This is a genomic window from Janthinobacterium sp. SUN176, from assembly GCF_030587335.1.
Taxonomy (GTDB): Bacteria; Pseudomonadota; Gammaproteobacteria; order Burkholderiales; family Burkholderiaceae_D; genus Janthinobacterium; species Janthinobacterium kumbetense.
This window is the reverse complement of sequence record NZ_JAPWIA010000001.1, coordinates 168,855-282,089: the sequence shown is the minus strand read 5'-3', so window position 1 is coordinate 282,089 and position 113,235 is coordinate 168,855. Positions and strand designations below refer to the sequence as shown.

Sequence of the window (113,235 nt, the reverse complement as noted above, 5' to 3'; positions counted from 1 at the left end):
GGCGCAGCTTGCTCATGGCTTTCGCTTCGATCTGGCGGATGCGCTCGCGCGTCACGTCGAACTGCTTGCCCACTTCTTCCAGCGTGTGGTCGTTCGACATTTCCACGCCGTAACGCATGCGCAGCACTTTCGCTTCGCGCGGCGTCAGGGAGTCCAGCACTTCCTTGATCACGTTGCGCATCGACGCGTGCAGCGCGGCGTCCAGCGGCGCCAGGGTCGTGTTGTCTTCGATGAAGTCGCCCAGTTGCGAATCGCCATCTTCGCCCATCGGCGTTTCCATGGAAATCGGCTCTTTCGCGATCTTCATGATCTCGCGCACCTTGTTTTCCGGCATTTCCATCTTGACGGCCAGGGTCGCCAGGTCCGGCTCGCTGCCCGTTTCCTGCATGATCTGGCGCGAGATGCGGTTCATCTTGTTGATCGTTTCGATCATGTGCACCGGCACGCGGATGGTGCGGGCCATGTCGGCGATCGAACGCGTGATGGCCTGGCGGATCCACCAGGTGGCGTAGGTCGAGAACTTGTAGCCGCGGCGGTATTCGAATTTATCGACAGCCTTCAGCAAGCCGATGTTGCCTTCCTGGATCAGGTCGAGGAATTGCAAGCCGCGGTTGATGTATTTCTTGGCGATCGAAATGACCAGGCGCAAGTTGGCGACCGTCATTTCGCGTTTCGCGTGACGCGCGCGCTTTTCGCCGGCAGCCATCTGCTTGTTGATCTTGCGCAAGTCTGCCAGCGGCAGGGCCACGCGGGCTTGCAGGTCGATCATCTTCTTTTGCAGTTCCTTGACGGCAGGCACGTTGCGGCTGAGGATGGCGCTGTACGGATACTTGCAGTCGACTTCGCGGTCGACCCATTCCAGGTCGCATTCATTGCCCGGGAACACCTTGATGAAGTGGGCGCGCGGCATGCCGCATTTGTTCACGCACAGTTCCAGCACGGCGCGCTCGATGTGGCGCACTTCTTCCATCTGGCCGCGCAGGGTGTCGCACAGCTTTTCCACGACCTTGGCCGTGAAGCGGATGCCCAGCAATTCCTGCGAAATGGCTTCCTGCGCCTTGACGTAGGCTTTCGAGTTGTAACCCTCGGGCGCCTTGCGCATCTTGTCGTACTGCGTCGAAATGACGTTGAATTTCTCCAACGCATTCTTTTTCAGCTGGGCCAATTGCTCGCTGGAGAAACCGGCCGCGCCTCCATTGGCGTCGCCGTCTTCTTCCTCGGCTTCTTCTTCCTCTTCCTCGTCGTCACCGCTGGCGGCGGCGGGCGCGGCGGCAGCGGCAGGCGCCGGGGCATTGCTTTCGTTCAAATCGACAAAGCCGTCGACCACTTCATCGACCTTGATTTCGTCGCGCGCGATTTTTTGCGACAGCGCAACGATTTCGCCGATGGTGGTCGGGCAGGCGGAAATCGCCTGGATCATGTCCTTCAAGCCGCCTTCGATGCGCTTGGCGATCTCGATCTCGCCTTCGCGCGTCAGCAGCGCCACGGCGCCCATTTCACGCATATACATGCGCACGGGGTCGGTGGTGCGGCCGAAGTCGGAGTCGACCGTCGACAGGGCCGTCGCGGCAGCCGCTTCCACTTCATCGTCGCTGGTGACGGTGGCGACGTTGTCGGTCAACAACAGACTTTCCGCGTCAGGGGCGCGCTCGTAGACGGCGATGCCCATGTCATTGAAGGTGGCGATGATGCCTTCGATGGCTTCCGGATCGATGATGTTTTCCGGCAACTGGTCATTGATCTCGGCATAGGTGAGGAAACCGCGTTCCTTGCCCATGTTGATCAAGCCCGTGATCTGCTTGCGGCGGCGTTCCAGGTCCGCTGCCGATGCTTCCGGATCGCCCAGCGCATCGGCCAGGCCGCCCTTGGCCTTGCGGTCGCGCGCTTTCGAGACGGCCTTCAGTTCGGCGCGCTCGACGGCGTTCAGTGCTGCCACTTCGTCGTTTTCCGGCGTGAATTCGCTCGGTTTGCGGCCACGGCGGCCCGGCACCTTGACGGTCGGCAAGAAGTAATTCGAGGTATCGATAGCGGCCAGGGCGTCGGCGTCCGTGGTCTTGCTGACCACTTGCGCGCCGGTGATGATGGTCACGGGCGCCGCTTCTGGCTTGGCGCGCACGACTTTCGAACGGGCTGCCGTCACCACCTTGTTCGTGGCGGCGCTTTCGCTGACCTTGCGCGGCGCAGGCGCCGCCTTGGCGCTTGGCGCCACCTTGACGCTCGGCGTCTTGACGGGCGCCGCTTCCACGGCGTCGGCGGCGTCGGCCACGGGCGCGGCAACAGCGGCTTCCGCTACCGTTTCGGCCGGCGGCACGGCAGCCAGGCGCGAGCGGCTTTTCTTCACCACGGTGACGACGGTCGGCGCCGTCGTGACGGTGGCTTCCGGATTCGCTTGCGCATTATCGATGAAGTAAGATAAAGTCGTTTTGGGTACGGCAAGCGGCGCCGCGGCTGGGCGTGGCGCCTTGGCGGACAACGTTAAAGTTTTTGGCGTATTCTTCATGAGATATCTCTTAATGCGAGACCAGATGGTGTCGGCGCGAAGTGAATGATTCCACCTAAGCCTGCGAAACCGGACTCGATGGAGCGTATTGTTGCGGCTGCCGTCAAGGGCAGCGGCGCCTGTCTATCGTGACGTTCATAGCCCGCGCATCCGGCATGAGGAGCGCGGGGCCGAAGCCGGGTCAGATAAATAAGCGATGTACATTGCGGAATGAAAAAAAGCCCGTACCAGAACGGGCTTGAATCTATTGTTGTTCAGTGAAGACACAGCGGAGAGCAAGATTATGCACGAAGGCCCGTTATCTGAATAATTGATAAGTGGAATAACCGATATCAAAAATATCAATAATGGTGGCCCTGCGCCGCACTGCTCCTATCCCCTGCACACCTGAGCCAGACCTTCAAAAACAGGGTCCAGTCATCAGCGCAAGCCGACATTATACACATTTCCCGTATTTCGCGCTGTGCCGGCTGTAGTGCGAACCCGCTTATCGCAGGTCAAGTTGCCAAAAAAGACAATGCACTTGCCTGTGGCGCGTGCTATGCTCCCCTTTTATAGCCCAACCAATGATGTCGATGACCAGCTCCACGCCAGACCAGCAAGCCACCACTCCTGACACGCCAGTCGATGCAGCCCCAGCGGCGGCACCGGCCGCAGCGACCACGCCGGCGCCTGCCGGTCTGACCGCGCGCGCGCTGCTGAAACAGTTCCAGGAGCAATTCCCGCCATTCCGCGATTGCCTGCCCTTGTCGATCGGTATCGACAAGCAGATCCTCGCGCGCCTGCCGGACCTGGACCGCAAGCTGATGCGCACGGCGCTGGGCATCCACACGGGTTCGCTGCGTTACCTGCGCGTGATGGAAAAAGCCAAGGTACGCTACGACCTCGACGGCACCGCCGGCGCGGAAGTGACGCAAACCCACCGCGACCACGCCACGCAAGTATTGCAGCAGCGCTTCAAGAAGGAAGCCGAGCGCAAGAAAGCCGAGCGCGATGCCGCGGCCGCCGAAGAAGCGAACCGTTTGCGCCTGGAAAAACTGAATCAGCTGACCGCGAAATTCTCGCGCAAAGGCTGATCCGGTTTCATGGACACAGCTGCCGCACCGCCACTGCCCCCCTATCAAGGCATTGCACTCGACCACGTCAAGCTGGTACGCACCAGCGATGATGCGCAGGCGGCCATGGCCGCCCTGCTGGCAGCGGACGCCATCGGCTTCGATACGGAATCGAAGCCGACCTTTGTGAAGGGCGAATCCTCCACGGGACCGCACCTGATCCAGCTGGCCACCGACGACATCGCCTACCTGTTCCAGGTGGGCAGCACGCCGGCGCCGGCCCTGGCCGAACTCAAGGCCATCCTCGAATCGACCACCACCCTGAAGGTGGGCTTCGGCCTGTCCGACGACGTCAAGCGCCTGCGCAACAAGCTGGGCATCGCCCCGGCCCAGGTGCTCGACCTGTCCGTCGCCCTGCGCGGCGGCCAGCGCAACGACCTGGGCGCGAAGACGGCCGTGGCCAAGTTCTTCGGCCTGCACCTGCAGAAATCGAAAAAGATTTCCACCACCAACTGGGCCACGTCGCGCCTGACGGAAAAGCAGATCCTGTATGCGGCCGACGATGCGCAAGTGGCCCTGCGCGTGTACCGCCGCTGGATCGCCGACGGCGGCAAGGTCGCGCCGCAAAAAGCCCCGCGCGCCAGCACGCCGCCAGCCCCGCCGCCTATCGCCGCCTGAGCCGGTGCGCCTTCCTGCAGCATGAGCAAGAGCAAGTCCATCGGCACCACGCGTGACGCGATCGCCGCCGCCGAACAGGCGCTGGGGCGGCAGCTGCCCGCATCCCATGTGCAATGGTTATTGGAGAACAATGGCCGCGCGCTCGGCGCCTTGAGCGTGTTTCCCGTCTACGACGCGGCCAATGCGCGCAAGACGTGGGAATCGATAGCACGCCATTACCGCGAAGGCTGGCAGGAATGGCTGGAGAATGCGGGGACATGCGACGAGGCCGGCAGCCTGCTGCCCTTCGCCCAGTTCGGCACGGGCGATTACTACTGTTTTGATTATGCGCAAACGGGGCCATCGGGCGAACCCGTGGTCGTGCTGTGGTCGCACGAAACAGGCGCCACCACCGCGGTGGCGCCCGGCTTTGCCGCATTCCTCGCGCTGCCCGGCCGCCCGGGCTGACACCCGGCGGCCGGCGCAGCCTTATTTGACGAGGCGCAAGGTCAAGGGATAGCGGTAAGTGACGCCATTGCTGGCCTTGACGGCCGCGACGATCGAGCACACCAGGTTGGCCAGCGCCACGATCCAGAACAGGAACAGGCCGATCAGCACGAACGACAGGATGAAGCAGGCGAAATACCAGATGATCAGGGTGATCTGGAAATTCAGCGCTTCGCGGGCGTTCTCGGCCGAGAATTTATCCGCATCATCTTTCTTGATCAAATAAATGATCAGCGGCGCCACCCAGCTGGTGAACAGGCCGCCAACGTGGGACAGAATGGCGATCGTCGTATCTTGTGTACGACCCACTTCCGGCTGCGTGTTATCCATTATGATTCCCATCATTAGTTATAGATACATCAATATAACAGTAATATTTCTTTTTGGAATGGAACACTTGCTGCCGCAAGGGACTTTTTTTTCGCCGCTATGCCGCCGCCAGCGCCAGCCGCCCCAGGGTGGCGATGGCTTCTTCCAGTTGCGCGTTCCACGGGTGGCCGTAATTGAGGCGGATGCAGTGGCGAAACGCGCGCGTGGCGGAAAAAATGGGGCCGGGCGCGATGCTGATGCCGGCCGCCAGCGCGCTGCGGTGCAAGGCCAGCGCATCAATACCGGCAGGCATCTCCACCCAGACGAAATACCCGCCCTGCGGCCGCGTGACCCGCGTGCCGGGCGGAAAATGCACGGCGATGGCTTGCAGCATGGTATTTTGCTGCGCCGCCAGGGTCAGGCGCAGCTGGCGCAAATGCCGGTCGTAGCCGCCTGCCGCCAGGTAATCGGCCAGCGCCATCTGCAGCGGGATGGGCGCCGACAGGCTGGTCGTCAGCTTCAGGCGCTCGACCTGGCGCGCATAGCGGCCCGCCACGGCCCAGCCCAGGCGAAAGCCGGGCGCCAGGGTCTTGGAAAACGAACTGCAATGCATCACCAGACCCGCGCTGTCATGGCTTTTCGTCAAGCCGGGGCGCTGCTTGCCGAAATACAACTCGCCATACACGTCATCCTCGATCAGCGGCACGCCATGGCGCGCCAGCAGTTCGACCAGCGCGCGCTTCTTTTCCGGCGACATCAGGCTGCCCAGGGGATTCTGGAAATTCGTCATCAGCCAGCACGCCTTGGGCTGGTGGCGCAGCAGCAATTCCTCGAGCGCCGCCAGATCGACGCCGTCGCGGGGACTGGTGGCGATCTCGACTGCCTTGAGTTCCAGCCGCTCCAGCGCCTGCAGGCACGCATAGAAGCTGGGCGACTCGATCAGCACCGTGTCGCCGGGCCGCGTGACGGCTTGCAGGCACAGGTTCAGCGCTTCCAGCGCGCCATTCGTGATGACGATGTCGTCGCTGGAAACGAGCACCCCGTCGAGCTGGTAGCGCAGGGCGATCTGGCGGCGTAGTTCGGCATTGCCCAGCGATAAATCCGTGACCGTGCTCCACGGGTCGAGGCGGCGCATGCTGGCCGACACGGCCCGCGCCAACTTTTCCATCGGAAACAGATGCGGGCTGGGAAACGCCGAGCCGAAAGGCACGATATCGCGCGCGCCGACGGCGCCCAGCACTTCGAACACGAGGTCGCTGACATCGACCGTGGTGCTGGCGTCGAGCGGGCGGGAACTGTCCGGCTCGGGCGCCAGCGCGGCGCGCTGCGGCGCCACGTAGTAGCCGGAGCGGGGCCGCGAAACGATCATGCCGCGCGCTTCGAGCAAATAATAGGCCTGGAACACCGTCGACGGGCTCACGCCCCTGCGCGCATGCTGCTGGCGCACGGAAGGCAACTTATCACCAGGCAACAACAGCTGCGTGCTGATCATGGCGGCGACTTCTTCCGCCAATTCCTCATATCGTTTCAACCCTGCTCCTCAAACTGATCCGTAGTTTTATTGCACAACTGATCCTGTCACAGTGACAGCACCCGTTATATGCTAGGGTAACAACATCCGGGCAGCAACACCGGCACGCCATAATCGACCGACGAGACAGGTTACTTTTCCATGCAACTCTCCATGCTACTGCATTCCCCCCTCGTGCCGGTGCTGACCCTGGCTCTGGCCGTCGCACTGCCCGGCATGGCGCTGGCCGCGCCCGCTGCCATTTCCGCCAGCCACGACAGCCTGGAACAGCGCATCAAGGCGTGCACGGCCTGTCATGCGCAAAAGGAACGCCACGACGCCTTCTTTCCCCGCATCGCGGGCAAGCCGGCCGGCTACCTGTACAACCAGTTGCTGAACTTTCGCGAGGGACGGCGCCAGTATCCGATGATGAACTATATGGTGGAACACTTGCCTGACGATTACCTGCGCGAGATTGCCGACTATTTTGCGGCACAGCACCCTGCCCCGCCGCCGGCCCAACCCAGCAGCGCCGGCACGACGGCCCTGGCGCGGGGCAAGCAGCTGGTACTGCACGGCGATGCCGGCAAAAAAATTCCCGCCTGTATCGCCTGCCACGGCCAGCAGCTGGCCGGCGTGGTACCCGCCATCCCCGGCTTGCTGGGCTTGCCGCGCGACTATATCAACGCCCAGCTGGGTGCGTGGAAGAACGGCATCCGCCGCGCCCATGCGCCCGACTGCATGGCGCAAGTGGCGCAGCGCCTGTCCGACGCGGACGTGGGCGCCGTCTCGGCCTGGCTGGGCACGCAAGTGGCCAGCGCCGACGCGCGTCCCGCGGAAAACATCGCCCTGCCCTTGCCGCTGCATTGCGGCGGCGTGCCCGGCTCCGGCGCGCAGGTGGCGCCATGAAAAAATGGATGCTCGCGGCCGTCGTCGTCGCCATCGGCGCAGCCGGCGCCAAATTCCTGCTGTGGCCGGCGGACGACGTGGGACCGCCGGCCACAGCCAGCACCCTGAGCCAGGAACAGCTGGTCGCGCGCGGCGCCTACCTGGCCAAGGCGGGCGACTGCATGGCTTGCCACACGACGCGCGGCGGCGTGCCCTACGCGGGCGGCCGGGCCTTGCAGACGCCGTTCGGCAAGGTGCTTTCGCCCAACATCACGGCCGACAGGGAAACGGGCATCGGCAGCTGGACGGCCGACGATTTCTGGCGCGCCATCCACAACGGCAAGTCGAAGGATGGCCGGCTGCTGTATCCGGCCTTTCCCTACACCAGCTACACCAAGGTACGGCGCGAGGATAGCGACGCCCTGTACGCGTATTTCCAGAGCGTGCCGCCGCACCGGCAAGCCAACCAGCCGCACGCGCTGCGCTTCCCCTATAACCAGCAGATCGCGCTGGCAGCCTGGCGCGCCCTGTATTTCAAACCGGGCGTGTACCAGCCGCTGACGGGCAAAAGCATGGAATGGAACCGCGGCGCCTACCTGGTGCAGGGCCTGGGCCACTGCAGCGCCTGCCATAGCAGCCGCACGACCCTGGGCGGCAGCGACGACGGCCTGTCGGGCGGCCTGATTCCCGTGCTGGGCTGGTATGCGCCGTCGCTGACGTCGGATGCGGAAGCGGGCCTGGGCGACTGGGACACGGCGCACATCGTGGAATTGCTGCAAACGGGCGTGTCGCCGCGCGCCACCGTCTTCGGCCCCATGGCGGAAGTCGTGCGGCAAAGCCTGCAGCACATGAGCAATGCCGACGTGCAAGCGATGGCCGTCTACCTGAAAAGCCTGCCCGGTCCTGCGCAGCCCGCGCAACGGGCGCCGCGCGACACATCCGAGCAAGCCCGGCAGCAACTGGCGCTGGGCGCGAAACTGTATGAGGCGCAATGCGCAAGCTGCCACCAGGCCGACGGCAAGGGCGTGCCGCCCGGCTACCCGCCGCTGGCCGGCAACCGCGCGCTGACGACGGAGTCGGCCGTCAACGCCATCCGGCTCGTGCTCAACGGCGGCTTCGCGCCCGGAACAAAAGGCAACCCGCGCCCCTACGGCATGCCGCCGTTCGGCCCCGTCATGGATGATGCGGAAGTGGCGGCCGTGGTCACGTACCTGCGTGCGTCGTGGGGCAATGATGCACCGGCCGTGTCGGCCCTGGAAGTCAATAAATACCGCAGCGTGCCGCTGGAGTAGCGCGCCTGCGGAAATAAAAAAAACCGGCCAGCGCCGGTTTTTTTTATCTCAAGCAGCAGTCCTCAGCGGAACTTGCTCTTGTGCCCCGTCTTCAGGTCCAGCGCATAACGCACGCCGTTGTCCGTCAGCATGACTTCATCGGGCGGCTCTTCGCCGGCCAGGGCGCCGTCGATCAGGGGCAAGCCTTCGCCCTTGCGCATCAGGTCGTCGCAGCGCTCGTACACGTTGACGCACCCCGTGGAAGCCATCAGCGATTGCACGATAGCCACTTTCCACGCATCGACGCCGCCCGCGTTGAATTCGCAGATCAGGTAGCCTTGCACGCCGCCGAACAGTTGCACCACCAGGCCGGGCAAGCCCTCGTCTTCGCCCTTGATCAGGGTCAACAGCTGGTTTTCGCCCGCCTTCTTGATGGCAGATAATTTTTTCTCGATGGCGGCCTTGACGCGGCGCTTGATCAGCGCGTGGTCGACCGGTTCGTCTTCCTTGAAGCTCCAGATGCGCGCGCGGATCTGCGACTTCGAATTGTAGGCGGCGCGGGCGATGAATTGCTTCGATGAGCTTTGCACGATGGCCGTCGAGCCGGGCCTCATTTTTTCCTGCGGCTTGCCTTCGACTTTTTCAATCGCGGACGCGTAAATCCACGATTGGCCCAGCAAGCTCTTTTCCTTGCCCTGTTTGATGGTGATGATCAGCATGTAATTCCAGTAGTGTGACCGGCGCGTACCGGTCGTCGTATATCCAATACCGGCATGATACCTCATGCCATCCTGTCGCATCCTCCTGCATTCCATGCCGCTGCTGACGCAGTCTGTCGCAGCGCGCTACGCAGGCGCGGCCGGCTGGCATACCATGCAAGTATACCAATTCCAAACAGGGAGCAAGAATGACACCGACACTTTTCCACCCACGCCGTGCCCGCGCCGCCACCGTCCTGCTGCTGGCCGCCTGCGCGCTGGCCCTCCCGGCCGCGCCGGCGTTGGCCTCGCCGCTCGACTGGATTTCCGGCAACAGCATCCAGGGCAGCGGCAAGCTGCAAAAGCAGACGCGCGAAGTGGGCAATTTCCATGCCGTGGCGCTGAACGTGCCGGGCACGGTCGAATTGCGTATCGGCAACACGGACAGCATCACCATCGAGGCCGACGATAATATCCTGCCGCTGATCGAGACGGCGGTGGAAAACGGCACCTTGCGCATCCGCCCCGCCAAGCGCAACGCCAACTTCCGCCAGAGCAGCCTGAACATCGTCATCCAGGCGCGTCAGGTGGAACGCATCAGCGTGGGCGGCTCGGGCAACATCACGGCCACGGGCTTGCGCGCCGAGAATCTGCGCTTCGACGTGGGCGGCTCCGGCTCCATCCACGCGCGCGACCTCGACAGCCGCCAGGTCTCCATCGCCATCGGCGGCAGCGGCAACTTCAAGGCCAGCGGCAAGACGGAGCAACTGACGGCCTCCATCGGCGGCTCGGGCAATATCCAGGCGGGCAAGCTGGCCGCGCGCGACGTGCAGGTGAGCATCGGCGGCTCGGGCGAGGCGCAGGTGTGGGCCAAGGATGACTTGACCATCAGCATCGGCGGCTCGGGCGAAGTGAGCTACTACGGCGACCCGCGCATCAGCCGCAGCATGCAGCGTTCGAGCAGCATCAAGCGGCTGGGCGCGGCGCCGAATTAAGCCCCCGCAATGACAAAAGCCCGGAGCGATCCGGGCTTTTTGCGTTTCAGACAGGCTATATCAGCGGGCCGGCTTCACCGGTTCGCGGTCGATCAGGACCGTATTGACGCTGTCCGTCAGCCAGATCTGGCCATCCTGGATCGTGCATTGCAGCTGCATCGTGCGCTGCGCCAGCTTGCTCATGTCTTGCGCCGCTTCCGACGGCAAGTTGATCACGGTCAAGTTCTTCGCCCGTTCCAGCTTGTTCGCGATCTGCTTCCACCAGATGTGGCTGGTTGCGCCATAGCTGTAGACGATGACCTGTTCCGAACGGCCGCACGCCTTCAGGATGCGCTTTTCGTCCGGCTGGCCCACTTCGATCCACAGCTGGATAGCGCCCGTCAAGTCTTTCTGCCACAGGTCGGGCTCTTCCGTGTCGAACAGGCCCTTGGTAAACGTCAGCGCCTCGTCGGCGTGGATGGCGAACGCCAGCAGGCGCACCATCATGCGCTCGTCCGTTTCGGACGGGTGGCGCGCCAGGGTCAGCGCGTGATCCTGGTAGTAATTGCGGTCCATGTCGGCGATCTGCAGATCGGCTTTGAAAATTGTTGCTTTGAGGGCCATCGTGTTTCTGTCTCGGTAAAGTGAATAGTGAAGTCGGTATCAGCGGAAAACCACGGTCTTGTCGCCATTTTTCAGGATGCGGTGCTCGACGAACCATTTCACGGCGCGCGCCAGCACCACGCACTCGACGTCGCGGCCGATGGCCGTCAGGGTTTCCGCATCCATCGCATGGTCGACGCGCTCGACGTCCTGCTCGATGATCGGGCCTTCATCCAGGTCGCCCGTGACGAAATGGGCCGTCGCGCCGATCAGCTTGACGCCGCGGTGATGCGCCTGCGCATACGGCTTGGCGCCCTTGAAGCTGGGCAGGAAGGAATGGTGGATATTGATGGCGCGGCCGTCGAGCGCCTGGCACAGGCCGGGCGACAGGATCTGCATGTAGCGCGCCAGTACCACCAGGTCGATCTTGTGCGTGTCCATCAAGTCGATGATCTTCGCTTCCTGCGCCAGCTTGGCCGCTTCCGGCGCTCCGGTGGCCAGCGGCAGGTGGTGGAACGGAATATTGTAGCTGGCCGCCAGCTGGTAGAACTCCATGTGGTTCGACACGATGGCGGGAATTTCCACGTTCAGCAAGCCGCTCTTGTAGCGGAACAGCAAATCGTTCAGGCAATGGCCGATCTTCGACACCATCAGCATGACGCGCGGCTTGACGCGCGCATCGTGCAGCTGGCCGTGGAAGGGGCCGTTCAACTGCATGGCTTGCGACAGGTCGGCGAAGTCGCTGCGCAACTGGGCGTCGCTGACGGCGCCGTCTTCCAGCGCGAAATGCACGCGCATGAAGAACAGCTGGGATTCCTGGTCGCCGAACTGGGCGGAATCGAGGATGTTGCAGCCGCGTTCGGCCAGGAAGCCGGACACGCGGTGCACGATGCCGCGCTGGTCCAGGCAGGACAGGGTCAGGATGTATTCGGGATGCGTCATGGTCGCGGAATAAAGCAAAAAAAGTGGGCTATGCTCGGCTCAGCCACGCGCGCCGGCCATCGGCTGCGCTGCCGCGAGCCGGCTATTGTCGCACGGCCGGGCCGGTCAACCCGCATTTTCCACACAAGCAGCATGGCTGCCGGCGGCGGCAAGACGATTCACGTTCATTTGATCCAACACAAAGTCATCGCATTTTTCCGCCTGCCAGGCGCCATTCCCCCGCCAAACGGGCAACTGGCGTGGAACCTGGCACGCCATCCGGCGTCTATCCCTTTGCTTGTTTCACCATACGCCGCATCCGGTGCACCGGGTGTTTCCTGGATCCGTTTTTCATTGAGGTAGAACATGTTCACAAACAGTATTTCCCCCAGTTTCAGCCCCGCCCTGAAGTCCCACCTGGAGGCCCAGTGCAATTTCGCCACGGAACTATCGCGCAAGCTGGTCGATACGGCGCAGCAACTGAGCGAGCTGCATCTGCGGCTGGCGCAAGACTTGCTGCAGGAATGGAGCAGCGCCAGCCAGCAACTGCTGTGCGCGCGCGACACGGGCGAGTTCATGTCGCTGGCCGCAGCCCAGTTGCAGCCGAGCAGCAACAAGCTGCAGCAGTACCAGCAGCAGCTCGGCAACCTCGTCGCCAACGCCAATGTCGAAATGAACCGCACGGCAGAGAACCACCTGCCCGAAGCGAGGCGCACGGCCGTGGCCTTCGCTGACGAAGTGGTGCGCAAGACGGCCGAGGAAACGGAAAAAGCCACGCAGCGCCAGCGTGAAATGATCGAAAAGATGCACGCCACGGCCCCCAGCAATGGCGCCGGCCGCAGCCGCGATACCGGCAGGCAATCCGATCAGGCGCATTGAGCACTTGAATTGACCACTTGACCCCACTCGACAGCAAGGAGAGCGACATGGCTAGCAATCAAGGTAATGAACAGGGCAAAGGCGCTGGCAGCAGCCAGAAAGCCGGCGAATCGGGCAGCGGCAAAGGCCCGAGCAAGCGCGGTTTCGCCGCCATGAACGAGGAACAGCAACGCGAAATCGCCAGCAAGGGCGGCCAGGCAGCCCATCAAAAGGGCACGGCGCATGAATTCGACTCGGAAGAAGCGCGCCGGGCCGGACAGAAAGGCGGCGAAGCCGTCAGCCGCAACCGCGAACACATGGCGGAAATCGGCCGCAAAGGCGGCGAAAGCCGGCAGTCGGCCCAGCGCGCCAATGAAAGCCGCAGCGGCACGGCCACGCGCAGCGGCGGCACCGAGCAGGGCCGCCCCGGCCGGCAAGGCGGCAAGGACGAGGACGACAAGGGCGGAGCAGGCGGAGCGGGCTGAGCGGGGCCGGCCGCCGGGCTGCCCCTGCGGCGCGCGGCCTGATGCAGGTAGGCAGGGGCGGCCCTGGCAGCCCTGGCAGCCCCGTGCAAGGGCTGGCGCAGCGCGGGGGGCGGCGGTATGGTACATTCTCGCCTTACCGACACCTCCGCGCCACGCCCCGCCCTTCCCCGCATGCAGCCATCCCTGAAATACCTGAGCGCCTATTCCGAACAAACGCAAGCGCAAGTGCAGCAACTGATCGCGCAAGACAAGCTGGGCGATGTCCTGTTGAAACGCTATCCGAACGCGCACGATGTACGCAACGACAAGGCTTTATACCAGTATGTGCAGGACTTGAAGAATGAATTCCTGCGCAATGCCGAACCCATCAACAAGGTGGCGTTCGACAGCAAGATCCATGTGATCCAGCACGCGCTGGGCTTGCATACCTCGATCTCGCGCGTGCAGGGCGGCAAGCTCAAGGCCAAGCATGAAATCCGCGTGGCCACCATGTTCAAGGAAGTGCCGCTGGAATTCCTGCGCATGATCGCCGTGCACGAACTGGCGCACGTGAAGGAAAAGCAGCATGACAAGGCGTTCTACAAGCTGTGCACGTATATGGAACCGCAATACCACCAGTACGAATTCGACGTGCGCCTGTACCTGACCCAGCTCGACCTGTCCGGCCAGCGCCTGTGGTCATGACATCCATGTAACAATGCCGCCCCGGGCATCCATTGGGCGGCATTGTTGGCGTGGGTCAGAGTAGCCACCCGGCAAGACGGGCGGCTCTTGACGCATGTGCCGGCGGGACCGGCAGCGTGCTCAGGCTCAGGCGGCGTTTTTGCGGCGGCGCAGGAAGGCCAGCAAGCCCAGTCCGCCCAGCATCATGCCGTAGGTGGCCGGTTCCGGCACGGCGCTCACGCTGGCGGCGATATTATCGACCTGGAAGGTGTGCAAGGCGCCCTCCTGCCACGTTGCCGACAGCAGGTTGTTGAAACCCGTGAACGTGTAATCGCTGAAGTTATGGCTGCCATCGAGGCTGAAGGTCTGGGTCACCGTGCCGCCGCCCACCTGATGGCCGAAGAACGTCACGTCGTAAGGGCCAGGCAAGCTCACGAAGTCAGCCAGACGGATCGAGCTCAGCGAGAAAGCGGCGCCATCGGTACGGCTCAAGGTTGTCGTCGTCAGCACGGTGGCGCCAAGACCGGCCGAGCCGGCATAGGCAAAGTTGCTTTGATGGGCAGAACTGAGCAAGCCCAAGAAGCTGCTGTCGAAATTGTAGCCGCCTTCGGAATAGGAATCGAAGACGGATCCGAGAATGCCGGGTTGCTCCAGCGCATCGAAGCCGATGATGGTGGTTTGTGCATGGGCGCCGCCGGCGGCGAGAATGGCGGCGACGGCAGTCGCGCGCAAGAGAGTCATTGGTTTCACAATAGTATCCTTTCAAGATGATGAAGTAGCGAGGTTGTGGCAACTTGCAATATCTAGGCGTCGTAGCGGGAAACGGGAGGCGCCTCGCTGGGTGTCCGACATGCCTGTCTTTTGAACAATTGCAGTAGAACACATTCATGCATAAAAAGCATCTTCATTTTCAAAAAAACATGCCTTAGTGGAAACATTCTAGCTATATTTATATTAATTAATTAATTGATCTTGATCAATTTTCCCGCACAGAAATAAAAAAGCCATGCATTTCACAATGCATGGCTCTGGATGAGACTTCACAAAGAAGATTTACGGCGCACTATCCTTCAACCGCTGCACCAGGGCCGCAGGATCGGCATCGGCGTTCAGGAACGCCGCGTGCTGCGGGCGGATGAAGCCCTGTTCCTTGCCGTTTTGCACGAAAGCGATCAAGCCGTCATAAAAACGGTCGACATTGAGCAAGCCGATGGGCTTGGCGTGCAAGCCCAGCTGGGCCCAGGTGAGCATCTCGAACAGCTCTTCCAGGGTGCCATAGCCGCCGGGCATGGCGATGAAGGCGTCGGACAGGCTGGCCATCATCGCCTTGCGCTCGTGCATGTCCTTCACGATGAACTGCCGCGTCAAGCCCGTGTGGCCCACTTCGCGCTCGACCAGCTGGGTGGGAATCACGCCCGTCACCTCGCCGCCCAGGCGCAGCACTTCATCGGCGATCACGCCCATCAGTCCCACCTTGCCGCCGCCATACACGAGCGAGATATTTTCCGCCACCAGCACGCGCGCCAGTTCGCGCGCCGCCACGGCATAGTCCGGCGAGACGCCCGCGTTGGCGCCGCAATACACACATAAAGCCTTGATCACAGTATTCCCTACCCTTTCAATTCATCGATCGCCGCCTCGACCTCGAGGCGCTCCTTGGCGTCCAGTGCCACGCACTCGGCCGCCTTTTCATACAGGGCCAGCGCTTCCGCCAGCTTTTTCTTTCCGTCCAGCATATTCAAGGCGCGCGCATATTCGCTGTGCGCCAGCGCCGAATACGGCGTCAGGGCCAGCGCCGTCTTGAAGTGCTGGTAGCCATCTTCCTTGTTGGCGCCGTAGGTCAGGCCGCCTATCATGGCGCCGACCTTGTCGATAATTTCCGTATGATAAATCCCAAACGCGATATGCGCTTCCGCATGCATGGGCGCCACCGTCATCGTGCGGTCCAGGCTATTGCGCACGCGCGCGCCCATGCCCTGCGCCAGGGCCTTGACGACGGACGTGCCCAGCGCATAGCGGCCCAGGCTGTAGGCGTGCCAGTAGTAGCCGGCCGGATTGTCCGGCTGCTCGCTCTGCTGGCGTTCGCAGCGCTCCGCCACTTCCTCGTACATGTCGAGTTTCCGGCTGTCGTCCACTTCCAGGTGCGTGGCATAGATGCAGGTCGCCTTGTGCGCCACCGCATAGCCGGGCACGCCGACAGCCAGGCCCAGTTTCACGGCCCGCTCGAAGTCGCCCGCATGGAAGGCCAGCCACGCCTGCACCAGCGCCGGGTGCGTGGGAAAGGGTTCCACGTCGCCCGCATGCAGGCGCGCCCAGGCCGCTTCCAGGGTTTGCGGGGTGTAGACATATGCTTCGTCCGGATAAGGAAATTGTTTCCAAGCCATATATCTCTCCTGTAAATGACGACGTGGCGCCAGCAGTCGCGTCAGTCGTTCTTGAGTTTTGTCACATACTCTTCCGACAGTTTGCGAAATAGCAAATGCGTTTCATTGCGTAAATACGGCCCGATCAGGGACAGCACCTGGTAACAGCCGCGCGCCAGCGCGTCGGACATCGATTGCTGCTCGCTGTACTTGCGCGGGTTGCGCACATATTCGTACGACAGCCAGTAGGTGGCGACGACCACCATATTCGTCGCCATCGCGGCCACTTCCATGTCCGACGCTTCCAGCGACTGTTCGCTGCGCAAGTCTTCGCACAGCTGCGTGGCCACCTTGATCTTGTGCGCCAGGATCAGCTTGAAGTGCAGTTCCAGCTTGCGGTTGCGCGACAGCAAATCGTTGAGGTCGCGATAGAAGAAGCGGTAGCGCCAGATCAGTTCGAACATCAGGTGCAAATACAGCCAGACATCCTCGATATTCGAGCGGCGCCCGTCGGGCACGGTCAGGATGCGTTCGATTTCCGCCTCGAACTGGACGAAGATGGAATTGACGATGTCGTCCTTGTTACGGAAGTGGTAATACAGGTTGCCGGGCGAAATGTTCATCTCTTCCGCAATCACGGTCGTCGTGATATTCGGCTCACCAAACTCATTGAACAGGCGCAGCGACAACTCCAGGATGCGTTCGCGGGTACGGCGTGGTGCTTTTTGTAGCATGGCGGGCAATCTCTCTGTGTTCTGCCTCAAGCATACCACCTAAGATAGCTGTAATGAAACACTCCGCCCCCGGGCGCCGGCGAAAAGCCCGGGCAAGAAAAAGCCTGCTCGCGCAGGCTGGAGGGATGCGGCACCGGCTCAGGCGGCCGGCGCTTTTTTCTTCGCCGCCGGCTTGCTTGCCGGCTTGCTTGCCGGCTTGCTCGCCGCTTTGCTGGCCGGCTTGGCCGCGGCGCGCGGCGCGCTCCGGGCTGCCGGCTTGGCGGGGGCCTTGGCGGCGACCGCTTTCGGCGCGGTTTTCGGTGCAATTTTCGGCGCCGCCTTCACGGCGGGCTTGGCCGCGGCCTTCGGCTTGGGCGCCGGCGCGGTCTGGGCCGACAGCGCCGCCACCTGCCGGCTCAAGGCCTCGATTTGCGCGTGCAGTGCGGAAATATCCTGTTGCGTGGGCACGCCGATGGTGGCCAGGGCGCGCGCGACACGCTCTTCAAACACCTGTTCCAGCTTGTCCCAGGAGCCGCTGGCCTGCTTGCCCACGCCATCGGCCAGCTTGCTGACACTGTCGCTGACGCCGGAAACCTTGTCTTCGGCGCGCTTCTGGAATTCCGTGCCTTCCTTCACCAGCCGGGAAAACACGCGTCCACCCTCTTCCTGCGCCTTGGCGAAGGCGCCCAGGCCCGCTTGCCATATCTGCTGCGCGGACGAGCGCACGGCGTTCGCCAATTCCTTGTCTTCCGCCAATTCCTTCAATTTCTTCACCATCGCCAGCTCCCGTCATATGAAAGGCCATGCCACTTCATGGATACTTTTTATTCTAGTGAGCAAAACTAGAGACGGGAGTCTAATCCGATAGAAAGCTGCCTCGGAAGGTGCGCCAGCGCACGCAGCGGCCAGCGCCTAGGCCGCCGCCTTCACCTGGCCATGCAGCAGCTTGTGCAGGCGGAAGCCTTCGCGGATATTCTCGCGCAGTACGGCGCCTTTCCACGGTTTCGTGTAGAAGCGGTCGACGGCGCCGCGGTTGATGGCCGCCATGATGGGCGTCAGGTCGGCAAAGGCCGACAGCATGATGCGGAAAGTGTCGGGACACAGGTGCTTGACCCGTTCCATGAATTCGGTGCCGCTCATGAGCGGCATGCACTGGTCGCACAGGATCACCTGCACCTTGTGGCGCGCCAGGATGTCGAAACCTTCGGCGGCCGTCTGCGCCGTGAGGATGCGGTAGCCGTCCTGCGCCAGGAAGTCGCTGAGCACGTCGAGCATGAACACATCGTCGTCGACGATCAGCAAAGTTTGCTGCTCTTCGCCGGCGGCATCCTCAGGCGCCTGCAGCAACTTGCCGCCCATCAACATCTGCTCGAATTCCTCGTGCGGCACGGGGCGGCTGAAATAATACCCCTGCATCTCGTCGCAGCCGTGGCGCCGCAAATAGGCCAGCTGCGCGTCGTTTTCCACGCCTTCGGCGATCACTTCCAGCTTCATGCTGTGCGCCATGCTGATGATGGCCAGCACGATGGCCGCGTCGTCCGGATTGCTGGTGACTTCGCGCACGAAGGCGATGTCGATCTTCAGCTTGTCGATGGGGAAGCGCTTCAGGTAGGCCAGGCTGGAATAGCCGGTGCCGAAATCGTCGATGGAAATCTGGATGCCCAGCGCCTTCAGGTTGCGCAGCACGGCGATGGTTTCCTCGGCGTTCGACATCAGCGAGCTTTCCGTCAGCTCCAGCTCCAGCAGTTCGGGCGCGATCTCGTATTTGCGGATGGCCTTGAGCACCTCCTCTTCCAGGCCGCCGACGAAAAACTGGATGCCCGAGACGTTCACCGACAGGTGCACGGGCCCGATGCTGCTGGCGCCCCACTCGCTGATCTTCTTGCACGCTTCGTCGAGCACCCAGTTACCGACGCGCACGATGAGTCCCGTTTCTTCCAGCAGGGGGATGAACAGGGCCGGCGAAACCATGCCGTGACCGGGGCGGCGCCAGCGTATCAGCGCTTCGGCGCCGCTGATGCGCCCCGAGATGATATTCACCTTGGGCTGGAAGAACAGCACGAATTCCTCGTTGTCGATGGCGCGCCGCAGGGCGTTTTCCATGTCCAGCCGCGCCATCGACTGCGCATTCATTTCGGCCGTGAAGAAGCGGAAGGCGTCGCGGCCCGCCTCCTTGGCGCGGTACATGGCCGTGTCGGCATATTGGATCAGCGTGTCCGCATCGACGCCATCGTCGGGGTACACGGAAATGCCGATGCTGACCGTCACCGTCACTTCATGGCCCTGCAAGTCGAAGGGCTTGCGCATCGCCTCGCGCACCTTGTGGACCACGCCCACGGCATGCTGGGCGCCGTCGGGCAGCACCAGGATGGTGGCAAATTCGTCGCCGCCAAAGCGGCCGATGGTATCGCGCACGCGCAGGCAATCGACCAGGCGGCTGGAAAACTGGCGCAGCAGGTCGTCGCCGATGGTGTGGCCCAGGGTGTCGTTGATATTCTTGAAGCGGTCGATATCCATGAACAGCACGGCCACGGCCCACTGGTGTTCGGCCGCCTGGGCCAGGGAATGGGTCAGCGAGACGTAAAACTGGCTGCGGTTCGGCAAGCCCGTCAAGGTGTCGAAATGGGCCAGCTTCATCAGGCGCTGCTCGGCATCCTTGCGCTCGGTGATGTCGCGCGCCACGGCCACCAGGATCCAGCTCTGCCCCGAACGCAGGGTGCGCCGCTGCACTTCCACCGACAGCGGCGAGCCGTCCTTGCGCTGCAGCTGCAATTCCGTCATCGGCCCGCCCTGGTCGCCGGCCAGCAGCTTGTTGTACAGCTCTTCCAGCTGGGATTCGCCGTCGTGCGCGCGGCCCGGCCCCACGCGCAGGAAATCCTCGCGCTCGAAGCCGAGCATGCGGCAAGCCGTCTGGTTGACGTCGACGAAGCACATGCCGGCGCGGTCGACGAGGAAAATCGCGTCGGCCGTGGCGTCCATCGCCAGGCGGAAGCGGCGCAAGTCTTCATCGAGGCGGATGCGCGCCGCCATGTCCAGGGTCAGCTGCTCGTGATGGCGCTTGATCTCGTCGTACAGCAGCAGGTTATCGTAGGCGACGGCGATCTGCGCCGCCACCGTGGCGGCGACCCGCTCGTCGACTTCGGAAAATTCAGTCGCCCCCAGCTTGTCGACCAGGTACAGCCAGCCGTGGCTGCGTTCGCGCGAGGCGATGGCCACGCCCAGGAAGGAGTGCACGGGCGGGTGCGTGTCGGGCAGGCCCAGCGCGCCGGGGTCGCCCTTCAAGCCATTGACCCGGTAGGGCTGGCGCTGCTCCAGCAAGCGGTTCAGGATGCCCGTGCGCGGCGCGCTGGCGATGCGCTCGAGGTTTTTCTCGGCGCCGCACGAAGAAAAATAGCTGAGCTTTTCGGCGCCCTCTTCCAGCACGCCGATGCAGGCGTACTTCGAGACGCAGATATTCTGCGCCACCTTGCAGCCCGCCTCGATCAGGGCGCGCGGATCGCGTTCGGCGCCCAGCTCGATGCCCAGCTCGATCAAGGCCGTCAGGCGCAGGCTGACCGCCTGCAGGCTAGACAGCGAACGTGACAGGCGCTCCGTCATGACGCCCAGGTCTTCGGGGATGGCGGCCTGGCCCTCGCGCTGGCTGGCCAGCTGCGAAATCTGCTGGCTGCTCGATTCGAGTTCATCGAGGTAGCCGCTGACCTGGTGCTCGATGCCGGCCAGCTTGCCCGAGGCGGGAAGCGCCGCGCCGCCGGCGCCCGGCGCCCCCTGCACCTGTGCCGCCGCCGGCATCAGCCCCAGCGCCTCGTTGACGGTGCGCACGATGACCTCGGGGTCGGACGGCTTGGGCAGCACCCAGCGCACGCCGCAGGCCTGCGCCAGCAAGATCGCTTCCTGCTCGCGGTAGGTGGCCGTATAGAAGATGATGGGCACGTCGGTCAGCGCGGGATCGGCATGCACGCGCGTGACGAATTCGTAGCCGTCCATGTTCGGCATGAGGATGTCGGAAATGATCAGGTCGGGCCGCTCGGTGCGCAGGATTTCCAGCGCGTCGGCGCCATTCGCCGCTTCCAGCAGGCGGTGGCCGCCGTAACCCAGCAGCGCGGTCAGGAACTCGCGGTTCAGCACATGATCATCGACGATCAGGATGGTGGCTATGTCGTTTTTAACTGGCGTCGACGGCGCCCCGGGTAAAAAAGACTCCAGCTCCGCAACGAAAAGGTCGGGCTCGATCGGCTTGCCGATGTAGCCATTGAAACCCGCCTCGAGCAGGCGTTCGCGGTCGCCCACCATGGCCAGCGCCGTCACGGCCAGGGCCGGGATCGCGCGCAGCCGCGGGTCTTTCTTCAGCTCCGCCACCACGCCGTAGCCATCGAGCTTGGGCAAATGCACGTCGCAAATGATCAAGTCCGGCAATTCGCTGCGCGCCATGCGCACGCCCTCTTCGCCGTCATAGGCTGCCAGCGGCGTGTACCCGAAGGCGCGCAGCAAATACACCATCAATTCCATATTGGTGGCGTTATCTTCAATAATCAGGATACGTGCGGACAATTAGCGCCCCCAATAAAAACTGCATGGACTCATTTTCCGCCTGCGTTCAACTTTCCGCATGCGCGGCTAACATAACAATCCTATAACATCTTGCCATACATCCAGAAAAATATCTGTGCGCAGGATACCTGCAGAGCTTCGCAAGCGGCCTCGGGAACAAATTTCCGCCAGCCGTCTTCTGACGTTAGCTTAATACAGTACGCCAGTGGAAAACAGCATTTTCTGCCCGTGACGCTGTTAAACACGGGCAACAGCAGAGTCAAAAGAGACAGTCTTGCCATGCAGATAAAACACAACAGGATTCAGGCAAAACGGGGGGAAGATGGGGGCTGGGCGACTTCGGTCTTGATAGTGATTTCTTCCAACAGCTGACGCAGCACGCGCGCATCGCTGGCCAGCGCCACGTGGCCGATGCCGCCGAAGGCAAGATTGCGCGCGCCGGGCAAATGCGCGGAAGATTGCGGCGCGACAATATTATCGTGGTGCGAGTAAATCGAGGTGATCAGGGCGCGCGTTTCCGGCGTCTCGCTGGCGGCCAGCTGCGCCAGCCAGCCGCTGGGCGCGCCATGGATACGGCTCATCTGGCGCGCATTGGCGCCCGCCGCCACATTGGCCAGCGCCGTGCCGTGGTGCGGCGTGCCGATGGTGACGATGCGCGCCACGCGGGCCGCGCCGTAATGGCGCAGCCAGGCGCGCGCCACCAGGCCGCCCATGCTGTGGGCGACGATGATGGCGCGGTCGCTGCCCGTGCGGGCGCACAGCGCCGCGATGGCTTGCTCGACCTGCGGCACGAATTCCTCGATATCGGCGCCTATCGGTTCCAGGTCGACGCCGTCGTGCACGATGCCGGCCCGCGCCAGCTGCCGGCTCAGCTGCGCCCAGTAGCCGCGGTTGCACACATAGCCGTGGATCAGCAGCACGGGCAAGCCCTGGCCAGCGACAGTGTCGGCCGCATGCAGGCGCGGACGCAGCATGCCCCATGACGACGTCCACAGCGTGGCGCGCAACTCGCCCAGGAACAGCCGCGCGGCGCCCCGCACGCCCAACTGATGCTCCGGCGGCACGGGGCTGCCAAGATGCCGGCTTTCCCGGAAATTGCGCGCCACGACCAGCGCGCGCACGGCCAGCAGCATGGCGCCCGCCAGCAGCAGGGCCAGCACCGGCGACGCGACGCCCCAGGCATGCATGGCCAGGTACGCCACCGCCAGCACGGCCAGCACTTGCAGCAGCATCAGCCACTTGAGGACGCGCGCGATCATGCCGTGCCTGCGACGGGAACGGGCGCCGGCTTGCCCGTCAGCTCCCGCGCCAGGCCGCTGGCCAGGCGCGCGGCCAGCGCATACAGCGTCAGTTGCGGATTGGCGCCTATCGAGGTGGGGAACACCGAGCCATCGTGCACGGACAGGTTGCGCACGCCGTGGTAGCGGCCGTCGGCGCCCGTCACGCCCAGGCGCGCATCGTCCGACATGGCGCAGCCGCCCATCACGTGGGCCGATACCACGCGCGCCAGCAGCGCCTTCATCGGCAAATCGCCGATGGCCTGTTTCGCCTGCGTCCAGCTGGTGTAGTGGCTGGCCAGCTCGTGCACGGGATACACGCTCCGCGCGCCGGCCGCGAACTGGATTTCCGCCATCGACAGCAGCGCGCGCCGCACGCCATCCCAGATGAAGGGCGTGAGCGGATAGTCGAGCACGGGCGCGCCGAAGCTGTCGATCGATACGCTGCCGCCCGCCGCTTCATGGTGAAAGCCGTCGCGCAGCAGCGCCAGCAAGGCGTGCGCATGGGGGAAGTCGCGCATGGTGCGCGCATGCTCGTCGCCGAAGCCGCCCATGGTGGTGGCCATCAGCAGCGGATGCAGGGGCGGCGCTTCGAGCTTGTAGCCGATGGGGCCATCGATGGGCGCCGTGTGCAGGAAATGGTCGGAATAAATCGTCTGCGGCGCGCCCGCATAGGCGTCGACGCGCTGCTTGAACAAACCCGCCGAAATCACCGTCGGATGCAAGAAGGTGCGCCGCCCCAGCAAGCCGTGCGGATCGGGCGCCTGCGAACGCAGCAGCAGCGCGGGCGAATTGATGGCGCCGCCGGCCAGCACGAAGTGCCTGGCGCGCAAGGTGAGGCGCACGCCCGTGGGCGCCTGCCCAGCGGCATCGAGCGCCGTCACCTGCAGGCTGTCGATGCGCTCGCCCTTGAAGCTGAAGCGTTCCGCGCGCGCATGCACGAGCAAGCCCGCGCCCAGCGCCAGCGCCGAGGGGATCGTCGTCACCAGCATCGATTGCTTGGCGTTGGTGGGGCAGCCCATGCCGCAGTAGCCGAGGTTCCAGCAGCCGTTCACATTGCGCCGGATCGCGGCCGTGGGGATGCCCAGCGCCGCGGCGCCACGCCGCAACAAGTCGTTGTTTTCATTCGGCGGCGCGGCCCAGTCGCTCACGTGCAGGCGTTTTTCCATCATGGCGAACCACGGCGCCATGGCGTCCACGGAATAGCCGGACAAGCCAAAATGCTTGCGCCAGTAATCGAGGGTGCCGGGCGGCGTGCGGAAGCTCGACGTCCAGTTGACGGTGGTCGAACCGCCGACGGTGCGCCCCTGCAAAATGTTGATGGCCTTGTCGCGCGTCTTGCGCGCGGCCGATTCCTGGTACAGCGCGGGATAGGCGTCCGCTTCGCGCATCTTGAAGTCGCGCGAAGACTTCAAGCCGCCCTCTTCGACGATCAAGACCTTCAGACCGGCCAGCGCGAGGATTTCCGCCGTCACGCCGCCGCCGGCGCCGCTGCCGATGACGACGACATCCGCCTCCAGGGTGCGGTCGGCATTCAGGGTGCTGGCGTCGGTGACGTTCCAGCCGCCGGCCACGCCGATGGCGATGGGATCGGGTATGGGAGATGTGCTCATGGATGCCTTATGCGCTCAGTTCGGGCAGCGGTCCCGGATAGCCGATGGCGGCCCAGTGGGCGGCATCGGCATACCAGGCGCCGAGGATCAGGTCGTGCAGGGCCAGGTAGGCCGTCTGCAGGGTGGCCAGGCGGTGCGTGCGCCACGATTGCAGGAAGGCGGCCACCTGGGCGGGGTCGGCTTCGCGCCAGCCATCTTTGACGCCGGCGACGAAGCGCCGCGCGGGCGCCAGCGCCAGCAAACCGAACAAATCCTGCACTTCCTGCTGCGCCGCCAGGGGCAAGCCGCGGATGGCCGTGTCCACGCCGGCGATGGCGCCATCGAGCGCCGCGGCGCGCGCGGGGGCTTCCCGCGGCAGCGCGCTGCCCAGCATGGCCGGCACGATGGCCGCCAGCGCCGCGCGCGCCGCGCCATCGAGCACGAAGCGGCCAGGCGGCGACGGTCCGCGCACCAGCCGGTACGCGGCGCCGCCGGCGGCCAGCGCGCAGGCGCCGAGCACACCCAGTTTCAGAAACGATCTGCGTCGCATCAGCATGTCTCCATTGCCATGTCTCCCCTTGTTTTATACCGCCTTTTGCAAGCCAGTGTACGCCAAAGGCAGTGGGCGTTTGAACGCAAAAACTAGAGCGGAGAGTCTAGTTTTTGCGACTGAAACCACAGCAGCAGCATGGCCAGCAGCGCCGCCAGCGCGCCGCCGATGGCGATGCTGGGCAAGCCGCAGGCGACGATCAGCGCGCCGCCCAGTGCGCCGCCAAGCGCCGTGCCCCCATTGAAGGCGGCGATATTCAAGCCCGCCGCCACGGCGTCGCTGCCCGGGCAATGCCGCCGCGCCAGGCGCAGCAAACCCATGGTCGACAGGGTGACGAGAGCAAAGAACAGCAAGCCCAAAGTGCCGCACAGGGCCAGCATGGCCAGGGGATGGGCGCGCAGCAGATAAAAGGCCAGCAGATTGAGCGCCAGCGCGGCCAGGGCCAGCATGGTGGCGCGCAGCGCGTGGGGACGGTCCGCGCACCAGCCGCCCAGCAGGTTGCCGCCGATGGCGCACGCGCCAAAGCACAGCATGGCGGCGCCCAGCCAGCCCGCATCGAGCCCGCCCAGTTGCAGCAGGAAGGGCGAGACATACGTGAAAAAACTGAAGGTGGCCACGCTGACCAGCGCCGCCACGCCGGCCGCCAGCAGCAGGGGCGGTTGCAGGATGGCGCGCAGGCTGGCCAGGGCCGATGTGGTGGCGGCCTGCTGGCGCGCGGCCGGCATGGCCAGGCGCAAGCCCGCGCCGCCGCACAGGGCCAGCACGCCGATCACCGCAAATACCCAGCGCCACGACGCGACGGCGCCCAGCCACGTCCCCAGCGGCACGCCGCCCGCCAGCGCCAGGGTCAGGCCCAGCCAGACGATGGACAGCGCCCGGCCCGCGCGCGACGGGTCGACCAGGCTGGTGGCCGCATGCGAGGCGATGGCCATGAACACGCCATGCGCGAGGCCGACGGCAAAGCGCACCCCCAGCAGCGCGCCCAGCGCCGGCGCGGCCGCCATGGCCACGCTGCCGGCCGCCAGCACGAGCATGGTGGCCACCAGCACTTGGCGCACGGGCCGGCGCGCCAGCAGGGCCGTCAGGATCGGTGCGCCGATGGCCGCCCCCAGCGCATATGCGGCGATGGCGCCGCCGGCCGCCGCCACGCTGGCGTGCAGGTCGCGCGCCATGGGCGTCAACAGGCCGGCGGCGATGAATTCGCACAAGCCGAAGGCAAAGCTGCACAGGGAAAGCAGATAAATGGAGAGTGGCAGCGCGGCGGACGGCAGCGCTGTGCGCGAGGACATGGTGGACATGGCAGTTCCTGACAATCAAAACGCCATGCTGGCCCCGCGATCACCATCTGTAAAATATCTTATTTATCTTGAAACGAGACGTTCAAAGTCTCAATGCGGGGAAAAGTACCGCAATTGCGCCAGCAGCCGCTCGCGCACGGGGGATGTGCGCCGCGGGTCCCACGCCATGTACAGGTCGAGCTGGCGCAGCGGCGCGGGCGCATCGCTGTGCAACGGCAGCATGACGACGCCCGCCGGCATGGACGCCGCCAGGCTGGCCGGCAGCAGGGCCGCACCAAAACCGGCCGCCACCAGTCCCAGCACCGTCTGCAAACGGCGCGCCTGCTGCGCCACGCGCGGCACGAAGCCCGCATGCAGGCACAGGCTGGCCAGCTGGTCGTGGAAACCCTGGCCCAGTTCGCGCGGCGAGGCGACGAAATCGTCACCGGCCAGATCCGCCAGGTCCACCCGCGCCTGGCCCGCGCAGCGGTGATTCAACGGCAGCGCCACGACGATGTCTTCGCCGGACAGGCGCTCGAAGCGCAGGCCCGGCGTGCTGCGACCGGGCGCGCGCAGCAGCGCGACATCGACCTCGCCCCGCTCCAGCCACTCGACCTGCTGCTGCGTCGACGCTTCGCGCAAGGTGAATTGCACGGCGGGCGAGGCGGCGCGGAAGGCGCGCAAGGCCGTCAGTACGTGGGCGTAGGGCGTGATGTGGATGAAACTGAGGCGCAAGTGGCCCTCGATGCCCTGCGCCACGCGGCGCGTGGCCGCCACGCCCTCTTCCAGGCTGGCCAGCACCTGGCGGGCGGTGGCCAGGAAAGCCGTGCCGGCCGGCGTCAGGCTGACCTTGCGGTTGGTGCGCTCGAAGACGGGATAGCCGAGCGCTTCTTCCAGCCGCAATATCGCCTGCGACAACGGCGGCTGCGCCATGTGCAGCCGTTCGGCCGCGCGGCGGAAATTGAGTTCCTCGGCGACGGCGATGAACTGGCGCAGCAGCCGGGTTTCTATCATGGGCCTTTTTTCGCCACCGCCAGGATATGCCGGGCGATGCCGCGCAGGATATTGACTTCTTCCGTTTCCAGCCCCGTGCGCGAAAACAGGCGTTTCAGCCGTGGCATGAGCTTTTTCGGGTTGTCGGCGTCGAGAAAATCGATGGCCACCAGCGCCTGTTCCAAGTGCGCATACATGCCGTCGACCTGCGCCAGGCTGGCCGCGTCGCCGTGAAAGCCGACGGGACTGGCGATTTGCCCGTCGCCGAGGGCCGCCACGCGGCATTCGTAGGCGACGACCTGCGCCGCCTGCGACAGGTTCAGCGAGGAATACTCGGGATTGGCGGGGATGTTGATCAGCACATTGCACTGCTCGACGATCTCGTTGGGCAAGCCGAAGCGCTCGTTGCCGAAGATGACGGCCGCGTGCAAGTCCTCGCTGGCCGCCAGCTGCGCGGCGATGGCGCGCGGCGCCGTGACGGGCGGCGAAAATTCGCGCAGGCGGGCCGAGACGGCCGCCGCGTAATTGCAGCCTTCGAGCGCCTCGGCGATGGAGCCGACGATGCGCGCGCCGGACAGGATATCCTGCGCACCGCTGGCGAAAGCCACCGCTTCCGCGTCCGTCAAGGCGTCGGGAAAGCGGGGGTTGACCAGCACCAGATCGGAAAAACCCATCGTTTTCATGGCCCGCGCGACGGCGCCAATGTTGCCGGATCGACTAGTTTCGACAAGAATAAATCGCAGGCGTTTGAAAAGAGACGTGTTGATTTCGGGCAGATTCATTTAAAATAGCGCTATTGCGCGGTATCGATACAGGAAATTTCGGGAAACGGAGTCACAAAACGCTGACTCCAGGCCGGGATTTTAACCACTTCGGCACCGCTCCGCTCTTTAATTCATTCTTGCACTCTATCGTACCGGCGCCGAAAGGCGACGCTGGGCGGTCGCGTGCTTTTAACGGAAGCTCACATGCACCCAATGCTCAACACGGCGATCAAAGCCGCCCGCCGCGGCGCCGCCGTCATCAATCGCGCCTCTTTTGACCTCGACCGCGTCGTCGTCACGGAAAAACAACATAACGATTTCGTCACCGACGTCGACCAGGCGGCCGAACAAGCCATCATCGAGGTGCTGTCCAAAGCCTACCCGGACCACGCGTTCCTGGCTGAGGAATCGGGAGCTTCCGCCAACTCGCACGACGAGAATGAATATCAGTGGATCATCGACCCGATCGATGGCACCACCAACTTTATCCACGGCTTCCCGCAATACTGCATCTCGATCGCCCTCGCGCATCGCGGCGTCGTCACGCAAGCCGTCATCTACGACCCGGTCCGCAACGACCTGTTCACGGCCACGAAGGGCGCCGGCGCCTACCTGAACGAAAAACGCATCCGCGTCACCAAGCTGGACCGCATCTCGAACGCCCTGCTGGGCACCGGCTACGTGGCCGGCAGCGCCCGCGCGCTGGACGAATACCTGAAGATGTACGCGATCATGGGCGAACGCAGCCAGGGCGTGCGCCGCGCCGGCTCGGCCGCGCTGGACCTGGCTTACGTCGCTTGCGGTCGCCTGGACGGCTTCTACGAAAAAGGCTTGAAGCCTTGGGATATCGCCGCCGGCGCCCTGATGATCACGGAATCGGGCGGCATCGTCGGTGAATTTTCCGGCGAATCGGACTACCTGTACAAGGGCGACGTCATCGCCGCCAGCCCGAAGATCTTTGGCCAGATGATTACCCTGCTGACGCCATTCGCCTGATTGCCGGGCCCGCGCTGATGTAACAAAAGCTGCCGGAGGCGACTCCGGCAGCTTTTTTTTCGCCCCGGCCAGTCGTCAGCTGCCCCGCATGGCCGGCAGCAGCACGCGGTAGATCTGCAGGAACGCCGGCCCCATCAGCACGACCATCAGCGAGGGGAAGATGAAAAAGATCAGCGGAAACAGCAGCTTGAGGGCGATCCTTGCCGCCGTTTCCTCGGCCCGCTGGCGCCGCTTGGTGCGCAGCTGGTCGGACTGCACGCGCAGCGACGCGGCGATGCTCGTGCCGAAGCGCTCGGCCTGGATCAGCAGGGTCACCAGCGCATCCACGTCTTCCACTCCCGTGCGCAGGGCCAGGTTGCGCAAGGCCTTGTCCTTGGCGCTGCCGGCGCGCAATTCCAAGGTCACCAGTTGCAGCTCTTCGGCCAGGACGGCGCTTTTCAGGCCGATTTCCTGCGCCACGCGCGCCAGCGCCGCATCCATCGCCAGTCCCGCTTCGACACACACCGTCATCAGGTCCAGCGCATCGGGAAAGGTTTCGAACACTTCGCGCTGACGCTGTTTCAGGCAGTGCGACAGCCAGACATTGGGCAGGTAGTAACCGAGGGCGGCCGCCGCGACCAGCCACAGCAGCATATTGTGTCCGCCCTGGCGCAGCAGAAAATACGCCAGCAGCGGCAAGCCCACGAACAAGCCTGTCTTGGCCGCGTAAAACAGCGCAGGTGCGGCCTGGCTGCGCCAGCCCGCATGGACGAAGCGGCTGCGGATGGGCGAACTTTCCCAGCCCTCGTCCGGCAGCGACAGCCTGGCCAGCGGGCGCGTCAGGCTGACGGCGTGCGCCAGCCAGCGCCGCCTGGCATGGCGCCCGCTGTCGCCGCCGGCGCCGCCGGCGCCCGCATCGCCCAGCGCCTGCAGCCGCTCCTGCACGGCACTGCCCGTGCACAGACGCAACACCAGCAAGGCCAGCGCGAAAACAATCAGGAACAGCAGGCCCAGCAAGGCCAGCTGCGCCGTACTCATCGTGTTCATCGTGTCTGTTCTTTCATCTTACACCCGGATATTGATAATTCTTCTGATGCAGATCACGCCCAGCATCAGCAAGCCCAGCGATACTCCAACCATCTTGCGCCCGCCCCCATCCGTGTACAGCACGGCAATAAACTGCGGATTCATCAAATGCATCATCAGCGCCGCCCCGAACGGCAGCAAACCCAGGACCCAGGCCGACATGCGCCCTTCGGCCGATAGCACGCGCACCTGGCCCAGCAATTTCAGGCGGTCGCGGATGATGGCGCTGATGCTGCTCAGCAATTCAGTCAGGTTGCCGCCCGTTTCGCGCTGGATCAGCACGGCGATGACGAAATAGCGCAAGTCCGTGCTGGGCACGCGCGCGGCCAGATTGCCCAGCGCATCGGCCATCGCGACGCCGAAACTGACTTCGTCGAACACGGCGCGGAACTCGTCGGCCAGCGGCCCCGTCATTTCCTCGCCCACCATTTTCAGCGCGGTGGGAAAGGCATGGCCGGCGCGCATGGCGCGGCTCATCAGGTCGAGCGCGTCCGGCAATTGCTGCTCGATGCGCACCAGCCGCTTGCTCCTGGCGCGGCGCACCAGCAGATACGGCAGCGCGGCGCCGCCCGCGGCCAGGCCCAGGCGCACATACCATGGCAGCGGCAGCGCGCCGGCCAGCAGCAGGCCGGCCGTCCCGCCCAGCAGGCAATAGCCCAGAAAAGTGGCCACGAACCAGCGCATGCCCGCCTGCAGCAGCAGCTGGTCGAGGCGCCGCGCGCCGGGCAAGCCTTCCAGCACGCCGTGCAGCAAGGGATGGACGCTGAGCGGGCGCTGCTTGGTGATCGACAGCGCCTGTTCGCCATCGCTGGCCGTGTACATGGCTTGCAGGCGCCGCGCCACCCGCGCCGCGCCCGCTCCCCGCGCCGCTTGCCACGCCAGCCAGGCGCCAGCCACCAGCAGCAGCACGGCCAGGAAAAGGAACAGATAGACAAGGTAGGAAAGCATGGCCGGTCAGCGCCCCGCCGCGGTGGGTTCGAACAGGGCGGCCGACACGCCGATGCCAAAGCTGTTCAGGCGCTCGAGGAAGCGCGGGCGGATGCCGCTGGCCGAGAAATGCCCGACCACCGCGCCGCCCTCGGCCACGCCCGTCTGCCGGAAACTGAAGATTTCCTGCATCGTGATGACTTCCCCTTCCATGCCAGTGATTTCCTGGATCGACGTGACCTTGCGCTTGCCGTCGATCAGGCGCGACACTTGCACCACCACCGACACGGCCGAGCTGATCTGCTGCCGGATAGCCTTGCTGGGCAGGTTGGCCGCCGCCATGCTGATCATGTTTTCCAGCCGCGTGATGGCGTCGCGCGGCGTATTGGCGTGGATGGTGGCCATCGAGCCTTCGTGGCCCGTGTTCATGGCGCCCAGCATGTCGAGCGCCTCGGCGCCGCGCACTTCGCCCAGGATGATGCGGTCCGGGCGCATGCGCAGCGCGTTGCGCACCAGCGCGCGCTGGCTCACCTCCCCCTTGCCTTCGATATTCGCGGGCCGCGTTTCCAGGCGCACCACGTGCGGCTGCTGCAATTGCAGCTCGGCCGCGTCTTCCACCGTGACGATGCGCTCCGTCTGGCCGATAAAGCCGGAAATCACGTTGAGCATGGTGGTCTTGCCGCTGCCCGTGCCGCCGGAAATGAGGATATTCATCTTCGCCTTGCCCAGGCCCTGCAGCACCTCGGCCATCTCGGCCGTCATGCTGTGGTAGGCGACCAGGTCGGCCAGGCGCAGCGGATCGACGGAAAACCGCCGGATCGACATCACGGGGCCGTCGATGGCCAGCGGCGGGATGATGGCGTTGACGCGCGAACCGTCGGGCAGGCGCGCATCGACCATGGGGCTCGATTCGTCGATGCGGCGGCCCACGCGCGAGACGATCTTGTCGATGATCTTCATCAAATGGGCATCGTCGTCGAAGCAGACGTCGGTCAGCTCCAGGCGGCCGCCGCGCTCCACATACACCTGCTTGTGGCCATTGACCAGAATGTCCGACACGCTGGCATCGGCGAGCAGCGTTTCGAGCGGCCCGAAACCCAGCATCTCGTGCTGGATGTCGCGCGTCAGGCTACGGCGCTCGGCGTCGTTGATGACCACCGCCTCTTCGTCCAGCAGGCGCTCGACCAGGCCGCGCAATTCTTCGCGGATGCGCTCCTGCGACAGGCGCTGCATGCTTTCCAGGTCGACCCGTTCGAGCAGCAGCCCATGAATGCGCAACTTGAGGTCGCGGTAGCCGTGGTTGTCGATGACGGCCATGCGTTGCGGCGCGAGCGCGGCGATCTTGGCGCTGCCGAGCCGTTCGCGGATGGACAAGGCGACGATGGGGGAAGTAGCCATGAAGTGCTCCTGTTCTGGAATGGGGATCAAGCGCGTGGATCAAGCGCGCCGCAGGACGCGGCCGAGCCAGCCCTGGCGCGCCGTGCTGGCCGCGCCGCCGGCCAGGCTGGCGGCGAACTCCTGCAGCGAGCGGGTGATCGGGCTGGCCTTGTCGAGCTGCAGGATAGGCACGCCCTGGTTGACCGAGGCGGCGGCCGAGGCGTAGTGATTCGGCACGGTGCGGTAGACCGCCGTGCCGTACGCCGCTTCCAGGTCGCGCAGGCGGATCTCGCCGCCCTTGTCGTGGCGGTTGACGATGATATGCACCTTGTCCTTCGCGTATTCGAGCGAGCGGAACATGCCCAGCAGGCGCTTGCCGTCGCGGATGTACGGCAAGGTCGCCTGCAGGACGGGGAAGATCATGTCGGCGTGGTCCAGCGCGCGCACGCTGACGGCGTCGAGGTTGCGGCCCACGTCGAGCACGATGAAATCATACTGGCGCCTGGCTTGCCGGATGACGGCGTCGATGTGCTCGGGCGCCACTTCGCTGGCGTGCGCCGGATCCTCGGGCGCGGCCAGCACGCTGTAGTTGGGCAGGATGTGCAGCATGCTCGATGCCAGGAACGAGGCGTCGAGCCGGTGGATGTCGCGCGTGACGTCGGACAGCGTGGCCAGCGGCTTGTTCTCGGACACGAAGAGCGAGGCGTCGCCAAAATGCAGGTTCATGTCGATCAGGGCAACGCGCTGCTGGCCGCCGGCGGCCAGCGCATAACCGAGGTTGCTGGCGATGAAGGTGGCGCCGCTGCCGCCCTTGCAGGAGATGAAGGCCAGCACCTTGCCGTTGCCATGCTCGCGCCGCTCCAGCTTTTCCTCGATGCGTTCGAGCGCCGCATACAGGCTGGCCGGCGCGGCGGGAAACGGCAGCACGTCGCGCACGCCCGCGCGCATGGCCTGCAGCAGGAATTCAGGCGCCTGCTGGTGGCACAGCACGATGAAGGCCATGCGCGGATGCTGGTTGCTGAGGCGCTCGATGGCGGCCAGGTCAGCGCCGTCGTTCGACGGGCGGTCGAAGATCAGCACGTCGGGCAGCGATTGCGCCGCCTGCAGCGGTTCCAGCGTTTCGCCGCCCGCGTTGATCTCGTCGAGCCGGTTGCGGCTGCGCAGCAGCCGCCCCAGTTCGGACAGCGTTTTTTGATCCGTGGAATGGATGGCGATTTTCACGATATGCCTTGCTGGTTCTGTGGTGACGGTGCCAGCTTCACTGGCGCGCCCCGACGCCGATGGTGAAGGCGGCCCCTTGCGGCGCGGGTGCGGCAAAGCTTTTCTGGTACGCCGCGTAGGCGGCCTGGGCGGCCTTGCCGTCCATGCCGGCCACGGGATCGCGGTTCGCGCCCGCCTGCGGCGACAGCACTTGCCGCAGGCGCAGCTGCTCGACGCTGCGGCCGAACTGGCGGTCCAGGTTCGGCGTGGCGGCGCAGCCGCTGGCGGCCAGGGCGGCCAGCAGCACAGATAGAAAAAGGGAAAGGGAAAGGGAATGCTGCATGAGGTGCTCCTAGTGAGTGTCCGGGCCGGCGGGCGCCTTCTGCGTGGCCGCTTCCTGCCGTGGCCGTGGCGCGCCAGCGCCTTCCATTTTTCCTTGCAAGAAGAACTCGCTGCGGCTGGGCGCCACATAGGCGTCGGTCGGCAAGACGATATCGCCGTCGAGCGGCTTGACCAGGTGCGGCGTGATGATGAACACCAGCTCGGTACGGTCGGTCTGGAAATCGCTGCTGCGGAACAGCGCGCCCAGCACGGGAATCTCGCCCAGGAAGGGCAAGGCCTTGATATTGGTCGTCACATTGTTCTTGATCAAACCGCCCACGGCAAAACTCTGGCCGTCGAACAGCTGCACCGTGGTGGTGGTGCGCCGCGTGGTAAAGGCCGGCAACACGGCATTGGCGGCGGCGCCCCCGCCGGTGGTGATGCCGATGCCTTCGCGGTTCAGCTCCGATACTTCCGGCGCCACCTTCAGGTTGATGCGCCCGCCCTCCAGCACGGTGGGCGTGAACTTGACGGCGATGCCGAATTCCTTTTCTTCCAGCGTGATCTTGTTGGTGGTGCTGTCTTGCGCGACCGGAATGAAAATCTTGCCGCCCGCCAGGAAACTGGCTTCCTGGCCACTGATGGCCATGATGTTCGGTTCGGCCAGCACCTTCACCAGGCCGTCGCGCTTTTGCGCGTCGAGCGTCAGCCCGTTGCCATTCTTGCCGTGCACGGCGCCCAGCTGGCTGGGGTTGCCGCTGAGCAGGTTCGACAGCAAGCCGTAGCTCCAGTTGCCGCGCGTGCCGCTGATGCCCACGCTGGCGCCCAGCTGGTCGACCAGGGTCTTCGACACTTCGGCGATTTTCACTTCCAGCATGACCTGTTGCGGCGCCGCGATCGTCAGCATGTTGATGACCTTGACGCCGCCGGCCGCGCTGGCGGCGCCGTCGGCCGGCGCGGCCGCTTCGCCCGCGCCGCGCTGCGCATAGGCTTGCGCCATGTCCAGGATCTGGCTGGCCTTGACGCTGTCGCTCACCTGCCCCGACAGCACGATGCTGCCGCCGGCCGCGCCGGCCTTGACGGCGCGCTCGCCAGGGAAGACATAGGCCAGCTGCGCCTGCAAGCCCTCGACATCGATCTCGACTTCGATATCGACGATCACGGGGCGCTGCTGCCGGTCCCACAGGATCAGGTTGGTGCTGCCCGGGGCCAGGCCCCAGACGAACAGCTGGCTGGACGAGCCCAGCATCCTGGCGCCGGCCACCCGCGGATCGTTGACGGCGATCTGCGACACCGGCAGGCTCAGGCTGCGCAAGGTGGACTTGCCCACGGCGATGCGCACGGGCGCGCCCAGGCGGGCGATATCGGCGCCCAGCGACATGGCCGGCGCCGCGACGGGCGACATGACGGCCTGCCTGGCCGGCGCCGCCGCGCTGGCGCTGACCGGCCAGGCCATGCCTGCCGCCGCGCTGCCCAGCATCAGGGCCAGGCGCATGCCCGCACCCGCAGCGTGCTTACGAAATTTGTTCATCGATCATCCTTGCTTGCCTGCTGATTTTTAAAATTGCTGGACGCTCGTATCCATGCCCTTGATGACGGTGATGCTGTCGCGCGCGGGAGCGCGTGCCGGGGCCGCCTGGCGCCGCGCCGCGCGCACCGGCGCGGCCGCCGGCGCCTTCAGTTCCAGCAGCGACTCCTTGGTGGCGCCGCCCGTGGTGACGGGCGCCGGATCGACCTGGTTGCGCAGCACCAGCGACAAGCTGCCCACGCTGCGCGCCAGGTCCAGCTTTTCCACCTGCTCCGGCGTCAGCTCCAGGGTCACGGCATTGACCACCTTGGGCTTGTTGTCGTCGCGGCCGGACTCTTGCGCCACGGCCAGCACCAGAATACGTTCCAGCACGATCTTGGAAATGGCCAGCGGCCCGCCGCCCGCCGGCCTGGCCCGGTCATCCTGCGTATGCACGAGAATGTCGACGAAATTGCCCGGCAGGGCGAAGCCGGCCACGCCCACCACGTCATTGACGCGCACGGTCATGGCGCGCTTGCCGGCAGCCACGATGGCCGACAGGCCGCCGGTGGCGCCGGGCGGCGCGAGCTTGCTTTCCAGCACAGGCTCGCCCCTGCTGACGGCGGTACGCGTGATGCGCCCGTCCAGCGCGCCGGCCTCGCCAAACGCCCCCGGCGGCATGGCGCCCGCCGGCCAGTCCATGCCGCGCAGCATGGCTGGCGTCACCTTCGCGCCCACGCCGATATCGACCAGCGCAACCATCACCGTCTGGCTGGCCGGCGCGCCTTGTCCTGACATCCAGCGCGCCGCCGCCAGCACGGCGCCCCCCGCCATCAGCAGCGCCAGCAGCAGCACGATCGCAACGCGGCTATTTCTCATGATTTTTCCTCTTGGTAAAACTTGGGTTTCCGGACGCGCACATCATGCATGGCCGCCCGCCGCCAGGGCCAGCCAGATGGCGGTGCCGGCGGCAATGGCGATCGCGTACGGCAGTTTGCCGCCCGGCACGGCGGGCGCGTCGACCCGCGGCACTTCGCCTGCCGCGGCGCGCAGCCAGCCTTGCAGCAGCAATTGCCGGGCATTCGCCAGCGCCTGGCGCAGCGTGCCCTGACACAGGGCGACGGCCAGCGCCAGCACGCCGCCAGCGAGCAGGCTGTACAGCACGGCAAACACGGCGGGACCGGGACCGAGAAAAGCCCCCACCATCGCCATCAGCTTGACGTCGCCCGCGCCCAGCGCCTTCATCGCATACATGGGCAGCAGCAAGCCCAGGCCGACGGCCAGACCGCCCAGCGCCAGCCACGGCCCGGCCGGCGTCACTCCGGGCAGCGCCACGCTGTTGAGCAGCACGCCGAGCAAGGCGCCGGAAAACACCAGCCGGTTGGGAATGCGCCGACGGCGCACGTCATGCCAGACCGCCGCGGCAAGCAGCCCCCACAAGACCATGGCGGGGCTGAACGTCCAGAAAGAATGAGGGTCCATCGTGTACCTGATGCAAGCCGATGGCATGACGGCATGCACATCGTTGGGCGGGAAGTCGACAGGCCGGTGCGCAAGGGCAGCCGGCCTGCCGGGGTGCAGCGCGGTGGGCAGGCGCCTTAGATCGCCGCGCCCGTCAGCTTGGTGCCGATCGCCTTGAAGGCGCCATCGAGGCCGGTGGTGAAATAGCCGACGGCAGTGACCAGCGCCGCAGCCACCAGCGCAGCGATCAGCGCATATTCGATGGCCGTCACGCCATCTTCTTCGGCGATAAAGTTTTTAATGAAATTCATATTATTCCCTTTCAGGTCAAGTTTTAAACATGATAAAAACTGAAAATACAGTCTGAAAATAAAAACATTATCCTTGTTTTTATTTGCCATTTTCTGATGCGTGTATTTTATATAAACAAACATTAAATCGAATCAGAGAAAAGTCATTTTATGCCCAGTACAAACCATCTTAATTTTTTGTCTATAATCAGGACATATGTACTGTCATTCCGCATGGACGGGTTCGGCCAGGCGGTTGCGGGTGGCGTACACATATAATTCCAGGCGGTTGGTGACATCGAGCTTGCTGTAGATCGATGTCAAATGATTACGCAAGGTTTGCTCCGAGATAAAAGCGCGCTGGGCTATCGCACGGTTCAGCGCGCCATTTCCTTCCACCATCATGGCCACGATCTTGCGCTCCTTCAGCGTCAGCCTGGCGATCCGCTGCTCTTCCGGGTCGGGCGCCGCTTCCGGCTTGTTCAGCACGCCCAGCATGCTGTCGAGCAGCGCCGGATCCAGGCACAATTCGCCTCGATGCAGGCGGGCGATGGCGTCGATCAGTTGCTTGACGGACGTTTCCTTGCCCAGCACCGCGCGCGCGCCGCTGCGCACGGCCCGCCCGCACTCTGCCTGGTCCTGCGTGCCGCTGAACAGCAGCACCCGCGAGACGCCATTGCCCAGCAACTGCGGCAGATAATCGATGGCGCAGGCGCCGCCGCAGCCAAGATCGGCGTCGAGCACGATGACGTCGGGACACAGGGTGCGCGCCAGCAGCAGCGCGCTGTCGATCTCGGTGGAGCTGGCCACCACCTGCATCGCGGGCTGGGCGCCGGCGAGCAGCTGCTCCAGGCCCCACAGCCAGGTCTTGTGGTCCGACACCAGCATGACGCGTATGACATTGTTTGTTGACATGCTTTACCTCTTTACTTGTAGCCCACTCCCATCGGGGAATGCTGTTGATCCGAATCGGCTTGCCTGCCTCGTCCGCGCGCGCCTTCTGCTGCCGCACGCGGGGGAAAGAAGTCATGGGGGCACAAAGGAAGAGGCCTTGGGCCGGCACGCGCCAACGCGGTGCGTGCCCCAGGGCAGCGGTCGCCGCATGCCGGGCGTGAACCGATGGATGGGCAGCGTGGCCGGGGCGGGTGCGCCACGGGCGCGCCATCGCTGCTGCCACCGCTGCTGTTGCTTACATTGCAGCATTTTTGTTGCATCACCTTGCAAAACAAGTCCTTGCCTGCACGCAGGACAATCCTGACACCAGGCCTGTTTTCATACCCGCGCATATTACTCCCGGCCCTGTAGCGACGGGGCCGGCACGTTTGAAATAACGCAGTTAATTGCGATTATCTTGACCTGTAATAATTTAAATGGCGGACACGCCCTTGAAAATCGATATAGAATAATTGCCAGTCAAATGGCGCAATGCCATCCGCCCGACATTCGTCATCGCGGAACTTAACCGGATTATTCCCATGCGCTTAAAACAGGCCGATTCCCGCATATTCCGCAAGCACAGCGGACAGGCTGGCGCCACCCTGGTCGAATTGGCCCTGATAACACCGGTCTTTCTCATGCTGATAATCGGCATCATTGAATTGAGCATGGCTTATTTTGCCAATATGACCATGCAGCACGCGGTGCGCGAAGGGGCGCGCTATGCCGTCACGGGGGCCAAGGATCTCGACCCCGACAGCGCCAACCAGCAGCGCTACCACGCCGTCATGCAAAAAATACGCGACAGCTCCATGGGCATGTATGACAAGGTCAGCCCCGTGATCTCCGTCAACGGCAGCGATGCGGTGGGCGCCGCCATGTTCGGCCAGGCCGGCGATATCGTCGTCATTTCCGTCGATTGCCGCTGGGCGTTTGCCACGCCTATGATCCGTGCCCTGTTCCGCGACGGCCAGGCGCATTTCGTCGTGGCGGCCACCATGCGCAATGAAAGCTTTGGCGGCCTGTGATGCGCGCGCCAACCCTCCGTTTTCCGCGCCGCGCCGCGCGTGGCATCGCCGCCGTGGAATTTGCCATCGTGCTGCCGCTGCTGGCGCTGCTGCTATTCATGCTGGTTGACCTGTCGCGCGCCATCCAGGCCAAGACCATCCTGCTCAATATCAGCCGCGAAGGCGCCAACCTGTCCGCGCGCGCCACGTCCGACCTGAGCGGCTCGAGCCAGGGCATCATGAATGCGCTGGCCGCCAGCACGCCGCCGCTGGACATGCACGGGCGCGGCATGATCTACATCACCAAGATCATGGGCTACACGGCGCAGAGCGGCTTGCGCAATATCGTGCTGGAACAGTACCGCTGGGACGCCGGCGCAAAGGCCAGCGGCTACCTGCCCGCCAGCCAGGTGTGGCAATGCGGCAGCTGGCGCGATGGCACGTGCACCGGCATCGCCAAGGACGAATACGCCCCCACGGTGTCATTGATGCAGAGCCAGCTGGCCGATGGCGAACTGATTTACGCCGTGGAAACTTTCTACAATTTCGACATGCTGTTCGGCACATTGAAATTTGGCAACAGCACGACGCCCGTGCTGGCGCCCAACCTGACTTCGATGACGGTATTCTGATGCGCATTCCACACCAGCGGCAAGGCGGGCAAGTACTGGTCATGGTGGCGCTGTCGGCCGTCGTCCTGATCGCCTCCGTGGGCCTGGCCATCGATTCGGCCCTCGGCTACTTCGTCAAGGCCAAGCTCAACGCGGCCGTCGACGCGGCCAGCCTGGCGGCGGCGCGCGGCGTCACTGCGGGCAACTCGGAAGAAGAACAGCGGACCAGGGCGCGCCAGTCGGCAAGGGATTTTTTTGACGTCAATTATCCGGACCACTTCCTGCTGTCGACGCCGACCCTCCATCCCGTCGACGTCACGTTCGACAAGGGCACCGTCACCATCGACGTCTCGGCCAGCGCCTCGCTGCCCGTCTCGCTGATGGGCGTCCTCGGCTTCAAGACCCTGGAGGTGGCCGCCAGCGCGCAAACCATCCGCAAGGACCTGGACATGGTGCTGGTGATGGATACGTCGCGTTCGCTGGAACACAATGCGGACGCCGTGCGGGCGGCGGGCAAGTCCTTCCTGAACAAGTTCAACGCCACGGTCGACCGGGTCGGCTTGCTGCACTTCGCTTCGGAAGCGCAAATCGACGTCCCGATCAGGCAGACCGACCGCGGTTTCGACCGCGGCGGCATGACCATGAAAGGTGGAAAGATCGATCAATTCGCCTTCGTCGGCGGCACCAACTCGTCCGCCGGCATGTTCCAGGCGCGCAAGCAGCTGAACGATATCGCGCAGGTCGACCGCTCCAGCCTGCGCGTCATCGTGTTTTTCTCCGACGGTTCGCCGGCGGCGTTTTCCTCGTACTTCCCCAACAAGGACAACAAATGCAAGGACGCAGGCGGCCTCGCCACCTTTCCGAAACTGCAAAACCCGGCATTGGCGGGCCTGTACAGGATGAAAGTGAGCGACTCGCTCCAATACGGCGATTGCGCCGCCAGCCAGATCACCGCGCTTCCCGCATGGTACAACGCGACGAATGACGCGGCGCTGCGCGAGTTTCCCATCGTCACCAACTCGCCCCGCGTCGTGACCGCATCCACCGCTACGGCGCAGGCGCAATGGACGAATGTACACCGCGCCTCGCGCAACCTGGTCGAAGCGATGGCGGCCAAGGCGCGCCAGGAAGGCATTTTCGTCTTTACCCTGGGCATGGGCGCGTCGCTGAAAACCAAGGAAGGGCCGGACAACGAGCTGGGCGAAGACTTGCTGCGCTGCCTGGCCAATACCACCGATGCGAAAGCGGCTTGCCGCAAGCCGGCCGAACCCGTGGGCCTGTATTGCTATGCCGCCAGCGACAGCGACCTGAGTCCCTGCTTCACCCGGCTCGCCTCGGCCATTTTGCGCCTGTCCAAATAAGCGCCTAACCCTGCCACTGCCCCGCCACGACAAAACCCAGGGTCATGGCCACCACCATCGCCGCGCCGGTGGGCGTGGGCGGCGTGGGCGACGGCAAGTCGAACCAGCGGCACACGGCCCCCACCAGCAATCCCAGTACCGATCCTGCCAGCATGACATTCATGGCGCCTCCCCTTGCGTTTCACGGCGCTGCAAATACAGGCCCGTGAGCCAGTAGCCGCAACTGGTCAGGAACACCAGCAGCGCGGCGCCCAGCACGGGCGGCGCCGGCACGGGGATGTGCGCCAGCTGGCAGACGAATCCCACGACAAAGGCCAGCAGCAGGCCCAGGATGACTTTCTTGTAGCGCATGGCTCTGTCCTCTACTAGAAAGCGAAGCAGCTGCAACCCAGCGTGCCCCAGAAGCCGGAAAAATCGCTGATCGGCACGGCCGACTTGCGCGCCCGGTCGTGGGCATGGGCGTGCACGCCGCAGGCGCCCGCGCACTGGTGCGGCATGGCCGCCTGCGCCGGCCTGGCCACGGGCCGGTAATGGCCCGGCACCGCGCGCACGGGCGACCACTCGGGCAGCACGGGAATCGGGGGCGGCGCCAGGGTCGTGAATTCCGCCTGGCCGTAGACGACCTTGCCGCCGACGATGGTGAGCACGGATTCGATGGACTTGATCGCCTCTTCCGGCACCGCGAAATAATCGGCCGACAGCACGGACAGGTCGGCCAGCATGCCCTCGCGGATGCGCCCCTTCTTGCCTTGCTCGCTGGAAAACCAGGCGCTGCCCGCCGTCCACAGTTCCAGCGCCGTGTCGCGCGACAGGCGCCCCGCCGCATCCGTCAGGGCCAGGCCGCCCACGGTGCGCCCCGACACGAGCCAGTACAGCGCCGTCCACGGGTTGTAGCTGGCCACGCGCGTGGCGTCCGTGCCGCCGCCCACGGGCACGCCCGCGTCCAGCATGCGCTGCACGGGCGGCGTGGCCTTCGCCGCCTCGGCGCCATAGCGCTCGACGAAGTACTCGCCCTGGAAAGCCATGCGGTGCTGGATGGCCAGGCCGCCGCCGAGCGCCTTGACCCGGTCGATATTTTTCGGGCTGATGGTTTCCGCGTGGTCGAACAGCCAGTGCAAGCCGCCGAACGGCGTGTCGCGGTTGACCTTTTCGAATACGTCGAGCATGCGGCCGATCGATTCGTCATAGGTGGCGTGCAGGCGGAACGGCCAGCGCTGCTCGACCAGGTGGCGCACCACCTTTTCCAGCTCGTCTTCCATGCCGGCCGCCAGCTCCGGGCGCGGCTCGAGGAAATCCTCGAAGTCGGCGGCGGAAAACACCAGCATCTCTCCGGCGCCGTTGTGACGATAAAAGTCCGTGCCGTCGCCGGGCTTGACCATGCCCGTCCACTTCTGGAAGTCCTGCAATTCGGCGCCCTTGTTCTGCGTAAACAGGTTGTAGGCGATGCGGATGGTCAGCTGCTCTTTTTGCGCCAGCTCGTCGACGACGGCGTAATCCTCGGGATAGTTCTGGAAGCCGCCGCCCGCGTCGATGGCGCTGGTGATGCCCAAACGGTTCAATTCGCGCATGAACTGGCGCGTGGAATTGACCTGCAATTCGCGCGGCAGGGTCGGGCCTTTCGCCAGGGTCGCATATAAAATCATGGCGTTCGGACGGGCGATCAGCAAGCCGGTCGGGTTGCCGGCCGCGTCGCGCACGATTTCGCCGCCGGGCGGGTTCGGCGTGTTCTTGTCGTAGCCGACGGCGCGCAGGGCGGCGCGGTTCAGCAGGGCGCGGTCGTACAGGTGCAGGATGAAGACGGGCGTGTCGGGCGCGGCCGCGTTGATTTCATCGAGGGTCGGCATGCGCTTTTCCGCGAACTGGAATTCCGTCCAGCCGCCCACCACGCGCACCCATTGCGGGTTCGGCGTACGCAGCGCCTGTTCCTTGAGCATGCGCAAGGCGTCGGCCAGCGAAGGCACGCCTTCCCAGCGCAATTCCAGGTTGTAGTTCAAGCCGCCGCGGATCAGGTGCAAATGCGAGTCGTTCAGGCCGGGAATGACGGTGCGGCCAGCCAGGTCGATCACCTGCGTGGCGGGGCCGCGATGACGCATCACGTCCTCGACGTCGCCCACGGCGAGAAATTTGCCATCGGCGATGGCGACGGCGGACGCCAGCGGCTGCGCCCTGTCGACCGTGTGGAAACGGCCATTGAGCAAGATCGTGTGTGCATGCATGGGAACTCCCGATTCAGATGAAGGATACGCCCCCGCCGGCGGGCGGCGGTGGCGCGATATCAATAAAATCTCAATGGCCTTCGCTGGCATTGAACATGGATTTGGCGTAGATCAAGCCCAGGCCATAGCCGCCGCCGTGCGCCACGGCCGTCGCCACCGTCTCGTTGTAGGTCTCGCCGCGGGCCCAGTCGCGCTGCAGTTCCAGCAAGTATTGCACGGACGTCATCGGCTGCGCGCCCGCCTGTATCATGCGCTGCATGGCCATCGCATGCGCTTCGTCGGAGACGTCGCCGCTGGCGTCGGCGATCACGTACACGTCAAAACCCTGCTCCAGCGCCGACAGCGCGGGGCCGACGATGCACACGGACGTCCACAGGCCGGCCAGCACGATCTTGCCCTTGCCGTAGCCATTCACCTTGTCGGCGATGCGCGCATCTTCCCAGGTATTCATGCTGGTGCGGTCGATGGGCGCCTGTTCCGGGAAGACGGACTGGATTTCGTCAAAAATAGGGCCGGAGAACGATTTGGCCGCCACCGTCGTCAGGATCGTCGGCACCTTGAATTCCGCGGCCGCCTTGGCGACCAGGGCCGCATTGTTGCGCAGCAAGGCCAGGTCGATGGAGCGCGTGGCGAACGCCATCTGCGACTGGTGGTCGATCATGATCAGGGTATGGTCGTTCGGGGTCAGCAGTTTTTGGGCGGCTTGGGCGGTAGCGATAGGCATGATGTTTTCCTCAGTGAAAATAATTGAATATCAAAGTAGTGGTATCCGGCCCGCACAATCTTGCGCTTTCCTTCTTGCGCTGCCATGTTGCGTGTCAGTGACAGGCAGTATGCACGCACAAAAAGGAAAACAAAAACGGAAAGAATGCCAAGCTATATTCGATTTTTTCGATGATATAAAATAAGCGCACCGCAACCAATCGCACGGAGGAAAACATGGGATTTGAATTCAGGATCGCGGCCAGCCTGACGGCCGGCCAGCGCCAGCACATCGAACAACTGCTGGCGGCGCTGCCGCAGGCGGCCGACGGCATGCCCGGCACGGACGCCAGGCTGACTGAGGCCGGCCTGTATGTATGCCAGTACCTGCGCCCGGAACCGTGGCACGGCCTGGACGCCGTGCGCGCCTGGCTCGATGCGCAGGGCATGGACTACGCCGTTGCGGAGGTCGACGACTGACGCTACAGGCCGCCTTCCAGCATCACCCGCCAGCTACGGTAGGTGCCCGTATCGACCGTGCGCAGCGCGCTGCCCCCGCCATCCGCGTACAGGCTGCGCGTGCGGTCCGCCTGCCGCAGCAGGTTGGCGCCCGACACGCGCAGGCGCAGCGTGCCGCTGACCTTCCACAGCGCATACATATCGAGTTCGCGCCGGGCGCCTTGCCAGGCCAGCAGCTGGCCTGACTCGCGCGACGGCCCTCCCGCCTGGTAATGCAGGTTGCCGCCCACGGTCAGCGGCCGGCTGGCCAGCTGGTAGTCCGCCCCCAGGTTGGCGCTCCACGGCAGCTGGCCATCGAGGCGGTTGTACGGGCCGGGAACGGCATCCACCGCCGACCAGTTGCGCGCCAGATTCACCCGCAGGTCCAGCGCGGGGGCACGGGGGAACAGCACCGCCAGCGGCAGCTTCGCTTCCAGTTCGATGCCGCGCACCTGCGCCCTGCCATTGTTGGCGGGCGTGGCCACCCAGCGCCCGTTGTCCTGGTACAGCCGGTCCAGCATCACGTCGCGGATGCGGCGCCAGGTGGCGCTGGCACTGAGCATGGCGCCCTCGCCCAGATAGTATTCATAGGCCGCGTCCAGGCCCCACGCCAGTTCCGGGCGCAGCGCGGGATTGCCCTGGTTGTCGGGATTCGTGGGGCTATTGCCGTTGTCGACCGCATACGGGCGCGGGATCAGCTGGAAAATCTGCGGCGCCTTGTACGTGCGCGTGACGGCCAGGCGCACCTGGTCCTTGCCGGCGAACTTCCACAGGCTTTGCAGCACGGGACTCCATACCTGCGCGCGCACGTCGACAGGGTCCGCGCCACCGGTGGCGCTGGCCGTGCGCCAGGTTTCCCAGCGCAGGCCCAGGTACAGCGACCAGCGCGCGGAGACATCCCACTCATCCTGCGCGAACAGGGCCAGGCGCCGCACCGTGACCGCGTAGTCCGCGTCCGGCAGGACGGGCGGCCCGCCCGGCTCCAGCTGGCGCTCGCGGCGATACTCCGCGCGCCGCCGGCGGCCCCCATCCCAGCCCGCCGCCAGCGCGTGCCCTTCGCCCAGCGTCCGGCGGTAGGTGCCGCTGGCCTGCACGCCCACATCGTCCACGCCCGCATCGACCAGGCGCACATTCGCCGGCCCAGGCAGAGCGCCCACGCCCCGGAACAGGTAATCGCTGCCACGGTGGTTGATATCGACACCCAGTTTCACATCGAGGCTGGCGCCAGCTTCCAGCTTGCGCAGCCAACGCAGGTCGCTGCGCACGGTGCTGCTGTCCTGGTCGAAGGCGGCGTCGTTGTCCGGATAGCCGGTGTGGCCGCCCAGGTAAGCCGCTTCCACCACATGGCGGCGGCTGGCCAGGCGACGCACATTGAGCAGGCTTTGCCAGGCCAGGCTGTCTTCGCCCGCCAGCGCCCATTGCAGGCGGGGCGCCAGCTCGAACGTGTCGCTGGTCACGCGCTCGGTCAGCGGCATGCGGCGCACCACGGTGGGCGTGCCGCCGGCCGCATATTCGCGGCTCCATTCATCGAGCAACCCGCGGCGCCCCGTGTGGCCAAGCGTGCCGGCCAGCGCGTACGACAGGCGCCCGTCCTGGCTAGACCATTGCACGGTGGCGCTGCCGGCGGGCATGCCGTTGCTGGCCGAGCCGCCCAGCTTGTAGGTGCGCTCGCGCCGCTTGGCTGATTTCTTCAGCACGATATTGATGGAGCCGGCGATCGCCTGGGCGGAAAATTCCGCCGTGGCGGCGCGCATGATTTCCACGCGCTCGACCAGTTCCGGGTCCAGCGCGTCCAGCGAAAAACCGGCCGGCACGGGGTCGCCGTCGAGCATGACGAGGGTGTAGCCCTGTCCCAGCCCCCGCAGCTGGAGCTGCCCGCCCTGCCCCGTGCCGGGCGGCGCACCGATGGTAATGCCGGGCAGGCGCTTCAAGGCATCGGACAGGACGCGGTCGCCCTGGCGTATCAGCTCATCGTGGCCGACAACGATGCCGGCGACGGTATCGTTGCGGCGCTGCTCCAGCTTGCCCGCATTGACCGTCACGGAAGGAACGGTGTCTTCGGCACGGACGTGCGCCGTCAACGGCAGCGCGAGGCTGCACAGGAAAATACTCAATCGCATGGGAATTCCAGAAAGGTGACGGTTACCGGATAGTGCTTGCCGGATGAATGGTTGCCGGGCCAGGCGCGCCGCGCCCGCCCGGCCTGCAGTCAAAAACAGGCGTCAGCGGCCGAACTGCTGCTTGCGCATGCGCAGGGCCCGCGCGCTGGCGTTGGCGTCGAGGCCCGCGAGCCACTGCTGCGGATCCTGCAGGCGCCCGCTGCGGGTGACCTGGAAATGCAGGTGCGGCCCCGTCGCCAGGCCCGTCGCGCCCACCGTGCCGATGGACTGCCCCGCCGTGACGGCCATGCCGGTAGTGAGCGTGACCCGGTCGAGATGGGCATACAGCGATTCGACGCCGCCGCCATGGTCGATGCGCACGGCCTTGCCGAGGCGCGCATCCTCGCTGACGCTGGCGATGCCGTCGGCCGCCGCATGCACGGGCGTGCCCCGCCTGGCGCCCAGATCGATGCCGCCATGGCCTTGCGGCGTGATCTCGCGCACCACGCCAAAGAAGCCCGTCACGCGCATGATATCCAGGGGATTGCGCCAGGCGGTGGGCGCCGGGGCTGGCGCGGCGGGCATGGCTGCAGGCGCGGCAGCCACCGTCCACGCCAGTGCCGGCTGCAGCGCCAGGCTGGCCGCGCCGATAGCGCACAACAGCAGCACCGTCAGCAGCCGCAAGGCGGGAGGCAGCCGCTCCTGCCCGTCGCGCATGCGCAGCAGGCGCTCGGCCATGCCGCCGCCGCCAAACGCCAGTCCCGGCAACGGCTGGGCCTGCAAGCCCAGCTGCTTCACCAGCGCCGCCGCATATTGCTGGCGCTGGCGCGCGGGGAGGCCGGCCAGGACCTGGCGGTCGCAACCAAGCTCCTGCGCCCAGGCCAGCTTGCCGGCCAGCCAGCGCGCGGCCGGATGAAACCACAGCAACGCCTGCAGCATGGTGGCCAGCAGCAATAGCATGGGATCGCGGCGGCGTGCATGGGTCAGCTCATGGGCGATCACCATCTGCTGCTGTTCCGGCGTAAATTGCGCCAGGTGCGCCGGCAGCAGCAAACGCGGCCGCCACACGCCCACCAGCATCGGCGAGATCGGCGCATCCACTTCCAGCACATCCGTGCCATGCAGGCGGCGCCGCTGCGCCAGCCGCAGCAAAGTGCGCAACGTGGCGCGGCCGCGCTGCCAGCGCCAGGCCGTGCAAGCGACGCCCAGCAGATAGACGAGGCCCCAGGCAGCCGGCACCAGGGACAGCCAGGAAGCGCCGGATGGCAGCCCGGCCGCTGGCGCATCCACGGCCAGCGGCACGCCGGACGCTGCGCTGGCCAGGGAAACGGGCACGCTCAGCTCGGGCACCACGCTCAGTTGCCGCGCGTCAGGCAGCAACGGCAGCACGAATGCGGCAGCCAGCACCAGCTGGGCGCCCAGCCACACGCTGCGCTGGGCCGCCAGCGCGGGCCAGCGCCGTTGCGCCAGGTACAGCAAGCCTTGCAGCAGCCAGCCGCTCAGCAGGCAGGCGGCCGTCGCCTGCAGCAAGGTCAGGGGAAACAAGCTCATCGCTTACTCCTTGCCGTCCAGAGGCCAGTCGTGCAGCAACTGCTCCAGCGCCGCCAGCTCCTGCTGGTCCACCAGCTTGCTGCCTGTAAACATACTGACCGGCAAGGGGCTGTCGATTTCCATCACGCGGCGGCCGAAGTCATGGGCGAACGCGGCCAGGGTGGCCACCTTGTCCGCGTTGGCTTCATACACGAGCACGCCATGCACGCTGCGCTGCAGCAACATGCCCTTGTCCAGCATGCGCTCCACGGTCTTGCGCGTGGACGAAAACGACCAGCCCAGCTCCTCTTCCACGCGGGCGTGCAATTCACGCGCGGACAGCGGCTGCTCTTTCCACAGGGCTTTCAGTAACGATAGTTCGGTGACGGAGGGCGTGCTCATGGCGATTCCTTCTAGTGACTGTTGACACAATTATGCGACAACAGTCACACGCACGCAAGCGCTATTTGCGACACCTGTCGCATGCACTGGCGCCCTAGAACTCGTCCCACGCATCGTCCGCCGGACGCTGTTTCCTGGTCGAAAATTGCGGCGCACGGGGCGCGGCCTTCTTGGCGGGCAGGCGGGCGGCGGCGCGCGCCGCCTTGAGCGGCACGGGGCGGCGCGCGTCGGGCCGGGACGCCAGCGCCGGCGTGGCGGCCGCCTGCGCCGTCTTGAACACGGCCACGGCGTCGGCCAGGCGGGCCGCCTGCTCCTGCATGGCTTCGGCCGCCGCGGCCGCCTCTTCCACCAGCGCAGCGTTTTGCTGCGTCACCTGGTCCATCTGGCCGATGGCCCGGTTGACTTGCTCAATGCCGTAGCGCTGCTCGTCGCTGGCGGCCGAGATATGCCCGACGATGCTGCTGACCTTGTGCACGCTGTCGACGATCTCGTGCATCGTGCGGCCCGCCTCGTCGACCAGGCGCGCGCCGCTCTCCACCTGTGCCACGGAATCGTTGATGAGGGCCTTGATTTCCCTGGCGGCACTGGCCGAACGTTGTGCCAGATTGCGCACTTCCGTGGCGACGACGGCAAAGCCGCGCCCCTGCTCGCCCGCCCGGGCCGCTTCCACGGCCGCGTTCAAGGCCAGGATATTCGTCTGGAAGGCGATGCCGTCGATCACGCCGATGATGTCGACGATCTTGCGCGAGGAATCGTTGATCGAACCCATGGTGTCGACCACTTGCGCCACCACCGCGCCGCCCTTGCCCGCCACGGACTCGGCCGACGCGGCCAGGCCATTGGCTTCGTGGGCGTTCTGCGCATTCTGCTGGACCGTGCCCGTCAGTTCTTCCATCGACGACGCCGTCTCTTCCAGCGAACTGGCTTGCTGTTCCGTGCGCGCCGACAGGTCGAGGTTGCCCGAAGCGATCTGGCGCGAGGCCGTGGCGATGGTTTGCGTGCCGCTGCGCACCTCGGTGACGATACGCAGCAGGCTGGCCGTCATGTCCTGCAAGGCCTGCATCAGCTCGCCCGTCTCATCCTTCGAAGCCACCGCCACCGGCACCGTCAAGTCGCCCTGCGCCACCTGCCTGGCCACCTCGATGGCCGAACGCAGGGGCCGGCTGATATTTCTGGCCAGCCACATGGCAATCATGCCGGCCAGCAACACGGCCACCGCGCCGCCGCCCAGCAAGACCCAGCGCGTCTGCGCCTGCAAGCCCGCCAGCGCCTGCGAACGCTGCGCCAGCAGCGCCGTTTCCGCGTCGCCCACTTCCTTCAGCAACGCGCGCATGGCGTCCATGCCCTGCTTGCCCCGACCCTCTTTTTCCAGCGCCAGCACGGGCTCGATGGGGGCCGTGCCCTGCGCCACGGCGCGCCGCAGCGCGATCACGGGGTCGAGCGCGCCGGCCAGCCAGGCTTGCTGGGCGGCATCGAGTTTCGCCAGGCGTTGCTGCTGGACAGGATTGTCGCTGGTCAAGGCGCGCGTCTTGTCGAGGTGGCTGCGAAACGAAGTCTTGCCCACGGTGTAGGGTTCCAGCGACGCCTCCGCGCCCGTGATCACGTAGCCGCGCTGCCCCGTTTCCATATTGATCAGGCTTTCCAGGATGGCATCATTTTCACCGAGCACCTGGTAGGTGTGGGTATTGATGGCGTTGGCGTCGGCCAGTTTCGAGAAATTCAAGGTGGCTACCGCGACCAGGACGGCCAGCAGCAAGACAATGGCGCCGAAGCCGCCGTACAGGCGGGTGGCGATGCGAAGGTCGGCAATGCGCATGGTATTCCTCCAGGAACAAGAACCCCGGCAGCGCGGCGATCCCCCCGCGCAAGGGGTGCAGGCGGGAATTCTACCCAGATTTACGCCAGGGCAGCGCGCCCTTGCCGCATTTTTCTTTACTTGCGGCATTGCAAACCTGAAACAAAACAGGCGCGTTTTTGCCATGCTGTTATACTTCGCGTGTGCGGCACATATGACCAGTCCCCTTGCCGCTGTCTTTCGACCCCTAATCTGATTGCCTGCGACTGGCGCCCCACGATGGCGACAGGCCGATCTCACAATAAAGTTACCATGTCCTTTTCCTCCCTCGGATTGTCCGACGCTATCGTACGTGCCGTTACCGAACACGGCTACACCGTGCCGACCCCGATCCAGTCGCAGGCGATTCCCGCCGTGCTGGCTGGCGGCGACTTGCTGGCCGGCGCACAAACCGGTACCGGCAAGACGGCCGGCTTCACCCTGCCCGTGCTGCACCGCCTGTCGACCGACGCCAATGGCGCGGCCATCACCAGCAACACCTCGACGCGCCCGATCCGCGCCCTGATCCTGGCACCGACGCGCGAACTCGCCGCGCAGGTCGAGGAAAGCGTGCGCGCCTACAGCAAGTACACGAAATTGAACTCGGCCGTGATCTTCGGCGGCGTCGGCATCAACCCGCAGATCAAGCAACTGAAACATGGCGTCGACATCCTCGTCGCCACGCCGGGCCGCTTGCTGGACCACATGGGCCAGGGCACCGTCGACCTGTCGAAAGTGGAAATCCTGATCCTGGACGAAGCCGACCGCATGCTGGACATGGGTTTCATCCGCGACATCAAGAAAGTGCTGGCCGTGCTGCCGCCAAAACGCCAGAACCTGCTGTTCTCGGCCACGTTCTCGGAAGAGATCAAGGCCCTGGCCGACGGCTTGCTGAACAAGCCGGCCATGATCGAAGTGGCGCGCCGCAATTCGACCGTGGAAGTGATCAAGCAAAAGATCCATCCCGTCGACCGCGACAAGAAGCACCCGATGCTGTCCTACCTGATCAAGTCGAACAACTGGACGCAAGTGCTGGTATTTACGCGCACCAAGCATGGCGCGAATAAACTGGTCGAGCAGCTGGGCGTGGACGGCATCGGCGCCCTGGCCATCCACGGCAACAAGAGCCAGTCGGCACGCACGCGCGCGCTGTCCGAGTTCAAGGATGGCACCCTGCAAGTGCTGGTCGCCACCGACATCGCCGCGCGCGGTATCGATATCGACCAGTTGCCGCACGTCGTCAACTACGACTTGCCGAACATTCCGGAAGACTATGTGCACCGTATCGGCCGCACGGGCCGTGCCGGCGCCAAGGGCGAAGCCGTGTCGCTGGTTTGCGTGGATGAGCACGAAATGTTGAAAGACATCGAAAAGCTGATCAAGCAAACCCTGCCGCGCGAAGTCATCGAAGGCTTCGAGCCGGACCTGAACGCCCGCGCCCAGCCTGTGCAATTGCGCAGCGGCACCGGCGGTCACCGCAACAACAGCCGCGCGCCAGCGGGCGCCGTGGTGCGCGTGAAAACGGGCGGCAGCGGCGCCAAGCCACGCAGCGCCGGCCCATCGGGCGGCGGTGGCGGCGGCAACCGTTCGGGCAATGCGCCGCGTTCGGCGGCGAACCATCGCTCCGGCGGCCGCGGCCGCTAAAACGCGGCCTTAAAGCTACTGCGCGGGGCGCTATGGCGTTTGCGTTGCTCGCCGTACTCTTGTACGGCTGCGCGACTCGACGCAATATCACTCCCGCTCGCTACGCTTTCAGGCCCCGTTTACCTGTATTAAAAATACAATAAAACCGTTCCAGGACTTGCTCCTGGGACGGTTTTTTTATGCACGCCACCATTTGCCGATTTGGGCTAGGATAGTGCCCATCATCCTCACCTGCGTGCTGCCATGCCGAACTTCGCTGCCAACCTCAGCATGATGTTTACCGAACTGCCCTTCCTGGACCGCTTTGCCGCCGCCAGGGAAGCGGGCTTCGATGCCGTCGAATTTCTTTTCCCCTATGCCGTCGAGGCGCGGCAGATCGCCATGCGGCTGGAACGCCACCAGCTGCATCTGGCCCTCTTCAACTTCCCGCCCGGCGACTGGGAACACGGCGAGCGGGGCATCGCCTGCGATCCGCGCCGCGGCGAGGAATTTCGCGGCAACGTGCAACTGGCGCTCAATTACGCGCTGGCGCTGGGGGCGAAGCAGTTGCACTGCATGGCCGGCATCGTGCCGCCCGGCATGAGCCTGGAGCGGGCGCGGCAAAGCCTGATTGCCAACCTGCAATATGCGGCCGACGCCTGCCGTCCGCATGGCATCAACGTGCTGATCGAGCCGATCAACCGCTACGACATGCCCGGTTACTTCCTGAACCATAGCCAGCAGGCGGCCGACATCATCGCCGACTGCCAGCGCGGCAATGTCTTCCTGCAATACGACATTTATCACATGCAGCGCATGGAGGGGGAACTGAGCAACACCATCCGCGCCCTGCTGCCCCTGATCCGCCACATCCAGATCGCCGACACGCCGGGCCGCCACGAACCGGGCACGGGCGAGATCAACTACCGCCATCTGTTCAAACTGCTGGACCAGGTCGGCTACGCAGGCTGGGTCGGCTGCGAATACCGCCCCGCCAGCGATACCGTCGCGGGACTGGGCTGGCGCGAGCAATTGACGGGCACAGCGGGCACGCTGGGCGCCTGATCGCAGCGCGCTTGCGCCCGCACAAGGCGGCCGGCGCAAGCCGGCACGACAATACCTTTCCATACAGTATTTCCTGTCGAGAGGTGCCGTGTCCACCCTGCCCGCCCGCCATCGCCGCGCCCTTTGCCTGAAGCTGTGCCTGAGCCTCTTCCTGACTGCCGTGCTGTGCGGCTGCGCCACCGCGCGCCCCGAGCTGGCGCAAGTGCGCGCCCTGGCGGCCGGCGCCGATGCCTTGACCGCCTTCAACGAACTGGCGCAGCGCCACGTGGACACTTACCAGCGCGCCCGCCCCTATCTGTCGCCGACCGAAGACGCGCGCGAACGCCTGCTCGATGCGCAGCGCCGCGCCGCGCAGGCGGACGTGGCGCGCCTGGCGCAAGCCGTGCGCCTGTACCTGCAGGCGCTGGGCCGGCTGGCCGATGCCGATGCGTATGACGTGCGGCCCGAACTGGCCGGCGCCGGCGCCGCCATCCGCGCCTGGCCGGGCAGCGGCATCGACGACCGCCATGTCAGCGCCTACACCTTGTTGCTGCAGCAACTATCGCGCCTGGGCGGCGCGGCCAGCCAGCAGGCGCACCTGGCGCAAGTACTGCACGAGGGCGATGCGCCGCTGCAAGCCCTGCTGGCCGCGCTCGACAGCTTGCTGGCGCTGTACGACAAGAGCGGCGACAACGAGCGCGACATGGTGCTCGGCTTGCTCGACGTGGAAATCGCGTATGCGGACACGCCGCAGCAGCGCCTGCTGGCCGTGCTGGCGAAAAACATGCAGCAAAGCAAGACCGAGGAATATCGCCTGGCTGGCCTGCGCCATACCCTGGCACGCCGGCAACTGGCGGCACTGGGGCGTGAACACGCCCAGCTCGCCGCCGCCCTCACCACCACGGAGGCAAGATGGACGGATCGGTAGGCAGCGAACGCCGCGAAGCGGCTCTCAGCAGCGCCATGCGCGTCGAGCAATTGGCCGACAGCCTGTCGCAGGCGGCCGTCACCTTGCACGGCGCCGTCATGCGCGCCATCCGCAAGCGCGCCAGCCAGGGGGGAAACGGCATCAGCCTGAGCCAGGCGCAAGCCGTCTTCGCCCTGGAAGTGGCCTTGCGCCAGCAAGCCAACCAGCTGTATGCCGATGCGGCCGGGCACACGGTGGCGGGCCTGGAAACGGCGCAGCGCCAGCTCAGCGGCCTGCTCGACACGGTGCGCTTGCGCATCGCCCGCAACGACGACGTGCGGCACTGGATCAGCCTGGCGACGAGCTTGTTGCACCTGGGCAGCGCCGTTCTCGCCGGCAATCCCGAGCGCATCCTCGGCGCCCTGGGCAAGGTGCGTGAGCGGCTGCAAGAGATGGCGCCGGACTGATTGAAATCGGCTGGCAAGCGCCTATACTGGGACGTCCCCGCCTGGCAATCGTGCCTGCGGGACGATGACCAGAGGAGACCAACATGCGTATCGAACCGTATTTGCAATTCGATGGAAACTGCGCGCAAGCGCTGGAATATTACCGCCAGCACCTGCATGGCAGCGACCTGTGCCTGATGCCGTATCGGGGCTCGCCAGCCCAGGAACAAGTCAAGGAAGACTGGTACGACAAGATCATGCACGGCTCCGTGCAACTGGGGCCGACCATGCTGATGGGCTCGGACGGCGGCTGCGACGAGGGCGCCAAGGGCATGAGCGGCAGCGCGATTTGCCTGACCGTCGACACGCCGGAGGAGGCGGAACGGGCCTTCGACGCGCTGGCGCGCGACGGCACCATCCAGATGCCCCTGGCGGAAACATTCTGGGCCAAGCGCTTCGGCATGCTGAAAGACCAGTTCGGCGTCGCCTGGATGATCAACTGCCTGAAAGAACCAGCATAGAACGGCCGCTGCCAGCCTGCGCCGCGTCAAACGCGGCGCGGGTGGTAGCGCAAGCAGAGTCGCCCATCCTGGACTACCATATAGGACAGACTCTTAACGGGTGATGGCCATGAATGGATTGCCGCAAGACCAGCTGCAGCGCCTGCAGGGCGTGCTGGAGCAACGCAAGCTGGCGTTGCTGGAACAGATCGAGAATGAAGCGGCCGAAGCGGACGCGCGCGCCTCGCTGCTCAATGAAATCGAAGCCTCGCCGGCCGACAACGCCAGCGTGCGCACCTTGAATGCCCTCGTCAGCGAAGCGGCCGAACACAACGTGGCGCAGCTGGCCATCATCAAGCACGCGCTGGCCAAGTTTGCCGACGGCAGCTACGGCCTGTGCGACAACTGCGGCGAAGCCATCGGCCTGTCGCGCCTGAATGCGCGTCCCGAAGCGCGCCTGTGCATCGATTGCCAGACGCGGCTGGAAAAAGCCCAGCGCTAGGCCGGGCAGCGGCGCCGCATGTCACCAGCCGTTGCTGCATGACAAAGGGCAAGGCATCGCTGCCCTGCCCCCTGCTTTCCTTCCTTGCTGCTGCCTTGCGTCCCCCGCCAGCTTCTGTGCGCCGGCTGGGTGGACGGGTCTCCTCTACTGCCATTGCCCTGCTTCAAGTATCCGGCTGCATGCCGGATCAACTCATGTGCTGCCCGCCATTGATGGCGATATTCGCGCCCGTGACGAAGGCCGCCTCGTCGGACGCCAGGTAAGCGACCAGGGCCGCCACCTCGTCCGGCTCGCCCAGGCGGCCCAGGGGAATCTGCGGCAGGATCTTCGTTTCCAGGATATCGGCCGGCACGGCCGTCACCATCTGCGTGCGCAGGTAGCCGGGCGAGACCGTGTTGACGGTGATGCCGTGGCGTGCCACTTCCAGCGCCAGCGCCTTGCTGAAGCCGTGCACGCCCGCCTTGGCGGCCGCATAGTTGCACTGGCCAAACGCGCCCTTCTGGCCATTGACGGACGAGATATTGATGATGCGGCCCCAGCGGTTGGCCAGCATCGGTTCGAGCACTTGCTTGCTCATGTTGAACAGGCTGTCGAGATTGGTGCGCATGACCTCGGCCCAGTGCGGCAATTCCATCTTGCGCATGCTCTGGTCGCGCGTGATGCCGGCGTTGTTGACCAGCACGTCGATCCGACCGAACTTTGCCAGCACGCTTGCCACGGCCTCGCTGCAGGCATCGAAATCGCTCACGTCGACGGCCAGCGGGTGGAAATAATACTGCTGCGCCTGTTGCTCGTCGAGCCAGCTGCCCACCCGCGCATTGCCCGGCGTATGCGCCGCCACGACGGCAAAGCCCGCCCCATGCAAGCGCCGGCACAAGGCCGTGCCCAGGCCGCCCATGCCGCCCGTGACCAGTGCTACCTTTTGTTCCTTCATTGCTGTCTCTCCCCGCTTGTTATGGTTGTTCTGCGTGGGATCAAGTGTAGGTGGCACTTTTGAAGCGGGCATTGCGCCAGATCAAAGGCTGAGCCTGCGTATTGCAGCGTCCGTCTGCGCTGCATCCATGCAGAGACAATTATCAAAATTATACTCCTCAAAGAGGTGATGGCACCTCGACAGGCAGGTCGTGCAAACCTTGCTTGACGGTAAGACTCACAGGGAGAACGCGATGGAAATCCAGGACGACACAGAAGCATTGAGGGACTTGTTCAACGATATCAATCCCGGCATGAGCGACGTGGAATCCGTGCATCAGGCGGAGCTCGATCCACAGCATGCGCTGGCCCTGATGGCCAATCCGAAAGCGGCGCTGAAAGCCATGGGCATCCCCGTCAGCGATGCCTCGCAAGTACAGGTGACGATGAAGAACCGCGCCAGCCGCGCCATGCCGGAGGTGGCGCAAAAGACGGCGCAATTGCGGCGCGTCGTCGTCATCGTGATTCATTACCGCAACTGCGACGCCGACATCATCATCATCGCCATGAGCTGAGGCAACAAGCACCGGCCGCAGTCGTGCGCGGCCGGCACCCGGGACTGTGCCAGAATGGCCACTACTGCACAGCGAGAGGACAGGCCATGACATACAAGACCGTATTGCTCCACGTCGACGACAGCGCCGGGCGCGCCGCCCGCATCGACGCGGCGGCCAGCATCGCCCAGGCGTGCGGCGGCCACCTGACGGGCGTGGCGCTGACGGGCGTGTCGCGCCTGCTGTACCAGAACCAGCCCGACCTCGATGCGGACCCGAACCTGAGCTTGCACCTCAATTTTCTGCGCGAGCGGGCGACGCGCGCCCTCGACGGTTTCGAGGCGCAGGTGCGCGCCGCCGGCGTCGCTTCGTTCGAGCAGCGCGTGCTCGACGACGAGGCGGCGGGCGGCATCAGCCTGCTGGCCCGCTATGCGGACCTGGTTGTCATCAGTCAATACAATGCCAGCGATAAATCGCCGTCCGTGATGCGCGACTTTCCCGCCTATGTGCTGCTGCATTCGGGCCGTCCCGTGCTGATCGTGCCGTATGCGCCGCCGCTGCCCCGGCTGGCGCCGCCGGCGGCCGCGCGCAATGTGCTCATATCCTGGAACGCCAGCAAGGAAGCGAGCCGCGCCGTGAGCGCCGCCCTGCCCCTGCTGCAGCGCGCCGGACAAGTCCACGTGGCCATCTTCGACGCCCAGGTACATGCCGCCGAGCACGGCGAACAGCCGGGCGCGGAACTGACGCACTACCTGGCGCGCCACGGCGTGGAAGCGCGGCTGCATTTGCTCGACGGCGGAGGCGTGCGGCGCGGCGATATCGGCGAAGCGCTGCTGTCGCAGGCGGCCGACCTGTCGGCCGACTTGCTGGTGATGGGGGCATATGGCCATTCGCGCCTGCGCGAAACCATCCTGGGCGGCGTCACGCGCACGATCTTGCAAAGCATGACGATCCCCGTGCTGATGGCGCACTAGGCGGGCGGACTGATGGCAGGACTAGCCGCCCTGCCAGGGCTGGCTGCGGATCTTCGCCACCTGGCGCTGCGCCAGCCACTGCCACAGCTGCAGGGCCGCGTCCTGCGGCAGGGCCGACATGTGGCGTGGCGTGGCCAGGGCGATTTCACAATCGCGGTCCGACCATTCCTCGAAAGTGACTTCGCCTCCGCTAGCGACCTCGACCTGATACATCAAGCCATCGTCGTAGCCAAAGCGCAACAGGACGGCGGCCGGGCTGCCGTCCGGCGTGACGGCGCCGCCGCGGTACACCTCGGCCAGCGCATCGGCCAGCTGTGCCGGCGAGGGCGCGCAGATGTCGCGCCCATCGGCCCGTGTCAGAATGAACCATGCCTGTGTCATGACGCGCCCTCCTATCCATACTCGTTAGCATGCGAGGCAAGTACTACGGGCAGTCACCTTGGTCCAGTGTCACTTCGGGCGCGCGGAAACTATCCCTGTCGGCATTGTTTACCAATAATTACTCATACTAACAAGGATCATACCTAAATTTCATGCAGCGCGGAATTTATGCATCTTGCGCCACAGAAGCGCCAATTCACGCCACCAGCACGGGAATGCTGAGCGGATCGAAATCATGCCAGTCGCCATTGGCGATCGTGCCTTCCGCTTCCTCGATATGCTCGGCGCCCAGCCGGTGCAGCGCCTCGAGCGCCCGTTCGCGCTCGTCGAGGCCGCCCAGCGCGACGGCGATCAGCATGCCCGGATGGCGTGGCTGGCGGCGGTTTTCACCGTTGTCTTCGCCATTCTTCTCGGCTTCGCCCGCTTCCTTCATCTTGTTGAAACTGTAGAGCGAGCCCACGTGGGCGCCCACCAGCGCCCCGACGACGGGACCCAGCGGCCCTGTCGCCAGGGCGGTGGCCGCGCCGATGCCCGCGCCCAAGGCGGCCCCGACGGCCACGCCTTCCACCACGCCCTCCGGCGTTTCCTTCGCGCCCGGCGACATGTCGCGGTCGCCGCCCAGCGCGTGCAGATCATGCTGCCCCGGCTGGTTGACAAAGAAGGCGCTGATGCGGCTGTCGGAAAAGCCCGCCTGGTTCAGCGCGGCGCGCGCGACGTCGATCTGTTCCTGCAACTGAAAATGACCTGCGATGATGCGTGACATGATACGGCCCTCCTCGTCGGCTGCTGGCGCACCATGCGCCGCCTCGATAGCGTGCGCCAGACAACGCCAGGATACCGTTCGCTTACGCACACAGCCGCTTACTCCCATGCCCAATCATATGCTCACTCAAGCAGACGCGCTGAAGGGGCTACGGATATCCGACAGGAATTGTTGCGCGCGCGCATGTTGAGGCCGCGCAAAGAAATCCTCGGGCGCGGCCCGCTCCAGCACTTGCCCGTGATCCATGAACCACACGCGGTCCGCCACTTCGCGCGCAAAGCCCATTTCATGCGTCACGCACACCATCGTCATGCCGCCCTGCGCCAGGTCGCGCATCACTTGCAGCACTTCGCCCACCATTTCCGGGTCCAGCGCGCTGGTCGGTTCATCGAACAGCATCAGCGGCGGCTGCATGGCCAGCGCGCGGGCAATCGCCACGCGCTGCTGCTGCCCGCCCGACAGGGCCGCCGGCATGGCGCGCGCCTTGTGCGCGAGGCCCACCCGTTCCAGCAGGGCCAGCGCCCGCTCTTCCGCTTGCTTGCGGCTCAGGCCGCGCAAGCGCTGCGGCGCCAGCGCGCAATTGTCCAGCACGGAAAGGTGCGGAAACAGGTTGAATTGCTGGAAAACAAAACCGATATGCGAACGGAAGGCGTTCACGTCCAGCCCCGGCGTGTGGATGTCCTGGCCCGCCACCGTGATGCGGCCCGAGGCGATCGGCTCCAGCCGGTTGATGGTGCGGATCAGGGTGGACTTGCCGGAACCGGACGGCCCGCACACGACCAGCACTTCGCCCTTGGCGACGTGTTCATTGATGCCGCTCAAGGCGTGATACTCGCCATAGTATTTGTTGACGTTGTCAAAGGTAATCATGCAGCCGCTTTCAAGAGTCGCGCCTGGCGCCGCTCGAGCCAGAAGGCGGCGCGCGACAGGCTGAAACATAAGACAAAGTACGTCATGCCCAGCAAGAAATACACTTGCACGGGTTTCGTCAGCACCAGGCCACTGACTTGCGAGGCGATGAACGACACTTCGGCCAGGCCGATGATGTATCCCAGCGAGGTTTCCTTGATGGTCGAGACGAACTGGTTGACCAGGGACGGCAGCATGTGGCGCAGCGCCTGCGGCAGCACCACCGTGCGCATGCTGTCCAGATAGTTCAAGCCCAGCGAACGGGCCGCCTCCACCTGTCCGCGCGGCACCGCTTGCACGCCGGCGCGCACGATTTCCGCCAGATAGATGCCATCAAAGATGACGAGGGCCGCCAGCATGGTGCCGAATTGCCCGCTTTCATGGCCAGTGAGGCTGGGCAGGAAGAAATACGCCCAGAAGATGACGAGCAGCAAGGGGATACCTCGCACCACGTGGATCAGCGCGGCGACGGGCCAGCGCAGCAGGCGCCAGGGACTCAAACGCGCCAGCCCCAGCAGCAAGCCGAACGGCAGGCTGAGCACCAGCGCCAGGCTGGCCAGCAGCACCGTCAGCGCCAGGCCGCCCAGCGGCCCCTCGGGATAGCGTCCCACAAGGAAATACAGCCAGTAATCGTGGATCAGTTCCAGCATCAGGACACCTTCTTTTGCAGCGAGGCCGCCAGGCCCGCGATCACCAGGGAAACGGCCAGATAGGCCGCGCTGGCGAAGACGAACGCTTCCACGCTGCGGAACGAGGCCGCCTCCACGCGCTGCGTCTGGTACATCAGCTCGGCCACGCCGATGACGGTGGCGATGCTGGTGTTTTGCCACAGGTTCAGGGTTTGCGACAGCAGCGGCGGCGCGGCCAGGCGCAAGGCTTGCGGCACGATGCACAGGCGCATGGTGGCGAGAAAGCCGAAACCCAGCGCCCGGCCCGCCTCGAATTGCTGGGCAGGAATGGCGCGGATGCCGCTGCGGATGTCTTCCGCCATGTAGGCGGCCGTATATAAAGTCAGGGCCGTGACGGCACTGACGGCTTCGATATTGCCGGCATACAAGCGCTCCTTACAGGCGTCGGGCAACAGTTCGGGCGCGCCGAAATACCAGAACAGGAAGTGGGCCAGCAAGGGCACGTTGCGGATCAGCTCGACATACGCGGCGCCCAGCCCGTTGAGCAGGCGCGACGGCGCCAGGCGCAGCATGGCCACGCCGCACGCCAGCGGCAAGGACAACAGCAAGGTGATGCCCATCAGTTGCAATGACAGCAGCAAGCCGGACAGCAACCAGTCGCGGTAGTCGCCGGCCAGCAAAAAGTTCAGATCAAACATGCGGAAGAGTCAGGCAAGGTTCAGGCGTCGATCTTGTCCGATTCAATTCTGAAGGTACGTTTCTGGAACTTCACATTGCTCGTCGGGCCATACCATTTGAAGAACAGTTTTTCTGCCTCGCCCGACTTTTCCAGTTCCCGCAACACCTTGTCGACGGCGGTTTTCACGCCCGTCTCGCCCTTGCGGATGCCGAAGGCAAACACTTCCTGGCTGATGTTTTGCGGCAGCACAATGTAATCCTTTTGCGCAGCGCCCAGTTTGGCGTAATTGTTGAGCAGGGATACTTCATCGTCGACATAGCCGACGCCCTTGCCTTGCTGCAAGCCCAGATAGGCCTGGCCCGCCGTCTCGAACGTCACCACGTCCACGCCGGGCACGGCCTTGCGGATATTCGGTTCCTGCGTGCCGCCCTTGACGGTCAGCACTTTCTTGCCGGCCAGGCCAGCGACCGTCGTGATATTGCTGCTTTTTTTCACCAGCACGCGCTGGCCCGTGTAAAACGTGGACAGGGAAAAATCCACCAGCGCTTCGCGTTCCTTGTTGTGCGTCAAGGATGCCGTCAGGATATCGATGCGGCCCTGCTGCAGTTCGGGAATGCGGGCAGCCACGGCCAGCTGCTTGATCACCGGCTTGACGCCCAGGCCCTGGGCGATGGCGCGGCACAGGTCCACTTCATAGCCGACCAGCTGGCGCGACTTGGCGTCGATGAAACTGTTCGGCTCGTCCGTGCCCAGGGTGCCGCAGACCAGCTCGCCCTTCGCCTTGATGGCGGCCAGCTGGTCCGCTTGCGCCACCTGCGTGAAGGCGATGGAGGTGAAAAGAAGCGCGGCGAAGTGTAGGCGGGTCTGCATGAAATTCCTCTGGTGGACAATGAATGCCGCCATTAGACCGCAGCGCTCTTATTTCCAAAAAGGAATCTTTTCACCCTTGCTTATGAAGAATTCATCTAAGGCATCAACGAAGACATCAACTAAGGCGCCAGCGCCTTCGTCTCGCCGCCGAGTCGGATGATCGCCGCCCTGGCTCCCACGGCGCCCGGATAGCGGGGGTCGAGCTGCAGCGCCTGGCGATAGGCGGCCACCGCCTGCGGGCGCAAGCCTTGCTCCACATAAAACTCGGCCAGGCTGTCCTGCAGATTTGCGTCGCGCGGATGCAGGCTGACGGCCGCCTGCAGCACGGCCATGCCTTGCGCCACGGCGCCGCTACCTTTCAAACGGTAGGCTTCCAGGTTCAGCGCCGCCGGACTGGCCGCGCCCAGCGGGTCGCGGGCCAGCGCCAGGCGCAGGGCTGCAAGGGCGGGTTCCGTCTTGCCGGCGCGCAACAAGGTCAAGCCGTGCAGCGCATGCGCGCGGTCGCTGAGCGGATACAGTTCCACGGCCAGGCGGCTGGCCGCCAGCGCCGAATCCACCTCGCCGCGCGCGGCCGACGCTTGCGCCAGATCAAGCAGCTCGGGCACGAAATCGGGATAGGCGCGCTGGCCGCGGAAGGCCGTGCGCAACCGGCTATCCAGGGCGGCGATGGATGCCGAGGCGGGCGCGGCCGGCCAGGCGATGGCGGCCGTGCGGTCCCAGCTGGCGGCCAGGGCCACGATGGCTTGCTCGAAGGCAGGGTCGAAACGGGGCACGGTGCCGGCCTTTGCATCTTGCGACAAGCGGATATAGTCGCGCGCAAACGCCAGCGCGCCGCCGCGCGAGTAGGTATTCAGGTCGACGCCAGATTCGCGCAAGGCCCCGGCCATGCTGGCGCCGGCCGCGAGAAACACGCGGCCGCCCGCGGGATGGCGGGCCGCCTCGATGTAGGCGCGCGCCGCCTGGGCGTCGGGCGCCAGCGCTTGCCGGTTGATGTGCGTGAAGGCTGCGCGCGTGGCGGACGCATCGGCATACGCTTCCTGCGTGCGTTCGGCATAGGCGCGTCCCTCTTCGAACAGGCCTTGCGCCACCTGGTAGGCGCGCTGCGCGCCCGCGTCGGCGATATACGTGTTCAGCTGCCACGGTTCGCCCGTGACCACTTCGAACAGGCGCTGCACGAAGGCTTCGGGATTGACGCGCTCGAGATTGGCGGCGACGGCGATGGTGAGCTTGCGCGAAGGAAAGCTGTACAGGTAGGTGACGGTTTCCGGCTGCTGGCCGCCGTGGGCGATGGCGTAGCGCCCGCCCGTCGGCAAGATTTCCCAGCCCATGCCGTAATTCGTCAAGCGGCCCGCGCGCGTGGCCATCGGCTGCACCATGGCGGCCACGCTGGCCGCCGACAGGATCTTGCCTGCGTGAACGCCCCGGCCGAAGGCCAGCATGTCAGGCACGCTGGCGCGCGTGCCGCCGGCCGAAAAGCGGCTGCTGATGTCGACGAATTCCGAATTCTTCAACTCCTTGCCGGCCAGCCGGTAGCCGCGCACGCGGTGGGCGATCACGGCGTCCGGGTCGTCCATCACGGTGGCGTCCATGCCCAGCGGCCCCCACACGTGGCGCCGCATGTAGCCGCCATAGCTCTCGCCCGAGGCGGCCTCGATGACGGCGCCCAGCAAGTTGTAGCCATAGCTGGTATAGCGGAAGCGCGTGCCCGGTTCGGCGATCAGGTCGAACTGTTCGAAGACGGCGATGGACTGGCGCGTATCCTTGTGCTCCTTGAAATGCTGTTCCACCCTGCTGTCGCGGTAGGCGTCGATGCCGCCCAGGTGGCCCAGCAGCTGGCGCACCGTCACGGGAAACGGCTTGACGGGGAAATACGGCACATAGGTTTGCACGGGCGCATCCAGGTCGATCTTGCCCTGTTCGACCAGTTGCAAAATGGCCACCGCCGTCATGGGCTTGGTGACGGACGCCAGCCGGTAACTGGACTGGGCCGTGGCCGGCACGCGGTTTTCCAGGTCCGCATAGCCATAGCCTTTTACCCATTCCACGTCGCCCTGGCTGAAACCGACGGTGACGCCCGGGATGCGCTCCGCGCCCATGCGCCGGGCCGCCCAGCCGTCGAAATCGGCCAGGCGCGCTGCCAGCGCGGCGGAAGGAGCAGCGGGTGAAACAGAGGAAGGGGCGGAGGCGGCCTGCGCCACGCCGCAGAACAGCGCCAGCGCGCCGGCGAAACCGTAGTATTTGCTGCTTTGCATAGTCATGATTCCATGGTGAGGGCCGTGTGCACAGCACGGCGCTGATGCATGGTAAGTGTCTTTCACACGCCGTTGGCGGGCCGTGCACGAAATGCACGTGGCCCGCACGAACGGCACCGGCGTCGATGAAAATGTTGCAAAGAAGTAGCACATGAGCAGCTACAATGCCCGCCATGCCCTCCCTCTTCCGCTACCTGTTGCTGTGCTGCCTGGCCTTGCCCTCGTTCGCCTGCGCCATGCATCCGCTCTCGCTGGACAACGGCTGGCGCACCTGCGGCAACACGGCTTCCGCGCCCGCCTCGCTGCAGCAGCTGGTCCGGCCGGGCCAGCTGCTGTGCGTCGAGCGCGATGTCGCCCTGCCCGCCACGCCGTCGTCGACGCAATTGCTGGTGCTGTCGGCGCTGGCTGCCAGCGAGCTGTGGCTCGATGGGGTCTTGATCGGCAGCAATGGCCAGCCGGCCCGCCAGGCCAGCGGGGAACGCGCGGGCGACGTCGATTTCGCGCTCCACCTGAGGCCGCAGCAATTGGCCATGGGCACGCACCACCTGCGCCTGCTGCTGTCGACGCAGCAGGTGCCGGCCCACCTGGCATCGCCATTCTATGCGCTGTACCTGGTCGACCGGCAAGATTACCGCGCGGCGCTGGCCTGGTACCGGTTGCCGCCACTGCTGCTGGCCGGGGCGCTGGGCGCCGTCGCCCTGCTGTTTCTCGCCTTGACGGTACTGTACCAGCGGCAGCGGCACTGGGCCATGTTTGCGGCGCTTTGCCTGGCGGCGGCGCTGCTGCTGGTGGCGGAACTGTGGCGCAGCTTTGCCGGCTATGCCTATCCCTCGCACATGCCGCGCCTGTACGCCGTCAGCGCCCTGACCTGGCTGTTTTCCGCCTTGCTGCCCCTGTATTTTTATACGGCTTACCGCCTGCCCCGCTGGCCGCTGGCGGCGGCGGTGCTGCTGGCGGGCATCGCGCTGGCCGGCGCGCTGCCCACGCATTTCGACGCGCGCTGCTGGCTGATGTTTCTGACGGGCCTGGCGGCGAGCTTGGCGCTCAACCTGGTCGCCCTGTGGCGCCGCCTGCCGGGCAGCCGCGGCGGCACCTTGATCGCGCTGGCGTCGTGCATCCTGTTCCTGCTGACGGGCAGCCAGTTTGCCGAAGGCGGCTTCGCCCTCGTCGTGTGCTTCCTGCTGCTGCCTGTATGCGCGCAATTGCTGGCGCAGCTATTGCGCGAACGCAGCAAGGCGGCGCGCGCCCAGCAGCTGGAAAACCAGCTCTTGCGCAAAAGCATGCAACCGCACTTCCTGATGAATTCCCTCAGCTTGATCAGCGAACTCAACGCGCAATCGCCGCAGGCGGCCGAAACCTTCATCGAGGCGCTGGGGGCCGAATTGCGCATGCTCAACGAGTTTGCCCAGCAGCCCAGCATTGCCCTGACGCAGGAACTGGCCCTGTGCGAGAATTACCTGAGCATCATGGGCACGCGGCTGCAGCAGCCGTGCCATTTGCAGCTCGACGGCGAGGCGGCGGGCATCACCGTGCCGCCCGCCCTGTTGCTGACGGCGCTGGAAAATGCGTTCAGCCACAACCGCTACCGCCACGGCGCGGCCTTTATCCTGCGCATCGCACAACATGCGCAAACGCAAATACTTACCTTGCTGCTGCCCGAAGGCGAGGCGCGCGCCCATGCGGGCAGCGGCGTGGGCGAACAGTACATCCGCGCCAGCCTGCATGCCGTGTTCGGCGATGCGGCCACCTATGCCTGCGCACAGCATCCGGCAGGCTGGCGCCTCACCTTTACCTTGCCGGCGGCGCCATGAATGTGTTGATACTGGAAGATGAACCGCTGATCGCGCAAGGCCTCGAACGCGAAGTGCGCGCGCATTTCGGCGCGCGCCTCAGCAATCTCGTACTGCATGACAATGTGCCGCAAGCGCTGGCCGCCCTGGCGCAGGAGCAGATCGACTTGCTGCTGCTGGATTTGCACCTGCACGGCGCGGACGGCTATGATTTGCTGCGCCTGGCCGCCGATGCGCGCTTCCAGACCATCATCGTCTCGGCCCACGCGGAACGTTCGATCACGGCCTTCGAATTCGGCGTGCTCGATTTCGTCGCCAAGCCCTTCAGCCGCGAACGCCTGCACAAGGCGCTGCAACGCTATACGGGGCGGCACACGGAAGCGGCCTCGCTGGCCGTCAAGAAACGGGGGGCGCTGGAATGGATCGCCATGGCCGACATCGACCACGTGCAAGCCGATGGCCACTACAGCAATATCGTGCTGTGCAGCGGCGAGCAATGCTTTCACGACTTGCCTATCGACAAGCTCATGGCCCTGCTGCCGCCCCACTTCCTGCGCGTGCACCGCTCCTACATCGTCAACAGCCTGGGTTTCAAGCGGCTGCAGATCGGCGCGGGCGGCAAATACGCGCTCGACACGCAGACGAGCACGGGCATCCCCGTGTCGCGCAGCAGCTATCCCGCGCTGAAACAGCGGTTGCTGGGCTGACGTCCCCGCTTACCCGTGCGGTGCGTAATTGGGGAATGGCGAGGTCATGTGTTCGGGTTCCACGGGCGGCGCCATCCAGTCGCGCGGGTCGACCTTGTAGTACTGCAAGAATTGCGCATACAGTTCTTCATGGTGTTCCGCCATCTGGTACGGCTTTTCAAAGAAGGTTTCCGTGGCCACGGCAAAGAATTCGGCGGGATTGGTGGCGCCGTAATGGTCCATCACGCTTTGCTGCTGGACCATGGCGTCGTGGCGCAGGTTGTCGAAGTCGCGCGACAGCACGGTGGCCCAGCTGCGGTAGCTCGACACGCTGGGCAAATACGGCGCGCCATTCGCGGCACCTGACTCACTGTCGAGCTGGTGGGCGAATTCATGCAGCACGACATTGTGGCCGTCGCTCCAGTCGGCCGCGCCCCGCTGCACGTGGTCCCAGGCCAGCACCACGCGGCCATCGCCCCAGGATTCGCCCAGCAAGCCATTCGCCGACGGCGTCACCACGCCGCCCGGCCCCACTTCATTGCGCGTGACGATGAATTCCGTGGGATACACGAGGATGGTGTCGAGTTCAGGGTACACCTGCGTCTGGCGGTTCAGCAGCAGCAAGCAAGCCTGGCCGGCGATGGTGTAGCGCATCTCGTCCGTGATTTCCAGGCCGCCGCAACCGACGAATTTCTTTTGATACAGGAATTGCACGACGAGGCGGCGCAACTGCTCCTGCAGCGGCGCCGGCATATGCTGATAGACGGGGATATTGTTTTCCAGCACGGCCAGGCCTGCGGCCGGCAAGGGCCTGGCCAGGGCCCGCTTCAAACGCCAGCGGGGGAACCACAGCGAAAAGACGATGGCCACCGTGACGAGGGCGATCCACAGCAGCGGGTTCATGCGACGGCCCGTTTCAGGACAATGGGAGCGATGCGGGAGAACACGGCGTAGGCAGACAAGGACAAGCTCCTTCAAGTGAACCCGCACGGCGCGGGCAGCAGTCCAGCCCACATGGGGATGCTTGCAGTCTTTTCAATCAGACCACGTTCAATCGACTCACCTCGGATGGTTCGGCACAACGCCAAAAGCCGGGTCGCAACCCGGCTTTCGACATGCGTCTGATAATACGAACCACAAGCGACGCCCGCCAGCCGCCAGGCGGCCGTTCAAGCGCCGTATTACTCGGCAGCCTTTTGCTGTGGCGCACCAAACAGGGCTGCCACCAGCGGATCGCGCGTCACGGGACCACGGTTGACGCGGATGGCGTAATGCGTGTCATCGGCCAGGATGTGGAAGTGACGGCCGCTGCCTGCCATGCTTTGCTCGCGCAAGCCTGGACGGTCCTTGCGCGGTGGCGCGCCTTCGCGTTTTGGCTGGACGATGGCGGCCAGGAAGGCGCGCACGCGCTCAGGGTCTGGCGTCAGCTGGTACACTGCCTTGCCCAGGTAGGTGGCGGTGCCTTCGATGTAACGGGCCAGTTCGATCACGCCCGCTTCGCGCAGGTCGCGGATGTATTTGCGGGCGCCCGATGGCGAAAACTTGAGGAACCAGGCGATTTCGTCGGCCAGCATCTCGTGCAGCGACAATTCGCCGATCAGCTTTTGCATGTTTTCGATGCGGCGCAGGGTGGCCGACGTCGAACGCACGCGCTCGATCGGTGCCATGGAAATGGGATTCATGCGTTCCGGGGGGATAGGTGCTGCGCGTTCTACCATTTGCGAGCCTTTTTCGGGGCTACGAAGTTCCTGGTGCGCTGCCTTTAATTCGCTCTTCACGTGAGACTGAGTCATTGCATGCATTTGAATACTCCTTTTAAACGATTGCCGGTAGCCCGGATTGTTAAGTTCTTGGCAATTTTTATACCAGAACACCACGAATCCTGAGCGTCTGGGCACAGAATGCCCGTGTCGGCGGCTGCGGTCTGTGCGTTAACGAACATTAGAAGCAAGAAAGTGAAAAATATTGCCCTATTGAATTCTTTCTCTCGTGGCATCTAAAAAAGACATCTAAAAACCGGCAGGATGACCCTGTGCCGCCATTCGTGGCGCAAAGTGAAATAGCGAACAGAAGCGGAAACGCCATTGCAATAAATTCAAGCTTCGCGCGCGGCGCCTGCCGCCCGCATCGCGAATCTTCGACTCTTGCAAAGGAAATATCATGAAAATGCCCGCCCTGTTGGCCGCCGCCTTGCTCGTCACCCTGTCCGCCTGTAAAAAACCGGCCGAGCCGCCCCTGCCCGAAACGGCGCCCAATCCCGCTTCCACCCCACAAGTGATGCCTGCCCCCGTCGCGCCAGCCATGCCGGAAGCGGGTGCCGGCAGCACGACGCCGCCTGCGCCGCTGACCGATCCCGCCACCGCGCCCGCCCTGCCGCCGGCCACGGCGCCGAAGTAAAGCCTACAGTCGAGGCCGGCACACGGCCTCAGACGGGCGCCCGCGCGGCGCCACCCCTACTCCACGGGGGAGTTACGCGTTGCCAGCCTGTTTGCAACGCGTTTTTTTACGATTGGAGTCGGCCACGCCCTGAAGGTTCACCGGCATGCGGCTCCGAAAATGCGGCAATCCGCACAGCCTTTCCCCTCGTCGTGCGGAAAGACGGAATCTCGCCATTTCCCATTTTCACTAGATTCAAATTAAACCTTTATAAACAATCACTTGCAATAAACGTCAAAATGCGCTCCACTGGCACGGAAGATGCTTTTATATTTTCATAACCGCCGTCAGAGCGGCAGCCCGACCCACTATATAAAACCATCTACCTTTTGGAGACAACAGCATGGCACGCACCTTCCGCATCTCGTCCTTCCTGAACACCAAGGCACTGACCGTCGCCGTCGCACTGGCCGCGCAATTCCCGCTGGCCGTCCATGCAGCCGACCTGGTCCGCCTGGGCAACCTGAAATTCGCCCATTACGGCGCCGTCGCCTACATGAAGGAAATCGCGCCCAAATACGACTTGAAAATTGAAGAGCGCATCTTCGCCAAGGGCCTCGACATCGTGCCGGCCATGATCGCCGGTGAAATCGACGTGTCCGCCAGCGCGCTGGAAGCGGCCATCACGGGCCGCGCCACGGGCTTGCCCGTGTACCTGGTGGGCGGCTTCGCCAAGGGCGGCGTGCAGATCGTCGGCCGTCCCGACCTGAACATCAAGGGCATCGCCGACCTGAAAGGCAAGAAAGTCGGCGTCACGCGCGGCGGCCCGCAGGAAATCCTGCTGTTTGCCGAATTGACCAAGGCCAAGCTGACCTGGTCCGACAAGCCGGGCAAGGACGTGCAGATCCTGTACATGGGCTACCCGGACTTGAATCAGGCGCTGCTGACCAAGGATATCGACGTCATGAGCCAGTCCGAGCCGTACTCGACCCAGGCCATCCACAAGAAATACGGCGCGGCCATCATCAAGCCTTACGACACGCCGCTGGGCGAACCCGTGCGCGCCCTCGTGATGACGGAAAAGATGTACAAAGAGAAACCTGCCGTGGCCCAGCGCTTCATGGATTGCTTCGTCGCCGCCACGCGCGCCTTCCTGGCCGACCCGAAACTGGCGGAAAAATACGTGCGCGAATCGATGTTCAAGAACCAGATCACGACCGAGGATTACCGCGACGCCATCGACAACGCCATCTTCACGGAAGACATCACGCAAAGCCACGTGCAGCTGACCACCGATTACATGGTGAAATTCGGCGTGGGCCGCATGGCCAAACCGCCTGCGGCACAGGATTGGGTCAAGCTGGACCTGCTGGAAAAAGCCAAGAAATCCTACGCACCACGCTAATCTGAAAGTATCACGATGAATATTCAAATGATGAAACGCTTCGCGCACGGTGCCGCCGTGCCCGTGGCCGTGCTGCTGCTGTGGCAAGCCATGTCGACGTTCGGCTGGATCAACCCGCAAATCCTGCCCTCGCCCGTGGCCGTACTGGTGAAATGGTATGAATACCTGGTGCCGATGGAAGCCTACACGCCCGAAACGGGCAATTACCTCGTGTGGATGTTCTCCGGCGAACTGCCGCACGACGCCTGGGCCAGCCTGTCGCGCGTGCTGGGCGGCTTCGCCATCGGCGCGGGCCTGGCCTTGCCGCTGGGCTTGCTGATGGGCACCAACAAGACCATCTATAAACTGTTCGACCCGCTGGTGCAGGTGCTGCGCCCGATTCCGCCCATCGCCTACATTCCGCTGGCCATTTTGTGGTTCGGCCTGGGCAACCCGCCCGCCTTCTTCCTGATCAGCATCGGCTCCTTCTTCCCCGTGCTGATGAATACCATCGCCGGCGTGCGCCAGGTCGACGGCATCTACATCCGCGCCGCGCGCAACCTGGGCGCCAGCCAGATGACCATGTTCCGCCGCGTCATCCTGCCGGCCGCCACGCCCTACATCCTGGCGGGCGCGCGCATCGGCATGGGCACGGCCTTCATCGTCGTGATCGTGGCGGAAATGATCGCCGTCAATAGCGGCCTCGGTTTCCGCATCCTGGAAGCGCGCGAATATTTCTGGTCTGACAAGATTATCGCCGGCATGTTCACCATCGGCCTGTTCGGCCTGGCCATCGACATGGCCATGAACGCCCTGAATAATCATTTGCTGCAGTGGCACCGCGGCCTGGAACACTGAGAGGAACGGCCATGACCACGATCAATATCAATGCAGTCAATAAAATCTTCACCACGGGCGGCGCGGACGTCATCGCCCTGAAGGATATCAACCTGGAAATCGCCAGCGGCGAGTTCATCTGCCTGCTGGGACCTTCCGGCTGCGGCAAGTCGACCCTGCTCAACGCCATCGCCGGCTTTTCGCAGCCGACGTCCGGCCAGATCCTGGCCGGCGGCAAGCTGATCACCGAACCCGGTCCCGACCGCGGCATGGTGTTCCAGGAATATGCGCTGTTCCCGTGGATGACCATCGAGAGCAATATTGCTTTCGGCCTGGAAATCGCCGGCAAGACGCCGGCCGAAATCAAGGAACGGGTCGACATGCTGCTGAGCATGCTGGGCTTGACGGAATTCCGTGCCCGCTACCCGAAAGACTTGTCGGGCGGCATGCGCCAGCGCGTGGCGATTGCCCGCGTGCTGGCCCTCGATTCGCCCATCATGCTGATGGATGAACCGTTCGGTGCGCTGGACGCCTTGACGCGGCGCAACCTGCAGGATGAATTGCTGAAAATCTGGAAAGTCTTCGGCACCACCATCGTGTTCGTCACGCACTCGATCGAGGAATCGATCTACCTGGCCGACCGCACCATCGTCATGACCTACCGTCCCGGCACCATCAAGCGCGACGTGGCCATCGAACTGCCCCGCCCGCGCGACCCGAGCGACCCGGAGTTCAACCGCCTCAAGCGCATGCTGGGCGAGATGGTGATGGAAGAGCAGCAAAGGCACCATAACGCCGAGACCATGGCCAGCACAGCAGATTAGTGGTGTCTGACCAAACCTACTGCGCGTCGGTATAGGCGGCCTGCGATGCTCACCGTACTAGAGTACGGTTCCGCTTCTCGGCCACCTCTCCCTTCCGCTCGCTACGGTTTTGTCAGACACTGCAACTTTGCATGTCAGTCGTAAATCAGGATTCACCCATTCGGGTGAATCCCGCCGTACACTACCATTCCTTCTTTGCGGCACACGCAAGCTTAACCCGACACACGGAGCACCATGGCATTCGGCAAATGGACCCTGAGACCCGCGCTCGGCCCCCTGCTGGCCGTGGGATCGCTGGTCGTGCTGACGTGGGCGTCGTATGCCTGGGTCAAGCAGCGCCAGCTCGATGAATTGCACCGCACCCTCGATTCACGCGCGGAACTGTATGCGGCGTCCATCGGCGGCGCCCTCAACAAGTACGAATTCCTGCCCCTGGCCGTGGCCCAGAGCGATGCCGTGGCGCAATTGCTGGAACAGCCCAGCGCCGACAAGGTCACACAGATCAACGCCTACCTGGTCGACATGAACCGCCGCGCGGGCGCCTTTGCCGTCTACGTGCTCGACGACAAGGGCACGACCCTGGCGTCGAGCAACTGGCAAGACCGCAGCTCGTATGTGGGCGTCAACTACGGTTTCCGGCCCTACTTCAAGGATGCGATTGCGGGCGGCATCGGCCGCTTCTACGGCATCGGCGCTTCCACCTTCGAGGCCGGCTATTTCATTTCGCAACCCGTGCAGCGCAACGGGCGCATCATCGGCATCGTCGCCGCCAAGGTCAACCTGGACTGGATCGAGCAATCGTGGCGCACGCCCGGCGCCGGTGAACAGATCTGGGTCAAGGATGCAAATGGCGTGCTGATCCTGGCTACCACGCCCGCCTTCAAGTTCAAGACCCTGGCGCCCCTGTCGCCGGCCGCGAAGAACGATATCAGCGCGCAGCGCCAGTTCCTGCAGGAAAATCTGCCCATCTTGCCGCACCGGTTGCGGCGCCAGTTTGCCGACGGCGCCAGCGTGATGACGCTGGAACGTCCGCAGACGGGCGATACGCCCGCCCTGTCCGGCAGCGCCGACTATCTGGCCGTGAACCGCGCGCTGGGCCCGCTGCAATGGCAAATCACCGTGCTGGCCGAGCTCGACCAGGTCGACGAGGCGGCGCGCAACGCGGCCATCGCCGCCGCGCTGGGCTGGGCGCTGCTGCTGCTGGCCCTGATGTATGCGCGCCAGCGCCGGCGCCGCATCGCCGACAAGCTCAATGCGCAACAGACGCTGGCGCGCGCCTATGAACAGCTGGAAATCAAGGTCGAGCAGCGCACGGCCGACCTCGTGCATGCGAATGGCCGCCTGCAGGCGGAAGTGGCCGAGCGCGAGCGGGCGGAGCAGACCCTGCGCTATGCCCAGGCGGAATTGGTGCAAAGCGGCAAGCTGGCGGCCATCGGCCAGATGGCGGCCGGCGTCACGCACGAGCTGAACCAGCCGCTGGCCGCCCTGCAGACGTTTTCCGACAATGCCAAGGTGTTCCTGGCGCGCGGGCGCATCGACGATGCGCTCGACAACCTGTCGACCATTTCCGACCTCGTCAAGCGTCTCGGCTATGTGACGTCGCAACTGAAAGGCTTTGCGCGGCGCAGCGACGATGCCCGCAAACCCGTCAGCGTGCGCCAGGCGTTTGCGCAAACCATGCTGCAAATCCGCACGCGCAAGCATTCGCAGCGCCTGACCCTGCATGAAAGCTGGCTGGAGGACGACATCATCGTGCTGTGCAACGCCATCGGCCTGGAACAGGTGTTTACCAATCTGATCACGAACGCCATGGATGCCGTGCCGGAAAACGAGCCCGTGCAAATCTGGTTCCAGGTGCGCCGCGAAGGCGACCTCGCCGTGCTGCATATCACCGATAATGGCCCCGGCATCCCGCTCGCTTCGCTGGACAAGATCTTTGACCCCTTCTATACCACCAAGGAACACGGGCTGGGCTTGGGATTGTCGATCAGCGCTGGCATACTGCGCGCGGCCGGCAGCGCATTGGCCGTGCGCAACCGCAGCGCGCAGGAAGGGGGCGGCGCGCAATTTACCATCACCCTGAGCTGCGCCCCGGGGGAAAAGAATAAAGAGACAGAGGAAACACCCGATGCACGAGAATAATTTTGAAGGCATGCAAGTGCTGCTGGTGGAAGACGACGCCGTCGTGCGCAAGGGCGCGCGGCAATCGCTGGAACTGGCGGGCTTGCAAGTGACGGCCGTCGCCACGGCCGAGGAAGCGCTGCCCTACCTGGTGCCGGAATTTGCGGGCATTTTATTGAGCGATATCAAACTGCCCGGCATGGATGGCTTGAAACTGCTCGATATCGCCGTGGCGCAGGATGCCAGCCTGCCCGTCATCCTCGTCACGGGCCACGGCGACGTGTCGATGGCCGTGGGCGCCATGCGCCGTGGCGCCTACGATTTCATCGAAAAACCGTTTTCCGCCGACTTGCTGGTGGAAGTGTGCCGCCGCGCCCTGGATAAACGCCATCTGGTGCTGGAAAACATGAACTTGCGCCGCCAGCTCGAGCAGCGGGTCGGCATCGAGGCGCGCATCGTGGGCCGCAGCGCGGCCATGGCCAAGGTGCGCCAGCTGGTGCTGAACCTGGCGCCGAAATCGGCCGACATCATCATCCTCGGCGAAACGGGGACCGGCAAGGAACTCATCGCCCGCTGCCTGCACGATTTCAGCGAGCGGCGCGACCACCCGTTCGTGGCCATCAACTGCGGCGCCCTGCCCGAATCGATCTTCGAATCGGAACTGTTCGGCCACGAAGAAGGGGCATTCACGGGCGCGCAGCGCCAGCGCATCGGCAAGATCGAGTACGCCAACGGCGGCACTTTGTTTTTAGACGAAATCGAAAGCATGCCGCTGGCCCTGCAAGTCAAGCTGCTGCGCGTGCTGCAGGAACGGCAAGTGGAACGGCTCGGCTCCAACAAATTGATTTCCGTCAATTTCCGCGTCATCGCCGCCGCCAAGGAAGACTTGAATGTGCTGGCCGAACAAGGGAAATTCCGGCCCGACCTGTATTACCGCCTGAACGTGGCCAGCCTGACCTTGCCCGCCCTGCGCAACCGGCGCGAAGATATCCCGCTGCTGTTCGAATTTTTCGTGCTGCAGGCGGCCTTGCGCTACGGCCAGCCGGCCGCCCTCGTCAGCGGCGAACTGATCGCCTCGCTGATGGCGCAGCGCTGGGCCGGCAATGTGCGCGAGCTGCACAATGTGGCCGACCGCTTCGTGCTGGGCCTGCTCGACGACACCCTGAGCCCGGCAGGCTGCCGCGAAGCATCCTTGGCCGAACAAGTGGACACCTTCGAAATTTCCATCATCGAAGAAGCCTTGCGCCGCCACAATGGCAACGTCATCGACGCGGCCGCCAGCCTGAATATCCCGAAGAAGACCCTGTACGACAAGCTCAAGCGCTTCGATATCTCGACGGAACAGTTCCGTTGATCTGAAGCAAATAGCCGACACGGCCATGAGGCGGCGTCCTACCCGTGCGGGCGGACTCCTGTGTGAGAATGCAGGCTCAACCTCATTTCTCACAGGATACCGCCATGAAAACCGCCGCTCTCTTGCTGGCCGCCACCCTGATGACCGTCGGCGGCGCCTGGGTGCAAGCCCAGTCGACGACGAATGTGAACCAGACGGGCAACCACACCAACAATGCCAGGGATCCGGGCCAGCAATCGGACCAGTCCGACAAACTCGACAACAAAGGCAAGCTGGTGCACGACGCCAAGCCCGGCAAGACGCGCACGGACAAGCGCACGCGGCGCGGCAAGCCCGTGGCCACGCCGGATACTCCGGCCGCCAGCGGACCGGCCACCGCGCCGCCAGCGACGCCCGTCGCGCCGGCCCGCTAAGTCTGCCTCCAGCGCTGCGCCACATTGCTCCAAGGCACGTTATCATCGCGCCTTTGCAATATATTCAGGATGACAATGAAAGCAGCATGGTGTGGAATGGCGGCGGCCAGCGTATTCGCGGCCGCGAACGTACAGGCGGCGCCTACAGTGGGCGAATGCATGGAATTGACGACAGGCATCAAGTTCAGCAAGAACAATGGCGATGCGCAAGTCAACGTCGAAGAGATGTTCGAGGGCAAGAAACAGAAAGGCACGCAGCTGATCCTCGACGGCGGCGTGCTGCTGGCCACGTCCTACCAGGATATCCGCGACGGCCAGGTCTTCCTGACGGGCGCCATCCATTACAACGAAGACGGCACCGTGCGCAGCAAGAACGTCTACACGCCGCAGTCCGCCATCCCCGCCAACATGCGCCCGGGCCAGGAAGTGCGCGTGCAGTTCACGGACACGCAAACGAGCACCCATTACCCGCTGGCGGGCCTGTCCGACAAGATCACCACCTCCACGCGCACCGATAAACGCGATTTCTCCATCACCTTCCTCGGCTGGGAACGCCTGGAACTGGGCGGCCGCCGCTTCCCCGACGCCTGCAAGTTCGAACTGCGCGACGTGGGCGGTAAGAGCCGTGGTAAAAGCGGCGAATACGTGTGGTACGCGCAAGGCTATGGCGCGATCATGACGGACAAGCTGGACAAGGATGGCGACGTGCAGCCCGCGTACCGCATCGCGCTGACGAAGATCATCAGCGCACCGTAAGGACACCTTCTTTTCCGCAATGCTTGCGGAAACGCAATTAATCCACCATCCCGCCCCTCTACACTGACCTGTCTGGTCAGCCTGGAGCGGCGATGGCGTATCCCAAACTTCCGTATACCAGCGGCAAGAGCACCGCCCTGCTGCACTGCGACCGCACGCAGGAAGCCATCGTGCGCATCCGCCCCGAACTGCCGGGCAACGTCATCGTCATCCATGGCGTCAATGACGTGGGCACGAGTTTCAGTGCCGTGGAAAAGGGGCTGTGCCAGGGACTCGACGCGCGCATGTACGGCGGCGGCCACGTTTTCACCCCGGCCGCCTACCGCCTGCCGCAGGAGGCCGACAAGCGTGAAACCATCGCCGACCCGGACGATGTGTATTTCAAGCGCAAGCCTGATGAGGCGACGTACAGCCCCGTCATTCCGTTTTACTGGGGCTTTCGCGAACGCGGCAACGCCAGCAAAGTGATCAACGGCCAAAACACTGACCGCTACGGCAACCGCCTGGACAAGGACATGTCGAAGAACGGCGGTCCGTTCGGCAATGCCACCAACACCCTGCCCGACATGTGGAACAAGGGGCTGTTTTCACCCTACGATGTGGGCGGCGACCCCGTGCGTCCACTGATGACGGCGCCGGGCCGCATGTACATGGTGCTGGCGGCCAAGCGCCTGGCCGCGCTGATCGCCATGATCCGCGACTACGACAGCGACGACGTGGTATCCATCGTCGCGCACAGCCAGGGCTGTCTGATCTCGCTGCTGGCGCAAGCCTTCCTGCTCGATGAGGGCAAGCGCCCCGCCGACACCCTGATCCTCACGCATCCGCCCTACAGCCTGGTGGAAGACACGACGATGTTTTTCGGCGCGGCGGAGGCGAGCCGCATCTTCGGCGGCGGCCGCGATGCTGCGATGGAAAGCCAGTACGACGCCATCGACAACCGCCAGACCCTGCATGCACGCCTGCAAACCCTCGTACAGATCGTGCAGGGCGTGGTGGCAAAAAAGCACGCCACGCCCGCCTTTGCGCACATCAAGGATCACACTATCTGCCATGGCATGGCGGGCGCCGCATGGCGCGCGGAGGCGGACCGCGACAACCGGGGCAAGGTTTACCTGTACTTTTGCCCCGAAGACATGACTGTGGCGCTGGATAATATGCAGGGCATAGGCTGGCAAGGCATACCCGACCACATCGATGGCCATGGCCTGTCCAAAACCAGGGGCAAGACGAACAAAAGCATCTGGGGCGACGGCCCCACCTACTGGGAAAAGGAATTCCAGCGCCGCCAGCCGCTGGCGGAACTGGGCAAAGGGTTTTACCAGCGCGTATTTACCAACAAACAACGCCCCGATGCGGCCGGCAAGAACCGCGGGCCGGTGCCGGTGGGCCTGCCGCCGCACGACTTCGCCCTGCGCGTGGAAGGCGAGGATGACCATGCCCACGTGGCGGGCGCCAACCGGGGTCACCGCGCCAGCCATGACGAAGCGCCCTGGCCGCCCGTCAAGCCCAGCAAATGGAATGTCTTTTCCACGGCAGCGGGAAGGCGCGACGGCTTGCGCACGATCAATGGCGAAGCGCTGCGCGTACCCACGAAGGCCGTGTTGGACGGCGGCGAGATCCGCCCTGGGCAATTCCCGAAGGATTCCGACCAGGCCAGGCTGCCGCGCGACCAGCAAGGACCGTGCGAGGAAGTCGACCCGATCGACGCGGCCATCGCGGTGACCAGCAAGCAAGGTTTGCGCATGCGCAAGCAGGAAATCATCGCCGACCCGCGCCCGCTAAAACACCGCATTCCCGAGTACGGCGCCGGCATGTTCGGCGCGGGCGAGCGCGAGCAAGTGGAAAAGGCCCTGAACCTGGACAAGGAAGCGGGCGACCAATGCAAGCTCGACCGCGTCTCGCGCCACCCGGGCGGCGGCGACAGGCTGCGCGTGGACCGCGAAGAAACCCCGAACGAGGCGCGCCAGCGCTGGCAGAACGAGGTCAGCCCCAAATCCTTCCACGGCGCCATCATCGGTAACGCAGAAAACCACCGCAACGTGACGGCGTATGACGTGGCCATCGGCGGGGGCAAGGCCAGCAGCGATCCGAGGTTTTACCGGTATTTGTGTGCGGTGGCGGATTGGCGGCTGCAAAACGACAAAAAAAATCCTATAAGACAATCCATCCTGAGATGGGAGGATTTCATGAAAAAATTTGCAGCCTATTGGGCTGCAGAACCTCTACAACGCAAGCAAATCATTGAAGGTAATGCCCATTATTACAGTTCGGGAGAGTTACCAGCCTTTGTGCCCGCATTGCAAGCAGGCCTGCCGTCTACCGTCATTTGTGAAATAGTCAACGGTAGGCGCACTGAGTCGCTCATCACTCCGGTCGTCCATAAATCAAGCGACGATATTCCAAGATGAAAAATTTATTCCCACGCTGGCAGTATTCGATTGGTGCAGCTGCCATCGTGTTGGCACTGCTACTACTGTTCATTCCATCCCCTTTCTTGCTGGAGTTCACAATGAGCAGAAAAATATGGAAGCACCTGCAATGGTTCTTGCTGATCCCCCCCATCGTGGCAGCTACATTGCTCGGCTCTCGCTGGCTGCATTCGCCCAAGCCCGTGGCCGTCGCAAAGCCGCAAGTGCAGCAGGCGGCGCCTAGCGAACAGGACAAGCGGGAATATGTGCTGGAAGTGATCGGTCTCGGCGTCACCCTGGACAAATACCGGCAGGGAAAACTGTGGGAAGCGCTGCAGCAGGGAAACGCCTATGCCAGCATCCGCGAACAGGACAAGGAAAAGTACACCTGGGATGCCATGCAAAGAGCTGGAATAGCAGGTGGCCGCGGTGGCGACACACTGGAGAATGGGGCGAGGGATACTCCCATGTATTTTGGCGTCCCCGTTTTCAATGCTGAGCCACCAATCTTTAATTCGCGCATGCTGGACAGCCCCGACTCGCCAGCCATAGGCCTGGCCGGTGGCGCCGCGTCATCCGGTCTGCACTGGCATCTGTTCGCCAGTGGTCCACGCCGCCTGAGCGAACATCCGGACCGCATCCTGGAAGACGTGTTCGCCTTTTTCGATGCCCATCCCGACGTGCCTTACATCGTGCTCAATTCCGAAGACAGCATGCCCACGCGCAACCTGTACAGCCCGGACAACTCTCCGCCGCTCACACATGACGGCCGCTACATTCCCGAAATGCCCGACGCCTCCGCCCTGTTCGTGCTGGCCCGGCGCGAACGCATCGATGCCGTGCGAAAGTTCGCCTACGACGATGCACCGCCCGAGGATAGCGTCGATGACTTGAATACCTACGGCGTGGCGCGGCGCCTGTATCTGGCCTACTATGACTTGATGGGCACCGTGCCCCAGGAACGTCTGGAAAGCGACCCGGCAGCCACCACCCGGCGCCAGCCCTCAATCGCCGAATGGCTGCCCGTCGCCGCACAATTCGCCCGGCGTCCCGACATCCGTGGCACGGGCAGCTTCAGCATGCTCGACAAGCTCCAGCACAAGACCTATCACCCGCCGAAAGAGTGGCAGCCCACGCCCTGGTTTCCTGTGCCCTTCAACAAGGAACAGTTGGCGCAACTGGACCGCCTGCCGACCTTCGGCTTCATCCACAGGCCCACGTTCGTCAGGATGACGGATGAACACGGCAAGCCGCTCACGCGCCGCGACCAGCGCGAACAGGCATTGCAGGCGGGCTGGCAGGAGGCCCTGCACAGCTTGCCGGAAAGCGAACGTCCCGCCGCGCCGGCGCGCCTGGTCGCCGCCACGGGCGGCAATCAGGCACAGCTGGTGGCGTTGCACAAGACCTTGCTCAAGCATGCGGAAGATGGCGGCACGGAACTCGACAGCGGCAAGCCGCAGCAGTGGATCGATACGGACCAGCGCCTGGGCAACACGGGCGCGGCCACTCTGTTCGTGCAAATGGCCGTCGGCGTGATGGGCAGCTACCGCGACGGCGGCGTCAGCGCCGTGGTGAATCTGCGTAATCCGGAAGAAGCGACCATCGTGCTGGTCAGTCCGCCATCGGACGAAAGACGCCGCACGCAAAAACACCCGCACGGCGGCGATGTATTGCGGCATTACGTCACGCCAGCCATCGACCCAGCGAACTATCCATCGAACTGATTACTTACCCTGTGCGGCAAGCTGCGCCAGCGCATTCCCCCGCACTTGGAACGCCACCTGCGCCACCGTCTTGCCGGCGTCGTCGACGAGGGCCAGCGCGTGCTTGCCGGGCACGGGGCGCCAGCTGATGCTCTCCGCCGCGCCGCCCATGTCCTTGCCGTCGAGCACCCAGCGCAAGTCGCGGCTGCCCTGGGCCTGGAAGAACACGCGCTGCAGGGCGGGCGGGATGTCGGGATCGATGGCGAGGATGCTGTCGTCGGCCGGATACACGATGGCGGGCGGCTTCACGGTGTCGCCCACGACGGCGATGACGGGGCTTTCCGTGCCGGCAATAAACCATTCGCGGCGCGGCGCTTCCAGCGCGGGCTGGTACGCCACCATTTGCTGCAGCACGCCGGGCGGCGCTTTCGGCGCATGGCTGGGCACGTTCCTGTGCAGATAATCCATCACGTCGCGCCACACGGGCGCGGCGCCCGTCACGCCCGACACGTCCCACATGGGCTTGCCGTCGAAGTTGCCCACCCACACGCCCACCGTGTAGCGCGCCGAATAGCCCATGCACCAGTTGTCGCGCATATCCTTGCTCGTGCCCGTCTTGACGGCGCTCCAGAAATTCGTCCCCAGTTCGTTGCGCAAGCCAAAGGTCATGCTGCGCGCGGCGCGGTCGGCCAGGATGTCGCCCACGATGAAGGCGGCGCCCGCTTCCATGACGCGGCGTTTGTCCTTGCCCGCCTGGCCCGGCTGCAGGCTGGCCGTGCTGTACAGCCCGCCATTCGCCAGCGCGCGGTAGGCGTTGGCCAGTTCCAGCAAGGTCACTTCGGACGAACCCAGCGCCAGCGAAGGGCCGTAGTATTCGGCCGGTTCCGTCAGGCTGGACAGGCCCACGTCCTTCAGGCGGTTGTAGAAGCCGTCCTGCCCCGTCAGCAATACCGTGCGCACGGCGGGAATATTGAGCGAACTGGCCAGGCTGGTGCGGGCGCTGACATACCCTTTGAAATTGCGGTCATAGTTTTGCGGCGCATACATGCCGGACGCCGTGGCGACGTCGAGCGGCGAGTCGTCCATGACGGACGCGGCCGTCATCAGCCGGCGCTCGATGGCCAGTTCATACAGGAATGGTTTCAAGGTGGAACCAGCCTGGCGCAGGGCCGCCACGCCGTCGACATGGCTGCCGCCCGCATTGCCGACATAGGCGAGAATCTCTCCGCTGCGGTTGTCGAGCACGATGATGGCGCCATCGTTGACATTGCGCTCGCGCAAGGACGCCAGTTGCTGGCGCAGGTTTTCCTGCGCGAAACGCTGCAAGGGGCCGTCGAGGGTGCTGGCGACCTGCGCGCCCGGCTGTTTCAACAGTTGCTGCGCCACTTGCGGCGCGGGCGCCAGCTCCGCATACAGGGCGTTGCGCTGCAAGGCCGTCTGCACGCGCTGGCCGATCAGCTGGCAACTGCTGTCCATGCGCCATTCCTTCGCCAGCGCGCAGGCGCGGCGCGTGACGGTGGCCGGCGGCGCGTTCGGCGCCCGCACGAGGCTGGCCAAAATAATGCCATCCGTCTGGTTCAGGCCCGACGGCGCCTTGCCGAACAAGCTGTACGAGGCGGACGCGATGCCTTGCAGCTCGCCACGGAACGACACGAGGTTCAGATACGCTTCGAAAATCTGCGCCTTGCTCCAGCTATCCTCGATGGCCTGGGCCGCGCGCATCTGGTCCCACTTCTGGCGCAGGCTGCGTCCGCCCGAGGACGCCTGCAAGTCCGCATCCAGCTGGCCTGCCAGCTGCATGGTGATGGTGGAAGCGCCCCGGGGTTTCTTGGAAAACAGATTGTCCCAGGCGGCCGTGGCCAGCGCGGACACATCCACGCCGCCGTGGCGCATGAAGCGCTGGTCTTCCGCCAGCAGCACGGCTTGCTGCACGGCAGGAGAGATGTCGGCCAGCGGCACCCACGGCAAACGCCGCACCTTCATGTCCACGCGCAAGGATTGCAGGGGCGCGCCGCTGCGGTCCAGCAATTGCGCTTCCGAACTGCGGTAGGCGGCCTGCACCTGGGCCGGCGTCAGGACCACCTCGGCGAAAACCTGGCCGGCCAACAGGCAACCCGTGACAAAAATCAAACTCTTCACTGCCCCACCTTCACATTCGCGTTCGGCGACTCGCCAAACATTTCCGGCGAATACATGGCTTCGATGCGCGTGGCGGGCAGGCTGAAATCCCCGGCATTGTTCAGGCGCACCGTGTATTCCACGCTCCAGTTACCCTTCGGCACGAAGGCGTAATAGGCGCGGAAGGCGTCGAAGGCCCGCTCCTCGAACGTGGGCCAGACCCAGCCCGTGGATTTTTCGCCGGCCGTCAGCAGCTGCGAATCGCGGCCCAGGCCGTTGCCCAGCACCGTGGCGCTGGCGGGAATCGGGTCGTCGACCACCACCCAGCTCATGTCCGCCTGCGCCGACAAGTCCAGGCGCACGCGGTAGACATCGCCGCGCGACCACGCACCCGCCGTCTTCTGTTCCACTGGTGTAATGGTTTTCTTGATCGTGTAACCGCTGGACACGGGCGCCTTGAGCGGGATGGCGGCCAGGCTTTGCACGGTGGCCCACGGCTTGCCCGTGCCGCTGTGCGCCAGGCCCAGGGTGTCCGTGCCCTTCGGCCACGCTTGCAGCACGGGGCCCACTTTCGCCGCACCATTCCACACGAGCGCTTGCGTATCGCTGCCCAATTTGACGGCGCTGGCGCCCGTCACGGGGGTGGACTCGAACTTGGCCGAGAACTTGGCGATCGCCAGGGTGCCCCAGGCGTTGGCCACCGTCGTATCCCAGCGGCCCTTCTTCTGGCGGCCCATGCTGCCGCGCACCAGGCGGCCGATATCGTCCTTCCACGCCGGATTGTCCATCACGGCCAGCAGCAGGCGGTTGGCATTGACGTCGCCGGAGACCATCAGCCACCACCAGTTATCCTTGCGCTCGGTGGAAAAGCCCATGGTCGTGCCCTGGAAGTTCAGGCGCGAACGCAGGATCTGCTGCGCCTCGGCCTGCAGCGCATCGCGGCGCGCCAGGCTAGGCGTGCGTTGCAGCAACAAGCTCCAGTCGATGACGGCCGACGTCGGCCACAGGTTCGGGTTGATGCTGATGCTCTCCAGTGCGTCGGGCGGCACCTTGTTGGAACGCGACAGCGCTTCCAGGGCGGCCAGCTTGCGCACGGCCAGGTCGGTCGTATCCAGCGCGGAACGGCGCACGATGCGGCCTTGCACGAAGGCCGTCAAGGCTTCTTCCATGCGGTTCTTCGTCTGTTCGGGAATCGCATAGCCCGCCTCCCTCGTTGCAGACAGCACATACGCCGTCAAGCTGTCGCTGCCCTGCTCCATGATGGGGAAGTATTTCAGCATGCCATCGCTGTCCAGGTAGGCGGGCAAGCTGGCGGCCAACTTGTTCCACGCCTCCTGGTCTTGCAGGGCGATGGCTTTCGACGTGTTTTGCTCGAAGCAGGTGTACGGATACGCAGCCATGTACTCGCGCACGCCGGGCAGCTCGCCGCCCAGTTTGGCGACAAAGCTCGTCTGGATGCCGCCCCGGCCCGGCAAGGCACCAGCCGGCATTTGCACGGACATATTGACGGGCTTGTCGATCTGCTGCAAGGTGGCTTGATAGGTGCGCACGGGCGTGGCCTGGCCCACTTTTTGCGTGATTTTCAGCTTGTCCGTATGGTTTCCTGCTTTCGCGCCGATCTCCCACACAATGCTGGCCGCGCCGAGCGGCACCTGGTAATCCCAGCCCACTTCGCGCGCCTCGCCCGCCGCCAGGGTCACACTCTGGCGCGGCAAGGCCTTGCCGGCCGCCGTGGCATTGAGATCCACGCTCAAGGATGCGGCCGAGGTGTTGCGCACCGTAAAGCCGGCGCGCAACTGATCGCCTTCGCGCACGAGGGTCGGCAAACCGGACAGCAGGATCAAGTCTTGCGAGCTGCGGATGTCCGTGCTGCCCGTGCCAAACAATTCCTTGCCGGCACTGGCGATGGCGACGATGCGGAAGCCCGTCAGCGAATCGTTGAGCGGCACTTGCACGGTCGCTTCGCCCTTGGCGTCGAGCTTGACGGTGCCCTTCCAGAACAGCAGGGTGTCGAACAGCTCGCGGCTGGCGCCCTTGCCGCCGCCACCGCCGGCCGGAAACGCCTTACGGCCGAAGTGGCGCTTGCCAATCACCTGCATCTGCGCCGTTGCCGTTTCCACCTGCAAGCTGCGCTGCGCCATCATGGTGTCGAGCAACTTCCAGCTATCATTGGGCATCAGTTCCAATAAACCCGTGTCGACGGCCGCCAGCGCCACTTCGGCGCCGGCCGGCAAGGCTTTACCGTCGGCGCGGCGCACGCGCACGGACACCTCCGCCTTGTCACGCGTCTTGTACACCTCCTTGTCGGACACCACCATCACGTTCAGTTCATGCGCCTGCCACCCCACGTTCAGCGGTGCGATGCCCATCTTGTAGGCTGGCTTGCCCAGGTCGACCAGGGCCGTCGGCTGCACGCCGTCCACCCTGCCCCGCACGACAAACACGGAGACATACACATTCGGCGCGTAGTTCGGTTTGACAGGGATAGCCACCACCGGTTCCCGGCCATTGAGCTGGCGCACATAGGTGTCGAGGATGCCTTCACGCTCGACCGTGATCAGGGCCGTGCCCGAGCGGAAGGGCATGCGCACTTGCAAGCTCGCTTCCTGGCCCGGCTCATAGCGTTTCTTTTCAGGCAACACATCGATGCGGTCATTGTCGCTGGCGTTGAACCACCAGTCGCCGCTGCCGGCCACCCAGGTTTCGCGGTTGGCGACGGCCGCATTGCCGGCACCATCCTGCGTGCGGGCGCGCAGTATCAAATTGCCGCTGGCGGGCGCCTTCACGTCGCAGATCAGCAAACCTTTGCTGTCCGTCTTGCCCGAGCACGCGGGGCCCAGCTTGACGACTTCGCTGCTGTTTTCATACGCATAGAAGCCGCCGATCAGGCGCCGGCGGTGCGAATAGCTGTTGCGCTGGAAGAAATCCACGGCGACCGGAGCGTTCGCCACGGGCTTGCCATTGGTGCCCAGCACGGCCACCGTGAACTTGAACGCATCCTTGCTCAGGGCCCAGGCGTCGGGCTTGATGCCGATCACATAGTTGGACGGCCACAGCGGCACCCGCGCAGCCACCGAGGCTGTCTCGCCATTCGCATCCTGGAAAGCCATTTCCGCCACCAGGTCGCGCGGCGTGGACAGCTGCGGCAGCTGGTCGATGACGATGCGCGCGCCGCCCGCCTTGTCCAGGATCAAGCTTTGCGTGCGCGCAGCCGCCGCGCCGGCGCCGGCAGCACCATGGCCTTCGTCCTGCCATTCGCCCTCATCGTCGTCGTAGCCCGTGCCCTGTTTCACCAGGCCTTCCTTCACGTCGCCATTGCTGAAGCTGTAATCGGGATAGTCGGCAAACGTCACGCTCTTGTCTTGCAGCACCGTACGCAGCTTGACGGGCGCATTCGTGGCGGCGCCGCCGGCCAGATAGGTGATTTGCGCATCCAGTGCCAGCTGCTTCGCCTGCACGGCGGGGGCTTTCGGTCCCTGCAGCACGGCTTTCATGGTGGGCACGCGGAACGCTTCAACGCGGAAACTGCCGGAAGGACGGCCCGCCATCGTCACGCTGTACTCGCCCTGCTTGGCGTCGGCGGGAATGAGCCAGTCGCTTTCCGCCGTGCCGCTGGCCGACCAGCGCAGGGGCAACTGGTAGTTCTGGTCGCTGCCCTGGTGCGTGATGACGATGGAGGTGGCGCTGCCGGGGCCGTTGTTCTTGTCGACCAGGCTCATGCCTTCACCCGTGTGCTTGCGGATGAAATGCTTCATGTGCACGGTTTCGCCGGCGCGCAGCAGGGTGCGGTCGAATACGGTGGCCAGCAAGGTGTTGTCGGCGCGCGTGTCGTCTGTGGGCAAATTGAAGCGCCACGCTTCGATGCCGCCCACCCAGTCCGACAGGGTGAACGTCATGTCGCCGCCGCTGCGCGCACTGATAAAGTAGCGGCCATTGTTCTTGCAGCTGGAATTGGCCAGCTCGCCGGGGATGTGCGCCACGCCGTCCGCGCCCGTGGCGCCTTGCCACAGCAGCTTGCCGGCGCAGTCGCGTACGGCCACTTGCGCTTTCGCAACAGGCGCGCCCTTGTCCAGCGACGTCACCCACACGAGCGACGATTGCGCGCCATGCTTGAAGTGGGCCGCCAGGTTCGTCACCAGCGCGGCCGTGCGGATGTAGGCCGTCGTCGGTTTGCCCAGCAGCACTTTGCCCAGGATGGGGCTGGCCAGCTCGACCACGTAAAAGCCCGGCTTCTGCAACGGGATGCCGATCACTTCAAAGGTTTTCTTGCCGTCCGGACGGGGCAGACTGAGGGGGCGCGTGCCGGCCGCGTCTGCCAGCACGGATTTGCTCATGTTGCCAGCATATTGAGCGTACGGCTGCCAGTACTCTCCCCCGTCGCCATTGCCGGCCAGGCGCCGCATCCACTCGATGACGAACTTGTCGTCATTGTCGGGCACGCGCAAGGTGGCGCCGCTGGCGGCGGCTGGCTGGGCGATTTCCTTGCCCGACAGCACGGGCTCGATGTTGCGCACGGTGACGGGCAGCAAGCCGTCGCCCTTCGCTTCGATGATGCCGAACGGGGCCGGGAACTTGAGCAGCGGCGGCTGTTCGCCCGTGCGCACCGTCATGGGGAAGCGCGCGCGGTTGAGCAAGGCGCGGCCCGCGTCATCCGTCAATTTAGGCGGCAAATTCAGCACGAAACTGGCTTGCACGGGAAACGGACCGTTGAAGGTGGCGCCGTACAGGAATTCCGCCTTTTCCTCGTCTTTTGATATCGTCGGCGCATACGTCTTGCCGCCGCCCTTCAGGGTCATGGCGCGCACCTGCGCCGCGCTCACGGGCGCGGAAAACTGCACGCGCATGGGCAGGAAGGGAATGCATTGCTCCTTCGGATTGCTGCGCTCGCAGCTGAACTTGGCCGTGAAATCGGGCCGCGTCTTGAACTGCAGGGTTTGCGCCTTGTCCGTGGCGATGCCGCTGGCGCTGGCAATGCCCTCGCCCCACACGAGCGACACCTTGGCGTTGGCGGGGAAGCTGCGCTTGCATTGCAGCACGGTGACGGGCAGCGGCGGCGCGCCCTTGCTGGCGACGGGCATGCCCACCTTCCACAGCGTGCCCCGCTTCTTGAAGTACACGGTCAGGTAACGGTCGAGAAAACTCTTGCGCAGGGTCAATACCTGCTCCAGTTCCTTGCCTTTGAGCAGGCGCACGGGAATCTTTTCATTGATGCCATCGGCGCGGCAATATGCGTTGGCGGCCACGCTGGCCTCGTTCGGCGCGGCGTCCAGGCCCAGCACGAAGACCTGGTTTTCATCGATATACGGCTGGCCGTCATATGGTACGGCCTCGACGATGGCCGGCCCGCCCGTGGAAAAGCGGTAAGCGCCAGTGCCCTGCAAGGCCTGGCCCGCCACGTCCTTCAACCCCGCTTTCAAGGTGAAGCTGCACGCCACGCCGGCCGGCAAGTCGCGCTCGAAATCGTAGTTCCAGTTGCGCTCGTCGGCCCAGCGTCCCGCGCCCGCCACGACGGCAGGCTCGGCCTTGCCGCAATCGATGGCGAACGGCGCGGGCAAGCCCATGTCGCCGAACGGCACCATCGGCGTGGCGAACTGGGCCCGCACCTGGCGCACGGCCTTGACCGTGCCGCTGGGCGAAAACAGGGACACGCCGCTATCGGCCCAGGCCGGCATGGCCAGACCCGGCAACAGCAGCAGGCCCAGCAGACATAGCGGGCCCAGTTTGCCAGACAGCGGGGAAGAAACAACACGGGGGTGATCAGGCACGGGTGACTCCTTGATGAAAAGTGGCGGAGCTGGCTGCGGCGCGCAAAAGTTGCCTGAAAGAAGCCCGGCAAGGCAACAGAACGCGGCAGGAATACAACATCAATGTAATATTAGTTATCAAGCTCATCATTGTTGCTAATATACAGTGGCACGCTGGTAACAAGTCGTACGATTGCCTCTGGTCGCGGCGCCAGGAAGTGGCCGTGATTGCAAAAGTTTCCCGAGGCGAATTAGTTTTTTTCAACACCGAAGTCTTTGTCGTGAATCTGCAACACCATTGATATACAACAATGCTTTGTGCGCCAACGCACCGACCACTTGAACCTGCAACCGTATTCTCTAGTCCAACAGCAGTGCATTTATCGCAAGAAAGCGCACCTGGAATTGTTGTCTACCTCTAGCAATAGCATGTCTGGCAGTTGTCGCATTGATGCAGTAGAGAAAATCTCTTATCAACGTTGGGAGTTACTTGTGAATAATCTAAAAAAAATCGCCGTCGCCGCCGCAGTACTGTGCTCCGCCCTCGGCGCACAGGCCCAGGAAATCAATCCCTCCTGGTACATTCAACCTAGCATCAACGCACTCAAACCAGATTCCGACTTCGCCACGGATAAAACCGGCTATGGCGCGGGCTTGCGTTTCGGTAAACCCGTTTCGCCGGACTGGGATATCCAGCTGGGCACCACGTATGCCCGCTCCAAGGATGGCGGTCAGCGCTACCAGCAAAATACGCTGGGCGTAGACGGCCTGTACATGTTCTCGCGCAAAGCCTTCCGTCCCTTCCTGCTGGTCGGTGCCGGCATGCAGCGCGACAAGGACACCAGCTCCGCCTTCGGCGAACGCAGCAAGAGCTCGCCATACGCCAGCGTGGGTCTGGGTTTCCAGTCCAGCATCACGGATCAGTTGTCCGTCCAGGCTGACGTGCGCAATGTGCACGGCTTCCTGCGCGGCAACACCTTCGACCCGAGCAGCAAGTCCAACAATTACTATGTCACCGTGGGCCTGAACTACGCGTTCGACAAACCGCCTGCACCGCCGCCACCACCGCCACCGCCGCCAGTGCGTGAAGAAGTCGTCGTGGTCGTGCCGCCACCGCCACCACCACCGCCGCCACGCTTTGAAAAAGTGACGATGGCGGCAACGGAACTGTTCGCGTTCGACAGCGCCAAGCTGGGTCCGACACAGACCAAGCTCGACGAAATCGCCCGCGTGCTGAACGCAGCGCCGGACGTCAACAACGTCGTCATCAGCGGTTATGCCGACCGCATCGGTTCGCCCAAGTACAACCTGAAACTGTCGCAGCAGCGCGCTGATGCAGTCAAGGAATACCTGGTCGCTCACGGTGTCGCCGCCAACCGCCTGACGGCCGAAGGCAAGGGCTCCACCAATCCTGTCGTCACCTGCGATAACAAGAAACGTGCCGACCTGATCAAGTGCCTGGAACCAAACCGCCGCGTTGAAGTGGAACAGATCACCATCGAACGCCGCGTGCAGTAAGCTCAACAGTGGTACGCCACTCGTGAATAGAAAAAGGGGCTCGCGCCCCTTTTTTGCATTGAAAGCCATCATGAATATTTCCCCCCGCTATCCCAGACTGGCCGGCCTGGCGCCGTTCAGCAAGCAGATGCGCAGCGTCATCGTCTGTTCCGTCACCGAATGGCTGGAACACCGCGCCTCGAGCAAGGGCGCCGCCCTCGCCTATTACACCCTGTTTTCCATCGCCCCCATCCTCGTGCTGGTGATCGCCATCGCGGGCTTTTTCTATGGTCCGGCCGCCGCGCGCGGCGAGCTGATGGGGCAATTGCAGGGCTTGCTGGGCACGCAGGGCGCCGAAGCCATCCAACTGGTGCTGGCCGGCGCGAAGAATCATGAGCAAGGCCGCATCGCCACCCTCATCGCCAGCGCCCTGCTGCTGTTTGGCGCCACCAGCGTGTTTGCCGAGCTGAAAGCCAGCCTGGATGAAATCTGGCAAGTGCCGCCCTTGAAGGAAGCGGGCGCCTGGGACATGCTGCGCACGCGTCTGCTCTCCTTCGGCCTGGTGCTGGTGCTGGCCTTCCTGCTGATGGTGTCGCTGGTGGTCAATGCGGCCATGGCCATCCTCGCCAATTTCTGGGAAGGCGTGTGGAAAGACACGGCCGTGCTGTTTACCATCCTGTCGAACCTGATCGGCTTTGCCGTCATCGCCAGCCTGTTTGCCGTCATCTATAAAATGCTGCCGCGCGTGCGCCTGTCCTGGCGCGACGTGGTGATCGGCGCCGTGGGCACGGCTTTCATGTTTTCCTTGGGGAAATATGCAATTGGCGTGTATATCGGCAATAGCGGCGTGGCCAGCAGCTATGGCGCGGCCGGTTCGCTCGTGGCCCTGCTGTTGTGGGTGTATTACTCGGCGCAAATCTTCTTCCTGGGCGCCGAATTCACGCGCCAGTTCGCCCTGCAGCTGGGCAGCATGAAGGATATGCCGAAGACGGACGATGGCGATGTGCAAGTCAAGATATTGAAACGCCACCAATCCTGAGCCGGCTGCGGCAAGTCAAAACGGCGCCCGCGGGCGCCGTTTTTCTTGAGCTACCGCAAGCTATTCACCCAGCAGCTCGGCCACCACTTCCATGCCCTGCACGCGCTCGGCCACGACTTTCACGATGACGATGATGGGTACGCCCAGCAGCAAGCCCCAGACGCCCCACAGCCAGCCCCAGAACAGCAGGCTGATGAACACAGCCGTGGGATTCATGCGGGCGATGCGCCCCGTCATCCAGGTGGTGACAAAGGTGCCCACCAGGGTGGCGATGGCCATCGACGTGCCCGTCACCAGCAAGACCATTTCCAGCGATTCGAACTGCAAAAAGGCCACCAGGCCCGTGGCGATGGTGATGAGCAAGGGGCCGAAATACGGCATGATGTGCAGCAAGCCGGCCACGATGGCCCAGGCGCCCGCGTTTTCCAGGCCGATCACGCGCAGGGCGATCCACATCAGGACGGCCAGCAAGCCATTCGTGACGAGCAGCATGAACATATAGTTCTGGATCGACGTATTGATGTCTTCCAGGATGTGCACGGTGACCTTCTTGCGGCTCAGCGACGGCCCCGTCAGCTTGACGAGCTTGCGCTTGAAGGTATCGCCCGACAGCAGCAGGAAAAACACGAGGAAGATGACCATGGTGGCCTGGCTGAGGAAGCCCACCAGGCCCAGCGAGCCGGCCCATACCCAGTCCATGATCTTGAAGTTGGGTGCCTCGGCCGCGGCGGCGCGGCGGTTGTTGCGGCGCGCTTCGGCACCGGCGGCCACTTGCTCGATTTCATTGGCCACGGCTTGCATCTTCTGGAAGGTGCTGTTCTTGCCGCCCGTACTGGCGGCGATCAGGCGCGACAGTTTATGCGTGGCGGCCGGCAACTCTTCCACGATGGATTCGAATTCGCCCTGCACGCGCTCGACGACGACGATGGAGCCGAACAGGATCAGGGCAGTCACGGCAGTGGCGGCGATGGCGCGCGGCAGGCGCAGCTTTTCCAGCCAGGCGACGACGGGATTGAGGGTATAGGCAATGAAAATGCCGAAGATGACGGGAATGAGGAATTTCTGTGCCCACTGCAGCGCATAAATGAAGCTGACGGTGGCGATGATGCCCAGCGCCATGCCGCGCGCATTGACATGCAGCGGCAAACGCAGGGATGCGTCCGGATTCTCCACGGGCGCGCCGGGAGGTGGCCCGGCAGGCTCGGTGGAGGCGGCCGCCACCGGCTCGGGCGGGGTATCTGTAGGCTGGATATGCATGCGATTCCCGCGACGGTCGGTGGTGGGCCGCAGGGCCAGCCATGGGGCGGGCCGCTGCGGCAGGTCAGGCCATTACTTGACGCGGATGTCGTTTTTCACCGACTTCACGCCCTTGACGCCGCGGGCGACTTCGCCTGCTTTGGCGGCATCCGACGGCTGGGCCACGAAGCCGCTCAGCTGAACCACGCCCTTGAAGGTTTCAACGTTGATTTCCGTCGATTTCAGGGTAGGCTCGTTGAAGATGCTGGCTTTCACCTTGGTGGTGATGGCCGCGTCGTCGATGTACTCGCCCGTGCCTTCCTTGGTTGGGGTCGAAGCGCAACCTGCAACGGCGAACAGGGAAGCGACGAAAAGGCCAGTAGCGATAGATTTAGTGAATTTCATGGTGGTTTCCTTAGGAGTGGTCAATCAATGTGCTCACAATGAGCTTCTTATACCAGTCTGGTGACTGCGCGCCGGAGGGAGCTCAGTAGCCGAACTGGGTTTTTGCAGCCTTGATACAGTCATCCTTGGCTGCGCCGGCTAATGCATCGCATTTTTCTGTCGCGACCTTGTACTCGGCTTTTCTTTTTGCTTCGCGCGCATCGCTGCGCGCTTCGATCACTTTCTTGTCCGCCTTGGCGTCGGCCAGGGCCGCCACCTTGGTGGACTTGGCCAGCTTGACGCAGACATCCTTGTCGTTGCCCGTCAGCGCATTGCAGCGCGCCAGGTCGACGTCGTAGTTGGCATCGGCAATCTTGATGCGCGCCTTGGTGTAGGCACGCAGGGTATTCGTGTATTGCGCCTGGGCCACGGCTTCATCGTAGGCGCGCACGGCCTTCGCTTCGGCGATGCAGACATCCTTCGGGTTGCCCGTGATTTTTTCGCATTCCGCATGCGCCAGCTTGTAATTGAGGCCCGCCTGCTCGTTGGCCGCCTTGTACGCTGCTTTCGCTTCCGGCGTGGCAGCCACTGCCTGGCCGCCCCAGGCGGCGCACGCCAGGCTGACGACGATGGCGGTGAAAAGCTTATTCTTGTTCATCTATTTCTCCCTGGTGGTAGCAAGCATGTCTGCCTGGCATGACTACCGTTTTACGTGGATCGCCGCCTCTCTTCTGTACGCTGCCGTACACAAGTAATTTATTTTGAAAGCGGGAGGCAGACAGGGAGAAATAACAACGTTTTGCGGGATCGCCGTGGTAAAAAATACCATTTCGACACGAAATAAGTACGTGCGGCAGCGTACAGACCGGGGACGGGGGCATGACTAAGATGGCACTACACCCTCACCTCGTCAGGAGAATAAAATGAAAACCAACGCCACCATGGCTGCACTGATGCTCGCCGCCACCGCCGTACTGAGCGGTTGCGCCACCGGCCCTTCTTACCAGTCACAACAACCATACTATCCAGCCAACCAGCCTGAGTCCGCCATGTACGGCACCGTCGATTCCATCCAGCTCGTGCAGGGCGGCGGACAGACCAGCGGCGCCGGCGCCGTCGTGGGCGGCATCGCGGGCGCCCTGCTGGGCAACACCATCGGCTCGGGCGGCGGACGCACGGCCGCCACCGTGGCGGGCGCCGTCGCCGGCGGCGTCGTGGGCAACCAGGTGGAAGGCCGCAGGCAGCAAGCGCAGGGCTACCAGATCAGCGTGCGCCTCGATAACGGCGAATACCGCACCGTGGTGCAGGACAACGCGAATGACTTGCGCCCAGGCAATCGCGTGCGCATCGTTGACGGCCGCGTCTACCGCTATTAATCCGCTGGCCAGGCTTGCCCGCAAGCCTGCGCCGGACCATGCACCAACTAGGAGATACCATGGGCACCATCATTCTGATCATCTTGATCCTGGCCCTGGTCGGCGTCCTGCCTACCTGGCCGCATAGCCGCAACTGGGGTTACGGCCCCAGCGGCATCGCCGGCCTCGTCGTAGTGATACTGATCCTGCTATTACTGACGGGCAGGTTGTAAAAAAAGGCGCTACGGCGCCTTTTTTATTTCAAGGAGGAAATATCATGACTATCCACAACACACTGTTGGCTACCCTGTTCGCCTGCAGCCTGACACCGCTGGCACTGGCCCAGACAGCCGCGCCGCAGCCGGGCGACCCGCAACGCTGGTACCAGGAAGACAGCACGGCGCAAGCCCAGCTGCGCACCCTGCGCAAGGAAATCGCCGCCGCCCTGGCCGAAGCCAAGAAAGCCTGCCGCTCGGAACCGTCCGCCGCGCGCGCCACCTGCCTGAAGGAGGCGCAAGACACTTACCGGCAAGACATGGCGAACGCGGAAAAACTGCGCGAAGCGGCCCATCCGCAGTAGTGAAGCGTACTCTTGCGACTCGGCCTGATCAGGCGGCGTCGCGCTCGTAGGGCGGCAGTTCGTGCACCACGAGCGGCGTATCTTCCGTGACAAAGGCGAGCCAGCCGGCCGCCTTGATCGCGCGCAAGCCATCCTGGTAGCCCTGCTCCCAGCGCCACTCGATGGAGCCCTTGGAAAAATTGATGTCCTTGGCCGCCATGTGCCAGTCGCGCCCCGCGTACGGCAGGCGCACGATGTGCATGGTGCTGTCGCAGCCCAGCGCGACCAGCTCTTCCGTCTGCTGGCGGTTGTGCTTGGTGTCGGGCAACCCGGCGTACAGTTCGCGCAATTTGCGCTGCAAGGTATGCGTATTGACATAATCGGCGATATGCCGCTTCGAGCGCGACGCGAAGGTGACATCCTTTTGCCGCGTCTGCACTTCGTCGAGGGTGGTCGGTTCCGGTCCTTCCGAGCTCCACAGGTCGACCATGAAGACGAGGGTGTCCACGTGGGGCGTGTCGTCGAGCACGGTTTCCAGCGGCGTGTTCGAGTACAGGCCGCCATCCCAATATAAGTCGCCATCGACGCGCACGCCGGCAAAGCCGGGCGGCAAGGCGCCGCTGGCGCGGATATGGTCCGCCGTCAGGGGCTGCTGCTGGCTGTCGAAACTGGTGAGGCTGCCGCATTTGACCCGCAGGGCGTTGACCGTCAGGCGCATGCCGCCGGGCTGGTTCAGGTAATCGAAATCGACCAGATCCTCGAGGGTGCTGGCCAGTTCGCTGGTGTCATAGAAGCTGGCCTCTTCCGGCTTGACGGCGATTCCTGCCGGAAACATGCTGAAGGAACGCGGCTTGAAGAAGCCGGGCACGCCCCGCAGCACCGTATCGAGCGTGGCCAGCCAGATGTTCGAGCGGCGCTGCTGGTCCGATACCAGGTTCATGTCGATGCTGTCGCGGTGCGCCACGCGCTGCCAGAACTGTTTCAAGCGCACGAGCCGGTCTTCGTGCTTGTTGCCGGCAAGAATGGCGGCATTGATGGCGCCGATCGAGGTGCCCACCACCCAGTCGGGCGCCAGGCCATGTTCGTGCAGCGCGTGGTAGACGCCAGCCTGGTAGGCGCCCAGTGCGCCGCCGCCTTGCAGCACCAGCACGATGCGCAGGCGCGAGGGATTTAACTGATTGATCGGTGTCTTTGAATTCGTCATCGAGATGGCCCTCTGTCCGCCGCGCGGGTGCGGCGTGAATCATTGTAAGGGATTGCGCCGGCACGTGCCGGACGTTGGGTACGGGCAAAAAAAAGGCTATGTCACCGTCAAATGTGGGAATGCTCCCAGCGTTGCTTTCAATAACGTTTCTGGTGAGCGGATGCGCCTGGCGTCGAGTATCCAGCGCCAGCCCAGGTAATTCGGCAGGTAGCGCGTCGCCACGCCGCGAAAGGGCCGCAGCCAGTCCCGCAGACGGCTGTGATACGCATTGACGTTCTGCACATGCGCGGCGCCCTGCACACGGATGCCGGCGCGCAAGTTGACGGCCTGGTGGCTGATGCCCGCTTCCCTGGCAAACGCCCGGTAGGCGGCATGGCCATCCGTTACCAGCAGGACATCCTTATCGATGACGGGCAACAAACAGCGGTGCAGCTGTGCCTTCGTCAACGCCCCTTTGCCTGTGACGAAATCGAGGGTCTGGCCTGTACGGTCGCGCGCCACCAGGATACAGACCTGCTCACCGGAAATACCGCGCTGGCGGGCATGGCCGCCCCGGCGGCGGGCCGGACGCGTCATCTGCCTGGATCCTTTTTCCGATTCCAGCACATATAACTCGTCTGCCTCGGCAATGCCATGCAGGCCATGCGGCCGATCCGTCCTGGCGACGCGGAGAAAACGGTGGCGCCAGCGAAACGTGGTGTTGCGGTGCAGTCCCAACTGCTGAGCGGCCTGGCGTACCGACCTGGAATCGAGCAGGCAATCGGCATAGGCGATCCACAACGATTTATGGCGCAAGCGGGACAGCGGCGTGCCCGTCAAGGCATTGAAAGTGCGCCCGCACGGTACACAACGGTAGCGCTGCAAGCCATGCGCATGGCCATGCCGGTGCAGCTGATGCGAGTGGCAGGCGGGACAGGCCAAGCGCGGCTGCGCCACGCTTTCCAGCAGCGCGACGGTCGCGTCATGTGGCGCGTTGCCACGCAGCAAGGTTATGCCTGCCTGCCGCTGGCGCCGGTTCAGGTAAGCAAACTGTGCGATAAAGCTGATCCAGTCGGCTGGCTGCATGATCTGCTCCCTGCGTGGTGAATATGCAGAGTCAGACAGCGCAGCCAACGGAAGATTCCGGCATTTCCCCTACTTGCCGAGGACAGAGCCAAAAAAAACGCCGTCGATGACGGCGTTCCTGTGCAACACGGCTGGCGTTCAGCGCTTGCGGCGCAGCCAGCTGGCGGCAACGGCGGCCACGGCCACGAGGACCAGGGCCGGCTTGACCAGCTTCTTGCGTCCGATAAAGGACAGCGCCGTCAGCACGTAAGGCATGGCGCCTTGCAAACGCATGCCGCCCGGCGCCAGCAGGGACTCGACGCGGTGGCCGGCAAAGCCGACGGCCGTTTCGACCACGCCCTGCAGCATCGATTCGGGACGCAATGCGTAGCCCACGTTGGCGCGCGCATGCACGATGCCCACGCGGTACATTTCACCCTGGGCGATCAGCAGGCGCTTGCGGGCGGCTTGCGCCGCCAGTTTGTCGTTTTCCGACATGAATTCTCCTCGTAAGGCCGCTTACATCAGCATGTCGCGGTCGGCCTTCAATTCCGCCATGGTGGCCGGCATGGACAGCTTTCCTTGACGCAACATGGCGCGCGCATACATGACCAGGGCGATCGCCAGCAGTACGAACACGACCGTCATGATCGCCAGGATCTTCCAGCCCAGGCTATCCCAGGCCAGGAAGACGATCAGCACGCTGCCGTAAGCAATGGCAAACAAGCCCGCCACGGTCGCCAACGCGAAAATGACAATCAGCTGCAGCATGTGATTGCGCACTTCCGACAGTTCGATGGTGGCCAGTTCCAGCCGCGACAACATCAGTCCGACGGCGTTTTTGGCCAGGCCGGCGACCGAGCCGATCAATCCCGGCCCCTGGTGAGACGAAGCAGACTTGTCCATATCGCTCCTGACAGTGGATTACTTGCGGCCCAGGATGAAGCCAACCAGCACGCCGACGCCAGCGGCGACGGCCACGGTACGCCATGGGTTTTCCTTGACATAACCGTCTGCCTGGGCAGCCATCTGCTTGGTGGCAACGATGGCCGATGCTTGCGCTTCATGCGCCTTGGCCAGCGCGGCATCCAGGGTTTTCATGCCCTTGACGCGCACTTCGTCGGCTTTTTCGCCGGTCAGGGCGGCAGCAGCGCTGAACAGGGCCTGGGCATCCTTGACCAGGGTTTTGACATCGTTATTGACGGTGGTGATATTGTTTTCCAACATGGTTTAGCTCCTTAGCTGTGGATGAATGTAGTTACTATACCTACTTTACTCAAAAACACTATTCCATTAGATCGCGCATATCATCGGCGTGCTCTTCCTCGACAGCCATGATTTTGATCAACAAATGGCGTGTGGTCGGGTCTTTGTCGCCGATTTTCACGATCATCTGGCGATACGACTCGATCGCCACCCGTTCCGCGATCAGATTGGCACGCACCATGCTTTGCACGTCTTCGGAGTCATCATACTCGGCATGGCTACGCGCAAGCAATGTTGCAGGATTAAAATCTGGCTTGCCATTCAATTGCACGATGCGCTCGGCCAGCCAGTCGGCGTGTTCCTGTTCCTGCTGCGCATGTTCCAGGAACTCGGCCTTGATGGTGCCGTTGTCGCGTCCGCTCACGGTGTAGTAATGGCGTTTATAGCGCGCAATACACACCAATTCGGTGGCCAGCGCCCCATTCAACAGGGTGATCAACTCCTGGCGGTCGCCCTGGTAGCCGGCCGTCACGGCGCCGTCGTCCAGGTTTTTCGCGGCGGCGCGGATGGCGGCCGTATCGATGCCAGCTGGAATCTCAACAGATGTTTGGGTCATGATGTTTCCTTTCAAGTCTTGCATGGGTATCCACCGGCCAACATTCGGCCGGTGCTGCCTTTTTATTGCCGCGCCAGTCAGCGCGGCTTAACGGCGGGCGGGAATGGCCGTGTTGTCCTCAGACAGGACAATTTCCACCCGGCGATTCAGCTGGCGGTTCGCCGCCGTATCGTTGCCGGCGGCCGGGTAAGCGGCGCCATAGCCTTTCGTGGCGATGCGGTCGCGGCTGATGCCTTGTTCCAGCAGCGCATTGCGCACGGACTCGGCGCGGCGTTGCGACAATTCCAGGTTGTGCGCGGAACCGCCCGTGCTATCCGTAAAGCCTTCGATCAGCACGGTGCGCTGCGGGTTGTTTTTCAGCACGTCGGCCAGCTTGCGCGCCGTATTCGCGCCGTCGGCCGTCAAGTTCGCCTTGTCCGTGCCAAACAGCACGTCGCCCAGGGTGATGACCATGCCGCGCTCGGTTTTCTTGGCGGCCAGGTCGGCCAGCTGCGCTTCCAGACCGGCGGCGCGCGCTTGCGCATCGCGGGCCGATGCTTCGGCCGCTTGCGCCTGGGCCTTGGCCGCTTCCGCATCCGCTTGCGCCGACTGGGCGCGGGCCGTGGCCTGGTCAGCCTGCTGCGTGCGCGCATCGAGGCGCAACTGGTCGCGCTGCTTGCCGGCGTTGGCGATATCGGCTTCCGCTGCCTTTTGCTTGGCAACTTCTTGCGCCGTGGCTATCTTTTGCTTGGCCAGATAGGCCAGCTTGTCGACCTTTTCGCTATCTTCCTGGCGCGTGGCGGCCGCGTTTGCCGCTTCCAAGGCCGCGCTCGCTTCGCGGAATTCGCGTGGCGCATAGGTCGACACGATCGGATTCGATTGCGCCGCCATGTAGTCGCCGCGCGTCTGGTCGAGCAGGCTGGTAGTGGTCGGTGCGGAGCTGCAGGCGGCAACCAGGGCGGCCATGGCCAGCAGGCCGGGAATGGTGGTGTAGGTAGCTTTTTTCATGATGGAGTCCTGTTATTGTTGTTGCTTATTGTTTTGGGGCTTGCTGATTGGCGCGGTCGAGCTCTTCGCGCATGACGCGGATGTTCTCGTTGATTTCATCGGCGGCCGATGTCGCCTTGGCCGAGTTGGCCTTGCTTTGCGCCAGCTTGGCGTCCGCTTGCGCCTGGTCGGCCAGGTCGCGCGCCGTCTTGTAGTCGCGGTCTTTCAAGGCCTGGTTAGCCATGCGCATTTTTTCGCGGGCCGAACGCATTTCATCGGGAGCCAGGTCGGCGGCGCCGGCGCTGGCGGCGTTATCGACGGCGGCGCGCGACACGGCGACATCGGCCGTGGCGGGCGTTTTCAGGCTGGAACAGCCCGTCATCAGGACGACGGCGCTGATGCAGGCAGCCAGGGCGGTCAAGGGGGTTTTGATGGAATCTCGGTTTGTCATTTTTCTTCTCCTGGAGAGTGAGGTAACGATATGAGTCATACATGGAACGAATCAGGAACTGCGTTTGATGTATGACGTTATAGGCCCCGCATCCCCGCATATCCGTTCGGTGCCGCACATAGGGTAGGAAATCGACAATACTTGCATGGGCAACGTGCGCCAGCGCACGTGTCCGCCAGCAAAACCTGAAACAGGCCCGGCTTTGGAGCGATTCCTGTAGCATCGTGACTACTTGTCCAGAAAGAATCAGCTCATGCCGCTCTCCCGCCGTCAAAAAATCGCTCTCGCCAGTACCGCCGTGCTGATCGCCCTGCCCGTCACGGCCGCCGTCGTCCTGCTGAACATGGACTGGAACCGCGCCAAGCCCTGGCTCAATGCGCGCGCCAGCGACGCGCTGGGGCGGCCGTTTGCCATCGAGGGCGACCTGGCGCTGACGTGGCAACAGCCAGCCACCGCGGGGCAAAAAACCTGGCGCGACTATCTGCCCTGGCCGCACCTGCAGGCAAAGGACGTGCGCCTGGGCAACCCGAACGCCATGGCGGACACGGGTGAGAAGGGGCAACTGGCCACCGTGAGCCAGCTGGCGTTCTCGCTCAATCCGCTGGCCCTGCTGGACAAGAAAATCATCATCCCGCAATTGCGCTTTGACACGCCGCAAGTGCGCTTGCTGCGCAGCAAGGATGGCAAGAACAACTGGACCTTCGACAAGCAGGACCAGCCATCGCCATGGCAGCTGGAATTGCAAAGCGTGGTCTTCAGCAAGGGCACCGTGACCCTGGACGATGGCGTCAGCAAGACGGCGATGCGCGCCGATGTCGACACCATCGCGGACGATGCGCGCTACGGCATCGCGTGGACGCTGTCCGGCACCTACCGCGGCGAAACCGTCAAGGGCGGCGGCAAGGCGGGCGGCGTGCTGTCGCTGCAGCGGCAAGGCACGCCCTTCCCCATCCAGGCCGACATGCGCGCGAGCGGCAGCAGCGTGGCCATCGAAGGCACCCTGACCCGCCCGACGGACTTGGCCGCGCTCGACGTGCGCCTGAAGCTATCCGGGCCCAGCATGGCGCGCCTGTATCCGTTGACGGGCGTGCTGCTGCCGGAAACGCCGCACTTCAGCACGGAAGGCCATTTGACGGGCACCCTGGCGCCGCGCGGCGGCGAATGGGTGTACGACCAGTTCAGCGGCAAGGTAGGGTCCAGCGACATCAACGGCAAGCTGGCCTTTTCCGCCAGCACGCCGCGCAAGCGGCTGACGGGCGAAGTCCACTCGCGCCTGCTGCAATTTTCCGACCTGGGTCCGCTGGTGGGCGCCGATTCCAGCGCCAGCAAGAAGGAACGGGGCGTGCCGTCGACGCAGCCGGCCGGCCGGGTCTTGCCGGTGGAAACCTTCAAGACGGAGCGCTGGACCAGCCTGGACGCCGACGTGCGCTACACGGCGGATAAAATCACGCGCGATGCCGAGTTGCCGATCAGCAAGCTCGACACGCATGTGGTGCTGACGGACGGCGTACTGTCCTTGACGCCGCTCAACTTCAACGTGGCGGGCGGCACCCTGACGTCGCAGATCAAGCTCGACGGCAGCGGCAAGGTCATCGCCAACGGCATCGCGGCCGAACTCAAGGCCAGCGCCCGCCATCTGCACATCCAGCAACTGTTCCCCCGCCTGCCGGCCCTGCAAGCGAGCGTGGGCGAAATCAATGGCGATGCGTCGCTGTCGGCCACGGGCAATTCCGTCGCCACCCTGTTGGGCAGCTCGAACGGCGAAGTGCGCGCGCTGATCAACCGGGGCAGCATCAGCAAGCTGTTACTGGAAGAAATGGGCTTGAATATCGGCAGTATCGTGCTGGCCAAGCTGGCAGGCGACAAGCAGGTCAAGCTGAACTGCATGGCGGCCGACTTCGCCGTCACCAAGGGGCTGATGCGCACGCGCCAGTTCATCGTCGACACGGATGACGCCATCCTGCATATCGATGGCACGGTGAACCTGGCCGATGAACGGCTGGACCTCACCCTGCGGCCGGACAGCAAGGGCTTGCGCATCTTTTCGCTGCGCTCGCCCCTGTATGTGCATGGCACTTTCAGCAAGCCCGACGTGGGCGTCGACAAGGGCGTGCTGGCCCTGCGCGCCGGCGGCGCGCTGGCGCTGGCCGTGGTGGCGCCCGTGGCGGCGCTACTGCCGCTGGTCAACACCGGCCCCGTCGAGGATAGCGAATGCGCGGCCTTGCTGGCCCAGGCGCGCGTGAAACCGGTGGCGCCCAAGCCGGGCAAGCCCGTGCGCAAGGCCCGTTAAGCGCGGCATGTGTGCTTTTACAATTGTTACACCCCTATGTGCGTTGCCGAACAGACCCTGCCTTGCCGCAAATCTATTCTGTGATCGTGCCTGAAACACCCAAGACGTGGCGATACGAAGTCCCACCGGCCCATACCATGCCGGCGCCACGAGGTCCGAATTCATAGGAGAACTATCATGCAAATCATTAAAAAAATCGCTGCCACCACTTCCGTTGCCGCCCTGCTGCTGAGCCTGACGGCTTGCGCCAACATGTCCGGCCAGGATAAGAACACGGCCATCGGCGCCGGCATCGGCGCCGTTGCCGGCTCCGTGCTGACGGGCGGCAGCGCTGTCGGCGCAGTCGGCGGCGCCGCCGTCGGCGGCGTGATCGGCAACCAGGTCAAGCCGAAGTAATCGTTGATCAAAAAAGCGGGGTGGGTGCCCAGGCGCCCGCCCCGCTTTTTTGCGTCCGGCTTCCGTTGACGAAATTGAAAAGTTATTCTGAGGAAATTAGACGAAGACGTTGGCCATGCCGATGGCGCCGCTATCCTTGACCAGCTCGTAGCAGCGGCAGGAAACGGCTTCCAGGCCCGCCGAATCGAGGATCTCGATATTGCCGCGGCTGTAGGTGATGAGTTTTTGCTGTTGCAGCGCGCTGGCCGCCTTGGTCACGCCGACCCGCCGCACGCCCAGGGTGTGGGCAAGAAATTCATGCGTGAGGTGAAATTTTTCCGACTGCAGGCGGTCGCGCGTGATCAGCAGCGAACGGGCCAGGCGCGCCTCGAGCACGTGGAAGCGGCTGCATACGGCAATCTGGATGGCTTGCGCCAGCAAGGTGTCCGTGTAGCGGTACAGCAAACGCTGCAGGGATTCGAGCTGGGCGAACTCGGCGCAGAACTCCGCGCGCGCGATGCGGCTGGCCGTACCGGAACGTTGCACCACGGCACGTACTTGCGCCAGGTCATGACCGAGCGCGACGGACGCGCCCAGCACGCCTTCGCGGCCGACGGAGCCCACTTCCAGGGTCATCCGCCCTTCCGCCACGGCCAGCAGCGAGATCAGGCAATCGCCGGGGAAATAGATGTGGCCGATAGGCTGGCCCGGTTCGTACAGCACCTCGCCCACCTCGACCGTGACGGTATCGAACAGCGCCGTCAGGTGCCGCAAGTCGTGCTCGGGCAGGCTGGCCAGCAAGCGGTTGCCGGCGTCTGGCGCACCCACGGGCGAACCCAGGCCGGATCGGCCTGCATCGCGGGGCAGGGTCATGCTGGCAGTCGTTGGTGGCATTGCTTTTCCTCGGCGTCGTTACAACTCGACATAATTTTTACCTAGCCTACGGTGCAGTACCGGCCCTGTATGTACGGTGACGCACGGAAGCGGAGCAAGCGGCACAGCACACTGGCAACAGACGCACATAACACGCAGAACACGCACTACCCTTTTTACTATTTTAAAAAAACCAAGGAGCCTTCCATGACTACCACCACCAAATCCCTCCATCCGCTGGTGCTTGCCGCCGCCGTCGCCGTCCTGCTGTTTTGCGGCGTGGGCACGGCTGCCCTGATGGGCTGGTTGCCTTCTTCCCAGGGCGATACCCAGCCGCTGGCGGCCAGCACCTCGGCCGAGCAGATGGCCAACCTGCAGGCGAACCAGCCGCCAGCGAACCTGCAGCCTGCCGGCGCCTTGCCGCTGGCCGCCCTGCCACCGCAGCAGCAGCAGCAGCAGCAGCAGCAGCCACAGCAGCAACCCGTGCGCCAGCCGCAGCCGCAGCCGCAATACGCGGCCGCCCCGGCGCCGCAGGTGTGCGCCAATTGCGGCGTGATCGAAGCCATCCATGAAGTCAATACGCGCGCCGAAGGCAGCGGCGTGGGTGCGGCCGGCGGCGCCGTCGTCGGCGGCTTGCTGGGCAACCAGGTGGGCGGCGGCCACGGCAGGCAATTGGCCACCGTGCTGGGCGCCGTTGGCGGCGCCGTGGCCGGCAACCAGATCGAAGGCAGCGTGCGCGCCACGCGCAGCTACAACATCGTCGTGCGCCTCGATAACGGCAAGACGCGCACCGTGCACCAGAGCGCCGCGCCGAACTGGCGCCAGGGCGACCGCGTGCGCGTCGTCAACGGCGGCTTGCGCGCCATGGGCTAAGCGAACCGCGGCGGCACCGCTGCCGCGATTAGTTGCAAATTAAACACACGCCCGGCTAGTCCGGGCGTTTTCTTTTTGGCAATGTTCGCTGGCGTACAGATGAGCTTGCCGTCCCGCGAGATGATGCATTCAGGAAAGTTCAACGGAATGTCAAAGGAGACGCCATGGAAGACGACAAGACAGGCAGCAACAGGATCTGGCTGGGCTTTATTGGCGGCGGCTTGCTGGCCACCGCGCTGGGCTTTTGCGCACTGGACCTGGCGCCGCCGGCGGGCAGCCCCGTATTCGGCGTCATGCTGCTGCTCACGGGCGGCATGGTCAGCTGCCTGGCTGGCGCAGTCGGCATGGCCGGCATGCTGGCGTGGGTGCCGGGCATGGCCGATGAACACGCGGACCGCCCCCGATAGTTGAGCCTTGTGTACGACAGCGTACAGAACGCAAGGGAAACAAAGTAGACACTTAGTCATGGCATCAGCGTTCAGCGACCCGGTCGCCGCGCAATGACAAGAACCGATGACGGCGCCACGCGCCAGCGCCTGCAAGGCCACGGCAGTCGCCGTCATCCACACATTACTCTCGGAGGACACATCATGCTGTATACAATCGCCGTCGTACTCATCATTCTTTGGCTGCTGGGCCTGGTAACTTCCTATACCATTGGCGGCTTCATCCACATCCTGCTGGTGGTCGCCGTGATCATGGTGCTGCTGCGCCTGATCAGCGGGCGCGGTTTATAGCCCAGGCCCTTGGCCGGGTATGACAAGAGCGGCGCGCGTGCAAACGGGCGCCGCCTTTTGCCGTATTTTTCGCACGGTGTGCGCGCACTGGCAAGCGGCGTCGTTTTGCAGTAACGTGTACGGGTAGTCCTGGGTATGTCCCCATAACAAAACAAGGAGAAAATCCATGAAAGAAACATTCAAAAAAGGCCCTGGCGCCAAATCCCTGATCGGCATGCTGGTGATCGCATTGGCCGCCACCGGCTGCGCGGACATGTCCTCGACGCAACGTGGCACGGCCACGGGCGCCGGCATCGGCGCGGGCCTGGGCGCCTTGATCGGCGGCACCACCGGTGGCGGCAGCAGCGGCCGCACGGCCGGCGGCGCCCTGCTGGGTGCGGCAGCTGGCGCCGTGGTCGGCAATATCTGGTCGAACCGCATGGAAAACCAGAAGCGCGCGATGGAACAGGCGACACAGGGTACTGGTGTGCAAGTGTCGCAGACGGCCGATAACCGCCTGAAAATGGAAATTCCAAGCGACATTTCCTTCGACACCAACCGCGCCGACATCAAGGGCAACTTCCGCCCGATTCTCGACCGCTTTGCCGCCACCCTGAATGAAAACCCGAACACGACGGTCAGCATCATCGGCCATACGGACAGCACGGGCAGCGATTCCATCAATGAACCGCTGTCGGTGGAACGCGCGGCCCACACGCGCGACTACCTGTCCATGCGCGGCGTTTCGCCGACCCGCGTCGTCACGGAAGGCCGCGGCGCCCGCGAGCCGATCGCCTCGAATGCGGATGCCTCGGGACGCGCACGCAATCGCCGCGTGGAAATCTACGTAGCAGAGCTAGCCCCGCGGGGGTAACACCGAACCAAACCTACTGCGCGTCGGTATAGGCGGCTTGCGATGCTCACCGTACTAAAGTACGGTTGCGCTTCTCGGCCACCTCTCCCTTCCGCTCGCTACGGTTTTGTTCGGTGTCGGGATGTTGACATCAAAATCAGGATCGTAAAAAAACCCGCTGGCAAGGTCACTTGCCAGCGGGTTTTTTCCATTTAAAGCAGCTTATTTTGAAGCAGCTTATTTCGACGTCGTTGCCTTGGCGCCGCTTTCACCCTCTTTCGCCACCTTGGCGAAGTCGCCCGCCGTCACGATCGACACGGCCGAAGGCTTCAGGTAGTCGCGCAAGCCCTGGTTCACCTGCGCCAGGGTCAAGGCGGCCACTTTGGCTTCCAGGTCCTTGTTGTACGCCATGGTGCGGTCTTGCGCCAGATAGCCGGCCAGTTCGCGCGCCAGGCCCGCATCCTGCGTGCGCTCCACTTCTTCCGATTGCAGCCAGCCCTTTTTCGCTTCCGTCAATTCGTCTTGCGTGAAACCGTCGGCCAGCACCTTGGCGATTTCCTCGCGCAGGGCCGCTTCCACCTTGACCGTGTTTTGCGGCGCGCTGATGGCATACGCCATCCAGTAACCGGCCGGTTCGCGCGACGGAATGCTCACTTGCGAGCCGACGCCGTACGACAGGCCTTCCTTCTGGCGGATGCGGTCGGCCAGGCGGCTGCGCAAGGCGCCGCCGCCGAGCATGTGATTGGCGATCAGCAAGGCGGGATAGCTGGCGGCGTCATCCTTGAGGGGGATAGGCTGGATGGCGAACAGCACGCTGTTCGCCTTGTCCGGCGTTTCCAATTTGACTTTCTCGCCGCTGACGGGCTTGACAGTGTCAAGAATGCGCACATACGGCTGCTGCGCCTTCCAGCTGCCGTACAGGCTGGCCACTTGCGCCTTCAGCGCAGCCGGGTCGAAGTCGCCCACGGCAGCGAAAGTCGCGTTCGACGCGCCATAGTAGGCGCCATGGAAGGCTTTCACGTCGGCAACCTGGATGGCTTTCCATTGCGCCAGTTCGGCCGGCAAGGTGGCCACGTGGCGCACATGGCCTTCCGGCGTGGCGTCGAGCAGGCGGCGGAAGGCGTTCACGGCCAGCGGTTGCGGTTCAGGCAATTCCTGCTCCGCGCGGCCGACGCGCTCGCGCTGCAATTCCAGGAATTCCGTCTCGTTCAAGGCCGGCTTTTGCAGCACTTGCGCCAGCAAGTCCATGGCAGCCGGCAGATTTTCGCGCTTGCCTGTCAGCATGGCGGTGACGCCCTCTGCGCCGCCCGTGATGGCGACCTGCATGCCCAGCTGGTCGAACTTGTCCTTCACTTCCTGGCGCGACAGTTTGTCCGTGCCGCGCGACAGCAGATTCGCCGTGTAGCTGCCCACTTGCCCCTTGCCGCGCAAGCTCTCTTCGCTGCCGATCCGCAGTTTCAACACGACGCTGACCGTGCTGCCCTTGGTTTTCTTCGGCAGCAAGGCGCCCTTCAAGCCGTTCGGCAAGGTGAAGCGCGTGGTGCGCGCTTCGATATTGTCGGGGCTTGGGTCGAACGCCTCGCCCTGCGCCACGACGGCGCGGCCCGTGTAGCCGGCCAGTTGCGGCGCCACGTCGGCGTAGGCCGGCACGACGGTGCGGTCCGGCGCATCGGTCGGGATGAAGCGGCCCAGGGTGCGGTTCGAGCTCTTCAGGTATTTCTCGGCCGCCGCCTGCACTTGCGCCGTCGTCAGCTTGTCGAGCTGGTCGCGCTGCAGGAAGAACAAACGCCAGTCGCCGGCCGCCAGCGATTCCGTCAGGGCGATCGTCAGGCTCGCCGTGTTCGAGGTGGCCAGTTCGATCTGCTTATTCAGCTGCTGTTTCACGCGCGCCACTTCCGCGTCCGTGACCGGCTGCGATTTCAAGTCTTCCAGCACTTTCAGCATGGCAGCTTGCGCCGCATCAAGGTTGCCATCGACGGGCACCAGCGCGCCGAACAGGTTGTAGCCGGGCTCCAGGTTGCTCACGGAGTTGTATTCGATCTTGCTGGCCAGCTTGGTTTCCACCAGCGCCTTGTGCAGGCGGCCGGCCGGCGCGTCCGTCAGCACGTGGCCCAGCACCTCGATGGCGACGGCGTCCGGGTTGCCGGACGGCGCCACGTGGTAGCCGGCGCCGACGAACTGCGTGCCGCCGCTGCGGCGCACCGTCACGGCGCGCTCGCCATCTTGCACGGGTTCGGCCGTGTAGGTCGGCTCGATCACGCGCGTCGGTTTCGGGATCTTGCCGAACAGCTCATTGATCTGCTTCAAGACCTTGGCTTCGTCGAAGCGGCCCGCCACCATCAGCACGGCGTTATCCGGCTGATAATATTTATGGTAAAACGCGCGCAGGCGGGGAATGTTCACCTGTTCGATGTCGGAACGGGCGCCGATGGTCGACTTGCCATAGTTGTGCCAGTCGTAGGCGACGGCCTGGATGCGTTCGCTCGTCACGCCGATCGGGTCGCTTTCGCCCATCTCGAACTCGTTGCGCACGACGGTCATTTCGCCCTTCTGCGTCTTCGGATTCCACAGGTCGTTCTGGTCGATGGCCGCGTTCACCATGCGGTCCGCTTCCATGGCCAGCATCTGGCGCAGGTTGTCGTCGTTGGCGGGGAAGGTGGCGTAGTAATTGGTGCGGTCGTACCAGGTGGTGCCGTTGAACTGGGCGCCCGTCGAGTTCAGGATCTCGACGGGGGTCTTGCTCCCCTTCTTGACGCCGAAATTGGCGCTGGGCTTGAACAGCAAATGCTCGAGCAAGTGGGCCATGCCCGTTTCGCCATAGTTTTCATGGCGCGAACCGACCAGGTAAACGATGTTGGTGGTCAAAGTGGGCTTGCTGGCGTCGGGGAACAGCAGCACGCGCAAGCCGTTGGCCAGGCGGTATTCCGTGATGCCTTCGACGGAGGTGACTTTGACGGCGGCGCGGCTGGGCGCAGCCTTGCCGGCTTTCTGGGTCGGCGCCGCTTCCACCGGGGTGGCGGCAAGGATGAACGAAGGCGAGAGGATGCCGGCGGCAAGCAGGAGGGCGGTAATGGGTTTCAAGGCAGAGTCCTGGTAACACTACGTTTTAGACAAGCGCACAAGCGGCGCCATGGAATGCAAACGCAAGAATTGCCATGGACCCGCGCTGCGTCTTCGCCGCCCAGGGAAATCATTGCTCTCGCAATTTACGGCATACTTATCACTTACGCAAGTCCTGTCATCGAGCTGTTATGTGCCCGTGTTATACTCCCTGGTTCCAGAACTATCTGCCTGTATATGAGACGAGCTCTCGTCCTGCTCTGCCTTTTTGTTTTCATCGCGTTACCCCAGGCGTTCGCCAGCATGGCCTACGCCAGTCCTTCCCCATTCCAGCATGCAATCGCGGCCGGCGCTGCCGCCACGCCCGCCTTCGGCATCGATTGTGCCGACGCCAGCCTCCATGCGGGTCTGCCTGGCGACAGCTGCGATACTGAAGAATGCGACAACGACCCCATCACGCTGTACCCGAGCTCGCGCCAGGGGGCGCCGTTTTGCGCCATCATTTGGCAAGCGGGACCGGGCGCACTTGCCGAAGCGGACGTGCGGCTGGCCACCCGGCCGCCGCGCGTCCGCCTCTGAAGACATGCATGCAGCACCCACGCGCCCGGGGCTTTAGCCACCAGGCACGCTTTACACTGATCGACTTTACAAGGTTATACACATGGAATGGTTATTTGACCCGACAATCTGGGTCGGCCTGCTGACGCTGGTCGTACTGGAAATCGTACTGGGGATCGACAACCTGATTTTCATCGCCATCCTGGCCGAAAAATTGCCGCCGCACCAGCGCGACAAGGCCAGGGTGCTGGGCCTGACCCTGGCCCTCGTCATGCGCCTGGGCCTGCTCTCGCTGATTTCCTGGCTGGTCACCCTGACCACGCCATTGTTTTCCATACTGACATTCTCGTTTTCGGGACGCGACCTGATCCTGCTCGTCGGCGGCCTGTTCCTGCTGTTCAAGGCCACCAGCGAGCTGCACGAGCGCCTCGAAGGGGTCACGCACGCCCAGACGGGCCCGAAAGTCTACGCCGGCTTCGGCCTCGTGGTGGCGCAGATCGTCGTGCTCGACGCCGTCTTTTCGCTCGACGCCGTCATCACGGCCGTCGGCATGGTGGAAAACCTGTACGTGATGATGGCGGCCGTCGTCATTTCCATCGTCGTCATGATGCTGGCGTCGAAAGTGCTGACGCGCTTCGTCAACGCCCACCCCACCGTCGTCGTGCTGTGCCTGAGCTTCCTGCTGATGATCGGCCTGTCGCTGGTGGCCGAAGGCTTGGGCTTCCACATTCCGAAAGGGTATTTGTACGCCGCTATCGGTTTCTCGATTGTCATCGAATTCTTCAATCAGCTGGCGCGCCGCAACTTCCTCAAGCTGCAGTCGAACGCCCCGCTGCGCGACCGCACGGCGCAAGCCGTGTTGAGCCTGCTGGGCGGACGCAAGGGCCGCGAAGCCGTGGAAGAGCACGAAGTCAAGGAACTGCCCGACGTTTCCGCCTTCGGCGTGGAAGAGCGCAACATGGTCAGCGGCGTGCTGACCCTGGCCGAACGCTCGATCCGCTCCGTCATGACGCCGCGCGGCGACGTGTCGTGGGTCAACCTGAACGACAGCAGCGAAAAGATGCTGCAATTACTGCGCGAAACGCCGCACAGCATGATTCCTGTCTGCAATGACGACCTGGATAACGTGGTCGGCATCGCGCGCAGCAAGGACCTGATCGAGGACCTGGTGTCGCGCGGCAAGATCGACCCGGACAGCATGCGCGAAGCCGTCGTCGTGCCGGAAGCGGCCGGCGTGCTGAAAGCCATGGAAACGTTAAAGCGCTCGCGCGGCCAGCTGGTGCTGGTGGTCGACGAGTTCGGCACCGTGCAGGGCGTGCTGACGCCCATCGACATCCTGGAAGCCATCGCCGGCGAATTCCCCGACGAGGACGAGCAGCCGGACGTGGAAGTGCTGGGCCCCGGCCACTGGCGCATCGACGGCGCGACAGACCTGCATTATCTGGAGCAAGTGTTCGAAACGGAAACCCTGGTCAGCGAAGACGGCGAATACAACTCGCTGGCCGGCTTCCTGCTGGCGCATTTCGAAAACATGCCGGCCGTGGGCGAAGTACTGGAGCTCGATGACTTGCGCTATGAAATCATCGAGGCCGACGAGCGCCGCATCGCCTGCGTGGACGTGCGCCGCATCGAGCCCGATCACAGTTTGTAACACAATGGCAAGCGTGCCCCGCTTGCCATGCCGTATGCTGGGGTCTGCCCATACCGGAGACCCCACGATGAAAAAATCCCTGCTACGCCTGACCCTGCTGGCTTGCGCCGCCTTAGGCAGCCACGCCGGCGCCCAGGCCGCCGCGCCATCGCCCACCATCAAGCCGGGCCTGTGGCAAGTCGACAGCAAGATGGCGTCGCCGGACGCCGCCACCGACAACGCCATGTCCATGGTGCTGCAACAACTGGGCAACCTTCCTCCCGATCAACGCAAGCAGCTGGAAAGCATGGCGGCCAGCCGCGGTATGGCCATGCCCACGGTGGGCGCCGACGGCGCCGTGCGCGTGACGGCGTGCGTGACGCCGGACATGGCGGCGCGCAAGCAGATTCCCACGGGCCAGCCCGGCGATTGCAAGTCGAAAAACACGGACATCGCGGGCGGCATGCAGGTATCGTTCACTTGCGCCAACCCGAAATCGAGCGGCGAAGGCAAGGTCATGTTTACGGGCGACCAGGCTTTCAGCATGCAGCTGGCCGTGACGACCAGCGCGCGCGGCGCGCCGGAACAGGTGAATGTGACGAGCAGCGGCAAGTGGCTGGGCGCCAGCTGCCCTGCCCCGGCCCCTGCCGCGGCATCAATTCAGAAACCGTGACGGAAGCCCAGGTTGAAGGCAGCATCGCCGCGGCCGCTGTCGCTGGCATTGCCCACCGTGTAGCGGGCGCCGTTCTTGTTGTGGATCTTCGCGTAGGACGCGTAGAAATCGCTGCGCTTTGACAGGGAATACGTGAGGCCGACGGCCATCTGGCTGGCGTCGCGGTTGGCCAGGTCGCGGTCATCCTTGCGCACCCAGGACGCCAGCAGCTTGAAGCCGCCCACGGGCACGGACACGCCCAGCAAGGTGTCGCGGCTGTCCGACGACGACATCGACAGGGCCAGCGCGCTGTAGGCGTTGTTCGGGTCCCACGGCGAGCTGCCATAGCCCTTGTTCACGCCCACGGCGGCAAAGACGGTGGCCACTTTCAGGTCGACATTCGCCGCGATCAGGGTATTGCGGGCCGACATGTCGATGGCGGGCAAGGTGCCGGATGCGAGAATGAGGTTATTCTTGCGCTGGTGCGACACGCTGACATTCACGGCGCCGGCCGAATAGCCGAGGGTGGCGCCATACGCGCGGTTGCTGGCGTTGCTGTACGGCGACTCGCCAAAGCTGTAGATGGCGCTGGCAGTCACGCCGCGCAAGGCGGGCGTCACGTACTTGACGGTATTGTCGTAGCGTTTCACGCTGTAGCCGGCCAGGTTGCCGGCGCTGCCGGCCATGCCGCCCTTGAACGGGTCGGCCACGTCGGTCAGGGCCAGGTAGTGCGGGTTGTACTGGCGCCCCAGGGTCAGCGCGCCCAGGCGGCTGTCGAGGCCCACGTAGGCCTGGCGGCCGAACAGACGGCCCTCTTCCGACTGGCCCGTGTCGTTCTGCACGCCCGCTTCCAGGGTAAATACGGCGGACACGTCATTACCCAGCGCTTCGCGGCCCTGCACGCCCAGGCGCGAACCGGACGCGACACCGCCGGATACCTTGGTGTTGGCGCAATTGGCGGCGCAGCCCCGCTCGGCCACGATGCCCGCGTCAAGCACGCCGTACACGGCAACGTTAGTG

110 protein-coding genes (2 of these 110 running past the window's edge) are annotated in these 113,235 nt (G+C 64.2%); 48 read left to right on the top strand and 62 right to left on the bottom strand.

The genetic code is table 11. The features are described from left to right. Positions 1-2,500: the 5' portion of an RNA polymerase sigma factor RpoD gene (gene rpoD, locus O3299_RS01405; RefSeq protein ID WP_099664823.1), read on the bottom strand. The gene continues 47 nt to the left of window position 1, outside the view; only the first 2,500 of its 2,547 coding nucleotides appear in the window; the start codon lies at positions 2,498-2,500; its stop codon lies beyond the left edge, outside the window. A 566-nt stretch (positions 2,501-3,066) separates the two neighbouring features. On the opposite strand from rpoD, the gene O3299_RS01400 reads away from it, so the two are divergent. Genes O3299_RS01400 through O3299_RS01390 form a run of 3 tightly spaced genes read left to right on the top strand, consistent with a single transcriptional unit; the run spans position 3,067 to position 4,680 of the window. After that, positions 3,067-3,576: a ProQ/FINO family protein gene (locus O3299_RS01400; protein ID WP_034758713.1), complete on the top strand. Its 510-nt coding sequence runs from the start codon at positions 3,067-3,069 to the stop codon at positions 3,574-3,576. 9 nt (positions 3,577-3,585) lie between these two features. Beyond that, entirely contained in the window at positions 3,586-4,233 is a 648-nt protein-coding gene (locus O3299_RS01395; protein ID WP_077401767.1) for a 3'-5' exonuclease, read from the top strand. A gap of 21 nt (positions 4,234-4,254) precedes the next feature. Beyond that, positions 4,255-4,680, top strand: a complete 426-nt coding sequence (locus O3299_RS01390) for an SMI1/KNR4 family protein (protein WP_305061334.1) — start codon at positions 4,255-4,257, stop codon at positions 4,678-4,680. Between the two features lie 21 nt (positions 4,681-4,701). Here the strand turns inward: O3299_RS01390 and O3299_RS01385 are convergent, their stop codons facing one another. Together O3299_RS01385 and O3299_RS01380 are read right to left on the bottom strand one after the other, a co-directional pair. Then, positions 4,702-5,049 carry a DUF4870 domain-containing protein gene (locus O3299_RS01385; RefSeq protein ID WP_034786172.1) on the bottom strand — a complete coding sequence of 116 codons (348 nt, stop codon included), beginning with the start codon at positions 5,047-5,049 and terminating at the stop codon, positions 4,702-4,704. 97 nt (positions 5,050-5,146) lie between these two features. Next, positions 5,147-6,559: a PLP-dependent aminotransferase family protein gene (locus O3299_RS01380; RefSeq protein ID WP_289906521.1), complete on the bottom strand. Its 1,413-nt coding sequence runs from the start codon at positions 6,557-6,559 to the stop codon at positions 5,147-5,149. A gap of 153 nt (positions 6,560-6,712) precedes the next feature. Between O3299_RS01380 and O3299_RS01375 the strand changes: the two genes are divergently transcribed. Beyond that, positions 6,713-7,447, top strand: a complete 735-nt coding sequence (locus tag O3299_RS01375; RefSeq protein ID WP_370385261.1) for a cytochrome c — start codon at positions 6,713-6,715, stop codon at positions 7,445-7,447. After that, positions 7,444-8,718, top strand: a complete 1,275-nt coding sequence (locus O3299_RS01370) for a cytochrome c (RefSeq protein ID WP_305061333.1) — start codon at positions 7,444-7,446, stop codon at positions 8,716-8,718. Before O3299_RS01375 ends, O3299_RS01370 begins: the two co-directional genes overlap by 4 nt. A 62-nt stretch (positions 8,719-8,780) precedes the next feature. Here O3299_RS01370 and O3299_RS01365 read toward each other — a convergent pair whose 3' ends face one another. Further along, positions 8,781-9,416 (bottom strand): SAM-dependent methyltransferase, encoded by a 636-nt coding sequence (locus O3299_RS01365; RefSeq protein ID WP_305061332.1) that lies wholly within the window; start codon positions 9,414-9,416, stop codon positions 8,781-8,783. Between the two features lie 188 nt (positions 9,417-9,604). Between O3299_RS01365 and O3299_RS01360 the strand changes: the two genes are divergently transcribed. Further along, positions 9,605-10,390 carry a head GIN domain-containing protein gene (locus O3299_RS01360; RefSeq protein WP_305061331.1) on the top strand — a complete coding sequence of 262 codons (786 nt, stop codon included), beginning with the start codon at positions 9,605-9,607 and terminating at the stop codon, positions 10,388-10,390. A 60-nt stretch (positions 10,391-10,450) separates the two neighbouring features. On the opposite strand, the gene O3299_RS01355 is transcribed toward O3299_RS01360, so the two are convergent. Both O3299_RS01355 and purU read right to left on the bottom strand, forming a co-directional pair. Then, positions 10,451-10,993 carry a YaeQ family protein gene (locus O3299_RS01355; RefSeq protein WP_070291303.1) on the bottom strand — a complete coding sequence of 181 codons (543 nt, stop codon included), beginning with the start codon at positions 10,991-10,993 and terminating at the stop codon, positions 10,451-10,453. 39 nt (positions 10,994-11,032) lie between these two features. Continuing rightward, a complete protein-coding gene (purU, locus tag O3299_RS01350; protein ID WP_077401742.1) occupies positions 11,033-11,914 on the bottom strand; it encodes a formyltetrahydrofolate deformylase in 882 nt (293 codons plus the stop codon). Between the two features lie 345 nt (positions 11,915-12,259). On the opposite strand from purU, the gene O3299_RS01345 reads away from it, so the two are divergent. From O3299_RS01345 to O3299_RS01335, 3 genes are all read left to right on the top strand, one after another. Then, complete coding sequence (locus O3299_RS01345) at positions 12,260-12,772, top strand: phasin family protein (RefSeq protein ID WP_099664830.1); 513 nt, start codon at positions 12,260-12,262, stop codon at positions 12,770-12,772. A 47-nt stretch (positions 12,773-12,819) separates the two neighbouring features. After that, on the top strand, positions 12,820-13,236 hold the full coding sequence (locus O3299_RS01340) for a KGG domain-containing protein (protein ID WP_305053453.1): 417 nt from the start codon (positions 12,820-12,822) through the stop codon (positions 13,234-13,236). Positions 13,237-13,407: 171 nt separating this feature from the next. After that, positions 13,408-13,920 carry a YgjP-like metallopeptidase domain-containing protein gene (locus O3299_RS01335; protein WP_034758768.1) on the top strand — a complete coding sequence of 171 codons (513 nt, stop codon included), beginning with the start codon at positions 13,408-13,410 and terminating at the stop codon, positions 13,918-13,920. Between the two features lie 126 nt (positions 13,921-14,046). Here O3299_RS01335 and O3299_RS01330 read toward each other — a convergent pair whose 3' ends face one another. The 12 genes from O3299_RS01330 to O3299_RS01275 all read right to left on the bottom strand — a co-directional run bounded on the left by O3299_RS01330 (position 14,047) and on the right by O3299_RS01275 (position 27,994). Continuing rightward, positions 14,047-14,640, bottom strand: a complete 594-nt coding sequence (locus tag O3299_RS01330) for a PEP-CTERM sorting domain-containing protein (protein ID WP_289906729.1) — start codon at positions 14,638-14,640, stop codon at positions 14,047-14,049. Positions 14,641-14,952: 312 nt separating this feature from the next. After that, positions 14,953-15,498: a TIGR00730 family Rossman fold protein gene (locus O3299_RS01325; protein WP_180278808.1), complete on the bottom strand. Its 546-nt coding sequence runs from the start codon at positions 15,496-15,498 to the stop codon at positions 14,953-14,955. 11 nt (positions 15,499-15,509) lie between these two features. Beyond that, positions 15,510-16,283, bottom strand: coding sequence for a hypothetical protein (locus O3299_RS01320; protein WP_099664834.1), 774 nt, complete (start codon positions 16,281-16,283; stop codon positions 15,510-15,512). A gap of 41 nt (positions 16,284-16,324) precedes the next feature. Next, entirely contained in the window at positions 16,325-16,996 is a 672-nt protein-coding gene (locus O3299_RS01315) for a TetR/AcrR family transcriptional regulator (RefSeq protein WP_034758777.1), read from the bottom strand. A gap of 138 nt (positions 16,997-17,134) precedes the next feature. Next, the gene (locus O3299_RS01310; RefSeq protein ID WP_305061330.1) at positions 17,135-17,752 is read right to left on the bottom strand and encodes a phasin family protein; all 618 of its coding nucleotides are present in this window, start codon (positions 17,750-17,752) and stop codon (positions 17,135-17,137) included. Positions 17,753-17,887: 135 nt separating this feature from the next. After that, positions 17,888-21,523: an EAL domain-containing protein gene (locus O3299_RS01305; protein ID WP_289899207.1), complete on the bottom strand. Its 3,636-nt coding sequence runs from the start codon at positions 21,521-21,523 to the stop codon at positions 17,888-17,890. A 302-nt stretch (positions 21,524-21,825) separates the two neighbouring features. Continuing rightward, a complete protein-coding gene (locus tag O3299_RS01300; protein ID WP_305061329.1) occupies positions 21,826-22,782 on the bottom strand; it encodes a triacylglycerol lipase in 957 nt (318 codons plus the stop codon). Next, the gene (locus O3299_RS01295; RefSeq protein WP_305061328.1) at positions 22,779-24,413 is read right to left on the bottom strand and encodes a GMC family oxidoreductase; all 1,635 of its coding nucleotides are present in this window, start codon (positions 24,411-24,413) and stop codon (positions 22,779-22,781) included. Before O3299_RS01295 ends, O3299_RS01300 begins: the two co-directional genes overlap by 4 nt. Before the next feature lie 7 nt (positions 24,414-24,420). Further along, positions 24,421-24,948: a hypothetical protein gene (locus tag O3299_RS01290; protein ID WP_305061327.1), complete on the bottom strand. Its 528-nt coding sequence runs from the start codon at positions 24,946-24,948 to the stop codon at positions 24,421-24,423. Between the two features lie 86 nt (positions 24,949-25,034). Then, complete coding sequence (locus tag O3299_RS01285; protein ID WP_305061326.1) at positions 25,035-26,240, bottom strand: MFS transporter; 1,206 nt, start codon at positions 26,238-26,240, stop codon at positions 25,035-25,037. A 90-nt stretch (positions 26,241-26,330) separates the two neighbouring features. Continuing rightward, positions 26,331-27,233, bottom strand: coding sequence for a LysR substrate-binding domain-containing protein (locus O3299_RS01280; protein WP_305061325.1), 903 nt, complete (start codon positions 27,231-27,233; stop codon positions 26,331-26,333). Next, positions 27,230-27,994, bottom strand: a complete 765-nt coding sequence (locus O3299_RS01275; RefSeq protein ID WP_070254993.1) for an RNA methyltransferase — start codon at positions 27,992-27,994, stop codon at positions 27,230-27,232. The genes O3299_RS01280 and O3299_RS01275 overlap by 4 nt, the downstream gene beginning before the upstream one ends. Before the next feature lie 195 nt (positions 27,995-28,189). On the opposite strand from O3299_RS01275, the gene O3299_RS01270 reads away from it, so the two are divergent. After that, on the top strand, positions 28,190-28,972 hold the full coding sequence (locus O3299_RS01270; protein WP_035826389.1) for an inositol monophosphatase family protein: 783 nt from the start codon (positions 28,190-28,192) through the stop codon (positions 28,970-28,972). A gap of 75 nt (positions 28,973-29,047) precedes the next feature. On the opposite strand, the gene O3299_RS01265 is transcribed toward O3299_RS01270, so the two are convergent. The 10 genes from O3299_RS01265 to O3299_RS01220 form a co-directional block, all read right to left on the bottom strand. Continuing rightward, a complete protein-coding gene (locus tag O3299_RS01265; RefSeq protein WP_305061324.1) occupies positions 29,048-29,998 on the bottom strand; it encodes a type II secretion system F family protein in 951 nt (316 codons plus the stop codon). An 18-nt stretch (positions 29,999-30,016) separates the two neighbouring features. Then, positions 30,017-30,985, bottom strand: a complete 969-nt coding sequence (locus O3299_RS01260) for a type II secretion system F family protein (protein WP_289919165.1) — start codon at positions 30,983-30,985, stop codon at positions 30,017-30,019. Positions 30,986-30,991: 6 nt separating this feature from the next. Then, positions 30,992-32,338 carry a CpaF family protein gene (locus O3299_RS01255; protein ID WP_370385294.1) on the bottom strand — a complete coding sequence of 449 codons (1,347 nt, stop codon included), beginning with the start codon at positions 32,336-32,338 and terminating at the stop codon, positions 30,992-30,994. Between the two features lie 63 nt (positions 32,339-32,401). Then, positions 32,402-33,562 (bottom strand): AAA family ATPase, encoded by a 1,161-nt coding sequence (locus O3299_RS01250; protein ID WP_077401700.1) that lies wholly within the window; start codon positions 33,560-33,562, stop codon positions 32,402-32,404. Positions 33,563-33,599: 37 nt separating this feature from the next. Next, the gene (locus O3299_RS01245; RefSeq protein ID WP_305061323.1) at positions 33,600-33,884 is read right to left on the bottom strand and encodes a hypothetical protein; all 285 of its coding nucleotides are present in this window, start codon (positions 33,882-33,884) and stop codon (positions 33,600-33,602) included. 9 nt (positions 33,885-33,893) lie between these two features. Beyond that, on the bottom strand, positions 33,894-35,393 hold the full coding sequence (locus O3299_RS01240; protein ID WP_305061322.1) for a type II and III secretion system protein family protein: 1,500 nt from the start codon (positions 35,391-35,393) through the stop codon (positions 33,894-33,896). Positions 35,394-35,420: 27 nt separating this feature from the next. After that, positions 35,421-36,248: a Flp pilus assembly protein CpaB gene (cpaB, locus tag O3299_RS01235; RefSeq protein ID WP_211547013.1), complete on the bottom strand. Its 828-nt coding sequence runs from the start codon at positions 36,246-36,248 to the stop codon at positions 35,421-35,423. 42 nt (positions 36,249-36,290) lie between these two features. After that, entirely contained in the window at positions 36,291-36,851 is a 561-nt protein-coding gene (locus O3299_RS01230; RefSeq protein WP_305061321.1) for a prepilin peptidase, read from the bottom strand. 116 nt (positions 36,852-36,967) lie between these two features. Next, complete coding sequence (locus O3299_RS01225) at positions 36,968-37,141, bottom strand: Flp family type IVb pilin (protein ID WP_071650303.1); 174 nt, start codon at positions 37,139-37,141, stop codon at positions 36,968-36,970. A 204-nt stretch (positions 37,142-37,345) separates the two neighbouring features. Continuing rightward, positions 37,346-38,035, bottom strand: a complete 690-nt coding sequence (locus O3299_RS01220; protein ID WP_070278647.1) for a response regulator transcription factor — start codon at positions 38,033-38,035, stop codon at positions 37,346-37,348. Positions 38,036-38,595: 560 nt separating this feature from the next. On the opposite strand from O3299_RS01220, the gene O3299_RS01215 reads away from it, so the two are divergent. From O3299_RS01215 to O3299_RS01205, 3 genes are read left to right on the top strand one after another with little or no spacing between them, the layout of a single operon-like run. Continuing rightward, entirely contained in the window at positions 38,596-39,084 is a 489-nt protein-coding gene (locus tag O3299_RS01215) for a TadE/TadG family type IV pilus assembly protein (RefSeq protein ID WP_305061320.1), read from the top strand. Further along, the gene (locus O3299_RS01210) at positions 39,084-39,695 is read left to right on the top strand and encodes a TadE/TadG family type IV pilus assembly protein (RefSeq protein WP_305061319.1); all 612 of its coding nucleotides are present in this window, start codon (positions 39,084-39,086) and stop codon (positions 39,693-39,695) included. Before O3299_RS01215 ends, O3299_RS01210 begins: the two co-directional genes overlap by 1 nt. Further along, on the top strand, positions 39,695-41,035 hold the full coding sequence (locus O3299_RS01205; RefSeq protein ID WP_305061318.1) for a vWA domain-containing protein: 1,341 nt from the start codon (positions 39,695-39,697) through the stop codon (positions 41,033-41,035). The genes O3299_RS01210 and O3299_RS01205 overlap by 1 nt, the downstream gene beginning before the upstream one ends. A 4-nt stretch (positions 41,036-41,039) precedes the next feature. Here the strand turns inward: O3299_RS01205 and O3299_RS01200 are convergent, their stop codons facing one another. The 4 genes from O3299_RS01200 to O3299_RS01185 form a co-directional block, all read right to left on the bottom strand. Continuing rightward, entirely contained in the window at positions 41,040-41,198 is a 159-nt protein-coding gene (locus O3299_RS01200) for a XapX domain-containing protein (protein WP_077401676.1), read from the bottom strand. Beyond that, positions 41,195-41,386, bottom strand: a complete 192-nt coding sequence (locus O3299_RS01195) for a DUF1427 family protein (protein ID WP_099664848.1) — start codon at positions 41,384-41,386, stop codon at positions 41,195-41,197. The genes O3299_RS01200 and O3299_RS01195 overlap by 4 nt, the downstream gene beginning before the upstream one ends. A 14-nt stretch (positions 41,387-41,400) precedes the next feature. Next, entirely contained in the window at positions 41,401-43,251 is a 1,851-nt protein-coding gene (locus O3299_RS01190; protein ID WP_305053467.1) for an amidohydrolase, read from the bottom strand. Between the two features lie 70 nt (positions 43,252-43,321). After that, entirely contained in the window at positions 43,322-43,975 is a 654-nt protein-coding gene (locus tag O3299_RS01185) for a hydrolase (RefSeq protein ID WP_251350751.1), read from the bottom strand. Positions 43,976-44,190: 215 nt separating this feature from the next. On the opposite strand from O3299_RS01185, the gene O3299_RS01180 reads away from it, so the two are divergent. Continuing rightward, positions 44,191-44,433 (top strand): hypothetical protein, encoded by a 243-nt coding sequence (locus O3299_RS01180; protein WP_305061317.1) that lies wholly within the window; start codon positions 44,191-44,193, stop codon positions 44,431-44,433. A gap of 2 nt (positions 44,434-44,435) precedes the next feature. Here O3299_RS01180 and O3299_RS01175 read toward each other — a convergent pair whose 3' ends face one another. The 4 genes from O3299_RS01175 to O3299_RS01160 form a co-directional block, all read right to left on the bottom strand. After that, the gene (locus O3299_RS01175; protein ID WP_305061316.1) at positions 44,436-46,571 is read right to left on the bottom strand and encodes a TonB-dependent siderophore receptor; all 2,136 of its coding nucleotides are present in this window, start codon (positions 46,569-46,571) and stop codon (positions 44,436-44,438) included. A 102-nt stretch (positions 46,572-46,673) separates the two neighbouring features. Beyond that, complete coding sequence (locus O3299_RS01170) at positions 46,674-48,101, bottom strand: M23/M56 family metallopeptidase (protein WP_305061315.1); 1,428 nt, start codon at positions 48,099-48,101, stop codon at positions 46,674-46,676. Positions 48,102-48,104: 3 nt separating this feature from the next. After that, complete coding sequence (locus O3299_RS01165; protein ID WP_251350755.1) at positions 48,105-48,482, bottom strand: BlaI/MecI/CopY family transcriptional regulator; 378 nt, start codon at positions 48,480-48,482, stop codon at positions 48,105-48,107. 94 nt (positions 48,483-48,576) lie between these two features. After that, positions 48,577-50,298, bottom strand: a complete 1,722-nt coding sequence (locus O3299_RS01160; protein WP_305061314.1) for a methyl-accepting chemotaxis protein — start codon at positions 50,296-50,298, stop codon at positions 48,577-48,579. Between the two features lie 291 nt (positions 50,299-50,589). Between O3299_RS01160 and O3299_RS01155 the strand changes: the two genes are divergently transcribed. The 6 genes from O3299_RS01155 to O3299_RS01130 all read left to right on the top strand — a co-directional run bounded on the left by O3299_RS01155 (position 50,590) and on the right by O3299_RS01130 (position 55,338). After that, positions 50,590-51,960 carry a DEAD/DEAH box helicase gene (locus O3299_RS01155; RefSeq protein WP_305061313.1) on the top strand — a complete coding sequence of 457 codons (1,371 nt, stop codon included), beginning with the start codon at positions 50,590-50,592 and terminating at the stop codon, positions 51,958-51,960. A 243-nt stretch (positions 51,961-52,203) separates the two neighbouring features. Next, positions 52,204-53,004, top strand: a complete 801-nt coding sequence (otnI, locus tag O3299_RS01150) for a 2-oxo-tetronate isomerase (RefSeq protein ID WP_251350756.1) — start codon at positions 52,204-52,206, stop codon at positions 53,002-53,004. 88 nt (positions 53,005-53,092) lie between these two features. Next, positions 53,093-53,911: a hypothetical protein gene (locus O3299_RS01145; RefSeq protein WP_305053472.1), complete on the top strand. Its 819-nt coding sequence runs from the start codon at positions 53,093-53,095 to the stop codon at positions 53,909-53,911. Then, complete coding sequence (locus O3299_RS01140) at positions 53,896-54,357, top strand: hypothetical protein (RefSeq protein ID WP_099664860.1); 462 nt, start codon at positions 53,896-53,898, stop codon at positions 54,355-54,357. The genes O3299_RS01145 and O3299_RS01140 overlap by 16 nt, the downstream gene beginning before the upstream one ends. 83 nt (positions 54,358-54,440) lie before the next feature. Beyond that, complete coding sequence (locus tag O3299_RS01135; protein WP_289899228.1) at positions 54,441-54,857, top strand: VOC family protein; 417 nt, start codon at positions 54,441-54,443, stop codon at positions 54,855-54,857. Positions 54,858-54,966: 109 nt separating this feature from the next. Beyond that, complete coding sequence (locus O3299_RS01130; RefSeq protein WP_251350759.1) at positions 54,967-55,338, top strand: TraR/DksA family transcriptional regulator; 372 nt, start codon at positions 54,967-54,969, stop codon at positions 55,336-55,338. A 187-nt stretch (positions 55,339-55,525) separates the two neighbouring features. Here the strand turns inward: O3299_RS01130 and phbB are convergent, their stop codons facing one another. After that, entirely contained in the window at positions 55,526-56,272 is a 747-nt protein-coding gene (phbB, locus tag O3299_RS01125; protein WP_289899229.1) for an acetoacetyl-CoA reductase, read from the bottom strand. 232 nt (positions 56,273-56,504) lie between these two features. On the opposite strand from phbB, the gene O3299_RS01120 reads away from it, so the two are divergent. After that, entirely contained in the window at positions 56,505-56,825 is a 321-nt protein-coding gene (locus O3299_RS01120) for a hypothetical protein (protein WP_305061312.1), read from the top strand. Between the two features lie 86 nt (positions 56,826-56,911). Beyond that, the gene (locus O3299_RS01115) at positions 56,912-57,778 is read left to right on the top strand and encodes a universal stress protein (RefSeq protein WP_305061311.1); all 867 of its coding nucleotides are present in this window, start codon (positions 56,912-56,914) and stop codon (positions 57,776-57,778) included. Positions 57,779-57,799: 21 nt separating this feature from the next. On the opposite strand, the gene O3299_RS01110 is transcribed toward O3299_RS01115, so the two are convergent. The 7 genes from O3299_RS01110 to O3299_RS01080 form a co-directional block, all read right to left on the bottom strand. After that, positions 57,800-58,159, bottom strand: a complete 360-nt coding sequence (locus O3299_RS01110) for a hypothetical protein (protein ID WP_077401630.1) — start codon at positions 58,157-58,159, stop codon at positions 57,800-57,802. 196 nt (positions 58,160-58,355) lie between these two features. Continuing rightward, the gene (locus tag O3299_RS01105; protein WP_099664866.1) at positions 58,356-58,922 is read right to left on the bottom strand and encodes a glycine zipper domain-containing protein; all 567 of its coding nucleotides are present in this window, start codon (positions 58,920-58,922) and stop codon (positions 58,356-58,358) included. A gap of 126 nt (positions 58,923-59,048) precedes the next feature. After that, positions 59,049-59,792: an amino acid ABC transporter ATP-binding protein gene (locus tag O3299_RS01100; protein ID WP_305061310.1), complete on the bottom strand. Its 744-nt coding sequence runs from the start codon at positions 59,790-59,792 to the stop codon at positions 59,049-59,051. Beyond that, complete coding sequence (locus O3299_RS01095) at positions 59,789-60,481, bottom strand: amino acid ABC transporter permease (protein WP_305061309.1); 693 nt, start codon at positions 60,479-60,481, stop codon at positions 59,789-59,791. Before O3299_RS01095 ends, O3299_RS01100 begins: the two co-directional genes overlap by 4 nt. Then, complete coding sequence (locus tag O3299_RS01090; protein WP_305061308.1) at positions 60,481-61,158, bottom strand: amino acid ABC transporter permease; 678 nt, start codon at positions 61,156-61,158, stop codon at positions 60,481-60,483. The genes O3299_RS01095 and O3299_RS01090 overlap by 1 nt, the downstream gene beginning before the upstream one ends. 20 nt (positions 61,159-61,178) lie before the next feature. Further along, entirely contained in the window at positions 61,179-62,009 is an 831-nt protein-coding gene (locus O3299_RS01085; protein WP_305061307.1) for a transporter substrate-binding domain-containing protein, read from the bottom strand. Between the two features lie 119 nt (positions 62,010-62,128). Continuing rightward, positions 62,129-64,261, bottom strand: coding sequence for a serine hydrolase (locus O3299_RS01080; protein ID WP_305061306.1), 2,133 nt, complete (start codon positions 64,259-64,261; stop codon positions 62,129-62,131). A gap of 173 nt (positions 64,262-64,434) precedes the next feature. Between O3299_RS01080 and O3299_RS01075 the strand changes: the two genes are divergently transcribed. Next, positions 64,435-66,072: a histidine kinase gene (locus O3299_RS01075; RefSeq protein WP_305061305.1), complete on the top strand. Its 1,638-nt coding sequence runs from the start codon at positions 64,435-64,437 to the stop codon at positions 66,070-66,072. Then, positions 66,069-66,758 (top strand): LytTR family DNA-binding domain-containing protein, encoded by a 690-nt coding sequence (locus tag O3299_RS01070; RefSeq protein ID WP_305061304.1) that lies wholly within the window; start codon positions 66,069-66,071, stop codon positions 66,756-66,758. The genes O3299_RS01075 and O3299_RS01070 overlap by 4 nt, the downstream gene beginning before the upstream one ends. Positions 66,759-66,767: 9 nt before the next feature. Here the strand turns inward: O3299_RS01070 and O3299_RS01065 are convergent, their stop codons facing one another. Then, the gene (locus tag O3299_RS01065) at positions 66,768-67,640 is read right to left on the bottom strand and encodes a zinc-dependent peptidase (RefSeq protein WP_305061303.1); all 873 of its coding nucleotides are present in this window, start codon (positions 67,638-67,640) and stop codon (positions 66,768-66,770) included. A 278-nt stretch (positions 67,641-67,918) separates the two neighbouring features. Further along, positions 67,919-68,419: a winged helix-turn-helix domain-containing protein gene (locus tag O3299_RS01060; protein ID WP_010396453.1), complete on the bottom strand. Its 501-nt coding sequence runs from the start codon at positions 68,417-68,419 to the stop codon at positions 67,919-67,921. Between the two features lie 478 nt (positions 68,420-68,897). Between O3299_RS01060 and O3299_RS01055 the strand changes: the two genes are divergently transcribed. The 10 genes from O3299_RS01055 to O3299_RS01010 all read left to right on the top strand — a co-directional run bounded on the left by O3299_RS01055 (position 68,898) and on the right by O3299_RS01010 (position 80,937). After that, positions 68,898-69,134, top strand: coding sequence for a hypothetical protein (locus O3299_RS01055; protein WP_289911992.1), 237 nt, complete (start codon positions 68,898-68,900; stop codon positions 69,132-69,134). 382 nt (positions 69,135-69,516) lie between these two features. Next, positions 69,517-70,518 (top strand): ABC transporter substrate-binding protein, encoded by a 1,002-nt coding sequence (locus tag O3299_RS01050; RefSeq protein WP_099664875.1) that lies wholly within the window; start codon positions 69,517-69,519, stop codon positions 70,516-70,518. Between the two features lie 27 nt (positions 70,519-70,545). Further along, positions 70,546-71,355, top strand: coding sequence for an ABC transporter permease (locus O3299_RS01045; protein WP_369812242.1), 810 nt, complete (start codon positions 70,546-70,548; stop codon positions 71,353-71,355). Positions 71,356-71,366: 11 nt separating this feature from the next. Then, positions 71,367-72,158 (top strand): ABC transporter ATP-binding protein, encoded by a 792-nt coding sequence (locus tag O3299_RS01040; RefSeq protein WP_077401587.1) that lies wholly within the window; start codon positions 71,367-71,369, stop codon positions 72,156-72,158. A 234-nt stretch (positions 72,159-72,392) separates the two neighbouring features. Continuing rightward, entirely contained in the window at positions 72,393-74,300 is a 1,908-nt protein-coding gene (locus O3299_RS01035) for an ATP-binding protein (protein ID WP_099664876.1), read from the top strand. Then, positions 74,287-75,633 carry a sigma-54 dependent transcriptional regulator gene (locus O3299_RS01030; RefSeq protein WP_034758888.1) on the top strand — a complete coding sequence of 449 codons (1,347 nt, stop codon included), beginning with the start codon at positions 74,287-74,289 and terminating at the stop codon, positions 75,631-75,633. The genes O3299_RS01035 and O3299_RS01030 overlap by 14 nt, the downstream gene beginning before the upstream one ends. A gap of 104 nt (positions 75,634-75,737) precedes the next feature. Beyond that, entirely contained in the window at positions 75,738-76,046 is a 309-nt protein-coding gene (locus tag O3299_RS01025; protein WP_305061302.1) for a hypothetical protein, read from the top strand. A 159-nt stretch (positions 76,047-76,205) separates the two neighbouring features. Further along, positions 76,206-76,802 carry a hypothetical protein gene (locus tag O3299_RS01020; RefSeq protein ID WP_305061301.1) on the top strand — a complete coding sequence of 199 codons (597 nt, stop codon included), beginning with the start codon at positions 76,206-76,208 and terminating at the stop codon, positions 76,800-76,802. Positions 76,803-76,894: 92 nt separating this feature from the next. Continuing rightward, positions 76,895-79,213 (top strand): DUF3274 domain-containing protein, encoded by a 2,319-nt coding sequence (locus tag O3299_RS01015; protein ID WP_305061300.1) that lies wholly within the window; start codon positions 76,895-76,897, stop codon positions 79,211-79,213. A 101-nt stretch (positions 79,214-79,314) separates the two neighbouring features. Further along, positions 79,315-80,937: a DUF2875 family protein gene (locus O3299_RS01010; RefSeq protein ID WP_289919137.1), complete on the top strand. Its 1,623-nt coding sequence runs from the start codon at positions 79,315-79,317 to the stop codon at positions 80,935-80,937. Here the strand turns inward: O3299_RS01010 and pbpC are convergent, their stop codons facing one another. Both pbpC and O3299_RS01000 read right to left on the bottom strand, forming a co-directional pair. Further along, positions 80,938-83,055 (bottom strand): penicillin-binding protein 1C, encoded by a 2,118-nt coding sequence (gene pbpC / locus O3299_RS01005; protein ID WP_370385260.1) that lies wholly within the window; start codon positions 83,053-83,055, stop codon positions 80,938-80,940. It abuts the gene before it with no gap. Continuing rightward, positions 83,052-88,799 carry an alpha-2-macroglobulin gene (locus O3299_RS01000; RefSeq protein WP_305061299.1) on the bottom strand — a complete coding sequence of 1,916 codons (5,748 nt, stop codon included), beginning with the start codon at positions 88,797-88,799 and terminating at the stop codon, positions 83,052-83,054. The genes pbpC and O3299_RS01000 overlap by 4 nt, the downstream gene beginning before the upstream one ends. Before the next feature lie 471 nt (positions 88,800-89,270). On the opposite strand from O3299_RS01000, the gene O3299_RS00995 reads away from it, so the two are divergent. Together O3299_RS00995 and O3299_RS00990 are read left to right on the top strand one after the other, a co-directional pair. Continuing rightward, entirely contained in the window at positions 89,271-90,296 is a 1,026-nt protein-coding gene (locus O3299_RS00995) for an OmpA family protein (protein ID WP_099664883.1), read from the top strand. A gap of 70 nt (positions 90,297-90,366) precedes the next feature. Further along, the gene (locus tag O3299_RS00990) at positions 90,367-91,314 is read left to right on the top strand and encodes a YihY/virulence factor BrkB family protein (RefSeq protein ID WP_099664884.1); all 948 of its coding nucleotides are present in this window, start codon (positions 90,367-90,369) and stop codon (positions 91,312-91,314) included. A 60-nt stretch (positions 91,315-91,374) separates the two neighbouring features. Here the strand turns inward: O3299_RS00990 and O3299_RS00985 are convergent, their stop codons facing one another. The 3 genes from O3299_RS00985 to O3299_RS00975 form a co-directional block, all read right to left on the bottom strand. Further along, positions 91,375-92,571 (bottom strand): AI-2E family transporter, encoded by a 1,197-nt coding sequence (locus O3299_RS00985; protein WP_370385259.1) that lies wholly within the window; start codon positions 92,569-92,571, stop codon positions 91,375-91,377. 72 nt (positions 92,572-92,643) lie between these two features. Further along, positions 92,644-92,955, bottom strand: a complete 312-nt coding sequence (locus O3299_RS00980) for a BON domain-containing protein (protein WP_046682432.1) — start codon at positions 92,953-92,955, stop codon at positions 92,644-92,646. An 82-nt stretch (positions 92,956-93,037) separates the two neighbouring features. Further along, a complete protein-coding gene (locus tag O3299_RS00975) occupies positions 93,038-93,592 on the bottom strand; it encodes a hypothetical protein (RefSeq protein WP_071078642.1) in 555 nt (184 codons plus the stop codon). Positions 93,593-93,857: 265 nt separating this feature from the next. On the opposite strand from O3299_RS00975, the gene O3299_RS00970 reads away from it, so the two are divergent. From O3299_RS00970 to O3299_RS00960, 3 genes are read left to right on the top strand one after another with little or no spacing between them, the layout of a single operon-like run. Then, positions 93,858-94,310 (top strand): glycine zipper 2TM domain-containing protein, encoded by a 453-nt coding sequence (locus O3299_RS00970; RefSeq protein ID WP_077401560.1) that lies wholly within the window; start codon positions 93,858-93,860, stop codon positions 94,308-94,310. Positions 94,311-94,369: 59 nt separating this feature from the next. Beyond that, a complete protein-coding gene (locus O3299_RS00965; protein ID WP_010396415.1) occupies positions 94,370-94,522 on the top strand; it encodes a DUF3309 family protein in 153 nt (50 codons plus the stop codon). A gap of 44 nt (positions 94,523-94,566) precedes the next feature. Continuing rightward, positions 94,567-94,869: a hypothetical protein gene (locus tag O3299_RS00960; protein ID WP_305053488.1), complete on the top strand. Its 303-nt coding sequence runs from the start codon at positions 94,567-94,569 to the stop codon at positions 94,867-94,869. 28 nt (positions 94,870-94,897) lie between these two features. Here O3299_RS00960 and O3299_RS00955 read toward each other — a convergent pair whose 3' ends face one another. From O3299_RS00955 to O3299_RS00920, 8 genes are all read right to left on the bottom strand, one after another. Then, positions 94,898-96,052 (bottom strand): patatin-like phospholipase family protein, encoded by a 1,155-nt coding sequence (locus tag O3299_RS00955; RefSeq protein WP_305053489.1) that lies wholly within the window; start codon positions 96,050-96,052, stop codon positions 94,898-94,900. Between the two features lie 96 nt (positions 96,053-96,148). Next, a complete protein-coding gene (locus O3299_RS00950; RefSeq protein WP_099664888.1) occupies positions 96,149-97,117 on the bottom strand; it encodes an IS1595 family transposase in 969 nt (322 codons plus the stop codon). Between the two features lie 138 nt (positions 97,118-97,255). Then, entirely contained in the window at positions 97,256-97,594 is a 339-nt protein-coding gene (locus tag O3299_RS00945) for a hypothetical protein (protein ID WP_035826249.1), read from the bottom strand. A gap of 21 nt (positions 97,595-97,615) precedes the next feature. Continuing rightward, on the bottom strand, positions 97,616-98,002 hold the full coding sequence (locus O3299_RS00940; RefSeq protein ID WP_034758936.1) for a phage holin family protein: 387 nt from the start codon (positions 98,000-98,002) through the stop codon (positions 97,616-97,618). An 18-nt stretch (positions 98,003-98,020) separates the two neighbouring features. Beyond that, complete coding sequence (locus O3299_RS00935) at positions 98,021-98,323, bottom strand: YqjD family protein (protein ID WP_035826246.1); 303 nt, start codon at positions 98,321-98,323, stop codon at positions 98,021-98,023. A 58-nt stretch (positions 98,324-98,381) separates the two neighbouring features. Then, a complete protein-coding gene (locus O3299_RS00930; protein WP_070224913.1) occupies positions 98,382-98,918 on the bottom strand; it encodes a ferritin-like domain-containing protein in 537 nt (178 codons plus the stop codon). Between the two features lie 87 nt (positions 98,919-99,005). Then, positions 99,006-99,905, bottom strand: a complete 900-nt coding sequence (locus O3299_RS00925; protein WP_099664889.1) for an OmpA family protein — start codon at positions 99,903-99,905, stop codon at positions 99,006-99,008. Between the two features lie 25 nt (positions 99,906-99,930). Continuing rightward, on the bottom strand, positions 99,931-100,335 hold the full coding sequence (locus tag O3299_RS00920) for a DUF4398 domain-containing protein (RefSeq protein ID WP_099664890.1): 405 nt from the start codon (positions 100,333-100,335) through the stop codon (positions 99,931-99,933). A 253-nt stretch (positions 100,336-100,588) separates the two neighbouring features. On the opposite strand from O3299_RS00920, the gene O3299_RS00915 reads away from it, so the two are divergent. Beyond that, positions 100,589-102,625, top strand: coding sequence for an AsmA family protein (locus O3299_RS00915; protein ID WP_305061298.1), 2,037 nt, complete (start codon positions 100,589-100,591; stop codon positions 102,623-102,625). 177 nt (positions 102,626-102,802) lie between these two features. Further along, the gene (locus tag O3299_RS00910) at positions 102,803-103,021 is read left to right on the top strand and encodes a glycine zipper 2TM domain-containing protein (protein WP_010396384.1); all 219 of its coding nucleotides are present in this window, start codon (positions 102,803-102,805) and stop codon (positions 103,019-103,021) included. Between the two features lie 96 nt (positions 103,022-103,117). Here O3299_RS00910 and O3299_RS00905 read toward each other — a convergent pair whose 3' ends face one another. Continuing rightward, positions 103,118-103,894 carry a Crp/Fnr family transcriptional regulator gene (locus O3299_RS00905; RefSeq protein ID WP_099664892.1) on the bottom strand — a complete coding sequence of 259 codons (777 nt, stop codon included), beginning with the start codon at positions 103,892-103,894 and terminating at the stop codon, positions 103,118-103,120. A 186-nt stretch (positions 103,895-104,080) separates the two neighbouring features. Between O3299_RS00905 and O3299_RS00900 the strand changes: the two genes are divergently transcribed. The 4 genes from O3299_RS00900 to O3299_RS00885 all read left to right on the top strand — a co-directional run bounded on the left by O3299_RS00900 (position 104,081) and on the right by O3299_RS00885 (position 106,336). Beyond that, positions 104,081-104,746: a glycine zipper 2TM domain-containing protein gene (locus tag O3299_RS00900; RefSeq protein ID WP_305061297.1), complete on the top strand. Its 666-nt coding sequence runs from the start codon at positions 104,081-104,083 to the stop codon at positions 104,744-104,746. Between the two features lie 164 nt (positions 104,747-104,910). Continuing rightward, positions 104,911-105,153, top strand: a complete 243-nt coding sequence (locus tag O3299_RS00895; protein ID WP_099664894.1) for a hypothetical protein — start codon at positions 104,911-104,913, stop codon at positions 105,151-105,153. Between the two features lie 183 nt (positions 105,154-105,336). Next, the gene (locus tag O3299_RS00890) at positions 105,337-105,483 is read left to right on the top strand and encodes a lmo0937 family membrane protein (RefSeq protein WP_010396376.1); all 147 of its coding nucleotides are present in this window, start codon (positions 105,337-105,339) and stop codon (positions 105,481-105,483) included. 214 nt (positions 105,484-105,697) lie between these two features. Then, entirely contained in the window at positions 105,698-106,336 is a 639-nt protein-coding gene (locus O3299_RS00885) for an OmpA family protein (RefSeq protein WP_099380108.1), read from the top strand. Between the two features lie 216 nt (positions 106,337-106,552). Here O3299_RS00885 and O3299_RS00880 read toward each other — a convergent pair whose 3' ends face one another. Then, on the bottom strand, positions 106,553-109,396 hold the full coding sequence (locus tag O3299_RS00880) for a pitrilysin family protein (RefSeq protein ID WP_305061296.1): 2,844 nt from the start codon (positions 109,394-109,396) through the stop codon (positions 106,553-106,555). Between the two features lie 282 nt (positions 109,397-109,678). Here O3299_RS00880 and O3299_RS00875 point away from each other — a divergent pair, with 282 nt between their 5' ends. The 3 genes from O3299_RS00875 to O3299_RS00865 all read left to right on the top strand — a co-directional run bounded on the left by O3299_RS00875 (position 109,679) and on the right by O3299_RS00865 (position 112,236). Next, a complete protein-coding gene (locus O3299_RS00875) occupies positions 109,679-109,954 on the top strand; it encodes a hypothetical protein (RefSeq protein WP_289899250.1) in 276 nt (91 codons plus the stop codon). 82 nt (positions 109,955-110,036) lie between these two features. Beyond that, positions 110,037-111,584, top strand: a complete 1,548-nt coding sequence (locus tag O3299_RS00870; RefSeq protein ID WP_251350785.1) for a TerC family protein — start codon at positions 110,037-110,039, stop codon at positions 111,582-111,584. 67 nt (positions 111,585-111,651) lie between these two features. Next, positions 111,652-112,236: a DUF3617 domain-containing protein gene (locus O3299_RS00865; protein ID WP_305061295.1), complete on the top strand. Its 585-nt coding sequence runs from the start codon at positions 111,652-111,654 to the stop codon at positions 112,234-112,236. Here O3299_RS00865 and O3299_RS00860 read toward each other — a convergent pair. After that, a protein-coding gene (locus O3299_RS00860; RefSeq protein WP_305053493.1) for a porin crosses the window boundary here: on the bottom strand, positions 112,224-113,235 show its 3' portion. The gene runs 50 nt beyond the window's last position; the window shows 1,012 of its 1,062 coding nt (coding positions 51-1,062); its start codon lies off the right edge, out of view; the stop codon is at positions 112,224-112,226. The genes O3299_RS00865 and O3299_RS00860 overlap by 13 nt on opposite strands.

Bases quoted from the DNA above. Each gene is read 5' to 3' on its own strand.
- O3299_RS01400 (WP_034758713.1), top strand. From the start codon at position 3,067: ATGATGTCGATGACCAGCTCCACGCCAGACCAGCAAGCCACCACTCCT.
- O3299_RS01395 (WP_077401767.1), top strand. From the start codon at position 3,586: ATGGACACAGCTGCCGCACCGCCACTGCCCCCCTATCAAGGCATTGCA.
- O3299_RS01390 (WP_305061334.1), top strand. From the start codon at position 4,255: ATGAGCAAGAGCAAGTCCATCGGCACCACGCGTGACGCGATCGCCGCC.
- O3299_RS01385 (WP_034786172.1), bottom strand. From the start codon at position 5,049: ATGGATAACACGCAGCCGGAAGTGGGTCGTACACAAGATACGACGATC.
- O3299_RS01375 (WP_370385261.1), top strand. From the start codon at position 6,713: ATGCTACTGCATTCCCCCCTCGTGCCGGTGCTGACCCTGGCTCTGGCC.
- O3299_RS01370 (WP_305061333.1), top strand. From the start codon at position 7,444: ATGAAAAAATGGATGCTCGCGGCCGTCGTCGTCGCCATCGGCGCAGCC.
- O3299_RS01365 (WP_305061332.1), bottom strand. From the start codon at position 9,416: ATGCTGATCATCACCATCAAACAGGGCAAGGAAAAGAGCTTGCTGGGC.
- O3299_RS01360 (WP_305061331.1), top strand. From the start codon at position 9,605: ATGACACCGACACTTTTCCACCCACGCCGTGCCCGCGCCGCCACCGTC.
- O3299_RS01355 (WP_070291303.1), bottom strand. From the start codon at position 10,993: ATGGCCCTCAAAGCAACAATTTTCAAAGCCGATCTGCAGATCGCCGAC.
- purU (WP_077401742.1), bottom strand. From the start codon at position 11,914: ATGACGCATCCCGAATACATCCTGACCCTGTCCTGCCTGGACCAGCGC.
- O3299_RS01345 (WP_099664830.1), top strand. From the start codon at position 12,260: ATGTTCACAAACAGTATTTCCCCCAGTTTCAGCCCCGCCCTGAAGTCC.
- O3299_RS01340 (WP_305053453.1), top strand. From the start codon at position 12,820: ATGGCTAGCAATCAAGGTAATGAACAGGGCAAAGGCGCTGGCAGCAGC.
- O3299_RS01335 (WP_034758768.1), top strand. From the start codon at position 13,408: ATGCAGCCATCCCTGAAATACCTGAGCGCCTATTCCGAACAAACGCAA.
- O3299_RS01330 (WP_289906729.1), bottom strand. From the start codon at position 14,640: ATGACTCTCTTGCGCGCGACTGCCGTCGCCGCCATTCTCGCCGCCGGC.
- O3299_RS01320 (WP_099664834.1), bottom strand. From the start codon at position 16,283: ATGGCTTGGAAACAATTTCCTTATCCGGACGAAGCATATGTCTACACC.
- O3299_RS01315 (WP_034758777.1), bottom strand. From the start codon at position 16,996: ATGCTACAAAAAGCACCACGCCGTACCCGCGAACGCATCCTGGAGTTG.
- O3299_RS01310 (WP_305061330.1), bottom strand. From the start codon at position 17,752: ATGGTGAAGAAATTGAAGGAATTGGCGGAAGACAAGGAATTGGCGAAC.
- O3299_RS01300 (WP_305061329.1), bottom strand. From the start codon at position 22,782: ATGATCGCGCGCGTCCTCAAGTGGCTGATGCTGCTGCAAGTGCTGGCC.
- O3299_RS01295 (WP_305061328.1), bottom strand. From the start codon at position 24,413: ATGAGCACATCTCCCATACCCGATCCCATCGCCATCGGCGTGGCCGGC.
- O3299_RS01290 (WP_305061327.1), bottom strand. From the start codon at position 24,948: ATGCTGATGCGACGCAGATCGTTTCTGAAACTGGGTGTGCTCGGCGCC.
- O3299_RS01285 (WP_305061326.1), bottom strand. From the start codon at position 26,240: ATGTCCACCATGTCCTCGCGCACAGCGCTGCCGTCCGCCGCGCTGCCA.
- O3299_RS01280 (WP_305061325.1), bottom strand. From the start codon at position 27,233: ATGATAGAAACCCGGCTGCTGCGCCAGTTCATCGCCGTCGCCGAGGAA.
- O3299_RS01275 (WP_070254993.1), bottom strand. From the start codon at position 27,994: ATGAATCTGCCCGAAATCAACACGTCTCTTTTCAAACGCCTGCGATTT.
- O3299_RS01270 (WP_035826389.1), top strand. From the start codon at position 28,190: ATGCTCAACACGGCGATCAAAGCCGCCCGCCGCGGCGCCGCCGTCATC.
- O3299_RS01265 (WP_305061324.1), bottom strand. From the start codon at position 29,998: ATGAACACGATGAGTACGGCGCAGCTGGCCTTGCTGGGCCTGCTGTTC.
- O3299_RS01260 (WP_289919165.1), bottom strand. From the start codon at position 30,985: ATGCTTTCCTACCTTGTCTATCTGTTCCTTTTCCTGGCCGTGCTGCTG.
- O3299_RS01245 (WP_305061323.1), bottom strand. From the start codon at position 33,884: ATGCAGCATTCCCTTTCCCTTTCCCTTTTTCTATCTGTGCTGCTGGCC.
- O3299_RS01240 (WP_305061322.1), bottom strand. From the start codon at position 35,393: ATGAACAAATTTCGTAAGCACGCTGCGGGTGCGGGCATGCGCCTGGCC.
- cpaB (WP_211547013.1), bottom strand. From the start codon at position 36,248: ATGAGAAATAGCCGCGTTGCGATCGTGCTGCTGCTGGCGCTGCTGATG.
- O3299_RS01230 (WP_305061321.1), bottom strand. From the start codon at position 36,851: ATGGACCCTCATTCTTTCTGGACGTTCAGCCCCGCCATGGTCTTGTGG.
- O3299_RS01225 (WP_071650303.1), bottom strand. From the start codon at position 37,141: ATGAATTTCATTAAAAACTTTATCGCCGAAGAAGATGGCGTGACGGCC.
- O3299_RS01220 (WP_070278647.1), bottom strand. From the start codon at position 38,035: ATGTCAACAAACAATGTCATACGCGTCATGCTGGTGTCGGACCACAAG.
- O3299_RS01215 (WP_305061320.1), top strand. From the start codon at position 38,596: ATGCGCTTAAAACAGGCCGATTCCCGCATATTCCGCAAGCACAGCGGA.
- O3299_RS01210 (WP_305061319.1), top strand. From the start codon at position 39,084: ATGCGCGCGCCAACCCTCCGTTTTCCGCGCCGCGCCGCGCGTGGCATC.
- O3299_RS01205 (WP_305061318.1), top strand. From the start codon at position 39,695: ATGCGCATTCCACACCAGCGGCAAGGCGGGCAAGTACTGGTCATGGTG.
- O3299_RS01200 (WP_077401676.1), bottom strand. From the start codon at position 41,198: ATGAATGTCATGCTGGCAGGATCGGTACTGGGATTGCTGGTGGGGGCC.
- O3299_RS01195 (WP_099664848.1), bottom strand. From the start codon at position 41,386: ATGCGCTACAAGAAAGTCATCCTGGGCCTGCTGCTGGCCTTTGTCGTG.
- O3299_RS01190 (WP_305053467.1), bottom strand. From the start codon at position 43,251: ATGCATGCACACACGATCTTGCTCAATGGCCGTTTCCACACGGTCGAC.
- O3299_RS01185 (WP_251350751.1), bottom strand. From the start codon at position 43,975: ATGCCTATCGCTACCGCCCAAGCCGCCCAAAAACTGCTGACCCCGAAC.
- O3299_RS01180 (WP_305061317.1), top strand. From the start codon at position 44,191: ATGGGATTTGAATTCAGGATCGCGGCCAGCCTGACGGCCGGCCAGCGC.
- O3299_RS01175 (WP_305061316.1), bottom strand. From the start codon at position 46,571: ATGCGATTGAGTATTTTCCTGTGCAGCCTCGCGCTGCCGTTGACGGCG.
- O3299_RS01170 (WP_305061315.1), bottom strand. From the start codon at position 48,101: ATGAGCTTGTTTCCCCTGACCTTGCTGCAGGCGACGGCCGCCTGCCTG.
- O3299_RS01165 (WP_251350755.1), bottom strand. From the start codon at position 48,482: ATGAGCACGCCCTCCGTCACCGAACTATCGTTACTGAAAGCCCTGTGG.
- O3299_RS01160 (WP_305061314.1), bottom strand. From the start codon at position 50,298: ATGCGCATTGCCGACCTTCGCATCGCCACCCGCCTGTACGGCGGCTTC.
- O3299_RS01155 (WP_305061313.1), top strand. From the start codon at position 50,590: ATGTCCTTTTCCTCCCTCGGATTGTCCGACGCTATCGTACGTGCCGTT.
- otnI (WP_251350756.1), top strand. From the start codon at position 52,204: ATGCCGAACTTCGCTGCCAACCTCAGCATGATGTTTACCGAACTGCCC.
- O3299_RS01140 (WP_099664860.1), top strand. From the start codon at position 53,896: ATGGACGGATCGGTAGGCAGCGAACGCCGCGAAGCGGCTCTCAGCAGC.
- O3299_RS01135 (WP_289899228.1), top strand. From the start codon at position 54,441: ATGCGTATCGAACCGTATTTGCAATTCGATGGAAACTGCGCGCAAGCG.
- O3299_RS01130 (WP_251350759.1), top strand. From the start codon at position 54,967: ATGAATGGATTGCCGCAAGACCAGCTGCAGCGCCTGCAGGGCGTGCTG.
- phbB (WP_289899229.1), bottom strand. From the start codon at position 56,272: ATGAAGGAACAAAAGGTAGCACTGGTCACGGGCGGCATGGGCGGCCTG.
- O3299_RS01120 (WP_305061312.1), top strand. From the start codon at position 56,505: ATGGAAATCCAGGACGACACAGAAGCATTGAGGGACTTGTTCAACGAT.
- O3299_RS01115 (WP_305061311.1), top strand. From the start codon at position 56,912: ATGACATACAAGACCGTATTGCTCCACGTCGACGACAGCGCCGGGCGC.
- O3299_RS01110 (WP_077401630.1), bottom strand. From the start codon at position 58,159: ATGACACAGGCATGGTTCATTCTGACACGGGCCGATGGGCGCGACATC.
- O3299_RS01105 (WP_099664866.1), bottom strand. From the start codon at position 58,922: ATGTCACGCATCATCGCAGGTCATTTTCAGTTGCAGGAACAGATCGAC.
- O3299_RS01100 (WP_305061310.1), bottom strand. From the start codon at position 59,792: ATGATTACCTTTGACAACGTCAACAAATACTATGGCGAGTATCACGCC.
- O3299_RS01095 (WP_305061309.1), bottom strand. From the start codon at position 60,481: ATGCTGGAACTGATCCACGATTACTGGCTGTATTTCCTTGTGGGACGC.
- O3299_RS01090 (WP_305061308.1), bottom strand. From the start codon at position 61,158: ATGTTTGATCTGAACTTTTTGCTGGCCGGCGACTACCGCGACTGGTTG.
- O3299_RS01085 (WP_305061307.1), bottom strand. From the start codon at position 62,009: ATGCAGACCCGCCTACACTTCGCCGCGCTTCTTTTCACCTCCATCGCC.
- O3299_RS01080 (WP_305061306.1), bottom strand. From the start codon at position 64,261: ATGCAAAGCAGCAAATACTACGGTTTCGCCGGCGCGCTGGCGCTGTTC.
- O3299_RS01075 (WP_305061305.1), top strand. From the start codon at position 64,435: ATGCCCTCCCTCTTCCGCTACCTGTTGCTGTGCTGCCTGGCCTTGCCC.
- O3299_RS01070 (WP_305061304.1), top strand. From the start codon at position 66,069: ATGAATGTGTTGATACTGGAAGATGAACCGCTGATCGCGCAAGGCCTC.
- O3299_RS01065 (WP_305061303.1), bottom strand. From the start codon at position 67,640: ATGAACCCGCTGCTGTGGATCGCCCTCGTCACGGTGGCCATCGTCTTT.
- O3299_RS01060 (WP_010396453.1), bottom strand. From the start codon at position 68,419: ATGAATCCCATTTCCATGGCACCGATCGAGCGCGTGCGTTCGACGTCG.
- O3299_RS01055 (WP_289911992.1), top strand. From the start codon at position 68,898: ATGAAAATGCCCGCCCTGTTGGCCGCCGCCTTGCTCGTCACCCTGTCC.
- O3299_RS01050 (WP_099664875.1), top strand. From the start codon at position 69,517: ATGGCACGCACCTTCCGCATCTCGTCCTTCCTGAACACCAAGGCACTG.
- O3299_RS01045 (WP_369812242.1), top strand. From the start codon at position 70,546: ATGATGAAACGCTTCGCGCACGGTGCCGCCGTGCCCGTGGCCGTGCTG.
- O3299_RS01040 (WP_077401587.1), top strand. From the start codon at position 71,367: ATGACCACGATCAATATCAATGCAGTCAATAAAATCTTCACCACGGGC.
- O3299_RS01035 (WP_099664876.1), top strand. From the start codon at position 72,393: ATGGCATTCGGCAAATGGACCCTGAGACCCGCGCTCGGCCCCCTGCTG.
- O3299_RS01030 (WP_034758888.1), top strand. From the start codon at position 74,287: ATGCACGAGAATAATTTTGAAGGCATGCAAGTGCTGCTGGTGGAAGAC.
- O3299_RS01025 (WP_305061302.1), top strand. From the start codon at position 75,738: ATGAAAACCGCCGCTCTCTTGCTGGCCGCCACCCTGATGACCGTCGGC.
- O3299_RS01020 (WP_305061301.1), top strand. From the start codon at position 76,206: ATGGAATTGACGACAGGCATCAAGTTCAGCAAGAACAATGGCGATGCG.
- O3299_RS01015 (WP_305061300.1), top strand. From the start codon at position 76,895: ATGGCGTATCCCAAACTTCCGTATACCAGCGGCAAGAGCACCGCCCTG.
- O3299_RS01010 (WP_289919137.1), top strand. From the start codon at position 79,315: ATGAGCAGAAAAATATGGAAGCACCTGCAATGGTTCTTGCTGATCCCC.
- O3299_RS00990 (WP_099664884.1), top strand. From the start codon at position 90,367: ATGAATATTTCCCCCCGCTATCCCAGACTGGCCGGCCTGGCGCCGTTC.
- O3299_RS00985 (WP_370385259.1), bottom strand. From the start codon at position 92,571: ATGCATATCCAGCCTACAGATACCCCGCCCGAGCCGGTGGCGGCCGCC.
- O3299_RS00980 (WP_046682432.1), bottom strand. From the start codon at position 92,955: ATGAAATTCACTAAATCTATCGCTACTGGCCTTTTCGTCGCTTCCCTG.
- O3299_RS00975 (WP_071078642.1), bottom strand. From the start codon at position 93,592: ATGAACAAGAATAAGCTTTTCACCGCCATCGTCGTCAGCCTGGCGTGC.
- O3299_RS00970 (WP_077401560.1), top strand. From the start codon at position 93,858: ATGAAAACCAACGCCACCATGGCTGCACTGATGCTCGCCGCCACCGCC.
- O3299_RS00965 (WP_010396415.1), top strand. From the start codon at position 94,370: ATGGGCACCATCATTCTGATCATCTTGATCCTGGCCCTGGTCGGCGTC.
- O3299_RS00960 (WP_305053488.1), top strand. From the start codon at position 94,567: ATGACTATCCACAACACACTGTTGGCTACCCTGTTCGCCTGCAGCCTG.
- O3299_RS00955 (WP_305053489.1), bottom strand. From the start codon at position 96,052: ATGACGAATTCAAAGACACCGATCAATCAGTTAAATCCCTCGCGCCTG.
- O3299_RS00950 (WP_099664888.1), bottom strand. From the start codon at position 97,117: ATGCAGCCAGCCGACTGGATCAGCTTTATCGCACAGTTTGCTTACCTG.
- O3299_RS00945 (WP_035826249.1), bottom strand. From the start codon at position 97,594: ATGTCGGAAAACGACAAACTGGCGGCGCAAGCCGCCCGCAAGCGCCTG.
- O3299_RS00940 (WP_034758936.1), bottom strand. From the start codon at position 98,002: ATGGACAAGTCTGCTTCGTCTCACCAGGGGCCGGGATTGATCGGCTCG.
- O3299_RS00935 (WP_035826246.1), bottom strand. From the start codon at position 98,323: ATGTTGGAAAACAATATCACCACCGTCAATAACGATGTCAAAACCCTG.
- O3299_RS00930 (WP_070224913.1), bottom strand. From the start codon at position 98,918: ATGACCCAAACATCTGTTGAGATTCCAGCTGGCATCGATACGGCCGCC.
- O3299_RS00925 (WP_099664889.1), bottom strand. From the start codon at position 99,905: ATGAAAAAAGCTACCTACACCACCATTCCCGGCCTGCTGGCCATGGCC.
- O3299_RS00920 (WP_099664890.1), bottom strand. From the start codon at position 100,335: ATGACAAACCGAGATTCCATCAAAACCCCCTTGACCGCCCTGGCTGCC.
- O3299_RS00915 (WP_305061298.1), top strand. From the start codon at position 100,589: ATGCCGCTCTCCCGCCGTCAAAAAATCGCTCTCGCCAGTACCGCCGTG.
- O3299_RS00910 (WP_010396384.1), top strand. From the start codon at position 102,803: ATGCAAATCATTAAAAAAATCGCTGCCACCACTTCCGTTGCCGCCCTG.
- O3299_RS00905 (WP_099664892.1), bottom strand. From the start codon at position 103,894: ATGCCACCAACGACTGCCAGCATGACCCTGCCCCGCGATGCAGGCCGA.
- O3299_RS00900 (WP_305061297.1), top strand. From the start codon at position 104,081: ATGACTACCACCACCAAATCCCTCCATCCGCTGGTGCTTGCCGCCGCC.
- O3299_RS00895 (WP_099664894.1), top strand. From the start codon at position 104,911: ATGGAAGACGACAAGACAGGCAGCAACAGGATCTGGCTGGGCTTTATT.
- O3299_RS00890 (WP_010396376.1), top strand. From the start codon at position 105,337: ATGCTGTATACAATCGCCGTCGTACTCATCATTCTTTGGCTGCTGGGC.
- O3299_RS00885 (WP_099380108.1), top strand. From the start codon at position 105,698: ATGCTGGTGATCGCATTGGCCGCCACCGGCTGCGCGGACATGTCCTCG.
- O3299_RS00875 (WP_289899250.1), top strand. From the start codon at position 109,679: ATGGCCTACGCCAGTCCTTCCCCATTCCAGCATGCAATCGCGGCCGGC.
- O3299_RS00870 (WP_251350785.1), top strand. From the start codon at position 110,037: ATGGAATGGTTATTTGACCCGACAATCTGGGTCGGCCTGCTGACGCTG.
- O3299_RS00865 (WP_305061295.1), top strand. From the start codon at position 111,652: ATGAAAAAATCCCTGCTACGCCTGACCCTGCTGGCTTGCGCCGCCTTA.